Here is a 115,343-nt window from a genome sequence, read left to right as displayed (position 1 = left end):
AAAGCGCTAATAAACTTTGCTATTAATGATGGTGAACATCAGCTGATGGTTGAAAAAGCAGTAAATTATGCGTTAGAGAAGGCGGCGCAACAACCCTATAATTTTAATAGTGAGTTTTTTATATATTTACGCGTTTCATTGTTACATCCACTTGTAAATTATGCAGCTAAGCGCTTTATAAACAATATTGAAGCGGTATTTCATGGCGATTTCAATCAAGCACTATTAGAAGATAGAAGTCATTTACATGCGGTAACTAAAACGCTAAAACAGGTTGCTTTAGAACATGTTTTTTCTCATAAAGAAGTTGAAAAACTTGAGTTACAAGGTTATCGCATTATTAATGGCTTACTTGATTGTTATAAGCCGTTATTACAATTAAGCCATGACGATTTTAAACGGGTTACTAAAGGCGACCAACGCTTTTTAATTGAAACTAGATTACTTAAAAAGCTATCTAAAAAGCATTTGAACAGCTATTCACAAGCCATTGACGCAATGCAAGCAGAGCCTGATCATGTATTGGCTTACGAGTTTTATTACAGGTGTAGGCTTATCCAAGACTATATTAGTGGTATGACTGATCAATTTGCTTACGATGAGTATCGCGCGTTGATGGTGATAGAATAAGCAATACGTGGCTAGATTAATTTCTTCAGTGCTATTAAACTGGGGTCATTGTGTTATTTTGCTTTAATAGATTAATGATGACCTTATTTATACGACTTAGCTTATTTTTTTTACTCACTTGTAGTTTTAATAGTTTTGCTAAATACAGTGAAGCTTTATGTATTTTGTATAAGCAGCAAATGCAGCAACATAAAGATAATACAAGTAGCCAAAGTTACCGCAATGCTGCCAGAGACTACAAAAAAAATTGCAGCAAAGCGCCGCCTATCCAAGTTGAAAAACAAGAATCGGCAAAGTCGATTGTAATAGATGAACCGACTTTTCATGCTGATACTTCAGCGACTGTTGAACCAATAGAAGTTTTAACAGAAGAAGTAACACAAACAGTTACTGTAAACCCCCTTGACACTCAAGCGGGTGAAGCTAATAGTGCACAAGCGGAGTCAGTAAATAGCAATGATACATTAGAACAAGTAAAAGATAGCACCCCCGCAATTATTGACATAAGTGAAGAGACAAACAATGCAGAAACAGTTGAACCGCTAACCGTTCAAACTGAACCGACACAAGCTGTTGTGAAATATGTCCCCCCCGTTGTTGAAAGTCAACAAACAGAATCAGCATCATTATTAATTCCTACGGTGTTGCTTTTAGGTGTATTGTTATTAGCTGCATTTATCGTTTTTCGTATACGAGAAAAAAATAAAGCGGCGGTTGAGCCAATAACGCCAGCGCCTGAATTAACTACACCAGTAAAAGCGCCTCAATCTACTATTAAACCAATATCAGTCGAGCCTGTTACAGACACACAAGAAGTCAGTAACTGTGAGCCTGCAATTACGCCTAATGAACCGGTAGAAAAACCTACAGTCAACCGTATTGATCTAACCCAACGTATTTTTAAAAATGAACATGATTTTGAAGAGCCAGAAATTCGCATATTTGATCCTAATGCGCCTTTACCTGGGACTAAACCTATAAAGAGTGAACCAACTAAAGAGCCTATTGAGTCCGATGAGGCGAAGCCAAGTGACACGCCTAGTGAGCGTACTGAAGATACCCAGCCTACCCAGCCGCAAAACATTCACCCTGAAGTTTCAAGCTCACATGAGGTGCCTGTTGCGACAACCGTTGTTGAGCCGATTAAAAATGAGCCATTGGTATCCGTTGAAGCTGTTACTGCATTAAATGCTGAGACCGAAAATATGGCTGAAAATGATGAAGTTGCGCAAGCACTTACCGCATTAAACAATGAATTAGTAGCAGAGCAACAAAAAGCAGTTGAAACAAAGGCTTCAACATCGGCTGATCCACAAGCTAAAAAAGCGAACCCATTTGCCAACTTATCTTTAGATCCTACTTGGGCACCTGATTCAAATGAAAAGCCAACAATTGAGCCTAAAAAAATTGTACCAAAATCACCTGAATTAATTGCCGCAGAGGAGCGCGCTAAGCAATTAAAAACGGATGACTAATTTTTAATTACTTGTAAAAATGCAACGGAGGAAGTATTAAACACTTTCTCTGCATTATGCTGGTTAGATTCAGGCCTTAATTGTAACTATTAAGGCCTGTTTATCTTTATTAAACATCATGAATACCCGCGCTAGTCCAATTTAAAATCTTGATTTAAGACATCAAGTTGCTTGAGTTTACTTTCAAGTTTATCTATTTTTGACATTGCTACGATGCTAAATATAAAGCCAGCAAGGCCCATCGACATCCCTATAATTCCGAAAATAAAACCTAAGTTTTCCATATCAATACCCTTTATTAACGTGGATCTATTTAATGCTAAATATCACTTTATACGTAAACTGCAGAATAAGCACCTTTGGGTAGGAATGAAAATAGATTGGTCGTTTAAGATATTAGCCTTTTTTTAAAGCTGGTATTGAAATTGCTGTATCAGAGGGGGAACACACAACAAGGATTTATTATGTCTTCAATCTCAATGATCAAGGCGATAGCTGGGTATGCGGCTATTAACCCAACAGCGGATTACTCTCATACAAGTAGCATCAATAAGCACACAGAATTTTCTCAAAAACTACAGCACGCACAAGCGCCTAAGCCGGTTACAATCGACATGGCTGTTAATGTTGCCAATAACCATGAGAACGTGTCTGAACAAGCCAAGGCGCTTTATCAAGATATTAAATATGAAGTTCGTGCTCAGTTACAGAAAAACCCCGATACACGGACTTACGAGCAAGATTTTTATAAGCTGTCGATTCAAGAAATAATGGAAGTCCCTATAAAAGTGGTGATTGAACGAGATGAAATGCGCGAAGCTGCTTTGTTTAATTCCTTAGGGATTGATTTTTTAGCCTATAAAGAACTGGGGCTTCGCCAAGAAATGCTAAGCCTGGCTGAAAATGATATAAAAGAATCTCAGTCATTATTAGCAACAGATAAAGAAGATTTTATTGATGCAATTAAAGGGTTTACAGCGCAGTTGGAAGATCAAAAAAATGCTTTATTAGGAGGCATTGCTCCAGATGAATTGGGAAAAAACTTAGAGGATAGGTCGAGTCCGTGGGCAAAGTTACTTAGTATTGGACAGTAGGAGGGTATCAGTAAGGTTGCTTGCAAAGCGGTTAATCTTTATTAAGCATGAGTGCGGCAACTATCTGCCGCTACAGAATTATCTGTTAAGGTCTAAATATAAAGTAGGTATTGTTATTTGAACGTGTTTGTCGCCAACACAATCCTAGTAATATGGCCACACTTAGAAAAAATAGCCCGGCGACAACAATAATTGCGTTATGAAATAAGTTATTTTGGCTTAGTTGCTTAACTTTAGATGGTGAAATAGTCGTTATTGTCGCGCTTTCAAATGAGTGTGAAATATTAAAAATGTGGTCATCTGATTCTATTTCAATCTGCTTTATCATTGTGCTTACTTTTGCTGTCGATAGAGGTTTTTTTTGTGTATCACACCAATGGGCATTCCTTATTAGTGTGGCAGAATCGCAGCTAGAGGGTAATAAATGAAATGCTTCTTGTAAGGTTGTTTGTTTTTTTTCATACGTATTAACGCTATCTACTAAAGGCAAAGTCATGCGTGCGTTACTTGGTGTCGTTTTATGACAATGCTGGGACAAACTGGCTGTAAGGATCGCGTGACGTTTTTTTAATTGCTGGACGTTAACGAGTAACGCACTTTGGTTTAGCTGCTGATATATGGATGTACGTTCTTTTTTTAGTAGTTTACATTCAGTATGCGTTGTTGCATTTACTTGGCTACTAAAACCTAGGATGATTAAAAAAATCCATTTATTCATTGGTTTACGTCCTGTAAAAGATGAATATATAGCGTAACAGTATTTTTCTAGGTTGCAAGTTTATTGGGTACAAAGATCAATAACAATAAATTACACTTAAAAATCAATCTTTTATTTCCTGCTGAACAATGCGTTAACTGTAACCTATATGATAACAGGGGTTAGCCGACATTATTAAACATGGACTAACCCAGTGCCATTATTAGCGTTTTTGTATAACATGACCGCTAAAGCTTAACGCTTTAAAGTATAGCTTTGCAGTGTTGAAACCAGACTCATTAAGTAGATCGGCTAAACGCATTCTATCTAGAGCAAAAAACTCATGCTCAAAATTATGTTTCATTCGCTCGATACCCACTTCAGTTAAGCCCAACTGTTGACATAATATAAACTGAGCATCACGTTCAAAGGTCGTCTCTGGGCGCATTAGGTCACCTAGATATAGTTGCCCTTGTGGTTTTAGCAGTTTAGAAATTGCTTTTAGCATGGTTTTCTTATCGCCATTGTCAGCTAAAAAGTGCAGTACTAACAAACATATCGCTGCATCTACAGGGTCTGTTAACGTTGCCACATCCCCTACATGAATTGTCACGCGTTCACTAATGCCCATATCTGCGAAGCGCTGTTGGCCAATGTTAAGCATATCAATTGAGATATCTTGCGCGGTAAAACGCCATGTTGGGTTAAGTGTAGCAAGCTGTGCGATTTCTTTGCCTGTGCCAGAACCTACGATTAAAATATGCGCGTGATCGCCCAGCGTTGCTTTTAGCTGTGCCGCGGTGGTGCTATGGAGTAAATCATAACCTGGGACGAGTCGGGTTATGCGTGAGTCATACTCAGTTGCTTCGTCATTGGTAAATGTTGGCATAGTATCAATCCTTTAAATAATCGAAATAGTTGAATAACCACCAGGCTTTTTAGCGACGTGTACTTGTGTGGCAACTCGTTCAGTCATTTGTGTTACATGAGAAATAACTCCCACCTTGCGACCTTGTGCTTGTAATGAATCGAGTGCATCCATGGCAATACTAAGAGTCTCACTGTCTAACGTACCAAAGCCTTCATCAATAAACAAAGAGTTAATGCTAACTTTGTTTGATGACAGCGATGCAAGGCCAAGCGCTAATGCCAAGGAAACTAAAAATGACTCCCCGCCTGATAAAGTATTTACCGAACGTTTTTCATCTGCCATATCTTTATCAACAATAGCGATATCTAAAGTTTGATCAATTGCAGTGAGCTCATAGCGCTTGTTCAAAGTGCGTAAGTGGCTATTTGCATAATGAAGCAGTATTTTTAGTGTTTGTGTTTGCGCTAAATTACGCATGGTTTTACCTGTTGCATCACCGAGTACTTTGTTTAGTAAATGCCACTGCTGTGCCTGCGCTTGTAATGTGATCAATTCAGCTTGTTTGCTCTGCAGTAGATGACTATTTTGATTGTGTTGCTCAAGCGCCGTATTGGTTTCAAGTTGTGACTTGTGTAGCGCTGTTAATTGCTCGTTTATACTATTTAATTGCTCAACAAGCTCGCTATGATCATGCTTTGGTTTATCGTTATTTTGATGCTGCGCATGTGCATTTTGCTGCTGCTTTAATGCGGCGTTGGCATCAACTAAAGCGTGGGTTAATTGCGCGTGTTGTGTTAATTGCGCTTTAATATCCTCACCGCTTAGAGTTAGTAAAATTTCGACCTGTGCATGGCTAGCATCAACGTACAGGGTTTTAAATTCAGCAAACCATTCATTATAACGATCACTAAGTGAAACTTGATCTTGAGTATTTTCAAGTAGGCGTTGTTCATCGTTCTTAAGGCTTATAGCGTGTTCGTCGCGCTTTTTAATTGCGTTATCGTGGGCTTTTTGACTCTCATTAAGCTGTGTTTGGCATTGTTCTTGTTGAGCTGTTAGTTTTGCCAGATAGTCGTCTGCACTAATGTGTTCCCCATTAAATAGCGCTAAACGTTCGCTTTGCGTTGTGCTTTGCAGTTGCTGAGCTGTGCTTGAGTCGTCATTGAGTGTTTTTAGTATTAGCTCAGCATCGGTTATAAGTGGGGTTAATTGTTGTATTTGTTGATCCGCAGCATCACGGCGTTTTTGACTTTGCTCTAGCTGTTCTTGGGCGTGCTGAAATTGCTCTACTTGCTGATTTAAGTCAGTTAGATTTAATGTGTTATTTTGCAATTGCTGCCAAAACTCGGCCTTTTCAAACTGCGAATTAAGCGCTGTGCTCAGCTCATTAATTTGTGTATTTAGTTCGTCCAACTTGTTGCTAAGTTGGTTTTGTTGGTTGGTTAAATCAACATGCTTAGTGTGTAAAACTTGTTGAGTTTGTTGCTCTGTTTTTAATGTACTTTGCAGCTGATTTACTTTCTCTTGTAAGCTGCGCTGTGTTTTTTGAGTTTCAAAATAGTGTGCTTTTTGCTCACTAAGTTGTGTGTATGTGGTATTAAGTTGCTCAGGGGTAAGCTCATTCAACTCACTGCGGGCCGCTTGCATGGTGTTTTTAATTTCAAGTTGCTTGTTTTGTGCAGTGTGTATCGCTTGACTATGCTGAGTATGCTCGGCAACTAAGACGGCATGCTGTGTTTGATGTTGGTGAAGCTCAGTTAAAGCATGATCATAGTGTTGCTTAACGTTGTTAAAGTTGTTTTCAAAATCAGTTATTAAATTATCAAATTGCTGGTTTTGGTTACTGGCAAATGGATGTTCGGTTGCACCACAGACTACACATGGCTCATTGGGTGCTAGTTGCGTGCGTAAATGCTCAACATTTTCGCTGGCACGTAGGCGCGCTTGATTCAGTGCGTATTCACTGTGTTTAAGCGTTTGCTCGCATTGAATTAGTTTTTGTTTAAGCGATGTTTGTGTTTGTTGGCTTTGGGCAAGCTTTGCTGTAGTCGAGCTTTGTTGCTGCGTACTTTGCTTAAGCTCAAGGTTAAATTGTTTATAACGTTCACGCTGCTCTTTTAAATAATCAATCGCTTTAAGTTGGGCGTCGTAATGCTCAATATTAAATTCATTTTGTTGCGTATTTAATTGATTTAGTTTTTGTTGCTCGTGTATAAGTGCTTGCTCATTAAACGTAACTTTTTCATTATGTTTGGCGAGTAACTCGGTTTGCTCTATTTGCTCGTTTTTTAACTTTTGGCTTTGCTCTGTTGTTATACTTAATTGCTGCTTAGCACTTAAAAACTGATTAAAACTGTGTTTATAGTAATTCCAATCACTGGCTAATTGCTTGAGCTGGTTGTGCTGCTCTAGCCATTGCTGGTGTTTTTCTGTGAGTTTTACAGCCTCATTATGATCTGTGTGGTTTTTTTTATGTTGCTGTTGTAAGTGAGTTAGTTGTTTTTGTTCTTTTTCGGTTTGCTGAGTGATGGTTGTAATTGCTTGTGCTTGTATCGCAATGTTGTTGTCGAGCTCGCGTGCTTTAGCTATAACTGGTTCAGCACTTTGCTTTTGTTGTTTCGCCGTTTTTAGCGTATCGCTGTGTGTTTCTAATGTACTAGCAAGATCCGTGATTAATGCTGCGTGGTCAATTTTTTTTAAATCACTGATTTTAGCTGTTAGCTCTGTATTTTGAACTGTTAAATCTTTAAAACGACGGCGATTATCTTTAATTTCAAGTGTACTTTGTGCCTGTTTTGCTTGCTCACTTTTTTGAGCAATAAGTTCAAGCGCGTTGTTTGCTTGTTGTTGGTTTTGTAATGCAGCCTGTAGGGCTTTATCTAATGTATTGGCTTGTTTATGCCAATTAAGCCCTTGTTCGGTGTTGGCTAAGTCTTGTTTCGCTAATTCAATTTGTTTTTTCAAATCAGCAAGAACGGTTGTTTTTGTTGCCAATTCTTCATCTGTTAATAGTGTATAACTAGCTACGCTTGCTTTTAGTATTTCTAATTTACTGAGTTGCTCTTTATGACGCTCATAAATACGTTTACCAATTAAACTAAATTTATCGGTACCCGTTAGGCACTCTAAGAGCTGTGCGCGTTCATCTGCGCTGGCTTTTAAAAAAGCGGCAAACTCATGTTGTGCCAATAATACCGCACGCGAAAACTGCTCAAAACTTAAACCTATAATGCGCTCAATTTCTTTACTGGTAGCGCTTTTACTACTGACAAGTAAAGACTCATCTGGCAGGCTAAATAGCGTGTGTTCTGCGCTTTTTAAATTACCGTTTGCTTTGCCTCTTGCTCTGGCTATTTCATATCGAGCACGGTAACGTTGTTTATCTTGGCCTATAAAGTCAACTTCTGCAAAGCCCTGCCCTGCTCCACGGCGCAATAAATTACGGGCGTCATTGAGTCTAATATTGTCACCTTGAAACTCGACTTTATTACCATGGTCGCCACCTAAACGTGCGGTTTTAGCATATAAAGATAAACAAATAGCATCTAAAATTGTACTTTTACCTGCGCCGGTATCCCCTGTGATTGCGAATAAGCCCGCGTCTTTCAAAGGCGCGCTTTCAAAGTCTATTTGTGCATCGACGATTGATGCTAAATTATTAATTCGTACCGCGAGGATTTTCATTGTTGTTCTTGCTCCTCAAGCTCAGCAATTACATTAGTTAGTAGACTTTTAAGTTCGTTTGATACTTCTTCACCCGCTAAATCTTTATTTGCTGCAAAGGCTTGTTCTAATAGTGTGTGCGGGTTGAGCATTTCTACTTGCGTTAAGTCTTCAAATACCGGTGTGTTGTGCTCTTTATTTGTTTGACGAACACGCTCTATGCCACAAAAGTGTATATCTTTATTCTCTAGAGCATTCTCAATTTGCTCTCTAAAGGTGGTATCGGTGTCACCTGCGCTGAGTTTCACTCGTAAATAGGGGGCATGAGCATGATTACTTAAGTCCAGCTCGGTTATTTGCTCACATAATTGCGCAAGGGGCACGCAATCACCTTCGGGCAGTAAAATAACGTCATTTGTACGTGGAATGTAAAGGGGGTTTACAGTGGTTTCGATAGTCCCTTTTTCGCTGGTTTTAAATTCAATAAGACAGACTTGATGTTGATAGTGACGCTCTGAGAACGACATAGGCATTGGTGTGCCACTGTAACGAATAAAATCTGATTTAGCCACTTTCTGTGCTTTATGTAGATGCCCAAGTGCGACGTAGTCTGCATTGGTACTAAATACCTGTGCAGTGACTGCGTCTTCACCGCCAATGACTAAATTGCGTTCTGAGTCGCTGGAGATATCCCCGCCTTTGGCATGTAAGTGCCCCATCACGATTAAAGGTGTGATAGCGGGTTTATCTTGTAATGCGCATTCAGTGCTAAGCTGATAGGCCTTAGCAATGCCCTGAGCGTAATCGTGGCCGTTTTCATTGTTGCTGAGGGGGCTAACATCACTTGCGCGTAAAAAGGGCATAGCAACGATATGGGTGTTGATAAAATCAGTGTTCAAACGAATGACCACCCCATCTGGGTTATTCACATCAAAGCGCCCTACTACATGGGTATCAAATTGGGCAAGTAACGGCTGTGCGGTCATAATTCTGTTTGCTGAGTCATGATTTCCAGCAATAATAACAATATGTAAATTAGGGCAGCGTTTTTTTACGTCTTTTACAAATTGATAAAGCTGATTCTCAGCGCTCGCTGCAGGCGTTGCTGTGTGATAAATATCACCTGAAACGAGTAATAAATCGACGTTTTCGTTAGCGAGCGTATCAATCAGCCAATTAAAAAATTGTTGATGTTCTTGGCTACGGCTGTGTTCATAGAAATGCTGGCCTAAATGCCAATCTGAGGTATGTAAAACTTTCATGTCACGCTCTTAAAAACGGTTAAGAGCGTCAATATACCCAAGCTATATTAAGATGCAAGGGTGAAAAGCTTAATCTTTAATTACTTAGGCTGTACCAAGCAAAAAGAACAAGAGGTAAAGCAAATAAAGCCATAATTAATGGCACCTTGAGTGCTTTAGTTTGTTTTGACTGCAACACTTTTAATGCATTTGTTTCGTTGCAGGCCGCTACTTTATCAATATAAAAATACCCAGAGTCTAAGTATTGTTTACAGCTTTGTTCGTCGGCTGGTATTGCAATTAGTTCTTGTTGTTTTTTTAGGATATAAAAATCCATATGACCACCGCATTTTCTGCATTATTTCGAAACACTTTTGAAGGAAAAAGCTGTGCTCTTTTACCCCTCAAATCAAAAAAGTGGGCGATTTTAAATACAAATGACTATAAAGATCAACTAAAAACTTCACTATTTTGTAATTAACGTATAAATAGCCGAAATTAGGCTTAAAAGCACTAAAATACTGCATAAAACAAGCCACATTGTATCTACTTTCTTATATTTAGGTATACGATTTAATGCATCATTTTCATCGTATTAATCGGCAATATCGATGAATTTAAAGCCTGTTTTTTGTATTTATTCAGTTGAGCGTTTTGCGCTGGAATTGTAGCAATACGATCATTTGTTACGATGTAAAATCTCATACTTTCCCTTTTACAAAAACGTGTTCAAGTTGCTCTGATTTCAAGTTTGCTTCTGTACTAACAGTAAAACATTTGCATGAATCTATGACTGTAAACCCCCTTTACGATACCAATATTATTGTAAAAGTAAGATATTTAGGAATACATTATTTTTTACCCTATAAATGCGTGGGTTTATCGCTAATAGATTGAATAGTGTATGCAATTTTGACACAGTAACATTACACAAAATTAACAGGAACAATTATGAAAAAAGCAGTGATGACCTTGGGTGCACTCTTAGTACCTCTGGCACTTTCAAGTACTGTAATGGCGTCGTCAGTTGAGCAAACTAAGGGTTCGTTTGTTGATAAGTTTCGCCAACTTGATGAGGCATTGCCTACGCCAAATGTATATCGCAATGCAGCCGGTGCTCCTGCTGAAAATTATTGGCAACAAGAAGTTAACTACGATATTGATGTAAAGTTAGATGAAAAAAAGCGCCGTTTAACGGCTAGCCAAACGATTGAATATAAAAATAACTCACCACACACTTTAAAGTATTTATGGTTACAACTGGATCAAAATATTTTTAAAAGCGATTCAATTGCAGAGCGCACATCAACTTTTAATACAAATAAATTACAAGGTCGCCCAGATCAAAAACCAGCAAAGTTGAGCTTAGGCCAATTGCGTCGTCAACAATTTATGGGTGATAACGAATTAGGTTTTACCGTTGCTGATGTAAAAGACGATAACGGTAGAGCACTAAAAGTAACGGTTGTTGATACCCTTATGCGTATTGACTTAAATGAGCCACTTAAGCCGGGTAAAGATGTTGAATTTAGTATGAACTTTGCTTTCAACATTGTGGAAGAAGATGCCGTAGGTGCACGCTCTGGTTACGAGCACTTTGAAAAAGATGGCAATGATATATTTTTACTTGCGCAGTGGTTTCCGCGTTTAGCTGCTTACACTGATTATGAAGCATGGACTAATAAAGCTTTCTTAGGCAGTGGTGAGTTTACCTTAGAGTTTGGTGATTATGATGTTGAGATCACTGTTCCTGCTGATCACATCGTCTCGGCAACGGGTAAGCTTGATAACGCCAGCAGTGTGTTAACCCGCACTCAACGTAACCGTTTAAAAGAAGCTGAAAAAGCAAAACGGCCAGTTTTTATCGTCACTGAAGAAGAAGCACTAGAGAACGAAAAAGAAGGCTCAGACAAAACCAAAACATGGCACTTTAAAGCTGAAAACGTGCGTGATTTTGCATGGGCTTCTTCGCGTAAATTTATGTGGGATGCCAAAGGTTACCAACAAGGAGGCAAAGAGCAGCCATTAGTAATGGCGATGTCATTCTTCCCTAAAGAAGGGGGCGATTTATGGAAAAAATATTCAACAGAATCAGTGATCCATACGATGGATGTGTACTCTCGTTATTCATTTGATTATCCATATCCTGTAGCGCAGTCAGTCAATGGCCCTGTTGGCGGTATGGAATACCCAATGATCACGTTTAATGGCCCGCGTACAAAGTTACAAGATGATGGTACGCGTACTTATTCTCAAGCCGAAAAGCGCTTTTTAATCGGCGTGGTTATCCATGAAGTGGGTCATATTTATTTCCCAATGATTGTTAACTCAGATGAGCGTCAATGGACGTGGATGGATGAAGGGTTAAACAGCTTTTTAGATGGTGTTGCAGGTCGTGAGTGGGATCCAACAATTCCATGGGGTGTTGAACCGCGTGATATCGTCGCGTATATGAAATCTGAAAACCAAGTTCCTGTAATGACTCAGTCAGATAGTGTATTACGTTTAGGCCCTAACGCTTATACCAAACCTGCTGCTGCACTGAACATTCTGCGCGAAGTGATTTTAGGTCGCGAGTTATTTGATTTTGCCTTTAAAGAATATGCCCAGCGCTGGAAGTATAAGCGCCCTACCCCAGCTGATTTTTTCCGGACTATGGAAGAAGCGTCAGGTGTTGATTTAGATTGGTTTTGGCGTGGTTGGTTCTTTACGACTGATCATGTTGATATTTCGTTAGATAAAGTATATCAGCTGCGTTTAGACACGAAGAACCCAGATATCGATTTTAATCGCTTGCGTGATATTGAAGCGGCTAAGCCTACACCACTATTTATTGAACGAAATAAAGCGGAAGGTAAAAAGTTGTGGGTTGATGAAAACACAGATGTGACCGATTTTTATGATGAAAACGATCGTTTTACAGTGACCAACAAAGAGCGTAACTCGTACAACAAATTTTTAAAAGGCTTGAAGCCGTGGGAACGCAAAGTTCTAGATCGCGCTGTTGCAGAAGATAAAAACTATTATGTACTTGAATTTTCAAACTTAGGTGGCTTAGTTATGCCGATCTTACTTGAGTTAACGTATGAAGATGGTAGCAAAGAAGAGCGTGCAATCCCGGCGGAAATTTGGCGTCGTAATCACAAGCACGTACAAAAGCTTATTATTACCGATAAAAACAAGCCTTTGGTATCTGTAACGGTTGACCCTCGCTGGGAAACTGCGGACGTTGATGTTGAGAACAACAATTACCCTCGTCGCATTATTCCATCACGAATCGAAGTGTATAAGCGTGATAAAAGTAAAGCCAAAGTTAGCCGCGATATCATGCAGGATATTAAAACTGAGCTAAAAAAAGATGAGCCGAAAGACGCTAATGAGGAGCAACAATAATGCGATTCTTGCTTGTTGCCTTATGTTTTTTAATTGCAGCACCCAGTTTTGCACATCAATTAAAAGCGTCTGTAACAACTGTTTTATTCAATAAACGCACTAATAATATTGAATTAATGCATCGTTTTTATTTACATGATACCGAACATGCAGTAGAGCATTTATTTGCGGGCAATGCAGACATTATTAGTAACAAAAAAGATCAACAACGCTTTGCTGAATATATTGAATCGCATGTTGCTTTGAAAACCTTAGCAGGCGTTCCTTTGAAGTTACGTAAAGTAGGTGCACAAATTGATGGTAAATTCTTTTGGGTTTATCAAGAAGCACCTATTCCGCAAGGGATTGAAGGAATACGCATGAGCCATGGGGCTTTGAGAGAGTTATGGCCTGCACAAGTAAATATGGTAAATGTTGAAGGTAAAGGTAAGGTCAAGACCTTGCATTTTACCCAAGACGACACGTGGCTAGAAGCGCGCTTTGAGCCACTTCCAAAGAAAGAGAAAGATTCTGACTAATTAATTAGTGACTGTTCCCCCAACCAACGCGCACATTTCTTCTGTGCGCGTTTTTTTATCCTAAATTATTTAGATTTGTTCCTTTTCATATTTGAGCACGTACACTATCTTAAAGTAAGTTACTAAGATGCGAACACAACGCTGAACATCAGATACAAGGAAATGTATGAACACATATCATCATCATTCTGTTGAAGGGGTTATTTTTGATTTAGATGGGACTTTAGTGTCATCTGATCTTGATTTTACATTAATTAGAGCTCAAATAGGCTGCCCTGAGGAGGTTGACTTACTCAGTTATATAGCCACTTTACCGTCACCATATATGCGCGAAGAAGCAATGAACATTGTTCACCAGCATGAGCTTATGGATGCCCAGCATGCCTATTTACTACCCGGTGTTGCGAAAGCTATAACACAGCTTAAAGAGCTTGCTATACCAATGGCAATTGTGACACGCAATTATGACCGCGCTGTGGCGATTAAATTAAAAAATAATCCGCTGCCAATACAAACGGTACTTACGCGAAGTGATGCCCCACCGAAACCCGATCCGAGTGCGTTAAATGCAATTGCTACGCTGTGGAATATAGACCAGAAAAATCTCTTGTATGTTGGAGACTATCTTTATGATATTCAAGCTGCACATAATGCAAATATGAGAGCGTGCTTATACGCACCTGATGAAATGCCTTTATATGCCAATCAAGCAGATTACATTCTTCGTCACTTTAGTGAACTGCCTAAGTTAATAAATCAGTTGAGAGAAGATCAACAAGAGTTACTTTTTTTACACTCCAGCGTTCAATAATTTTATTATTATGTTAAATAGAGTGTTGTTTAATGTTTTTAAATATTAGCCATGTGAAATGAAACATTATAATTGTTATTTGACACTCATTTAACTACTAGCCCATCACAGCGTGAATTGTTAAAATGTTTTCAATATATCGAGTTTACAATAGAGGCGTAAGATGGGCAGAGCATTTGAAGTCCGCAAAAGTTCAATGGCTAAAACAGCCAATGCTAAAACCAAAGTTAATTCTAAATACGGTAAAGAAATTTACGTTGCTGCAAAAAACGGTGAGCCTGACCCAGAAGTAAACCAATCGCTTAAGCGTTTAATTGAGCGTGCGAAGCGTGACCAAGTTCCTGCACATGTAATCGAAAAAGCAATTGAAAAAGCAGCGGGCGGAGCAGGGGAAGATTATTCAACAGCCCGTTATGAAGGTTATGGCCCTGGTAACTGCATGGTAATTGTTGACTGCTTAACAGATAACCCTAATCGTACCATTAAAGATGTGCGCTTACCGTTTACTAAAACAGATTCAAAAATAGGCACTCCAGGCTGTGTTGCCCATATGTTTGACCACTTTGCTGTATTAGGTTTTAGTGGTGATGACGATGAGGTCGTACTTGAAGCGCTGATGATGGCTGATGTTGATGTAACCGATGTAGAAGTGGAAGACGGTAAAGTATCTGTTTTTGCCCCGCATACAGAATATTTTAAGGCAAAAACAGCTCTTGAGGAAGCATTTGAAGGCATTAATTTCGAAGTTGACGAAATTACGTTTGTACCACAAGTACACATAGATATTACAGATGTAGATGACATTGCTAATTTTGATAAGTTTATTACCATGCTTGAAGATTGCGACGACGTACAAAACATTTATCACAACGCTACGGTTGTTAGTTAAAGGTAGCAGCGAGTTTATCTCGCGACAATGGGATTCGCAGTGGCAATATACTCTCTTAAAAGTAATATCCACCGCGCTCCTGTAGTCATTTATACACGACAAGTCTATTTTACCAACGAGGGCAGGGGGCACTGCGCGCTACACCGAGAAAGCTTAAGTAAAAAGTCATTAATTTCCTTTCTGTGAACTGTGTATTCTCAGTGGTGGACAAATCACTTAAAGAATTTTATAAACCTGTACCTATGGGAACTGAAACACCGCGCTCAAGGTATTTCATATCATACTGCCAGTACGAGCTTACTCATTGAAGTATCGCGATGATTTATAAAGCCCCGTACTTTTAATACGTTTTTTGTTGGTTGGTAATCATTGCTGAATGTTAGCCATTCATTGTAGTTATGAATAAGCAAAAAAAGCCAACCCGAAGGTTGGCTATATGACACAAATATACCCAAGCCACCTCAAGATGCAGAATTCAGCGTTTTACAGGGGCTTAATATCAAGGCGTTACTTTGCAACAATGGCAGTCCCTTTTAAGAAGTAACAACGATGAGAGTAAGTGCCTGTGAAACGCCCAACGGGTTGGTTTTAAAGCGATTTATACTGCGTTATTGATTTTAACAATAGAACCACTATTACTTGCAATCAATGCCTTGCCTAAATCGCTTTAAATTCCAACTGAAACTCGCATCTTGAGGTGGTTTGGGTATAAACTCGAAGGGGAGTTATTGTTGCATTGCTTTGTATTTTATACGAAAGGAATGTAACAATGGTTCAGTATAGCCACTGGGTTGTTTAACGCCTTCTAATATAAGGGCTAGGGCTGCTTGATAGGCAATACTGTTTGCTAGGCTTTGGGTTGAGTCCGCCATATTGATATAAGCCGGATCACCTTCATTTTGCCCATCAACGACTTTTGCCATTTTTGCCATCGTATTCTCAATTTGTGCTTGCGTACATACCCCATGCTGTAGCCAGTTAGCCATATGCTGACTCGAAATACGTAATGTAGCACGGTCTTCCATTAAGCCTATGTGGTTAATATCAGGTACTTTAGAGCAACCGACACCTTGGTCAATCCAACGTACTACGTAGCCTAATATTCCTTGCGCGTTGTTATCGAGTTCAGCTTGAATATCTTCTTTGCTTAGCGTGTTTGCATCTACCATCAAAGGAGGAGTTAGTAATTGGCTTAAGCTTGCCTGTTGGCGTTGCGAAATCGATTTTTGACAGGTAAATACATCCACATCATGATAATGCATAGCATGTAAGGTGGCTGCCGTAGGGGAGGGCACCCATGCTGTATTGGCACCTGATTGTGGATGAGCAATTTTTTGCTCCATCATCAGTGCCATTTTATCAGGCATTGGCCACATCCCTTTACCTATTTGAGCGCGGCCACTTAATCCAGTTTGTAAGCCAATATCGACATTTCTGTCTTCATAAGCGCTGATCCAAGGTTGTTGCTTAATGGCTGCTTTTGGTAGGACGACGCCAGCTTGCATTGAGGTATGGATTTCATCACCTGTGCGATCTAAAAACCCGGTATTGATAAATACCACGCGTTGTTTTGCCGCTTCTATACAGGCTTTTAAGTTGACTGAGGTACGGCGTTCTTCATCCATTATACCCATCTTAATAGTGTTTGTTGGTAGTTGTAGAACCTGTTCGATTCGGCTAAATAAAGTATTGGTAAATGCAACTTCTTCAGGGCCATGCATTTTGGGTTTGACGATATTAATACTGGCTGCGGTGGAGTTTTTTACAGGGCTATTCCCGTTTAAGTCATGCAGTGCGGCGGTTACCGTGATCATTGCATCCATTATACCTTCAAATACATCATTGCCTTGGCTATCTTGAATTGCTGGGTTTGTCATCAAATGGCCCACATTACGCACAAACATCATGCTACGGCCTTTTAGGCTCAGAGGTTTGCCATTTACACCATTATAATGACGATCTGTGGCAAGGGTACGTTCAATGTTTTTTCCCTCTTTTGTAAATGATTCAATCAGTGTGCCTTTCATTAAGCCGAGCCAGTTTTGATAAACTTGCACTTTATCTTCACCATCTACTGCGGCAACTGAGTCTTCACAATCCATAATAGTGGTGAGTGCCGCCTCTAGTACAACGTCTTTTAAACCCGCCTTATCAGCTTGACCAATAGTGTGTTGATGATCTATTTGCAGTTCAATGTGTAAACCATGGTTTATTAGTAAAATGGCGCTAGGGTTTTGTGCTTCACCTTGAAAGCCTGTGAGTTGTTCTGGCTGTTTTAGGCCTGTTTGAGAGCTATCTCGTAAGGTGATAATGAGTTGACCGTTTACTACTGAATAGTTAGTGCTTTCAATATGAGAGCCATTCTCAAGCGGTAAGGCTTTGTCTAAAAACTGTCTCGCGTAGGCCATTACTTTAAAGCCGCGCACCGAATTATAGGTATTGCCTTTCTCTGCGCCATCTTCTTCACTTAGTACATCAGTGCCATAGAGCGCATCGTATAACGAGCCCCAACGCGCGTTTGCTGCATTAAGTGCAAAGCGTGCGTTGCTTACTGGCACAACGAGCTGAGGGCCTGCGGTAAGGGCTATCTCAGGCTCGGCATTTTCAGTCTCAATACAAAAATCATTAGGTTCAGGAACTAAATAGCCAATGTCAGTCAAAAATTGTTGATATTGCGCAGCATCCCAGTGTTTATTGGTTAAATGATAGCAATCAATTTGATGTTGTAAGTCTTCACGCTTAACTAATAATGCACGATTGATAGGGCTAAGGTCATTAATAATGTCAGTAAACCCTTGCCAAAAAAGTTGTTCACTAATACCTGTACCAGGTAATAGTTGATTATTAATAAAGTCGGCTAATTGGTTATTTACAGTTAACCCAAACTGGTTGTGAGAGGAGGTTGTCATAATTGCTATCCTTTAAACGGTCGCGATGCATAAATTTCTTATGTGCTAACCATAACGTAAAAACATTGCCATGGATGCTTTTTGGCCATTCATAAAATGTATAGCCAGCATAACAACTATAAATTTACTAAATTTTATAAATCGGCCTAATGTTGATGTAAGCGCTACGGAGCATGAGCTCTTGGGCCTCTCTCACATATATAAACTTTAGTTTTAACCCGTTCAAAGGATTTTTATTATGACTACTTATCAACGTGAAACAGATACATTAGCAACACTTTGCCAAGCACAAGGTAAAACGTGGCAAGCAATTAACCCTGAATACGCAAGTCGTATGCGTTTACAAAATCGCTTTCGTACAGGGTTAGAAATTGCACAATTCACTGCCGACATTATGCGTGAAGACATGGCCGCTTATGATGCTGATACTAGCCAATACACACAATCACTAGGTTGCTGGCACGGTTTTACTGCCCAACAAATGATGATGGCAATTAAGCGTCACCAAAAAACCACTAAGCGCAGTTATGTATACTTAAGTGGTTGGATGGTTGCAGCTCTTCGCTCTGAGTTTGGTCCACTGCCTGATCAAAGTATGCATGAAAAAACCTCTGTACCGGCCCTAATCGAAGAGATTTATACGTTCTTAAAGCAAGCTGATGCCCGCGAACTTGACCATTTATTTAAAGATCTTGATAACGCCAAAGCAACAGGCGGCGATGTACAAACGGTACTTGATAAAATCGATAATTTTGAAAGCCACGTAGTGCCAATTATTGCTGATATTGATGCTGGTTTTGGTAATGAAGAAGCGACCTACTTACTCGCTAAAAAAATGATTGAAGCAGGCGCTTGTGCGATTCAAATCGAAAACCAAGTATCAGATGCTAAACAATGTGGCCATCAAGCAGGTAAAGTAACCGTGCCGCACGAAGACTTTTTAGCAAAAATTAACGCCGTTCGTTATGCGTTTTTAGAACTAGGAATTGATAACGGCATTATCGTAGCGCGCACAGACTCATTGGGTGCAAGCCTTACCCAAAAAGTACCGGTATCACAAACCCCAGGTGATTTGGCGAGTCAATACAATGCCTTTTTAGAAACAACGCCAATTAATGGTGTAGAAGACTTAAAAGAAGGTGATACCGCCATGAAACTGAACGGTCAGTTGTGCAAGCCAACTCGTCTTGATAATGGTTTATTCCAGTTCCGTGAAGGCACAGAAAAAGACCGCGTTGTACTTGATTGTATTACCAGCTTACAGTCAGGCGCTGATTTACTGTGGATTGAAACTGAAAAACCGCATGTAAAACAGATTGCTGAACTTGTTAACCGCGTTAAGGAGCAAGTGCCAGACGCTAAATTAGTTTATAACAATTCACCATCATTCAACTGGACACTTAAGTTCCGTGAGCAAGTGTACCAAGAATGGCAGGAAGCAGGTCGTGACCTATCAGCGTACCCAAGTATTGATGATAATAAAGCACTGATGGCGCCAGAGATGGATGCCACTGAACTTGCAGTCGCTGCTGATGTGTTAGTACAGAACTTCCAACGTGATGGCGCACGTGAAGCTGGTATTTTCCATCACCTAATCACATTGCCAACATACCATACAGCGGCACTAAGCACTGATATTCTATCTGAAGGTTATTTTGGTGATTTAGGTATGCTGGCTTATGTACGTGATGTTCAACGCCAAGAAATTCGCCGTGAACAAGCGTCCGTTAAACATCAGGACTTAGCTGGCTCTAACATGGGTGATACACATAAAGAATACTTTTCAGGTGAGAATGCGCTTAAAGCCGGTGGCGAAGCAAACACTATGAATCAATTCTAATAGGTTTAATAACCAATAAAAATCCAATCCAACAATGTTGCAAAGGGCTTTAGGCCCTTTTTTAATGCGCTTTATACACCGATCAGTATTTTACTAAGTACAGATCAGTATTTAACCAAGCACAGATCAGTATTTAACTAGCTGCTATTTTTATAATGATTATGGATCAGATTTTTATCAGCTGAGTACTGATGGCATATTTAAGAGGAAAATATGGCTGTTTTTTAGTATCACAGGTACAAAATGCGATGTTTAGCTGCGCTTTTGAGCATAAAAATAAAGATATAAACCGATTTTTTACTAACTCTAACTGATTACAAACCACTTTTTTACCAACTTAAACGCCATAAACAGTGACTCAAACCGATTTTTTACCAACTCAACGACCAAAAAATGTCATAAACCGAAATTTTACTAACTCACTTTACACACAAAGTCCGATATTTTTATAAACTAGATGATATGTAAATGAGTACTCACTTTTTGTAAAGGGGGTTTACAAAAAGTGATGAGTGCGAGTTAGTAAAAGATAAATTGTAACTACTAAATGATGGCGCTAGGTTTTCCCTAAAACCTAGGGCGCGTTGACCTTTGTGGATTGAAATTTGTTCAACCTAGGGGCGATTTAATCGCGGCGCGAGGTTTGTAACCTAGCGGGCTAAGTAAAAACCGAGCAACAAAGAGTCAATCGCCCCTAGGAAGAACCCTTTGGGCAGCGCATGTTTGGCATTTATACTGCGTTATCGCCTATTTATGGGGAACAACCACACTACATAGGCTCTGCCTTGCCTAAATACCAAACATACTGCTGCAAAATCAATCACGAAAGGTCAACACGCCCTAGTCTTTAGAAGCTTTTTATTTACTGTGCTTATCAAACCACCATTGAATATAGGCCACTTTAGCCATCAAGTTTGATGGGCGTTTTGTAATTCCATGTGAGGCATCAGGAATGCGCACCATTGCGGTATCAACGCCTTGCAGCTTAAGTGCCTGATAGAGTTGCTCTGTCTCTGAAATCGGTGTGCGGTAGTCAGCTTCACCCGTTAGTAGCATCGTTGGAGTTTTAACATTACCAACATAACTGATGGGCGAACGCTTCATGTAATGTTCAATATGATCCCATGGTTTACCTGGGAACCAGTAATCGGCAAAAAATGGGTAGAAGTCAGCAGTGAGTACAAAACTGATCCAGTTGATCACCGGCTTTGCAACTACAGCCGCAGCAAAGCGGTCAGTATGGCCAACAATCCATGCAGTTAATACACCGCCACCTGAACCACCGGTTACAAACAGTTTAGATTCATCAATAAAACCTTTAGCAATTAATGCATCTACGCCTGTCATTAAGTCATCAAAGTCATTACTTGGGTAATTATGATGGATGGTTTGTGCAAACTCTTTTCCGTATGAATCACTACCACGTGGGTTCATGTATAAAACGACACTCCCTTTGGCAGCAAAAAGCTGAACTTCAGCACTAAAGTGAGGGCCATAGTTAGCTACGGGTCCGCCGTGAATTTCTAGAATAAGCGGGTATTTTTTACTGCTATCAAAACCCGGTGGATAGGCAATCCAACCTTGAATAGGTAAACTATCGTGGTTTGATTTAAGCCAAATTTCTTCTACCTTTGCCAGCTTTTTATTGCCAAGGGCATCGTCATTTAGCTTTGTTAAACGTTGAGTTTTCCCTCGTTTAATTATTGCGACATCAGACGGGCGCTGTGTATCGGCAAGAGTAATTGCCACTTCGCCATCATCACTAATATCAAAATCGCCGCCAGAATATGGACGACCAAATGACACACTACCAATATTTTCAGTCACTATTTTACGCTTACCGTTTCGTGGTTGATAAGCGAGCACGGTTTGTCCCTCACTGGCGTAACTAAAGTACACACCTTTTGAGTTATCTGCCCATTTAATTTCCCCAACACTTCTGTCAAAATCTGCCGTTAGACTGCTGGTATCACCTGATTTTAAATCACGAATATACAGCTGAGTATTTTCATAATTAGTGCGTTTATCATCATACCCAGTATAGGCAAGGTAACGGCCATTAGGCGAAACGAGAGGTTGGTTATCAGGGCCGACTCTGTCGGTTATTTGGGTTATTTCTAGGTTGGTTAAGTTGAGCTTATAAACTTCTGAGTTAGTTGGTTTGAGTTTATATTCATTGTGACGATTTGCTGAAAAATATAGACTTTTACCATCATCTGTAAAGCTTATCGAGCCACCATGATTGAAGTCGCCAGAGGTTAACTGCTGTGCATTACCGCCATTGGCATCAATAGCAAAAAAGTGATTAAAGCCCGGTTTAGTGTATCCACCGCCATCGGCACGATAATAAACATCGTCGATAAACATCGCAGGTTTTGCCCAATCAGCTCCCTCAGGTTTTCCAGGAAGATTTACAGGAGATGATACTTTACTTGATACAAACTGGCTGAATACAAGTTTTTTACCATCGGGCGCCCAATGTAAACTGCCAGGGCTTTTGGTTAAATTACTTATTTTTGCAACAGCGCCTGTTTTTAACCATTTCACATAAATCTGACTGCTACCATCACGCGTTGAAATAAATGCTAACCGCGCTTCATCTGGAGATAACACCGGCGAATAATCCATATGCACGCCAGAAGTAAGCGGTTGCAGTTGTTTTGAATTACTATCGACAGACCAAATATTACTGACTTTACGATCTGACTTTATATCCATACGATTACGCACAAAATACACGGTTTTAGCGTCGTGCGTCATTTCAAGTTGATTGGCGTATTCAAGATCGAATACGTTTTCAAGTTGTAAGGTATTGTCAGCTTGAGCCGCGATGCCGCAAAAGCTCATCGCAGCCAGCAGTGCAAGAGGGGAGAGTAATTTCATTTTTATTCCTTGTTATTAAACAGCATTATTACTGTTATAAAGTAACAAAGGTTAAAAATACAGCTGATTGCGATGAAAAGCAGAGTTAAAGCCCCTAGATGTTTTTAGTTAAGTCGATTTTTTGATGAATTAATAAAGGAGTTAATTTAACTTTATTTGCAAATGAAAATTATTATCAACTGCGGGGTGTTGTGATATAGTTTTAAAAATGCACTCTCAAAGCTCTTTGCAATGAGTGCAGCCAGCCCAGTTAGGATTGATAAGGTTTAAAATGACTTTGTGCAGTGACATTGAAATAGATATGACGAATAAATCGCAACAAATTGTAAGTGCACATAACTTTGTCCAGTTGTTACCCGGCTTATCAGTAAGCTTATCTACAGCAGATGATATGGGTCCTGCTGATACTAAACATGTGTTTCCTAGTGATGCGCAACATATTCATTTAAACAGCATTCTTGCGGGAAAATTCGAAGCTACTGTAGGCAATCATTTTTTGCAATGTAGCTGCGGAGACTTCAATATTGGCTTTTCAGCAGGTGAAAAATTTTGTTCATATCACAGCCATGATTTTTGCAATTTAGATATCATGATAAAGCCAGAACTACTTACTGAGCTTGCTGGTGAAGAACTCTGTTGCATAGAGTTGAGTAATCGTCACTCATTCTTTGTAAAACAAAGTGGATCGAATGGTAAAGTTAATGCATGTGCAAACCGTATTCACCAACTTATTAAAGAGCCACAAGCAAGTCCTTTGTTATTACATTCTGCGACGCTAGATTATCTATATTGGCACCTGAGCGCACTAAAATCAGTTGATAGCGGCAACCAAGTTTCATTTCGAGAAAAGAAGCAACTTATTGCTGCAAGAGATTTTTTGCTCTCTGATCTGAGTAACCCTCCGACGATTTCAAACGTGGCTAAAGAGGTAGGTTTAAATCAATGTAAGCTTAAGCAAGGTTTTATAACACAGTATACGGCTGCTTCCAAGAAGCAAGAATGAACAAAGCTATGAGTCTACTCAAAGACCATAATGTTACCGAAACGGCAATTTCATTGGGTTACAGCAATATTAGTCATTTTAGTGTAGCCTTTAGAAAACAGTTTGACGTGCTGCCAAAAGAAGCTCGGCTTAATTTAGCGCCCACCTTTGTGAGTAATTAAGCGTGTTACTAAAAATAAAAGTGGCGAACAATCAGTTAACGCCACCTTTGCATATATATCAGTTTAGAAATTAGTACCAACCGTTAAACCAATGGTTCGTTGTGATAGTGGCTTATTATCATCGGGTGGTCAAAGACAGCGCATTGCAATTGCCAGAGCGCTCTTAAAAGATGCGCCTATTGTGTTATTAGATGAAGCCACAGCTTCGTTAGATCCCATCACCCAAACAGACATCGTCCAAGCAATGAGTAATCTTTTACAAAACCGGACCGTGATCACAGTAGCCCATCGACTTTCAAGCACTGTAAACGCTGATAATATTATTGTACTTAAAGATGGAAAAGTAGTGGAGTCGGGGGGTCATCATTGCTTGTTATCACGTGGTGGATACTATACACAGCTCTGGAATGCATAGGCTATGTAACTGCGTAAAGGGGCTTTACAGTCATCTTTGTAAAACAAGGGTTTTACAATTTAATCTTGAATGTAGCCACCAAGTAATATTTTCATTATATATAATGAAAATATTAGCTTTGTTGAGAATGATTTTTATTCGTGGTAGTGTTTTGGGAAACGTTGAGCATTATTTGTTTTTATCGTTTTATTCATAAGTATTTTGTTCAACAACCTTTTATTAAGAATTTAGCATGTATTTGTCGATAAAAAATAAAAAATAAAAAATCCTTACAGCTTCATGCCGAAAATCTCACCAGAGGAATAGACGATAACCACCTTAAAGCGATATGTCCTGAAGGTGGGGAGCGGCATAAAAACTGTGCAATACCCTCAATCATAAGGACAGAGAATGAGTAACCTAGTAAATAATGAAACCGTGCCACAAACGGATGCTCCATTTAGCCTGAAACCGCTTATGTTCGAAACCTTTGTGTGTACTATGGCGCTAATGGCATTTGCAGCTTTGGCTGCGCCCATTGCACGCGTTATCGGGCTTGAAGCATGGCAGCTTGGCACGGCAATGACTGTGGCCGGTGTTGCTTGGGTTGTTATGGCTCGGTTTTGGGGGAAACTAAGCGACCGTAACGGCCGTCGGCCAGTGATGCTATTTGGGCTTGCTGGCTTTGTTATTAGCTATGCGTTATTGGCATTGTTTATTGATTTTGCGATGCAAACGGCAATGGTGCAGGGACTCGCATTTGTCGGCATTGTGATAGGACGGAGTATAGCAGGGGTATTCTATGCAGCGGTGCCCGCAACGAGCGCTGCATTAGTGGCAGATCATATATCGCCTAAACAGCGAGCAGCAGCGATGGCTGGGATCGGGGCCTCGAGTGCCGCAGGTATGGTTATAGGCCCAAGTTTTGTAGGTCTCATTGGCCCTTATAGTTTAAGTATACCTTTATACATCACGGCTGTTTTACCCGCCATTGCATTGATTGTAATTTGGCATGTATTGCCAAGGCGAGAACATCACGTAAAGCCGGACGGTAACTCACTAAAATTAAACGATATGCGCTTACGCTGGCCAGTAATAGTGGCCTTTGTTGCTACATTTAGTGTTGCGGTTGCGCAGATCACGGTTGGTTTTTTTGCCCTCGATCGATTATTGCTAGAGCCTGCAAATACGGCGCGCACAGCAGGGGTTGCACTGGCTATTGTTGGTGTAACATTGATAGTTGCACAAATAATATTACGAAAGCTTGACTGGCAGCCGCGACGATTAATTAAATGTGGGGGGCTCATTGCTGCAGCAGGGTTTGCTTGTACGGTTTTTGCATCAACCCCGCTTGTGCTTTGCCTTAGCTATGGCGTGGCGGGCTTTGGCATGGGATGGGTATTCCCATCTGTTTCTGCATTGGCTGCTAATTCAGTTGAAGCCCATGAACAAGGCGCAGCTGCTGGAACAATCTCAGCAGCGCAAGGATTGGGTGTTGTAGTCGGGCCTATTGTTGGTACTGGTGTTTATAGTATCGATATTGGCTTGCCTTATGGGCTAATTGCAGTGATGTTATTGTTAGCGATATGCTGGCGACCACTAAAATAGTTATCTTTCCTCGAAATGTATAGCCCTTGCTTGCGCCGCGTAAAGCTGTTTCAGGTAAGGGTAACCACTCCCACCTTAATGAGTCAGTTCAACCTTGCAAGAATGGATCACTTCTTTAATCATAAAGTTAACAAGCGTAGGTGAGATTTTATACACAGAGGCTATCTCTTTTTGTTTCAAACGACCATGGCGATAAAAGCTGATTATATTTTTATGGCGAGTTGATAATTTGTTCATTGTTTTGTTAATGGATTCAGATAACTGCTGCTGTGAAAAATGTGCTTCTATATCAGAGCTGCTGTCATGTAATCCATCTAATACTATGCCATCCATATCAATTAACGCATCGCGTTTATTTTTTCTGAGCATATCAATAGCAATATTTCTGGCTACTTGATAGCTAAAACTTGTGGGGTTTTTTACATCATGGTTTTGTTGTTGGCTCATGGCCGCTAAGCGAATAAAGGTATCTTGCAAGGCATCTTCAGCTAAATAAGGGCAGTGTAGAATGGAGTTTAAAAATGCTAATAGTTTGGTCTTATTCTGATAAATAATATCTGACCACTTTACTGCAGATACCGACACTGCCAATTCCTTTTGGTTTTATTTTAGGGTCCCAGGTGTTAATGAGATTTATTTTCATGCGCATTATGCGTTTAGATGGCTATAACTGTCAATGGTTGTTTATTACGCATTTGTGATTCTGGCTGAAGGTTTAAGACTCGTGCTTTTTACTGTTATTAATTAGCAACTACGAAGAGGCTAAGTAATAGCGAAGATAAATAAGGTTATTAGGGCGTGTTGACCTTTGTGGATTGAAATTAGTTCAATCTAGGGGCGATTTAATCGCGGCGCGAGGTTTGTAACCTAGCGGGCTAAGTAAAAACCGAGCAACAAAGAGTCAATCGCCCCTAGGAATAACCCTTTGGGCAGCGCATGTTTGGCATTTATACTGCGTTATCGCCCATTTATGGGGAACAACCACACTGCATAGGCGCTGCCTTGCCTAAATACCAAACATACAGCTGCAAAATCAATCACGAAAGGTCAATACGCCCTAGTTTTTACTTAAATTTTTGTTCCTTACTGGACAAAGAATATGAGTCAAAAATTGCTTTCTCAACGGTACGTGCAGGCGAGCCACGTAACTATTCGCTACAGTTAACATATAGTTTCTAAAAAATATAATCTCAGTTATATAACTGAGTTTTCTCCAGCGTAAACCACCACCGATAGTTAATCCTCTGACTGCTTGCTCTAAGTTATAGGAAGAACAAAACCTGAACATATTTTTTGGTGCAATGCGTATAATGCCTTCAATAATAAGTGTTTTACGATATTTTTACTAAATTTTTATAGCCTACATTCGTCCTGTCGCAGTGTTAATTATTATTTTATAAATATTGAGAGGAATAAATGAAGCAGTTTTCTAAAGTTGCACAGGCGGTAGGTTTAGGTATTTTTGTTGGGGTAACTGGGATTGCATATGCGGATGATGTAAGCAAAGTCGATGCACAAGAACTTGAAAAAATAACGGTACTTGGCAAACACTACCGTAATATTGGTGCAACGGGATTACCGCTTGCCATTGGTGATACACCACAAGCTATTTCTTTAATTGATGCTGAGTATATCGCATTGTATGACTTAAACTCTGTGGGTGATGCGCTTGAGCACAGTGCGGCAATTCATACTGATCCTTCACCTTCTGGACGTGATCGTTTTGCGTATTCAAGAGGTTTTGCTATGAACCGTTATTTAGTTGACGGTATGGTATCGGCGGGTCGTACCTTTCAAAGTTCATTGCTTGATGCCAGCATGTTTGAGACGGTTGAAGTGATCCGAGGCTCAACGGGTATGCTACAAGAAGTCGGGCAGCCGTCAGGGACTGTTAATCTTATTCAAAAACGCGCACAAGAGAGCTTTTCAGGTTACGTAAATGCTGAGCTAGGTTCTTGGGGGAAGCGTCGAGTAGAAGGTGATGTGACTGGTGCACTGACAAGTGATGGTTCAGTAAAAGCACGTGCGGTTGCGGTCTATGAAAACGCAGATTCGTTTCAAGACCGTGTTAATAGTGCACGTAAAGTGATTTATGGGACAATCAGCGCTGAGCTAACTGATGACTTTTCGGCTTCAGTATTCTGGTCGCAACAAGAAGATGAACTGGATGAATATTCAGGCGGTTTACCATTTAGCTATAACGATGGTTCTGTGTTTCACGGTGACATTGGTCACAATGACAACCCAAGCTGGGTGTATGAAGATGCCAATCAAGATAATGTGATGGTTGAGCTACAATATAGTTTGAATGATGATTGGTCTATTCAGGGGCGCTATCACCGCTCAGATGTTGAGTCAGACGGTATTTATTTTAGTGCAGATTCATTACCCGATGTTGAGTCTGGATTATATTATTCATACTTTAATCACTCTGATCGCGATCATGAAAGTGAGCGTGCTGAACTGAATTTAACAGGTAATTTTACGTTGTTAGCTCGTGAGCACAATGTGACGTTTAGTGTCGCAGATGCTAGCTTTACAGAAGTTGAAACGCGTTCGTTTTCGCAGGACTCTCCTGATATCAATGCGAATGATCCTAGCAGTAGCGTAAGCATTCCAAAACCTGTATTTTCTGATCCTTCAATCACTAATTCAGAGCAAGAGTCTAAGAACTACCGTATTGCTGCTAATTTAAATGTGGCTGAACCTATTAATATTCTATTAGGTGCAAATTATAAAGATATTGACTCACGTGCAGGCGCTGGCCATGTATTGAGTGATTGGGTCAACAACAGCGATACTAGCCTATACATTGGCGCAACTTATGATGTTACAGAAGCGGTTTCAGTGTATAGCAGCTACACCGACATTTTTGAACTCCAAATGGTATTCGATAAAAATGGTGACTTACTCGATCCAACAGTCGGTAAAAACAAAGAGATAGGGGCACGTTATTCATCGCTCGACGGCAATTTAAATATTGATGTCGCCTTGTTTAAGATTAATCAAGAAAATTTCGCTATTACAGACACGAGTGCAGCAGCAGCCCGTATTTATAAGTCAGTTGATGGCGTAGAGTCGAAAGGCTATGAAATTGAAATCAGTGGTTATATTAATGATCAATGGCGTGCATCAATCGCGTATAGTAATTTAAGCCTGTCAGATAACAATGAAGGCCGTATTTCTAAAATCGTGCCTGATAAGGTGGCTAAGTTTAATACGGATTATGAGTTTGATGGCCTGTTTGCAGGATTAACCCTTGGTGGATTTATTAATTGGACGGGTGAAAGGCATGGCTTTATTGCTAACCCTGATTGGAGCTTTCACTATCCAGAGTTAAGTGCTTATACTGTCATTGGCTTAGTGGCAAACTATGAAGTGACGGATAATCTAAGTGTCAAAGCGAATATTAATAATGCATTTGACAAAGAATATGAAGGTAAGGTTTCATGGTTTAGTAGCAGACCGGGCACGCCTCGTAATTACTCAGTACAGTTAAATTATAGGTTTTAAAAAATATAAGCTCAGTTATATAACTGAGCTTTTTAGGTAATAGGGTATTACATCAAAACTGATAAGTTATTTGCGCACTGTAACTGCGAGGTTCACCATAAGCACCTAACCCAAATATACCTACACTTTCGTAGTAGCTTTTGTCAAATAGGTTATTGATGTTGGCTGATACAGTCATGTTATCATTAACATGATATCGAGCAAATATATCTGCTACCGTGTACTTACCTTGTTGTGGAGTTTCTCCATTTGGACCTGTTCCACGAGGTCCGTTTGCACCATCTCGTGGGTAAATTTTACTTTGCCAGCGCAAGCCACCACCGATAGTTAATCCCTCAATAGTATTATCTAAATTATATGATGTACTTAAGCGGATCATATCTTCCGGCGCGTTACGTGATACTTTTGTGTCATCATTTTTACGGGCAACACGATGAGTGTAACCAAGGTAAATTTGCATATCCGACGTTAGTGCACCAGATAATTCCATTTCATAGCCTTTGGTTGTGATCCCTTTTGCTGTTTTATAACGCAGTTCATCTTGTCCATTGACGACAACCATGCGATCTGGCGTCGCGACATTATCTTGCTTGACTTGGAATGCTGCTGCGGTGAAGTTTAGCTTATTATCAAAGAATTCCGCTTTGAGGCCTGCTTCATAGTTTTTACCTTCCAATGGGTCAAGTAATTGATTCTTTATGTCTAACTCAGTTTGAAAGTTATAGATGTCAGTCATACTGGCATAGGTAGAAAAGTGCTCATTTATTTCGTAAACCAAGCCAATATACGGTGTTAAAATACCACTGTCTGATGCATCTTCTTCAATAATTTCGCCATCCCATGCATAGTGGTCCCAGCTGCTGCTTCTTAGACCTGTGACCAATGAGAGCGGATCCGTTAAACTAAATTGTGCGCTCACATAGGCACCACTTTGGGTTGTTTCCCAACCCCAAACGTATAATGGAGTTGAAGAAAACCCTGGGTTTGGTATATTTGACCAGTCATCAAATGACCAGTCTGGCAGACCACTTAAAGCTGGTTTCATGTTGCGGGTGTTTTTTTCTAAGCTGGTGTTGTAACCGACGACCATTTGGTGGTCGCGACCAAATAATTCAAAGGGACCACTGATGCGAATATCAAAGGTGTTTTGTGTCCAATCGCCTTCGGTGGCACTAGGACGAGCACTTAGGCCTGTGCGTGTTTGTGGGTCTAAATAGCCATTTACGTAGGCACGATTATCATCATAGTGGCCATCCATATGGCTGCCATAGGCAGTTAGTGTCCAGCTATTAGCAAATTGGTGCGTCAGTGAAGCAAACGTGATAATGCGGTCTCTATCACGGTAAGACCAGTCCGTGCCCGTATTACTTGAACGAGGGAGGTCTGTGCGTGTACCATCGGTGTAATACATAGGCACCGGTTCACCAAAGCTTACACCGCGTACATGGTGCTTTTGATAATCAACCCCAACATTTAACTTAGTATACGCTGTAAAATCAGCTTGGATATTAGCATATAAAACGGTTTTATTTCGGTCGATAGAATTCAAGTAAGATTCACTATCTTGGTACGCTGCAACCACGCGGCCGCTAAGTTTATCATCAAAACCAAGAGATGATGACGCATCTAGTTCTGCGCGGCTTAAGCCCCAATTTCCGACTTTTAGATTCACAGTTGCTGCTTGCTCAGTCAGTGGTTTTTTACGAATTAAGTTTATTGCTGCAGACGGGTTGCCAGCACCCATTAGTAATCCTGCAGAACCACGAATAATCTCCACACGTTCATAAACAGCCATATCAGCTAAAAAGTCAGCTTCTACGCCACCATTTGCTCCACGTATAGGAGAGCCGTCGAACTGTATATTGTCAATGGCAAAGCCGCGCGCAGATGGGAATACTCGATCTGTTTCTGCTTGGTTCATAGTGATACCCGCAGTGTGACGTAAAGCTTGTGCTATTTCAGTAATACCTTTGTCGTCAATTTGCTGACGCGTGATAACACTGATTGATTGTGGTGTTTCACGTATTGAAAGGTCTAACCCCGTCGAGTAGTCCATTGATTTAGTCGTGTAAGAGCCAACTACATCAATCACTTCAATAGGTTGAGTATTATTGTGGGGGATTTCAGACGCTGCTTGTTCAGCTAGGGCATAATTGCTGAATAATAAAGTAGTTGCAATGGCTTTTGAAATTGGTGAAAGGGTTAACATTAAAACTCCGTTATGATAATGATTGGTGTGTGGTGATGGTTGAAATAGAGCAAGGTGAACTATGTTTTAGTTCCTTAGTATTAAGCAGTGCCATCTGTTCAGGTTATAGCTCATTGAAAAATAAGCTCGATTGTAATGGATGCACATTACTTAAATAACAACGCTATTAGGGTAATGTGCATTTTGGAGATCAAGCTAAAGCAGTTGTGGCAACTTGTTGAACCTTTTCTCGCAACTCGGCTTGCAATGAGAATGCAATTTCTGCTGATCTCATAGAAAGTACTGATAGCAATGTGTCGCTTAAGCCATGTGTTGATTCTGAGCGCCCTTGTAAAAATAACGAAGGAAGAAAACGATCATCCGCTTTAACTTGATAATTTCTGTCAATATCAATGTTTCCTAAATAGTCTTTAATGGGTTCTAACATAGGTGCCATTTTAGGTCGTTCATATCCTGTAGCTAAAATCACTAAATCGTAATTATTCGTGGCATGCTTATTTGATTTTTTATCAAGTATAGATAGTGTTATTTGTCCACTTTTTTCAGATGCTTGAGTTACTTCATTATTAGGGCAATACTTATGTTGCTCCACCATAGCTACTTTTTGTTGATAAAAAATATTATATATTTGCTCAATCATCGCTGAATCAACAGCTGAATAATTAGCGTATTTATATTCTTTTAATAGTTCTTCTCTTTCTTGTAGTGTTTTACTGAATATAGAATCTGTTGATGATGGGTTAAAAATTTCATTCACATAGGGGCTTGAGTCTGCTGGCTTCATCGAATTGCCACGCATAATTAAATCAACTTTTGCGTTTGGATAATTATCATCAATATCAATAAAAGCTTCCGCAGCACTTTGCCCGCCACCAATTATAGCAATGCGTAAGTCTTTTGTTTTTACTGGAATAAGTTTAGTCATTTTTGATAGGTAGTGAGTATGATGAAATACAAGTGGGGTTTGTTTTAGTGGTTGGAAAACCTTCGGTATTAAAGGGGTTCCTCCAGTCCCCATAACAAGTGATTTAGTAAAACGAGCTTTACTTGTACCACCTATGTCTGTTGTTATCACTTTGAGCAATTTTACTTTTTGATTATCCATAACCGGCTCAATAGAGGTGACCTTTTCGCCGTATTGACATTGGGCTGAAAAATGACCCGCAACCCAGCGCAGATAGTCATTAAATTCTAACCTGCTTGGGTAGAAAGTACTTAAATTTATAAAGTCCACTAAACGATTATGAGAATGTAAATAATTTAAGAATGAGTAAGGGCTGGTTGGATTTCTCAATGTGACAAGATCTTTCAAAAATGAGACTTGTAGCCCACTTTGACTCGTAATAGTATCACCATGCCATTGATATTCTGGCTGTTTATCAATAAATAAGGCATTTAGTGTGGTGGAATTATTGTTAATTTCCTCTAAGGCAATCGCCAAAGCTATATTTGATGGGCCAAATCCGACACCAATGATATCGTATGTAGGTATTAGTGGCTGTGCCATGCTTGAACTCCTCGTTTAAAACAACTTTTAGCAGCTACATAAATTTACTTTTGTTTATAAAAATGTGTAGCAGTGGGTATTAGCTGAATAAGGATTCATTAAGTATCCTTATTTAATGAATTACGTTAATTTAGCTTGTTTTTTCAACAACCCAAGGTGAAATGCTTGCTAGTTTTTCACTGGTTTCGGTGAGTTCTCTTTCTGGTGTTGAATCAAGTACAATTCCGGCTCCAGCCTGTAACCAGTGCTGATCGCCTTTACTCATCACACTGCGTAAAACTAATGCTGCGTCAATAACGCCTGTGTGATCTAGTTTTAAAATTGCGCCTGCATAAAGCCCTCTGCTACTGCCTTCGTGTCGTCGTATTTCTGAAAAAGCAGCCAGCTTTTGAATACCAGACGCTGTAACAGCAGGGAATAGGCTTTCGAATGCATGCCAAGCGTTATATTCCGTTTTTAGAGTGCCACAGACTCTCGAAGCTAAATGTTGTACAGAACCTCGCTTTTTTTGAACCATGAACTGTGGTACATGTACAGATTGTGGTTCACAAACTTCAGTCATTTCGTCAACTGAAAGTCTCACAGATATTGCGTGTTCGTGGGTTTCTTTTGGATCTCTTAGTAACTCATCAAATATTTTTTGATCTGTGTCTGGATTACCTTCTAATCGTCGAGTGCCCGCTAACGGCTCTGTTGTAACTTTACGGTTTTCATCAACTGAAAGTACAATTTCAGGACTAAACCCGGTGATTTTCCAACCAGCTAAATTCATTGTAAATGAACGAGCAGGTGTATTCATAGAACGCCCCTGAAGCCATGTAGCAGTGTAGTCGGGCGAAAAATGTAGGGGAACCTTACGCGAGAGTATGACTTTTTCTAGTAAACCATTTTGGATATTGGCGACAGACTTTTTAACTGCATTTTTATAATTAATATTGTCTGGTATTTCGACATTTTTGTAAGGAACGTGTGCTCGTACAACTGCATTTTCTAGTATTAAGCGTACTTGCTGCTCAAGTTCACTGGATTTAGATTTAATGAGTGTTGGTTTTTTCCCTAGGGATACCGTTATTTTTGGCTCACAAATAAATAATAACGCTTCTTGGCCTGCTTTTTCTTCTTCGGTTAATAGCTCTGGTGATTTGAGGGCATATGCGAATTCAAAACTAGACCATCCGCATGCTTGCCATTCACCATCCCAAGTATTTAATTCTTGCTGTAGGACTTGGCAGAGGTTTTCACTGTTAACTTGGCGCTGAGTCTTTCCTGCAGAGGTATTAGATTCAATGTGAGTTGCAAATACTGTTATAGAACGAACAATACCCCCTGCAAACCAACATTCACCGTTATCTTCGTAAATTAAATACTCTTTAAATATACCACTGTCGGCTAGAGCGGCTGCTCGTGCGAAGATTAAATTTTGCTCATCGCTTTGGGTTGTGCCTTCATTGGAAAAATTAGTTTTCATAATATCTTATGCTCCTTTTCAAAATACATTTTGCATACACACGGGATTAATTTTCAATCAATGTGTTGCAATAATAACTGCAGTAAATAATAATGCAAATTATTATTATTTATATTTTAGGGTCTGTTTTATGGATAATGCACTTAGGCTAAAGCTTGCGAGAAAATTGGCGGCAACTCGAAAAATAATCATGCCGAATAATAATGCGGGCTCTTTATCGACATTGAATCAAAGTCTTACAGTTTCAAAAGCAAAAAATGAGACCAGTTATGTGCTTTCTAATGCGCAAGAAAGGATGTGGTTACTTAATCAACTAGACCCACTTTCGTCTGCTTACAATGTTTGTGTCTTGTGGCAATTTAAGGGTTGTTTAGATGCGCGTGTTTTACAGCAAAGTTGTTTTGAATTAGTGAAGAGGCACAGTATTTTTCGAACTTCCTATTATGCAGACCCTATTGTTGGTGCTCGACAAAAAGTGCTTGATGAGTTTCCTTTGCAGTGGTGTGAATATGATTTACAAGATTTAGATCAGCAGACGCGAGAAGTACGACTTAAAGAAATAGCACAACATGCAAGTACAGAACCTTTCGATCTTGCAACTAAGAGTACACTTCGACTTGCTCTCGTAAAAATGACCGACAGTCATCACACTTTAGTTATGGTAGGGCAACATATTGTCTGGGACGGGGCGTCATTTGGTATTTTTTCTAACGAATTATCAACATACTATACGCTAATTAAGAGCGGCCAACCTAAACAACGCGCTCCGTTACCCATCCAGTATTTAGATTTTGCTCAATGGCATCGTGAAAAATGGCAACAAGATTCCGAACAAAGCAAAGAGCAGGTTACGTTCTGGCAAAAACAGCTTACACCGCTACCTGAGCCTATTGATTTTCCAACTGATTTCCCTCGGGGAGTGAGGCAAAATGAAAATGGTGGCTGGCACAGTGATAATCTTGATCAAGCAACAACACAAACGCTACTTACGTTAGCACGAGAAGAGCAAGTTACAACTTTTGAAGCTATTATTGCGGTGGTTGCTTTATTAATGACTCGGCTTTCTAGGGCATCAGAAGTGACGATAGGGACAGTGGCCTCGCATCGTAATTTACCTGAGCTGAGTGACCTGATAGGTAATTTTGGTAATGTTATTCCACTACGGATTAAGGTTGATAATAAACTTTGTTTTCGTGAACTGATCCGTGATTGTGCGACACAATGTCGTGCTGCTTTTTCACATGCAGATTTACCCTTTGAATTATTACTTGAAAAATTACAAATAAAACGAGGGGAATCGCAAAACCCATTATTAGACACTATGGTGACTTTCTTAAGCCATGGGATGGCTCCACCCGTAATCGATGACTTAGATGTACATTGGGAAAAGTATTTTAATGGTACAACGCAAACAGATCTCTCTTTTGACGCATTATTAAAAGATAACTGCCTTCAGTTTCAAGCCACTTGGCGTGCTTCATTATATCGACCAAAAACCATACCAAATCATTTAAAACGGCTGCTACAGTTACTTAAACATTGTGTTCAAGAACCAGATGTTGCACTAGCTAACATTACCACTGTATTACCCGATGAAAATCAATTAATAAAATGGGGTCAACGCGATGCTTTTGTAAGCCCAGTAACAACGCTCGTTGCTTGGTTTGAGAGTACCGTGAGTAAATATCCAAATCGAACTGCCGTTGAGTTAGTTGGCAGTGAAACGATAAAAAGTGTTTTGCAAAAACAAAACGTGCTGCATGACCTCAGTTTTTTAACGCTCAATGCAAGAGCAAATAGAGTCGCAAGGTGGCTAGTATCGCAAGGGATTGGGCCAGAAGATCGGGTTGCCATAATAATGCCTCGCCAGTTGGAATGGTTCGTTGTGATGCTTGGTACACTCAAGGCGGGTGCCGCTATTGTACCTATAGATCCAAATTATCCAGAGGATTACATTAACCGAGTACTTACATTGGCTGCGCCAAATATAGTAATTAATAACGGTGATACACATTTATTTGAATCAGCTAAAGCGACTGAATTACAAACTAAAACAATCAGTCTGTTAGTTATTGAGAATAAGGCATTAAGTTTAAAAAATAGTGATCTTAATCTTACAAATGAAGAGAGATGCAGGCCATTGCGCCCATCTCATCCAGCCTGTATTACGTTTACATCAGGCTCAACAGGGCAGCCAAAAGGTGTTGTTGTAAAACATGCATCTCTGGTTAACCTTATTGCTAGTCATAAACACGATCTCTATAGCGAAGCTTCTGCGCTTGTAGAACATAATCAGCTAAAAGTTGGCCATGCTTGGTCTTTGGCTTTTGATGCCTCATGGCAACCTACACTGTGGATGTTTGAAGGCCATAAAGTCTATTTATTTGATGCAAATACGATGCAAGACGCGGTCACTCTTGCCAAAGAGATAATGCTTAAAAAAATGGATTTTATCGAGTTAACGCCCAGTATGCTAGATGAAGTATTACCGTGGTTACAGTCAGGACTTACAGATACAAATGGGCAATTTATTGAACCTCACATACCTGCAATATTGGGTTTTGGTGGTGAATCGGTAAAACAAGAGCTTTGGCAACGTATAAAGAGCCTTCCTAGTACGTTGGGCTTTAATTTATATGGCCCGACAGAGGCAACAGTGGATGCAATGATTGCTAAAACCAATGCAGCTGAAAAGCCGGTAATAGGTGGGCCGGTTGCAGGAGGGCAAGTATATGTTTTAGATAGTTGCTTGCAATTAGCGCCTTTAGGGGTGCCTGGTGAGCTTGCAATTGCTGGTGCTGGATTAGCAAGAGGATACCTTGATCGTAGTGATTTAACAGCAAGCAAGTTTATTGCTAATCCTTTTGCTGCACAAGGTGAAAGGCTTTATCTAAGTGGTGATAGAGTAAAATGGACAACTCAAGGAAATATTGAATACATTGGCCGTATAGACGAGCAAGTAAAAATTAGAGGTTTTCGTGTTGAGCCGCTCGAAGTTGAGTCAACCATTGAGCTGTTAATTAAATGTCCTTGCGCTGTAATTGCCAGAGCGGTTACTCAAAGTGCGATGGAGTTAATGTGTTATATTGAAAATGAAATGGAGCAACTCAGCGACAATCAAGAGGCTAATTTAAACTTAATAGCTCGCTTTCGCTATATATGTGAGCAAGCTCTACCTCCTCACTTAGTCCCCAAGTATTTTGTAATTAATAAAAAACTACCTAAATTACCTAATGGAAAAATTAATCGTAAAGCGCTGTCGATACCTGATGATTTAGGTGTTATTGCCAAAAGAGCCCCTCGCAATGAATTGGAAAAAAAGCTATGTAGTTTAGTGTGTGACGTTTTAGGGATTGAGACAATAGGCATTGACGATGGATTTTTTGCAGTGGGTGGCGATAGTATTTCAGTTGTAAAATTAGTCAGCCGCGCTCGTCGAGAAGGGATCCACCTAACTCCTCGTCAAGTATTTAATGCAAAATGCATTGCGAATTTGGTTAAAGAATTACACGAAGTTGATCCCCTAGGAGACAGTCAAAATAGTAAAGCGGTTAGCCACGATAGTAATGATAAAGGCCAGCTTACTTCAACTTTATTAATGCAGCGCTACCTTAATGCAGCGACGCCGCTTGATCGATTTGCACAACTAGCAAGTGTAGTAGTGCCTGAAAGTATGACGGCTGGTGAACTAAAAGAGCTTGTGTATGCTTTACTTAATCGCCATGGGTTGTTGCGAGCTCAATTGGTGCAATCGGATACGGGGGGGTTATCCCTAAATGTTCCGATTGAAAATACCCAAACTATTTATTGTGAGCAAACTTATCAACAGTGTGATGATAAGTATAGAGTGTATTCTGAAAATGCTGATTTACCCACTTTAGAAAAATCAGGTGCATTATCAGCAGCAGAGTTGGCAAAACAACTATGTAGTAATTTAAGTCCTAAAAACGGTGTTATGGTTGCCGTATTGTTAGTTAAAGAAAATGAAAATAATAACCAAAGGGCTTGGTTTGCCATAAACCATTTAGTCATAGATGCCTCATCATGGCATATTTTGGCTGAAGACCTTGCGATTGTCCGAAATCAGCAAGTGAGTAATGAAAAACTTGAATTACCTCCCGTACCAACATCATGGCGTAGTTGGTCCAATCACATAAATAAATTAAGCCAGCAGTATATACCTGCGCCAAATTTAACTAATTTTGGAACGTTAGCAAGCGCTCACACATTAACTTGGAGCTTGGAACCGTATAATAAAACATGTCCTGCATTAACTGTCGCTCGTAGGTTAGCGCTTCCACTGGCTAGTCTATTACCTGCTATAAGTTGCTTAGCTGCTATTACATCAAAATTAAAACCAGCGCTAGATAATCGCTGTCCTACCTTGGTACTAGAGCGGCATGGTCGAGAAGTACAGGAACCAACACAAGATTTAAGCAGGACTATTGGCTGGTTTGCCCGTGAAGTTTATGTGGCTCTCAATAGTGATGTTTTAAAGACTAAATCGGATGAAATGTCGAGCCAGTTGATAGAAACAGTGTTGCGCAAATGGTGTGGTCAAATTATTCAGCAAGACTCTCCTTTTGTATCATCAAGAGGTGTCGCGCCTGCTCAACAAGGTGTAAATGGATGGTTAGTCGGTTTTAATTTTCTTGGTGATTTAAATTTATCCTCCAATTCAGATTTATGGTCAGTAACTCCGCTTCTTGAGCAGCTCACTGAAGCTTGCTCCGATCACTGGCCGTTACTAAATTCTTTAGATTTAACAGCCTACTACTGTCAACAAAAAGGGATAAAAACTCTTCACTTTAATGCGATAGCACCTAGTAGCGAATTGCACCATAGTGATCTACTACGATTTAAAGCTGAGTTAAATAAGCTTTTTCATCAACTACACGACTGTTTTATTGAAGAACAACAACGGCTACAAGCGCAAGGTCTTATTGATAGTAATAATTTGACAATTAAACCAGCTACGCCACTACAAGTTGAAATGCTTCGCCACTGTCATGGACTAGAAGATCCATGGACAACACAAATGGAAATAACTCTTTCTAATCAACACACCCCAGGCATATCTGAAAGTGCTTTAAAAGCTGGGGCCGCGGATCTCCTGCGTCGTCATGACGCGCTAAGATCAGGCTTTTTTGTGAAAACATTTTCTACTTTCACTGCCGATATACTCGATCCTGTATGGGAAACTTTAGATTTACGTGGTGAACCAAGTGATCAATATGAAGCATTGTTAGCGCAGCATCGCACAGCATGGTACCAATATCGCTTTGAATTTGATGCTCCGCCACTCATGCGATTTTTATCTATACGTATAAGTGATACTCAATGGCTAATTTTTATTCATTGTCATCACTTACTGCTAGATGGTTGGTCAGCCCCTCGAATTTTGCAAGAGTGGCTTGGAGGAATGAGTGCTGAAGCCACTTTAGCTTATCCAAATTTACATTGGGGTCAATATCTTGATTGGTTACAAAAACAAGATCCTACAATAGCTTGTCAATATTGGAATAAAGCGCTAAATGGCTTAAAAGCCCCTTCATTATTATGCCCGACAAGACAACAACGATTTCCTTCACAAGAATTATCTAGTGTGCTTTGTGCTGCTGTAAATGCAGACGTTAAAGCATTAGCTGCAAAGATTAATGTATCTACGGCCATGCTATTTCAATTGGCATGGGCTAAAACAGTGGGTAATGCACTTAATCAGGACGATGTTGTATTTGGTTTATTTGATTCTGGTCGTGCAGCGTCGTTAGCAGGTATTGAAACACTTGTTGGATTGGTTACTCAGTTAGTACCAATACGGATTAAGACTGATCCTTTGAGTAGTCCAATTAACTTGTTGCAGCAGTTGCAAACTGAACAATTTGAATGGCAAGCGTTAGCTCCGGTTAGGTTGGATAATTTGGAGGCGACTCATCGTTTTGGTGAATTTTTTGATACTTTATTAGTTATTGAAAATGCCCTTGATGCGGATACACAAACCGCAGAGCCAATTAAACAAGTTAATTCATCTCAAGGACTTACATTACCAGTTGCATTGGCAGGGTTGAAGGATGTTAAGTGGCAAGATTCGGTTGGCCAAACCGCTGCTTTATTTATCTACCCTGGTGCAACAACCAAGATCCGTTTGAGCTTTGACCCGCATGCAGTGGGCAAAAAACGTAGCGCTCAGCTATTAACTGATTTTGAGTTCTATTTGCAAGCACTTGTCGATAGTTGTGACAAATTAAGTCATGAAGCCGAAAATTCTGCGCAACTTAATAACAGCGAATTAAACCCCCCATCAACAGTCTCTTTGGAGTTAAATCATGAGTGAAAATATTTTCGATGATGAATCAATGGCATTTGTAGTCCTTATCAATCATGAAAAACAGTATTCGTTATGGCCTGAAGTATTAACTATTCCCTCTGGTTGGGATCAGGTTTTTGGCCCTCAAACACGTGATACTTGTTTGAGTTGGCTAAATGCTAATTGGACAGATTTACGTCCTAAATCACTCATAGAGATGGATGGGAATTAATATGGAGCAGATTAATAAGGGGATGCCAGCAGGGACAGCATGCCTGTATCAATCCTTTGCTGAACAAGCCGTTATGCACCCTAATCGCATCGCAGTTAGTGATGAACATAGCTCCTTGACATATAAAGTGCTTAAACAAAAAGCTGACTTGGCATCACATCGACTTTATGCAAGTGGTGTTCGTACAGGAAACTGCGTGGCTTTAATATTGCCTAGAAACTGTGAGCAAATCATTCACGTGTTAGCAATATTGCAACTTGGAGCGTGCTATGTGCCGATTGATCCCGACTACCCCAAAGAAAGGATCGATTGGATAATTGCTTGTAGTCAGCCTAGTGTAATTGTTACTCAGCGAGAGTTGAGCATGCCGCTTTGGGGGAACGATTCACTTACTAAAGCTATGAGTCATTTGTTGTTTGTCGAGGACCAATTTAACTTTGTTCCAGATGAGCACGAGAAACCTATTTACAGAGCCGCAGGTGCTTTCGCTTATATTATTTTTACTTCAGGGTCGACGGGAAACCCTAAGGGAGTTGTTGTAGGGCATCAGCAAGTTCTGGCTTTAATTAATGCGGCAATGCCTTTATTAGATGCAACACATACTGATGTTTGGGCTTTGTTTCATTCACTGGCTTTTGATTTTTCAGTGTGGGAAGTGTGGGGAGCCTTGACCACAGGAGCCAAGCTAACGATTATTCCAAAAAGTGTAATTTGGTCACCAGACGCCTTAGTGCAATATTTGAGAGCAGAAAAGGTCACTATTCTTAATCAAACGCCTTCAGCATTTTATGCCTTAATTGACGCAGAAAGTAAGGCTCTAAAAATGAGTGAGCAACCACTATGCTTGCGCAAAGTGGTCTTTGGTGGTGAAGCACTTAATTTGGATAAAGTAAAAAAATGGTGGCAGCTTTACCCTTGCGAAACATTGCAATTGATAAACATGTACGGGATCACAGAGACAACGGTGCACGTAACATGGCTAACACTAAGTGATTCACTTTGTGGCACTGAAAATAGTCCAATAGGTGAAGGGCTAGCTAGTTTGGAGGTGCTTTTACTTGATGAAAATCTAGAAAAAGTGGCTGATGGTGAAATTGGTGAAATTTATGTAGCAGGAGATCAAGTGGCATTCGGTTACATCAATCGTCCTGATCTAACCGCAATGCGATTTGTTGCCAGTCCTTTTCACACTGGGAAGCGGATGTATCGTTCGGGTGACTTAGCGAAGCAACTTGATGGTCAACTCTTTTATTTTGGTCGCGCAGACAGGCAATTGAAAGTAAGGGGGTTTCGTATTGAGCCGAGTGAAATAGAAGTTGCTTTAGAATCTCATGCAAAGATACAAAGAGCAGCCGTGATAGCAAAACCATGCCTCGACAGTGGTTTATCAGATGGCTTAATTGCTATTTTAATCGCGACAGAGGAATCATTTACCGCACAACCAATAGCAACATTGAGAAACTATCTATCTCAGCATCTCCCTGTTCACTATTTACCTTCAGACTTTCTATTTGTTAAAAAATTCCCGCTAACAGTAAACGGAAAACTGGATGAAAAAGCGTTACTTATGCAGTGGCAAGCAAATCAAAAAAGCACTTCTTCTTTGCATCAACAGCGGCTAGAGCTGCTGCGTTTGAAGCAACAAGACATCCTCGCCAAGTCAGCAACATGATTTGGTAAAGACAAACATTAAGAATGGAAACTACCCAAATGAATAAAAATAGTAATTCAGCCTCGCTATTAGAAGATGTACTTGCTGTCGTTAGTAATACGTTAAATTTACAGCCTGAAGCTGTATCAGCAGAATGTAACCTAATTGAAGCAGGGCTTGATTCGATCACATTAATGAACTTAGTGTCAACTTGGCGAGCGGCTGGTTATGATATTAACTTTGCAGATTTAGCTAAAAAACCATTTGTGGGGGCATGGGTTGAGTATCTTAGGGTATCGGCTACCAGCCTTGCTGATAATACACAAGACACTATATTTGGGATCCCAAAAATAAAAATCGGGAAACTTCCTCATGCGCCTTTTTCACTTGCGCCTATGCAGTACGCTTATTGGTTAGGACGTGATGTTAATCAACCGCTTGGCGGTGTATCAGCGCATCTGTATTGTGAATTTGAGTTGTCAGCAATCAATGATAAGTCACAGCCATTAGATTTAGCCCGTTTGACGCTAGCAATAGAGAAACTTGTTCAACGTCATAGCTCGTTGCGTTTACAAGTGTGTTCCAGCGGACAGCAAATACATAATCCAAGTAATAATACAGTGCATGTCATCTTTAATGATTTGCGGGATAAACCTACAGATGTTGCGCAGCAGTTACTGGAGCAGTATCGCTCGACCTATTCATCACAAATGTTAGATATTGAGTCAGGAGAAGTATTTGCGGTTGCTTTAAGCTTATTAGAAAATGGTAACAGTCGCCTGCATTTAGACATTGATATGATAGCCGCAGACGCCGTTAGTTATCGCACGCTACTGCGTGATCTTGCACTGTTATACGATGACCCTGATGTAGAACTTGCTGATTTAGCAATAAGTTATAAAGATTGCCGAATGGCCATTGAGCATAATTGGGAGTCAATAAAAGAAAGCTCGGGAATGTGGTGGCAAACACAGCTAGCTTCTTTACCCAATGGCCCATTACTACCTTTAAAAGCAGCTTCATCGCAGCATCCTATTACAACACGACGCCATTTTAATATTGATCCGCAGCGTAAAGCACAATTATATGCGCAATGTCGTCAGTATGGATTAACCCCATCAGTGGTGTTAGCAACCGTGCTGGCAGAAACCCTGGCTGGATGGAGCAAAGATCCACGTTTTATTCTTAATGTTCCTTTATTTCAACGTCCACTCGCAGGCCCTAATATTAAAGAGGTGGTAGGCGACTTTAGTAGTTCAATACTCCTCGATGTTGATACTGGCCCGACTGCAACTTTTGTAACACGAGCGCGTGATGTTCAATCTAGTATGCACGAGGGAGCAGCGCGCGCAGACTACGGTGGAGTTCATGTTTTAAGAGATTTAGGGCGTGCTCGTGGGCAGCAAGTAACAGCGCCTGTTGTATTTACAAGCGCATTAAATTTAGGTGAGTTATTTGATGCAAATGTGCGCCGAGTATTTGGGGATCCTATTTGGATTATTTCTCAAGGGCCACAGGTATTACTTGATGCGCAAGTAACTGAACTTGATGGTGGTATTTTAATTAACTGGGATTGTCGAGAGGATGCTTTTGTTGATGGTGTGCTCGATGCAATGTTTAATTTTTTCAGTAATACCGTGGTAAACCTCGTCACTGAGCCGGATTATTGGAATACCTATATTGGTGATACGTTACCCAAAAATAGAGCAGTTGCTGAGCTCCAAGAGCCAGTAATTACTAAAAATGTGAAACATGATGAAACCTCGTTAAGTATGCCAGTAGTTCGTGTGGTAGCTTCTATTTGGCATGAAGTGATCGGAGGGGATGGTAGTAATATTCATCAAAACTTATTTGCTGCGGGTGGGGATTCTGTTTTAGCAAGTTCGTTAATCGCGCAAATTAGGGAAATCTTCGGATCCAATTCGATAGACATGAAAAGCTTATTTAGTTCACCTTCTATTGCAGGCATTGCCGCTTCAATTACTTACTCGACCGATGTTGAAGAAGTATTACAAATTGCTCAAGTGTATTGTGAAATCTTAGATTTAGATGATGACGCACTCAGTGCTGAATTGGAAATGGAGGGATCACTATGACTGAGTTTGTGCCTACCGAAGCCGGATTATATGCTTGGCCAGAAGAAATAAGCAGAAAGTACAAAGAGCAGGGGGTGTGGGGAAATGAAAACTTTGCAAATTGGTTAACTGCAAAACTTAAGCAATATGCTGATGTTATTTTGCTCAGCGGCCCCGACCTTCAATCTGGTGAATGGCAACAGATGACAGGCCAAGAAATAAGCGCTGTCGTGAATAATATAGTAGAGCATTGCCACAGTATTGGTCTTGGGCGAGGAGATAAAGTAGTGATGCAAATGGGTAATAATAATGCATTCGTATTAACCTTTTTCGCTTTACTCCAGCTAGGCGTTATTCCTGTCATGGCGTTACCTGGACATGGACAACGTGAAATTTTGCATTTTGTGAAATTAACACAAGCACGTGCTTGGTTTGTTAGTGCACAATCGACTAGTTTCGATTGTCATGTATTTGCTAATGAGCTACTTAATACAGTTCCAACACTTAAACATGTTGTTGTGGATGGCCTAGACTTAAAGCCGCATCCGTCAATATTATCTTTATTAGGGTTTACTAAGGCAACTGAAGCTCAAATTACAGCACTTGAGTTTCCTGGTCTCGCAGCGGATCCTGCTGAAATGGCTTTATTGTTATGCTCAGGCGGTACAACAGGAATACCGAAGTTAATTCCAAGAACACATAGAGATTACCTCTATAATATAAAAGCCAGTGCTAAGCTTTGTGAGTTGAGTTCACAAGACCGCTATCTTGTTGCATTACCAGCGGCGCATAATTTTCCATTAGCCTGCCCGGGTATTTTAGGCGCAATTGAGGTGGGAGCTGGTGTAGTTATGTGTCCAGTGCCGAGTCCTGAAATTGCATTTGAATATATTGAAAACGCAGGAGTTACGATGACGGCGTTAGTGCCGACTTTAGTGAAAACTTGGCTTAATTATGCAGCATTAGTAACACCTCCAGCGGCGTGCCTTAATTTATTACAAGTTGGCGGTGCTAAACTTGATGAAGCGACAGCACGCAGAATCGGTAATGAACTTAATTGTAATTTACAACAGGTGTTTGGTATGGCTGAGGGACTTCTTAATTTTACTCGAGATTCAGATCCCAACGTTTTAAAGTTCAAGACTCAAGGGCGGCCATTATCTGACTTGGATGAGGTTAGGGTGGTGGATGAGCAAGGGTTGGATGTTGCACAAGGAAAGTGTGGCGAGCTGTTGACTAGAGGCCCATATACAATTCGTGGTTACTATAAAGAGGAGTCGGCCAATCAAAAATCATTTACTACAGATGGTTATTATCGTACTGGGGATCAGGTCAGGCGGCTAAGCAGTGGTCATCTTATTGTTGAAGGTCGAATCCAAGAGGTTCTTCGTCGTGGTGGAGAGACAATTTCGGTTGAAACATTAGAAGCTCATTTAGCCTGTCATCATGGCATAAAAGATGTTGCTGTTGTGGGACTACCTTGCGAACAACTCGGGGAGCGAACATGCGCAGTTATTGTTTCACAAGACCAAAACTTGCCAAAATTAACACTCAAAGACATAAGGCAATACTTAGCAGCGCAGGGGGTTGCACGCTATATGCTGCCAGATACAGTGACGTACGTTGAATATATTCCATTAACTGTTATAGGTAAAATTGCGCGTAAAAAACTATCTGCACAAATTCACCTTGAGCTTAATAAGCAACGCCAAGAAATACAAACAGTATGAATCAAACTAATAATACGCAATTATCATCAGAGGATGCACCGCAATGTCTGGCTGCTGAATATGGGCAAGGTAATGATATTGATTGTTGGCTAACAGTGGATTGATAGTGCGTTTAAAGTATTAGTTATTACTGGGAGTTTGTTGTTTAACTTTTTTTTGCAACAAACTCCCTCAATACCCTTTATTTAATTATGAGGTGAGCCTTATCATCGATGAACAATTTACTTTAACGGCTGAGTTAAAGAGCGAATACCAAAGTCGAGTCATTGAGTATGCACGTGAATTACTGCAATTTGAATCGGTAACACCGGATGACGCAGGTTGCCAAGCATGGATTGCAAAAAAGTTATCAATGCTGGGTGCAAAAATCGATACATTTGAAAGTCATGGGGTGAGTAACCTAATTGCTGTTATATCTAATGGTGATGGACCCAATTTAGGTTTTTGTGGGCACACGGATGTTGTGCCCGTAGGTAATCTTAATAAATGGCAAGCACCACCTTTTGCAGGTGAAATTAAAAATGATTACCTGATCGGTCGAGGCATCGCAGATATGAAAGGCGGTATTGCCGCAGCCTTAGTTGCAGCTGAGATGCTAGTACTCGAAGGGAGCTTTGTTGGGCGACTATGGTTTTTAATAACCAGCGATGAAGAGGGCGATGCCTTATTCGGCTCATGTGAAATTGTAAAACACTTTAAAGATGTAAAGCAGGACTTGGATTATTGTATTGTTGGAGAACCGACATCAATAAAGCAGTGCGGTGACATGCTAAAGATTGGACGCAGAGGGGCGTTGAGTTTTGCCATTCAAATTAATGGTAAAAGTGCGCATGTTGCTTATCCGACTCAAGGTATTAATGCTATCCATCATGCCTGTAGCATTGTAAAAGATTTAATGAAATTTGATTGGGATAATAGAGATAGTAATCAGCTAGGTACAACAATGCAAGTTACTCATATAGATTCAGGCCTGTACAGCGATAATGTCATTCCTGATAGTGTAATAATTAATTTAAATATTCGTTATACCACGGCTTACAGTGAAGATGATCTAATTCATTTAGTTACTCATATTGTAACGCGAACGACTAACGATTTCTTACTAACGACATCGCATGCTTGCAACCCTTATTACTCTGCAGAGATTAGTAAAAATAAACTTTCGCTAATAAAAGAATGCCAAACAGTAATTAATCGATGCACAGGATTATTTGCGAAAACTTCAACGTCAGGGGGAACTTCCGATGGCCGGTTTTTCAGCGACATTTGTCCGCAAGTAATTGAGTTAGGTTTAACTAATGGGACCATCCATCAAGAAAATGAACGTATTCATCTTAGTGAGCTTAGCAACTTAACGAATATTTATTTTGCGTTATTTAAAAAGTTGCTTTGTAAGCAATGATCTAGCATGAACTTTGTGCTTCCAAATATATATCAAACCTGATGGTGCTTTAAAAAATTATAATCAAAAACTATAAGTTGAAAATAGAAACTGTTATTATTTTTGTTTTCAAATTGGATTTGATGATAATGAAACCCTTTGTGTTTTTCCTTATTTTGTTTGTTACTTTACTTGCTAATAGCTACGTCCATGCAAGCCCGCAACCTTTTAACCCACAAAAAATTGTGGTTGCAGGGGGCTCAATAACGGAAGTTATTTATGCGCTTGGTGAACAACAGCGCATTGTTGGGGTTGATAGCAGTAGTATTTTTCCTGCTGTCGCCACCACGCAGCCTCAAATTGGCTATGTGCGTAAAATAAGCGTTGAAGGGATATTGTCATTAAACCCTGATATTATCCTTGCGGAAGCCGATATAGGCCCTAAAAAAGTAGTAGAGCAATTAAAACGTACCGCTGCTAATTTGGTTATTTTGCATGAAAATGATAGCTTTTGGCGTATTGAAAATAAAATAGAACAAATAGCCAGCCTGTTGCAAGTCCAGAGCAAAGGAGCGGAGTTAGCGCAAGCGCTAAAAGTAGATCGTGATGCCTTAACGCATATTTTAGAACAAGCAACGACTAAACCTAAAGTCTTGGTTATTCGCAGTAATCAACTAATGGTCGCAGGAGCTGATACTACGGTAAATGAGCTCGTTAGTATTGCTGGCGGTAAGAATGTGATGGCGTCTAGCGTAACTAACTGGCAGACAATATCTAGTGAAGCTGCGTTAGTCTTAAACCCCGATGTGATTATTACCATGAGTATTGGTGTGCATGATCAGCAATCAAATTCAGAGCTTTTAAACGCGTTTAAGTTTTCCAATGCAGTTAAAAATAAACGCGTGCATAATTTTGATGTTGCTTATTTGCTAAGTATGGGCCCTCGAACGCCGCAAGCTCTCGTTGAATTAGCACATGCTTTTTATCCTCAAGCGCAATTACCTGATGGATATCAATATAGATTTTTAAAATCAGCAGCTAATAGCGCTAAATAACCTGAGTTCATCAGGTTAAAGAATCAATGTGTGAACAAGCCTCTCTATTTGCATAAACCTTGTTTTCTCAAGTGTCTTATTGTGGTTTGATGTTTTCATTAGCCAAGCATGGGCATCATCAAGTGATGCAACGACTGCACCGGGTATACCAAAGGCTTTTTGTACACTCATTTTTTGCATTCGTTCAAATTGTTGCTCGGGAACCACAATAAGCATTGCTTGAACATGCTGCTGCATTTGCTCTGCTGCTCCCTCTTTTAACCATTTTTGCGTAGCTGGGCCTGCTCCTTTTGGGTGCTGTAAAGATGCCTCATCGTTGTAAACACGAATAACTACGAAGGGTTCAGCTTTATTAAACCAATCATCCCATGCTTGCAAAGAGTTTAAATGCATCTCGAGTGTGCATTCACCTTGCGCAACGGTGACGGCTAATGGCCAGAGGCTATTATCGTGCTTTAGAATTGCCATATTGTATGAATCCTCGTTATTGTTTTATAAAGGGTTTATATACCCAAGCCACCTCAAGATGCAGAATTCAGCGTTTCACAGAGGCTTAATATCAAGGCGTTACTTGCAACAATGGCAGTCCCTTTTAAGAAATAACAACGCTGAGAGTAAGTGCCTGTGAAACGCCCAAAGGGTTGGTTTAAAAGCGATTTATATTTGGTTATTGATTTTAATAATAGAACCACTATTACTTGCAATCAATGCCTTGCCTAAATCGCTTTTAATTCCAACTGAAACACCCATCTTGAGATGGTTTGGGTATACAGCAAGCGAGCCTGCCGTGCTAGATCAAAATGTATACTGTAAACCTGCGCTAATGGTTCTTGGTTGAGTTAAAACTGCTTTATCAAAATGGCTGTCTGGCTCATTACTGTCAGCAGGTGCTGTACCTGGGTATAGCGCAACAGGCGCATCTTCATCAAAAATATTACGTACTGTAAGGTACAATTTAGCTTGCTCTGATATTGAGTAACTTAAGCTGGTATTGAAGGTGGCAAATGCGCCTGTTTTACTGCCTTCATCGTTTGAAATATTGGTATACCAACCATCAGTGTACTGACCGCTCATATTAACAATCCAGTTATTTGACTGCCATGTACCGCCAAACTTCATCGAAGCAGAAGGAACCATAAACAATGAGTTACCTTCTAAGCCTGAGCCTGGATAATCAGTGATTTCGGAGTCTAATAGTGCGAAGCTACCGTAGAGGTTAAATTGCTCATCAATACGCCAATCTGCGCTAAATTCAAAACCAACAGTGGTAACTTCGTCTGCGTTTCTTACCACATAAGCTTCATCACGCGTATTTTCGGGTGTTAAATCAAAGGGCAATTGCATATCTTTATATTGCGAGTAAAATAAATTTTGCGATGTACTAACGCTATTGTCAGCCCATTGTTGACGACCATATAATTCCAATGAGTTTACGTATTCTTCGTCGTATTCATAGTTCACAATAGGTGCACCAAAAGAAATACCTCCACCTCCTGCGTTATAGCCACGAGATAATTGCAAACCAATTGTATGTCCATCGTTGACTTGATAACTAAGGCCAAGCTTTGGTAAGAGGGCGCTGTAATCATTATCTGATTCAATTTTCGCTATTGCCCTATCTGGATCGCCACCTTCACGTTTACGGTTTTCTTTTTCGTAGCGTAAACCCGCGGTTAGCTCAAAGTTTTCACTAAATGGAAATGCGCCCTCTGAGTAGATTGCAAAATTATTGGAATCATCAGTAAAACTCTGTTTTACAATAAACTGAATCCAATCATCTTGTTTAGAGCTATAGTAACGACTACCAATAACCCATTGTGCGCCATTATCACCTTGATAACGTAAGCGCGGCTCTACCACAAACTCCTTAGTATCAACATTAGCTTTAGAGCCGTCAGGTGTTGATTTACGCTCAAAATTAAAGTCTGTTGCTGATGCCGTTACTTCCAGCTCTAGTTGCTCATTTATTGAAGCGCTGTATTCAATGCCTAAGCTTTTTGTATGTGTAACATGCACAGGCTGTTGTGGAAAATTAGAGCGTCTTTCACCAAACGGGTAATCAATAATTTCACCATTTGGGCCACTGTACTTGTTGTCGTTTAGTGTGATTACAATACGTGTATTATATTCGTCATCGCCTTCATAGAGTAACTTGCCTCTGATAGCACGACCTTCCATGTCTGCAGGGTCTTCAACGCCAACATAGGGGTCATAATCAACAGAAGAGCGACGTTCAAATTGGTCAGCTGCAATACGCAAAGAAAATTGCTCTGTAAGCGGCTGATTATAAGTGGCTGATAGGCGTCTTTGGTCTAAATTTCCTCCTTCGGCGCGAATTGTAAACTGTTGTTCGAACGTTGGATCTTGCGTTTCAACGCGGATTGTACCTGCGATAGCATTACGTCCAGCGAGCGTACTTTGTGGCCCTCTAAGTACCTCAATCTGATTGAGATCCCAAATACCTAAATCGCCAAATACTATTTCGTTATAAGTAGCTGATCTACCGTCAATTTGCCAGTTTAGTCGTGCTCTGCTGCCAGCAAAAAATGCGTTGGCATTTTCAGCGGCGCCAGTACCATCAATCCCTCGAACTGTGGGGGCTTTGCCAGTGCCTGTGACCATAGTAATATTAGGGATTTCACTTAAAACATCTCTTACGGTTCTAAGCTCAGGGCGGTTTTCGAGTGTTTTGGCATCAAAAACAACAACACTATTGCCACTTTGTAGCAAGCTTCTTGATAACAATTCACCGGTAACTTCTATGACAGTCATTTGATTTGCAGTCTTAGTTTCTTCAGTATTTGCTAATGCTGTAGTTGATACTAATGCTGCAACAGGGATTAAAACGTCCTTAATTTTCACCTTCTCTCCGTAGTGGTAATGGTAATTATTATCAATTGTACTTTTGTTACTTATTTTGTGCAACAACTATACTGTTACATTTTATTCTGCTGGTTGTTGGTGATAAATTGGCTAGCTTGAACTTGAAAAGGCAAGTTAAATACGCATTTGCACTAAGTGCGTATTAATAGTGTAACTATATTCACTATATAGCTTTAATTGTTGAGGTAGAAAAAGTGCTGGATGGCTGAGTTCACAAGGGCGTTTTAAATTCGCACTCCGTGAGTACAACAGTATTATTACATTGATAAAATACGGTTACGCAAGTGCCTTGAGGCACTTGCTCTGAGAGTGTTTTCGTTATTTTAAATTGTAGCTGTTGCTCATTAAAAGCAATAAGCTTGGCGGCTTCAAAACCAAAAAACTGCTTTACGCTTGGATATAACGCTTTAAAAATACTTTCTTTAGCTGAAAAAACAATCGTTAGTGGGTGCGATATTTGCTCAGCCAGTTGCTTAAATTGTGAGTATTCCTCTGGATGCAAAATTTGCTTTTGTAGTTCTTGTTCTTGTTTGTCACTCATCAATTGCTCTATATCAATGCCTATTCCTGCAATATCCGCACGGTGGCATGCCATCGCCATGGCGATTCCTTGCGTGTGAGTAATGCTGCCAATAATATTATCTGGCCATATTGGCGCGCGATCATTACCTGAAAGAATATCGCAAGGGTGAATATTGAGTGAACTAAGTACCTGTTTTGCACAAAAACGGCCTGCCAAATATTCAGCCTTTCGTTTTGCTACTGCTTTTTGTAGTTGTGGCGGTGAAAAAATCTGATAACGAAAAAAGTCATTTTCAACAAGAAAATTATTATCAAACTCATAACAAAAAGCGTTGTAGGGAAGTTGGGGGGGAAGCTGAGTATAAAGGGAAAATTCCATGAGTGATTTACACTTCTTCTTAGAGTAAAATTAACACCTTGATAATACGTTAAAAATATAATAAATACAGTAAACGCCACGACTTAATTGTTACCTTTTAGCATATTAGCAGTAGACGAGCATCACTCTTAACGTTAACTTGGAGATGCATTTTTAATCGTAAAGAAAAAGGAATATATATGATTGGTTATACAATGTTTGGCACGAATAATTTTGCCAAAGCGGTGGTGTTTTATGATGAGTTACTCGCTTTATTAGGAGCGACACGTTTTTTAGAGACCGATAATTTTGTCGCGTGGAGCAGTGGTGCAGATAAGGCTGGTTTTTCAATAACAAAACCTTATGATGGACAGTCTGCAACAGTGGGCAATGGTACGATGATCGCGTTAGCTGTAGAGAACCCAGATCAGGTTGACGCATTTTATGCCAAAGCAATTGCATTAGGTGCAACAGATGAAGGCGCACCTGGTCCGCGTGAAATGCCTGGATTTTATGCGGGCTATTTCCGTGATTTAGACGGCAATAAACTCAATGTATTTTGTTTTATTCAAACAGCTTAAATTTTTATACTCAAGGATTGAAGATGAGAAGATCAGCAGCGCTGTGGTTAGCATTAGTTTTTGCTATGCCTGCTGGCGCGCAAACACATGGTTCTAACAAGGATAATAAGATTGCGGTGAGCTTATCGTATGATGATGCCTTAGCGAGCCAACTTGATAACGCAATACCTGCGCTTAATAAGCTTGGTTTTAAGGCGTCGTTTTATATCTTGCCCGATGCGCAAACGATGCAGTTCCGTATGAATGAGTGGAAAACTGTTGCCAAACAAGGCCATGAGTTAGGTAATCATAGCTTATATCATCCATGCAGTGGCTCAAAACCTTACCGTGAATGGGTCAGTGATGAACATGATTTAGATCGCTACACCCGTGCACGTGCAATACGTGAGGTGCTTAGCGCGAATGTATTTTTACATGCAATAGATGGTAAAACGCAGCGTACATTCACACCGCCTTGCTTTGATACACAAGCAGCAGGTGAAGACTTTATAGAGCCGCTTAAGGCGCATTTTATCGCAATTAAAGGGGTTGATGATAATGGCCGCTCAGTTTTATGGGCTCCATCGAATGTTACAGGGCAACAGCTCATTGATTATGTACGCAATGTCTCAAGCCAAGTGCAACTTATAAACATTATTTTTCATGGTGTTGGTGGGGATCATTTAAGTGTATCGGTTGATGCGCATGCACAGTTACTGGATTATTTAGCAGCTAATACAAATAAGTATGACGTTGACTCATACATTAATATTATGCAAAAGCAGGCGAAGGAATAAGCTGTGTTTATAGGTGAAATGGCAAAGCGTTCAGGTGTTTCGGTCAAAGCGATTAGGCACTATGAAAACATTGGACTGCTAACAGATATAACACGCCAAGGCAGCTACCGTATTTATGATAACGCTGATGTCGAGTTTGTCACCCTTATTAAGCGCGCGCAGTTATTGGGTTTAAGTTTAGCGCAACTAAAAAGTTTAAAAGTCACTAGTCATGACTTAGATTGGCCAGCTGTTGTGGAATTACTCGAAGCAAAAAAGCAGCAAGTATTGGATGATATAGCTGCACTTGAGCAACAAAAAAAATTGCTAGATTATTATCATCAAGACATAAAAATATGCTTAGATAAGCTTGACTCTGCCCTTTAGGGGAGGGTGTATGCTGCTGCTTTTAAAGGAGTAGTTAGTATGAAAAAAAATATATTAGTGATTGATGCAAATCCAAAAAGTAGCAGTTTTTGTGATGCATTGGCAAAAGCATATGTAGCGGCAAGTCATAGTGAAGTACAATACCTGTCTCTCAGTACTATGCAATTTAACCCTGACTTAAGCAATGGTTATGACAGCGAACAGCCATTAGAGCCTGATTTAGTCGAATTTCAAGCAAAGTTACAATGGGCTGAGCATATTGTATTGTTTATCCCTGTTTGGTGGGGCGGTTTACCTGCAAAATTTAAAGGGTTGATTGACCGTACTTTCCTACCTGGTTTTGCATTTAAATATCAGCCTAATAAAACCATTCCCGATAAACTATTAAAAGGCCGCACAGCTGAAGTTGTGTTAACCCTTGACACTCCCGCTTGGTATTATCGTTTCGTCCAAGGTGCTCCAGTGACTAAGCAGCTAAAACACACTATTTTAGGCTTTTCTGGCATTAAAGTTATCTCAACTGCATATTTCGGTCCAATTATCAGTTCAACGCCAGAGCTGCGGGTTGAGTGGTTAAACCAAGCCGCAAAACTGGCAAGAAAATAAAACTACTAGGGCGTGTTGACCTTTCGTGATTGATTTTGCAGCAGTATGTTTGGTATTTAGGCAAAGCAGAGCCTATGTCGTGTGGTTGTTCCCCATAAATAGGTGATAACGCAGTATAAATACCAAACATGCGCTGCCCAAAGGGTTCTTCCTAGGGGCGATTGACTCTTTGTTACTCGGTTTTTACTTAGCCCGCTAGGTTACAAACCTCGCGCCGCGATTAAATCGCCCCTAGGTTGAACAAATTTCAATCCACAAAGGTCAACGTGCTCTAGGCAACTGGTTAATTCTAGGACTTAAAAAGCCATGTTTGACTAAACAAACATGGCTTTTATAATTACCGCTTACCGCTTACCGCTTACCGCTTACCGCTGTTAATAATCAAACTTATGTAAGGTAAAAAGACTTTGCACTCGTTGCCAAGTTTTACCAGGTTTACCGGTGCCAATAAGTGTGTCATTAATTTTTATCACAGGCCCGACCTCTTTAGTTGCACTGGTGATCCATACTTCATCAGCATCAAGAAGTTCTTCTTTGCTGATCCTGCGCTCGTGTACTTTAAGCTCACTGTGTGAGTGAAGAATATTGATAATCAACCAGCGGGTGATCCCTGGCAAAATCTGATTATCTAACGGTGGCGTACTTATTACGCCATCTTTAACAATAAACACATTACTTGAGCTGGCTTCGGTAAGTTCACCAAGACCATTATATAAAATAGTTTCTTTATTGCCGGCCGCCGCGCCATGTTGGTAATGTATTACGTTACCCAATAATGCGGTTGATTTTATATGGCATCGTTGCCATCGCTTGTCTTGCTCAAGTGAAACCGTGTATGTTGTGGCTGACTCTATAATGCTTACAGGTTGTTCGGGTATCTCAAACGCATAAGCGAATACAGTGGGTGTAATACCAGTAGGGTATGCATGAGCTCGTTTTGTATCAGCACCGCGACTAACATGCAGGTAAATACCAAAGTTTTTACCTTGGTTTTTGTTACATAGCTGATCGCAAATTATACGCCATGTATCTGGCGTATAATTAAGCACAATTTCCAGTTCATTTAAACCATTGTTCATACGCTCTATGTGTGCGGTAAAGCCAAGCATGTCACCATTGTAAGCTGGGATCACTTCGTAAATACCATCACCAAATAAAAAGCCTCTATCCATAGGCGAGATTTTGGCGTGCTCAGCATCCATATAATCGCCATTTAAATACACCGTACTCATTGTAAATCCTCATTCTGATTGGCAACACCGCTAAGCTGACGTAGTCTTGCGATGAGTTGTTGGCCATGCGTGGCATGTAAGCCATCTTCGGTTAATTCATTTTGCTGGGTAACACCATCTACACTGCCACGTTCACTTAAGTACTGTAAAATACCCAGCGTATTAATATTGGCGAGTAAGTCTTGGTTGTGCCAACGACTTAAAAAAGCGATCAGGCCATAAGCAGCCCAATTAGATACATCGGCTAGCAGCAGTTCATCGCAGCAAGTAAGGCTAGGCGTAATACTTAGCTCAGACATATATTGTGATAAGTTGCCCATACCTATTTCGTTGCCACCATCGCCAATGGCTACAGTTGGGCAGGGGGCTTGGCTCACAAAAAAATCAAAACAACCACAATCTGCAGATATATCAATGCCGCGCATATTGTAATACTTATTACCATGGCATAGCCCTGGTCGCTCTATTGACAATACACAATCTGGTTTTAAATCAGCCAGTGCTGTTTTGCTAAAGGCCATAGCATCAACAAAGTTATTAAGGGGGAGTTCAAAACAGTTAAAGTCATTTTTTAAGGCGGTGTAAAGGGGGTTTCCACATACTAGAATCGGCTGTTTACCAAGTGCTATTAATGCGTTATATAAAGCAATTGCCCCCACAGGGCCATCAGTTTCAAAGGTTTGCTTAACAGCAAAGCCTGTGCCAATTAGCACCGTTTGTTTTGCGTTAAATAATGACTTTGCAGCGCGTAAATAAGTGCCGGTAAGTTGGTGCGCATACAGGCTTTGCATGCCACGCAAATTCTGTTCAATCATCATGTTCTCAATGGTATGACTTAGCTGCTCATCACTTACTAAGTTTGGCATAGTGCTTTGATCTCTTGAATAAGAATTATGCCAGCTGCGTTATCGCCATGCACACATAGACTATCAGCATGTAAAGGGAGTTTTTTACCAGACTGTGTTGTTACACAACCTGTAGCGAGCAGTTGTTTGACCTGCGAAATTAATGCCGGTTTATCATGCACGCTGCCGGCAACTTTTCGTGAAACGAGAAGTCCATCGTCAGTGTATTGGCGATCAGCAAAGGCTTCTAAAATTAATGTTAAGTGGTACTTTTTTGCCAGTTGCTGATGGCTTTTTGCATTCGCAGTGGCAAGTAGCATCAGCTTTAATGGACTTGGATAGCTGGCAATGGCTTGCATGACGGTGGTTAATATTGTTTCATCGGTCATCATGTCATTATAAAGCGCACCATGTGGCTTCACATAGCTAAGTGCTAGCCCTTGCACTTTAGCCATACCTTCAATTGCGGCAATTTGGTAGTGTAGGCAATTAGTCAGCTCTTGCGGTGTTAATGCCATTGAACGCCGACCAAACCCTTGCTTATCAGGGTAACTAGGGTGGGCACCAATAGTTACAGTGTGCTGTTTAGCAAGCGCTAAAGTATACGCCAAAACATCGCTGTCACCGCCATGAAAGCCACAAGCAATGTTTGCCATATCTATATGCGGCATAACAGCTTCATCGAGGCCCATCTTCCATGCTCCATAGCTTTCACCTAAATCACAATTAAGCTTCATGTTTGTTTCCGTTTAAAATGCAGATATATGAGCGTTTTGAATATCAGTGATCAGCATATGACCAGGACTATGCGTTATGCAAAAATCAGGTGCGGCATTGGCAATTGCAACTTGAGGTGTAACACCACAGGCCCAAAATACAGGTACTTCACCGTCTTTTATTGTTACCGATTCACCAAAGTTTGGGCGGTTAATATCTTTTATACCGATAGTCGTTGGATCGCCAAAATGCACAGGAGCACCATGCACATCCGGAAAACGACTACAAATTTGAATCGCGCGTATGGCATCAGCAGGCTTCATTGGTCGCATGCTCACAACCATATTTGCTTGAAAAACACCTGCACTTTCACAGGGAATATTAGTCATATACATAGGCACATTTTTGTGTTCTGTAATATTACGAATTTCAATACCAGCTGCTTGCAGCGACTCTTCAAAAGAGAACGAGCAGCCAATTAAAAAAGTTACTAAATCATCGCGCCAGTGCTCTTTTATATTAGTGACTTCTTCAATCAATTGGCCTTGTTTAAAAATCCGATAACGTGGTAAGTCTGTGCGAATATCTAAATCATGCGCAACATTTGGGATCGTGATAGCACCAGGAGCGCTACTACTAGCAACAATCGGGCAAGCTTTTTTGTTTGCTTGGCAAAATTGTAAAAAATCAAAAGCATACTGCTTGGGCAAGATCACTAAGTTAGCTTGTACAAAGCCTGGTACAAAGCCTGATGTGTGGCCTGTGTAATCTTCATTACGGATCATATTCCTGATAGCGTAAGGCGTAGTGAGCGAAGCATTATGTTGCATAGTATCCTCTTAAGCGTAAATTTAGTGGTTATTTTCACTAATTGTCACAGGTAGCACACCTTGCGCAGGTGCTTTGCCTACAAGCACTTTTGCAAGCGCAGTGAAAGCAGGGCCTGATACTTTAATGTTATTATCTACATCTATGTTATACGCATAAGTAGCTAAAATTGCATCACTAAATTGGCCAAACTTCGCAATATCATAAGGCGCTCTAAGGCTAATAAAAATGGTCTTTTTATTAGCCTGTTGCGCTTGCTTAAGAAGGCTCTCAAGCGCCGCGGTTTGCGCTGACTTAGCAATTGCAAATGCTGGGTTATCAGCAAGGTCATCCATACCGCCAATTTCTACCGCGCTTTGATTTGGAAACGCATTACCAGCAATAATAATATCAGCTTCAGTAATGGCTTTTAATGTAGTTGCTGGCTCATACCCTTGCAAGCTGGTACAGCTGAACGAAACAATATGTTGGGTCTGCGCAGCAATTGCTTGTTGAAGTGCAATGCACTTACGCGTATCGGGCATTATGATATGTACTTTGCTATTAGCCGTAAGCTTAATCGGTAAAGTGTTTTTATCATTTTTAACTTCAGTAATTGCCGCAAGCGCAAGCTCGGCTTCGACCTTTCGATGACTAGCATTACCTAAAATATGGTGTGCTTTTTGTGTTGCGAGTGATCCATTCAGCTCGGTAGTAAGTTTAAATTTATTTTTTAAATTAATGATACGCTGAGCAGATATATCTATCTCTTTGGCATTTAAGTTACCTTTTTCAACCTCGCTGACTAATCGCGTTATTAACGTATCAAGTACGACTAAATCCTTTGGGCTACGGATTTCAATCGGCATTAAAGCAATATCAACACCGGCTGCAAAGGTGTTTACAACGGCTTCTATAGGCTCAAAAAAGTGACTAATACCTGCCATATCAAGCGCATCTGTGATCACAACACCTTGATAACCTAACTCATCACGTAATAATTTGGTGATTATTTTACGCGACATAGTGGCTGGTTTGATCATAGTTTTGCCATCTTTACTAACAAATGTACTGCTATCAAGCGCTGGGTACTGGATATGCGCTGTCATGATCATACCGGGGTTCTGATCTTTAATAATTTGTTGAAATGGCGGTAAATCTTGCTGCCAAATCGTTTCTTTATCATGCATTACTTTTGGTAAACCTGTGTGGCTATCAACACTGGTATCGCCATGCCCCGGAAAATGTTTTAGTGAAGTAATAACGCCATTACCTTCAAAACCTGCTACTTGGGCCGCACCTAAAATACTCACTAATGCAGGGTCTTCACCGTATGAGCGTACATTGATCACCGGGTTATCAGGGTTCATGTTTACATCAACTGTTGGTGCGTAATTAACATTAACCCCCACCGCTTTTAGCTCATCTGCGATCACTTGCGCAGATTGTGTTGCAAACTTAGTTCCGTGAACTGCATAGCTTGCACCGATTGACATATTACCGGTAAATGAGGTGGCAATATCTCGAGGAATGCGGGCAACACGTCCGCCTTCTTGGTCAATAGAAATAAATAATGGGGCACCTAAGCTAGACTTTGCAGCCGCTTGTTGCATGGCGTTATTTAATTTAACGATTTGTGAGATATTCTCAATATTTTCAGCAAACAAAATAACTCCACCAATATTATGTTTGGTGATTACTTTAGCTAAGTCTGCAGGTAAGTGAGTGACAGGGGTACGGCACTTTTTCTTAATAGAATGTTCGCTGTCTTGTTCACAATAATAACGAAAATCAAGCATTAGCTTTTGGCCAAGCTGTTGCTCAAGAGTTAATGTGGTCGCTGCAAAGGTCGATTTCATTGGTAATAAACACCCTAGTCCAAAGATAATTGATGATATGGCAAACTTATTTAACACAGAAGGCTCCTAAGCTAAATTGCTTATTGTTGTTTTGAATAATTTATTCCTAATAATAACGTTAAAAAAGATTAAAAGGCAAACTGATTCTAGCACACTCATATTTTAAATATAAATTCAAAATGTATCGTTAAACGCTATTTTTCTTTAAATAAAGCATGTAGATTAAATCTTAGAGGGGGCTGAAAGGACTCGAATTTTAAATTTTCCGTAATAATATATTCCAACCTGTAGTATGTATGGAATTTATGAGGGCGGTAGTAATATACCCAAGCCACCTCAAGATGCAGTTTCAGTTGGAGTTAAAAGCGATTCAGGCAAGGCATTGATTGCAAATAATGGTTGTTCCCTTGTTAAAATCAATAACGCAGTATAAATCGCTTTTAAACCAACCCGTTGGGCGTTTCACCGGCGCTTACTCTCATCGTTGTTACTTCTTAAAAGGGACTGCCATTATTGCAAAGTAACGCCTTGATATTAAACACCTGTGAAACGCTGAAGACTGCATCTTGAGGTGGTTTGGGTATAAATACACATTCAGTTTAGGGCTTGTTTATTTTTCGTGGCTGAATTTGCAGTAGTATGTTTTTTAGGCACGGCTGAGCCCATGTAGTGTTAATTAAATTTTCATTGGGAATGAGATTATAAAGTTTATATAAGGCTTTGAATTTATATAATAAAATTAAAAAACAGGTTGCGTTGGCAGTTGCTATAAAGTACTCTTTTTAGGTAATTTATTAATTAAGGATAAATAATGACGAAGAAATGCTTTCTTTATAGTGTAGGGGTGGTGCTGTTTAGTCCTGTGCTTTTTGCTAAAACACATTTTGCTGATGTACAAATAACCCACCTCTACCCTGATGTAGCTCAAGCAATTTGGCTACGTAAAAGTAACAACACACCCAAATACCCTATAGCTCTAGCTAAGAAAGGCATAAAAGGGTGCGCGATTTATACCTTTAATATCGACAGTAGCGGTGACGTTAGTGATGTTGAATTGGTATCTGCGATTCCTACTAGAGTCTTACCAAAAGAAGCTAAAAAACTTTTAAGAAATAGTGAGTGGAAAATCGCTGATGGCCAAAATGCAGGGGTTGAAAAAAGAACAACCCGTATAGATTATTGCATGGGTGGTGAAAGTGTAGAGCAAGCGCAACAACAGTGCATTGCGCAATCTAAATTAGCGTGTAGTACGAATAACTAAAGGCGCAGATAAACTCTAAATTTGTACTAAATCATATTTAGAGTTTTTGCTCCTAGAATAAAGACACACAACTTGTTAGTATTCACCGCGTAAATAATGGCCAGGGAGTTGTAAGGCTAATATAAAGAGACATATTATTTTGCGAAGCCTAATCAACATCAATCTAGATTTAAAAAAATTAATATTATTTTTAGCTATTTCAGTTACGATTATCACGTTTTTAAATAGTTTTTACTCCAGTTATCAAGTTCAAAAACAACAATTACAATCTCAAACGTTAATAAATCATAATGCTTATGCTGCCAAATTAGTGTCTGTTACGGACCGTTTCTTGCTATCAGCCCAGCAGCAATTAGCTTATTCTGCAAAAATAATAGAAAGTCACTTTAATGACCGCAATATTTTAGCGCAAGAAGCTGATCGTCTTCGTTTACAAACAGATAGCTTTAATTCAATTGTAATTGTGGATAATCAGGGGTTAGTTTTAGGTTTATCGCCGATGAGTTTACAGCTCGAAGGGGAAACACTGCAAAGTTATGGGGCAAAACAGGCTTTATCAAATAAAAAGGCGATGATAAGTGAGCCTTATATGTCGGCTGCAGGTAATTTAATTATTTCTATTTCTCATCCACTATTTGATCGCAACAGTAATTATATAGGCTATGTCTGCGGTACTTTATATTTAAAGAAAAGCAGTATTTTACATGACCTACTGCAAGTGCATTTTCATAAAGATGGCTCCTATCTTTTTGTTGTTGATAAAAATAGGCGGTTGCTTTATCACCCCGATGTTTCGCGCATTGGTGAGCAAGTTTATAATAATTCAGTCATAGAAGCCGTGCTTAAAGGCGAAAGTGGTACCCAGGAAATTATAAACAGTCAAGGCACTGCTATTTTAGCCGGTTATGCGTTGTTAAAATCAGCCCCGTGGGGAATTGTGACACAACGCTCTATTAGCTCAACATTGGTCCCGCTTGATGGACTCATGTTGAACGTGCTCTATCGTACAATTCCAGTGGGCTTTGCAACTTTCATTTTAATTTGGGTGTTTGCACAATTAATATCTCAACCATTAAGGCGCCTTGCAGAAACTGCAAAAAAACTAGATAACCCCGCTGCATCACAAGACTTAAAGCTGGTTCGTTCATGGTATTATGAAAGCTCAGAACTGCGTTTAGCAATGTTAAAGGGAGTTGGCTTATTACAAAATCAAATCGGTGTATTGCGCCATGAGGCGCAAACAGATCCGTTAACAGGTTTACACAATCGCCGTAGTTTAGAGCGAATGCTTGATCAGCTTATTTTTAATCGCACTTCGTTTACTGTACTTGCCGTCGATATTGATTTCTTTAAACGGGTTAACGATGAATTCGGCCATGATATTGGCGACATAGTATTGCAATCACTAGCAAAAGTTGTGCTGGACGTAACCCGTGAAAGTGATTTTGTAGCGCGTACAGGCGGGGAGGAGTTCATCATTATACTGCCTAGTACAACAGGAGAATCCGCATACCTATTGGCTGAACGACTACGTATGCGTGTATCAGAAACAATCATTGAGCCTGTTGGTTGCATAAATATTTCGATAGGTATTTCAGGTTGGCCACAGAACCAACTGAACGTTGAAGAGGTACTTAAACAAGCCGATCAAGCCTTATACAAAGCTAAAAAAAGTGGTCGTAACCGCTGTATTGTAGACTCACAGCTTACTCACTCAGAGTGAATCGCATTAGCGTACTATTAATGCGATCCATATTTTGTAAAGATTAACTATAGCTCGCTGTTTTAGCGACAACTATATGGGGTAGTACATTTTCTAAATTAGCTTGCAGCCGAGCATCAATGTTATATACCTCATTTAACCGAGTATTAATAAGTACTTCTTCTGGGGTGCCGTGCGCAACAACCTCCCCCTTATTTAACATATAAATACGATCAGCAAAACTCGCTGCTAACGATAGATCATGGACCACGGCAACAACTCCAGCACCTTGCTTTGCAATTAAGCGTGCTTGAGCCATCACTTCATATTGATGGTATAAATCGAGGCTTGATGTTGGTTCGTCAATCAGTAAATAAGCATTTTGCTTATTCGCTAGGCTAGGCTGTAATTGGCACAAGACACGGGCAAGTTGAGTGCGTTGTTTTTCCCCCCCAGATAAACGGGTAAAGCAGTGTTGTGCTAAATGATCTATCCCTAAAGCCAGCATTGCATCATGAGAAAACTGCTTTAGCGCTAATGCACTGTATTGCTCTTGATGCGCAAAGTGAGCCATATCAACTACTTCATTAACCGTAAATGGGAAATCTAATTCATAGCTTTGTGTTAACACAGCGCGAAGTTTGGCCAGCTCAGCGATAGTGTACTCGTTCAATGTGCGTTGATTAATACTAACAACCCCACCGGATAAACTAATATCACCACACAAGGCTTTTAATAACGATGACTTACCAGCTCCGTTAGGCCCAATTATTACCACAACTTCATGGGGTTTTACCGTAAAATCAACATTGTTAAGAAGGACTTTTTGACCTACTTTGGCCATTAATTTACTGCCTGAAAGCATAATTTATCCTCGCTGCTGATAGGTTTTTAATAACATAATTAAAAAGAATGGTCCGCCAATAGCACTTGTAATAAGGCCTATGGGCACTTCGGCAGGTAGCATCACCGTGCGTGCAAATAAGTCAGCTAGTCCTAGCATTAAGGCTCCGCCTAAAATGCTGGCTGGCATGAGATAGCGATGATCGGGCCCTAAAACTAAACGTACAATATGTGGCACAATAAAACCGACAAAACCAATAATTCCAGTAATTGCCACAGCTGCACCGGTGCATAGTGCTGTATAAATAAACACCTGCTTTTTAAGTTTAGTGACATTAATACCTAGATGCTTTGCTTGTGCTTCACCTAATAAGTATAAATTAAGCGGCTTTGATAAACGCAGTAAACCAATACAACTGGCTATAATAATACACAGTGTGGGTGTCATCATTGCAAAGTGATTTCCGGCGAGGGAACCCATACTCCAAAAAGTTAAATCACGCAGTTGCTGATCATTACTTATTAATGTTAAAACGCCAATGAGTGAACCCACAATCGCGTTTACAGCAATGCCTGCTAATAACAAACTAATAATCGTAAATTGGCCACTATGCGCACTCAGCCGATAAATAAATACGCATACACCAATGCACCCTAAAAATGCACCAACAGGAACGGCATAAATACCAAAGCTATCACTAAAATTTGCAAATAAGCTTGTACCTAATACGATGGTAGCGACTGCGCCAAGGGCAGCACCACTAGAGACGCCAATTAAACCTGGGTCAGCCAATGGATTTCTAAATATTGCCTGCATTGCTGCGCCACAGGCAGCCAAACCTGCACCCACAACCATTGCAAGAACTAAACGAGGCAAGCGAATTTGCCAGATAATCGCATTTTTTAGCTGATCATCAGCAGTGTGGTTAATTATGCCAATGATCTCGCTAATACTAATGGCGACACCGCCTTTACTTAGTGCAATAAAAAACACCAGCACACAGGCTATAAACAAAGCAGGAATAGCAAAACGGCGTTGCTGTTGCTGGGTAATGAGCGTACTACCAAGAGCTAACATCGTTATAAGTCACTTGTTTTGTTTGTTGCTTTATCAGTGGTGCTTTGTGCTGTTTGTAAAAATTGGTAGTTATAGCCACTAGGCAAGCGTGTTTTTGGATGAAAAGTATGTGCTAATTCAACCACAGCTTGTGGCGTACGCGGTCCCATTCCCAATAAATAGCTGCCATCAAAACTGTGTACTTGACCATTTTTTACTGCGTTAGTGTATTTAAAATGAGCGAGTTTCTCTATTTTAGGTAGCGGATCATCGCCATGGCGGCCCATTGTAATGATGATGTCAGGATTAATAGCCAATGCAGCTTCAGTAGAAAGCGGTTTCCAGTTGGTGATCGCACTCGCTGCAGCATTAACACCGCCAGCAGCCGTGATTAACTCATTCGCAGATGTGCCAGCACCCGCAACGATAGGTTGGTCACTGCGTACGCTAAGTACAAATAGCACATTAGGTTTTGTTTTAGCTTGCTTTAAAATATGCGCTAGTGCATTACGGTCTGCTTGTAGTGATTGAACAAATACATCACCTTTGGCTGGAACATTGAGTAACTGAGCAATGTTTTTTATTTTTTTTTCAATTCCTAAAAAGTTATCGTGCTCATTGAGAATAACTAAATTAACCCCTGTCTTTTTTAACTGTTCAACGACTTTTTTAGGCCCTGTATCGGACTCGCCAAGCACTAAATCTGGATTTAACGACAAAACACCTTCAGCGCTAATTCTGCGTACATAGCCTATTTGTGGTTTTTGAGTGGCAGAAGCTGGGAATACGCTGGTGCTATCTACACCAATAATACGTTGTTGCTCTTGAAGAGCATAAATGATCTCGGTGATAGAACCACCGTAGACAACAACTCTGTGCGGACTATCTGGTTGTGTGGCCGCACTTAGAGGCAAGGCCGTAGCGAATACCATAAAAATTAAATACGTGAGGAGGGGTTTCATAAAAAGTCCAATATTGATATTATTTAATGCAAATACTAACAGTTAGCATTTATATTTGAAAGTTATGAAGTTTATTATTTTCCTTATTTTATCTATTAGTAGTCATTTAACGTGGTTGTTTTATCAACCTGCGACGCCTTTAATGCTGAAATTGAGCACAGCGCAACCTGCGCAGCGCATTGCGATAAATATTGTAAATTCAAAAATGCAGCAGCCAACAGTAGAAACGCAGATCCAAGTGCAACCTGTAGTTAAGAGCACTGAGGCGGCAAATACCCAATTTAGCGGTAAAAAAATACAGTTGGCAGCAAAACCACAAGAACAAATCATAACGACAAAGTCAGCCTTATCTGAGCCAACCATAAAGCAACTTAATCCAGTCCCAGATAAACTTGTAAGCCCTAAGAAAGTTGAGCCACCCACTAAAGTTAAACTTGCTATACAACAAAAAAAGCCAACGATGGCCGCGCCGTCTTCAAGTGCACCTGTTATTGCAAAGCAACATTCATTAAAAAACCAAGTTATTGACGTAAATACGTTGCCGTTATTTAAAGCACCCAGACCCGCTTTAAATTACCCACGAAGAGCGAAGCGTCGCGGGTATCAGGGCGTAGCAATATTGCAAATTGAGCTCAGCGAAAAAGGCTTAATAACGAATGTTAAGATTTTAAAAAGTAGCGGTTTTGCTGAGCTTGATAAAGCCGCAATTGGTAATGTATCAAAGTGGCAGTTTCACCCTGTAATGCGCGACAGCCAGGGTATAAAAGCACGCTTTAGTGTGCCAATCGAATTTTCCCTGCGCTCATAGCGCTTTTATAAAAGAGAACTAACAATGCAAGATGTATTTACAGCTGTAGGAATTATGGCGTGGCCTTTATTTGGAGTATCAATACTGGCTTTAGCGATTGTGTTAGACCGTGTAACGGCTTTTATATATGGATGGTCACATTTACAAAAAATGAATCAACTCGACAGTGATTTTAGCCAGCAATTACAGAAAAAATTACAACCAGATCAACGCCATCAGTGGTGTCAATTGTATCTACAGGACAGCTTTGCTAATTGGCGAAAAAGGTTAAATATACTCGCTCTCCTTGGTTCGTTAAGTCCGTTAATGGGTTTATTAGGCACGGTATGGGGATTAGTACTAATGTTTAGAAAAATAGCGCAAACCCAACAAGCAGTCACCCCTGCATTACTTGCCGATGGTTTATGGGAGGCTATGTATTCAACTATGGCAGGGCTTATTATCGCGATTCCCTGTTTATTATTAAGTGGGATATTTAACGCGTTATTAGAACGATTACAAACAGATATGACGCGCATAATTAATCATTTAAATTACCAGCTTTGTTTTGATGAAGCCGCCAATGCTTGAGTTACCAAAAAAGTCGAGCCACCACACCTTAATGCCTGATCTGACAGCATTAATAGATGTGCTATTTATTTTGTTGGTATTTTTGTTATTAACGGCCGCTGTCAAATTAGACATGATGGATGTTAACTTACCCGATGCGGGTAAAAATACACACGCCCCGATAGAACAACCCGATGCTTTGGTTTTAAGTGTACGTTTTAGCGAGCAAAAAATAACGTACGGACTTGCCAAAGAACCCTACAGCTCGCTCAATACCGTAATGCAGGCATTGCGTTTACAAACTAAAAAACGGCCTTTGTATTTAGCAATAGATCAACACGTTCCTAGTGGCGAACTTGTTAAGTTGTTAGCTGCGTTATCGAGTGAAGATCGTAATGTTGCGAATATACTCATCAAAAACGAATAAAAACAATTATCATTTGCGTGTGGTTTTGTTATAGTGCATCTACTTTAATTAACCTCAACTTGGCTTTAGGTATTTAAAAACCGAGTACCTGTTTAGGTTGAATTAGTACACAGTTTGGTGAGTAAGGGGCTTAGCCAAGCATTACGTCATTTTATGACTTTAACTTAGTTCACTTATTTTATGGAGCGACACATGCGCCTTTCAAAACTGGCTTTATGCCTTGCCAGTGTATCACTGCCTCTTATGGCTGAAACAACTACAGCCGACCAATCGCAACTAACTACTGCATTAGATGCCGTAACAGTAACCGCAACGCGAACCGAAAAAACAGCACTCAATTCTGCGCAAGCAGTTAATGTGATCACCAGCGAAAACATCGAAAAAGTACTAGCAACAACAGTGTTTGATAGCCTAATCTCGGTGCCTAATGTAACGGCAACCGGTGGACCGCGCAGCGGTGGTCAAAAGTTTAGTGTACGTGGCTTTAATGACGCCGAAGATGTGCTGGTAAGTGTTGATGGAGCTATTCAAACATTTGAAAAATACCGCATGGGTAGTTTTTTTAGTGATGCAGATTTATATCGCACAATCAGTATTAAACGTGGTCCAAGTACCGTATTGCATGGCGGTGGGGCATTAGGCGGTGTTGTTGACATGGAGCTTAAAGACGCCAGTGACTTTTTAGCACCTGATCAAACTTACGGCGCTAAAGTAAAGCTGGGGCATAATAGCAACAATAACGAAGCTAACGGCAGTGTGTATACCTATGCACGGCCAATTGAATCGTTAGATTTACTAGCGGCATTTATAAAACGCAGCAGTGATGACTTTGAATTATCAAACGGAAAAACGCTTGATAATTCAGCTATAAAGGCAGAGTCACTACTTATTAAAGGCGAATACTATATAAATGAAGACGCGCTAATTGCTCTATCATATACCGAGAGCGAAGATGCACAACGCACCGAATTTAATACCACCGATCCCGGTGCATGGGGTACGGTTTACCGCGAGGTTGAGCAATCTGTCACGAATCTCAGTTACGAACTCAACCCTGAAAATAATACCTACCTTGATTTATCTGTACGCGTAGGCAACACCCAAAGCCACGTAACAGAAAGTGGCGGTAAAGGAATGCTTAAAGACTACATTGGCCTTGCCTCTAACTACGAATACAACATCAACACACTAGATATAATGAACACAAGTGTATTAGGTATGCATGCGCTTACTTATGGTGTGCAGTACTCAGATAAAGAGCGTATTGGTGAAAAGTTAGGCTACCCATGCACAAATCTTAATAGGCAAACTTACGAATGCTTAGAGTATGGTAAAGACGCCGTAAGGAATGAGATTTCATCACAGCCAGGCGGCACGCAAAAGCGGTTAGGTGTATATATTCAAGACGAGTTTACATGGCAAGCGCTTACAATTACGGGGGGTATTCGCTATGAAGAATACCAAAGTACGCCAACAAGTAAATTTGCAGCGGGCTTTGTAGGTCAAGATTTAAAAGTTAAGCACTCACAAGTTGTACCAGCATTGACGGTTAACTATCAGTTTACCTCCGAATTTGCTGTATTTGCCAGTTATCAAGAGGGCTTTAGAGCACCTTTACTGGATGAAATATACGATCAATACGGTGGCCGAAATATAAACTTAGCCTTGGAAGTAGAAAACAGCCGTAATAGCGAAATGGGTATCAGTTATCAAGTCAGCGATGTGTTCTCTGATATTGATTCACTGACAGCGCGAGCAATTTACTTCAATACTCAAGTAGATGACGAAATTCAGTCAAATACCAGCACCACTATAAACCCTATGCCGGCACCACGCTATAGCAACCGTGGTGAAAATGACCGCGATGGTTTTGAACTCGAAGTCAATTATGCTCATCGCGCCGGGTATGTAAACTTTTCGTATAGCGAAATATCGGGTGATGATCAAGATGATAAACCGCTTTGGTATTTACCCGCTGATACGTTAACAGTCGATGCCGGCTTAGTGTTTTTTGATTCAACAGTACGTACAGGGATTAGCATTCAAAATATTTCAGCGCGTACCGTACTTGCATACGACCGTGCGGCTCAGGCATCCAAGCAAGTTGAGCATGATGGCTACACCTTGGTTGGTTTAAATGCAAACTGGGATATTAATGATAGTTGGAGTGCACGTTTGGCTGTCGACAATTTATTTGACGAAGAATACCAGGTGATGGCAGGCACCGGTGGTGCGATAGGGGACTATGGCGTTGGCCGTAACATTAAAACACAACTGAGCTTTAAATTTTAAGTTAAACCAATTGCATTGAACTAGTGAGCTATTTAGCTCACTAGTATGGCCATGTTTTTAATGAAATTGGTATTAGGAGCGCACAATGAATATTCTAAATGATTACCGCCAACTGCAAATACAACACCCTAATATTAGAGCTATTGACGCAGCGGCGCAGCTAAAAATTACTGAAGCAGAGCTAATTGCTGCACAAGTAGGCGAAGGCGTTATAAAGCTTGAGATCACCCATATTGAAGGGATTTTAAAGGGTTTTAAAAAGTTACAACACGTTATGGCACTAACACGTAACGCACAAGTCGTTAGTGAAATTTCAGGCTGTTACGAGAAAATTTACTGCTCTGAGCGCAATAACATTAAAACAGCCATCGCTATTAACCCCGGTGGTATAGATTTACGGTTATTTGTGTCTAAGTGGCACAGTGCATTTGCAGTGAACAACAATGCAAAGCACAGCAGTGTTCAATTTTTTGATAAGCACGGTATCGCTGTACATAAAGTGTTTACAACACAGCAAACAAATATGGCTGCATTTGAGCAGTTAGTAATGGCGCATAAAGCAACAGAGCAAAGCACTCAGCTAAGCATCACAGAGGCTGATATTGCTGTTAATGAGTATCGCCCATTAGCCGAAATAGATATTCAAGGGTTTAGACAAGGTTGGCAAAACCTTCAAGACGTACATCACTTTCCTGCATTGTTAACAGAGTTTGGTGTTAGTCGTACTCAAGGTTTAGAAATTGCCGGAAAGCAGTGGGCACAAGAGATCCCGGCTAATAGTTTAAGTGAAGTGCTAGAAACCGTACGTGATCAACACAGTGAGCTGATGATTTTTGTTAATAACAGCAGTGCGGTGCAAATATACTCTGGGGCGTTAACTAACCTTAAACAAGTCGGTGATTGGTATAATGTACTGGATGATGGGTTTAATTTGCATGTACAGGATAAGCAATTTTCTCGTGCCTTCGTTGTTAAAAAACCAACAGATAATGGCGAAACGGCGGTTCACTCAATCGAGTTTTTTGATTGTGACGGCAATACCGTTATGACCCTATTTGGCAGACGTACAGAAGGTAAAACCCAAGCCCGCGATTGGATTGCATTATGTGACAAGCTACGTAAGCTACAAATTGCAGCCTAACTTTATACACATGAATATATACCAAAGTCATCTCATAACGCTGAAACTCGCACCTTGAGGTGATTTGGGTATAAATGCTTGGCAATATTTTTTATGTATGCAATATTAAAAGTACAATTTTCCCACCTTTAAAGCCTGCACTATGGTGTTATATAAACAGTTTAAATTGTGCTTATTACTCAGTATTATTACTTTCAGTAGTGTCGCGAACGCCAATGTGCGTAATACAAAACAACAAGAGTTTATTGATGTAGCAACACTCTTGCCCACCGCTTTGTTTGATATTCGTTATTACAGCAGTAATAACTTTGTTGGCAAACCGATCGATGGCTATAAGTCTGCAAAATGCTTGCTACATAAAACCACTGCTTACGCATTGCAAAAAGCCCATAAACAAGCGCAGCTCGCCGGTCTAAATTTTAAAATATTTGATTGTTATCGCCCGCAACGTGCGGTGGATCATTTTGTACGCTGGGTGAACGACCCAACAGACTTAGTAACAAAGGCTACCTATTATCCAAACCTTGGTAAAGATGAGTTACTAGGTGGGTACATTGCAGCTAAATCAGGCCACAGTCGTGGCTCAACTCTTGACCTGACGCTAACTGACAGTGAAGGTACTGAGCTGAATATGGGATCACTATTTGATATGTTTGATACGCTTTCAAATACGGATGACCTACGTATAACTACTAGGCAAAAAGCCAACAGGTACAAACTTAAAAATATTATGGTTGCAGCGGGTTTTGCACCTTACAGCATGGAGTGGTGGCACTTTACTTATAAACAGCAGGCTTACCCGAACACATATTTCGACTTTGTAATTGAATAAATTTAAATCCTGAAAGGTAAACAGTTTCTAATCTTAAGGTTTATTTAAGTTTCGCTCGCTAGATTCTATTCATAGTCTTAGTGGAGTGAATATAATGCATATAGCCGAGCAATCACCACCTGAAATACAATTACATACCGACCCTACTTTTGTTTGTGTAACAGATCAAACACCGACACGTGCACGTATAGAAAGCACCATTAAAGCAGGTTTTGCTGCGGCATTTAATGCACAGGTTCAGCAGTTTATGCCGCTACTATGTGAGCTACAGGTTGCCAGTGACACATGCACGTTAGGGCTGCGCTGTGCCTCAACGCCATTGTTTATTGAGCAATACCTTCCTACACCTATTGAACACTTTGTAAATGCATCCCGCCAACACATTTATGAGTTAGGTAATTTGTGTTCAAGCCACCGCAGAGCTACATTGGCGCACTTTGTTGTTGTAAACGAAGCTTTATATAACAGCGGTACTGAATATTTGGTGTTTTGCGCAACTAGAAAAGTACGCGCATTGCTTAAAGTGCTTGGCATAAACTGTACGGAAATAGCACTTGCAAATAGCCATGCACTACTTCATCCAGCAGATTGGGGCAGCTATTACGACAACCAGCCAACCATCTGTGTGGTTGACTTAAAATATGCTCATGAATGTATATTGAATACCCCTGCACTTTTTAATATTAAACAACAGTATATACAAGCTACAGCAAAACTTTTACATAAGTTGGAAACTTTATGAACTGGCTAAATATGTTACCGCATCACGCTCAGCAAACGGTATTAGTCAGTCATGATGAGCAGGAAACTACTTTCACTAAAGCTGAGTTAAATGATGAAGCGATAAAGCTGGGCGAACTCTTAGCAACGCTTAAAGGGCACGGCATTGCTTATCAAGTTGATAACAACCCAGCTTGGCTAGTGATAGATAGTGTGATCAGTGAGTTGCGTCAAGTTGCCATCCCCTTGCCATTGTTTTTTAGCACCCAGCAAGTGCAGCATAGTCTTGTAAGTAGTGGCGCGGATATATTGATCACTAGCCAAGTTTATAACGCTGATAACGCTCAGTTTATTGCCAGCATTAAAATATGTCAGCGCTATGAGCTATTTATTTACCAATTACAAAATGTAGCATGCGTAAAGTATTTTGATGATACACATAAAATAACGTTCACATCGGGTTCAACAGGCAACCCTAAAGGCGTCTGCCTGTCTCTTGCAAGTCAACTGCAAGTTGCTACATCGTTACACCAAAAAATTGCAGTAGAACAGCCTAAGCATCTGTGTTTATTACCTCTACCTGTATTACTTGAGAATGTTGCTGGTGTTTATGCCCCTTTACTTGCTGGCGGGTGTGTTCATTTAATGGCGCTGGAAAAACTGGGTTTTTCAGGTTCACAATTAGCTAACCCTGAACAGTTAATAGCTGCGATTGACCAAGTACAACCTAATACTCTAATTTTAGTGCCTGAGTTATTAAGTTGCCTTATAAGTTTTGTTAAGCAAGGCTGGCAAGCGCCTAGAAGTTTAAAGTTTATAGCTGTAGGCGGCGCAGTAGTAAGTAGTGAGGTTATCAGATTAGCGCGCAAACTTGGCTTGCCAGTTTATCAAGGGTATGGCTTATCAGAAGCGGCTTCTGTGGTGAGCCTTAACACGCATAATGATGATTTACTTATCAGTGCGGGACGTGTTTTGCCTCACTTAGAAACACGAATTGATAATGGTCAATTATACATAAAAGGCCCTTTATTTTTAGGGTATTTAGGCCAGTCTGCTCGCGATCAAAATCAATGGTATGCAACTGGCGATCTGGTAATAAAACAGCAAGGGCGACTACATATTAAAGGGCGATTAAAAAATCAAATTATCACCAGTTTTGGCCGTAACATCAGTGCTGAATGGCCAGAGTCTTTATTACTAAGCCATAGTGATATTTTACAAGCCGTTGTTATTGGCGAAAGTCAGCCTTACTTGTGTGCATTAATTTATGTAAATGAAGACATGAATGATGACCAACTTAAACAGCATATCGACACGGTTAATCAACAACTGCCAGATTACGCAAAAATAAAACGTTGGTATCGATTAAACGTAGCATTGAGTTATAAAGCAGGGTTATTAACCAGTAATAACAAACCCAAACGCGAAGCCATCCATAACAAATATAATCAGCAAATAGCTAGGTTATACGAATCAAATTTAAGTACTGAGGACTTACTATGAGCCACTTTTTTAATACATTACAAATAGCTACTCAAAACGAGCGTGAGTATTTACTGTCAGCACCGATCATTACGAGAGTATTTAATGGCCAAGTAAGTTTAACTGAATATGCCTCTTTTTTAGCTCAGGCATATCACCACGTAAAACACACCGTGCCTTTAATGATGTCACTGGGTGCAAAATTAAACGACCAACAAGAATGGCTGCGAGAGGCGGTTGCTGAATATATTGAAGAAGAGCTAGGCCATCAGGAATGGATACTTAATGATATTGCAGCTTGCGGCTTCGATAAAGAAGCGGTGCGTCAAAGCAAGCCACAATTTGCCACAGAGCTGATGGTTTCGTATGCCTACGATAGTATTAATCGTGGCAACCCACTGAGTTTTTTTGGCATGGTACATGTACTTGAAGGGACATCTATTGCGTTAGCTGATAATGCCGCCAATAAAATTCGTGATGCTGTTGGGTTACCAAAAAATGCGTTTAGTTACTTAACATCACATGGGGCATTAGACATTGAACACGTGAAGTTTTTTGAAAGTTTAATGAATGAAATAACAGATGAAGCTGATCAACAGGCCATTATCCACGGGGCTAAATGTTTTTACAAACTGTATGGCAATATTTTCCGCGCGCTTGATACAGACCCATTTTTCAGTCAAACCTTAGCAACATCACAAAGTAAGGCGTGCATAGCATGAATAAATCAATTTGCGTGCTGACCGGGGCTACAGGAGGGATTGGTCATGCAATTGCGTTGCAGCTTGCTCAACAAGGCTGGCGATTAGTTTTAGTTGGCCGCGATGAAGCAGCCCTAAAACGCCTTCAAGGCGAGTGTAATGATCAGGCTGAAATATTTCAAGGTGACTTAAGTGAGGCTAATGTGCGCGATGAGCTTGCATTGTTTACGCAGCAATTAGGAGGTGCGCAGCTGCTCATTAATAATGCAGGCATTAATGTGATGCAGGCTTTTAGCGAGATAACTGAGCAGCAAATAGATCAGTTAATAGCGATTAATTTGACTGTGCCAATTAAGCTATGCCAGTTATTCCTACCACAAATCACAGCAAAAAATGGCACGATTGTGAATATTGGGTCGTCATTTGGCAGTATTGGTTACCCGTATCAAACACTTTACTGTGCTAGTAAGTTTGGGCTGCGAGGAATGACAGAAGCGCTCTCGAGAGAGCTTAGCCACAGTAAAGTACGGGTTTTGTATCTCGCTCCGCGCGCGACAGACACCGCGATTAATTCCCCCCAAATTCGCGCCATGAACAAAGCGCTTGGCAACACCATGGACTCACCCGAGCAAGTAGCAAAAGCACTTATTATATTAATGAATTCTACTAAAAAACGGCGTTTTATTGGTTTTCCAGAAGGTTTTTTTGCCCGAATAAACGGAGTATTCCCTTCCATAGTTGATAACGCAATAGAAAAACAACTTCCTAAAATTAAAAGTTTTTTTACAAACTAAATTGATAAAGGTGAACGAATATGACTAAACTAATTTTAACAACGTTAGCATTGGCTGCGGTAATTTTATCGCAAAGTGTTTATGCCGAATTTGCTGATGATTTACACACAATACAAACGCAATGGGCAAGTGTAAATTATGAGTTGGTTGAAGACAGCCAATTAAAGGCATTTGAAAAACTTGTAGAGCAAACACGTGAGTTCTCTAAAGCAAATAATGAACAAGCAGCAAGTCATATTTGGCATGGTATTGTGTTATCAAGCTACGCGGGTGCTAAAGGCGGGTTAGGTGCATTGGGGCTCGCAAAAGATGCAAAAGCCGAGTTTGAACAAGCAATAAGCTTAGATGCAAGCGCATTGGCAGGTTCGGCTTATACCAGTTTAGCTACTTTATATGGCAAAGTACCGGGGTGGCCGATTGGGTTTGGTGATGCTAAAAAAGCAGACACACTCTTTAGGCAGGCTTTAGAGTTGAATCCCCAAGGTATTGATAGTAATTATTTATACGCGGCATTTTTATATGATGAACGTAAATACAGTGACGCTAAAAAGCATTTATTGATTGCACAAACGGCTCCTGCGCGCGAGTTGCGACCTAAAGCCGATTTATACCGTCAGCAAGAAATAACCACTTTGCTGGCTAAAGTTGAAAGAAAACTAAAGAGATAATAACGTCCTATGCATTTGATGCTCGTTGAAGATGATATGTTAGTAGCGCAAGGGTTATGCCGTTCCTTGCGCCAACAAGGCTATAGCGTAGAGCATTGCGCGAGCGTTAAATCAGCGTTGCAATGTCTGCAAAGTGATGAAATTGAAATGGTTATTCTTGATTTAGGATTACCAGATGGCGACGGGATAGACATACTAAAGCATATAAAAAAGCAATCAAGAACCTTGCCTGTAGTGATATTAACAGCACGAGGGAGTATTGACGACAAAGTGCAAGGCCTTGATCTAGGAGCTGATGATTATTTAGCAAAGCCATTTGATCCGGCTGAATTATTTGCACGATTGAGAGTGGCGAGTCGGCGCTTAACGCAGACACAAAGTAGTGTATTATCAGTGGGTGATATAACCATGGATACTGCTGCGCATAGAGTGCGCGTTGGCCAACAAGATGTTGACTTGCCTCGTAAAGAGTTTATGTTACTCAAAGCTTTATTAGAAAACCAAGGGCGAGTGCAATCAAAACAACAACTCGAAAGTAAATTGTATGAATGGGGCGAAGAAGTCGGATCCAACACCATAGAAGTGCATATACATCATTTGCGTAAAAAGGTTCCCAAAGACTTAATAAAAACCCTTCGTGGTATAGGCTATGTTGTGGGTAAACGTTAGTGTCGATCAGAAGGCGTTTAACGCTGATCATTCTTTCTATTGTCGTGCTAACGTGCTTTTTAGCATTTAGTAAAGGCTATCGTGAAAGTATGCATCAAGCACAAACACTACTTGATAATGAATTAAAGACCTTAGGACATGTCCTCATAGAGCAACCTGTAACATCGAGTCAAACGGTGTTAAGTGATGATCTCCCTGAGTTACTTTTTCAAGTTTGGCGTAATCGAGAGCTAGTCAGTAGTTCGAGGGCATTACAAACTGTGCAGCTAATAGATGCTAAATGGCAGCAAGCGTTGAGTGTTGAAAATTTAGCGGGGCAACGTATGCGGGTGTACAGATTGCATTTAGCGAATAAACACGTGCTAGTTGCTGAGCCACTAAGTAAACGCCAAGCATTGACCGAGTCCGTTATATTATCAGCTATGACGCCACTACTTTGGAGTGTGCCGATTCTCACTATATTGATTAGTTTCTTTGTTAAACAAGGACTAAAGCCGCTAACACGGTTGTCTTCGCAGCTACAAAAACGCCAAGCAAATGACTTTACAGCCATTGAATGGACAGTATCAGAGCAAGAAATAAAGCCGTTAATTACCCGCCTAAATGATTTGTTCAAACGTGTTGAAAGTGCTTATTTAAGGGAGCGTTTTTTTGCATCTGATGCAGCGCATGAATTACGTACACCTTTGAGTAGTTTGAAAATTAATGTTCATAATTTACAAAACGACATAGCCGATAGCATTGAGTTAAAAGCAATGTCACAAGGGCTTGATAAACTGAGTAACATTGTTGAGCAAATGCTTATTCTAGGGCGAACATGTCCAGAGCAGTGGCATGCAAATTTTAATCCTATTTCAGTGCTCGAGATTAGCCAACAAGTTGTGGCACAATTATATGAAAAAATTGAAAGAAAAGGCCACACAATTAGTCTTGAAGGCGATGATTTTATCATTGCTGGTGATGGGTTTACCTTAACGACCTTGTTTAGTAATTTGCTCAGTAATGCAATTAAATACACTCCTGCAGGTGGGCAGATCATTATTCGTTTATTACAACGACCGGGTATTTATATTTGGCAGATTGATGATTCTGGTACAGGTATTAACGACGCGCAAAAAGCACGTATCTTTAACCGTTTTTACCGTGTTGGTGGTGATAAACACCCTTCCGGGGAGCAAGGTGCAGGCTTGGGTATGGCGATTGTTGAGCACATAGTCGCAATTTACAATGGTAAAATAACTTTAACAGACAGCCCTTTGGGCGGGTTACGAGTTGATATAGAGTTTAAACAAGCACATAGGAATGTATACACACATGTATAAAAACCTATCTCGTGGCTACTTATTACTATTACTCTTAAGCCCATTAAATGTAAAAAGCGAAGAATTTATACTTATTTTAAAAGACCATCTTTTCTATCCGAGCGAAATTTATGTACCCGCGAATAAAAAATTAAAACTACTCATTGAGAATCAAGACTCAACACCTGAAGAATTTGATAGCTTTGACCTAAATCGTGAAAAGGTGCTTTATCCCGCGCGTCAAAGTGTGATTTATATTGGCCCTCTAAGTCCCGGGCGTTATGAATTTTTTGGCGAGTTTTCACCTAATACAGCGCGTGGTGTAGTCATTGCAACAGAGGTCACTAATGCTGATAACTAGTTTATTAATGAGTATTAATCAATTACTGCCTGTTGTTATATTATGCTTATTACTCAATGGATTAGTTGATTTGACCCGAAAGCAACTGCTTGTCATTTTAGGCTCGGGGATAGTTTGCAGCTTTGCTTATGTGCAAAGTGCCGCCATAGTCAGTCAATTATTTGAGCATCGAGGGCTTGAGTTCACGCAAATAATGGTGTGTTGCATTATTTTTATCGCGTCATTGTTGGCATGTAATCAGCAAAAGTGGGCAGCATCCGTGGCTATCATCAGTGCCATGGTATTGTATTTAAGTCACTACATCATTTATATCGTGGGTTTTTGGCAAGCAAAGGAAGCCGCCGAGCCCTTATTAATTGGCACCTTATTAGGTGTCGGCATTTGTTTTAGTTTTGGTACGTTATTTTATTTTTTGTTAGAAACTTTAAAAACGCACTTCGGTGATAACTCACTGCATATTTTGCTAGCTTCAAATGCCACAGCAAAACTATTGATCGTGATAGATCTTGCAAGCCAAATTGATGTACTTGATATCACCACTCGTTATGTTGACTGGCGAGGTTTTATTGCCGAGAACTCCGAATTAGGACGAGTATTAAAAGCGCTCATGGGATACGAAGCGACACCAAGCTTGACTGCTTTGTGGGTATATACAGCTGCGTTCAGTGTGTTTGTATTGGTATGCTTATTGATAGGCAAAAAAAGCCAATTTAAGGAGACGTTATGAGGTTTATAAGCGTTATTTTATTAGGCGTTTTATTAAACTTAGTTAATACACATGCATATGCAGATGGGATTGTGGTCGATAAAGTTTACCACCCTTATGTTCTCCCATTTGAGCGTGAGTTAGAGTGGCGTATTGTATCCCACCAGACGGGTAGCGGGAATATTTTAGCGCAGCGCATTGGCCTTGGTAGTGCAATTAATGACACCATGAGTTTAGAAGGGTATATAATTGGCGAGCGTGATGACAATGGTGACTTTGGCTTAGCGGGCTATGAAGTTGAGCTACGTTGGCAATTAGTCGAGCAGGGACGGCTATGGGCCGATTGGGGGGCATTGTTTGAATTGGAAAAACACCATAATAGTGATGTATACGAAGCAACAACAGGTTTTTTATGGGAAAAAGAATTCGGCAAAAGCAGTTTAACTATGAATGCGTTTTTAGTATACGAATGGGGGGGGGATATTAAAAATGAATGGGAAAGCGAATACCGAGCGCAATACCGTTACCGTTACCGCTCTGAGTTTCAACCCGCGTTAGAACTGTTTGTTGGGGAAGATTTTTTTGGCGTTGGTCCCGGTTTCATTGGCTTGCACCGATTTAATGGTCAGCGACAGCTTAAGTGGGAAGTGGGGTTTATTACCGAAATAAGTCAGTCCGAAAAGAACCACAGCTTTAGGTTAGCCTTAGAATTTGAGTTTTAATAGGCTACGTTAGAAAATAAATTAGCTTAAGCTTAAGGTAGGTAATAAATAGTTTGACATACTCTGAAAAATCTATATATTAGGCGCCAGCTAGAAAGAAAGCATGTAAGCTATAAATCTCCATTTCGATGTTGTATAAGTAATACTTGTAGTACCGTCCTGAAGTTTTTAAAGTACCATCTCATTTTTTGCTACACCCGCCCACTAGGGCAATTATTTTATTTTCATATCAGGATATTACTATGTCTAACATCGTATCAGGTACAGTTAAGTGGTTTAACGAGTCTAAAGGTTTTGGTTTCATCGAGCAAGAAAGCGGTCCAGACGTTTTCGCACATTTCTCAGCAATAAAAAGCGATGGTTTCAAAACTTTAGCTGAAGGCCAACGTGTAGAGTTTACTCTTTCACAAGGTCAAAAAGGTCCACAAGCGGATAACATCACTCCGTTATAATTTTTACTTTTAAAGTAAAAATAAAAAAAAGCGCTTAAGGCGCTTTTTTTGTGTCTAAAAATTGACGTAGCATAAGCCCCTTCCTATTATTTAACTACATTTTCATTCGCAGTGAGCTTACTATCTTTCGATTTATTACTCTAACCTGCTGTTTTTTGTTTTCTTGCATCGGCGTCGGTGCCGAAAAGCCCACTGTAACTATTTATACAGAGCAGTTTCCGCCTTATAATTTTTCAAATAAAGGGCAGTTACAAGGTATTAATTTAGATATAGTGCGCACGCTATGTGAACGCACAGAGTTAGAGTGTAAGTTTGAGTTATTACCCTGGACACGCGCATACAGTTTAGTACAAAAAAATCCGTTGTCTGGACTTGTCTCCACAGCCCGTAGCCCTGAGCGAGAAAGCTTATTTCAATGGGTGGGACCACTCGTATCTTCTCGTACTTATTTTTATCGTTTAGCGAAAAATAACCATATAAGACCAGTAAATTTAGCGCAAACAGCTAATTACACCCTAGGGTTAGTAAGGGGAGATGTTTACGAAGAGCTAATACAAGAAATAGGCTTTGAAAAAGATAAAAATTTACTTAAATTCGCTCACCACTATGAATATATTAATTTATTTTTTAAGAATAAAATTGACTTAATCCTTGGATCAGAACAGACACTTGATTATCAATTACAGCAATTTGGCTACGGAGGCAAAGAAGTTGTAAAATTAGTGGAGCTTCCTGTTGATAAACTACAAGGGAATTACCTTGTTTTTAATAAAGCGATCCCCCCTGAAATTATTGAACGATTTAATCAAGAGTTAGCAGCCTTAAAAGCGTTTGACAATTTGAAGCTGTACCGACAACGATATACGAATGAATAGTAGTATGTTATCTAGCCGCAATGCATTGCAAAGTTGAACCAGTCTTAATTATAGTTGTTCTATATACTCAATCCACCTCAATATACAGTATTCAGCGTTTCGCAGGGGCTTAATATTAAGGCGTTACTTTGTAAGAATGGCAGTCCCTTTTAAGAAGTAACAATACAGAAGTAAGTCCTTGTGAAATACCTAAAGGGTTGGTTTAAAACGATTTATACTGCGTTATTTATTTTAATGATAGAACCACTATTACTTGCCATCGGTGATTGCATACACTTTGCATGCTTTTTAACATTATCAGCTGAGCGCTTCCAGCTAATGGGCTTCCAACAGTGCTTTGTATTTCGCAGCGTCTTTTATTTTTAAAAATGCTTGCTGTAAAGCATGTAAAATTTCAGGATCGATATCCAAATTTGCAGCTAAGTAACCATCAACGTTGAGCTCATCAATCGCATATATGAAGCTAAACCGATCAGGGGAAACGCCTATGTGCTTACTCATTGCTGGAATATAATTTTCATCATCTATTATTAAATCGACTTTTTTGGCTAGTAATAAATGGTAAGAGTTTTGAATGTCGGGAGTTAAAAGCAGATCAAATCGATGGTTGTGTAAAACAGTATAGGCAAGATCATTCCGTTGTACGGCAATTTTATAGTGCTTCGCTTGCTGCGTGTTATTTACTCGTACGTCATCGCGCTGAGCAAGCTTTACAAAGCCTAACTTAAAATGAACAACAGGTGCTATCCAATGAAATAAAGATTCACGCTCAGGCGTTCTAGCAAGGCTATATATGAGTGTGTTTTTTTGTCGAGAGACCATCTGATAAGCTCTAGCCCAAGGGTAGATTGAAATGGAGGCATTCATGTTCGCTTCATTAACAATCATCGTTACAATGTCAGTGCTGAATCCACCCACCTTATTGCCAATTTGTGTTTGATGAGGAGGCGAGAACTCAGTAACAACGACTAGCGTTGGTTGTGCAAAACTTGACATAGTTACCAAAAGCAAAAAGCACGCTATTAATATCTGCATTAATTTACTCTATTTAGCTGTGTTAAAAACTATCCATATACGATTGTATAGATATAGTAGCAATTGCTCAGAGCAACGATTGTTGCTTTGTTATGATAATACCAATCGGCTTAAATATATAACCATTCTAGCGGACTAAATAAAGCGCTAACAGCGTTAGTAATTTTTCATGTACGACTGCATGGATGCAGGGGGTAGAGCAATGCAGGAGCAATTGCCGAGAACAACTGCATGTCAAAATGTCTGCCTTGTTGTTATCACTGTATTTATCTTTCGCTATAAATGGTCATTAACTTAACACGATTGGTGTAATTTCTCTGTGCAATATTAGATCACGGTATAAGTTAAAAGAGTAGTACATTTTTGGAATAATTTTGTGGCGAAACGATAAAAGGGCCTTGCGGCCCTTTGTGAAGTATCGTTCAAATCAGATAAGTCTTTAACCCCTTAAAGGCTCATCCTATTGTTTTGCAACCAAGGCTCATCTCAAAGTTTCTAAGCTAGCGAGAGGAAAAAACCTGCAATTGCAGCGCTCATAAGGTTAGCCATAGATCCTGCTAACACTGCTCTGAGCCCTAAGCGTGCGATATCCTTTCGCCGACTAGGCGCCATACCGCCCAATCCACCTAGTAAAATTGCTATCGATGATAAGTTAGCAAACCCACATAATGCGAATGTGACAATCGCTTGTGTGTGCGCACTTAACGTATCGCGATAATTCATAAAGTCTAAGTAAGCAACAAACTCGTTGACCACTAATTTTTGACCAATAAAGCTACCAGCTATAATTGCTTCACTCCACGGCACACCTAATAACCAGGCAACCGGTGCAAATATATAACCTAAAATTTCTTGTAATGTCAGTGTTGGATAATCAAACCAACCGCCAATACCACCTAATAAACCGTTTAGTAAGGCAATTAAAGCAACAAATGCTAACAACATTGCGCCTACATTTAATGCTAAATGCATTCCGTTAGCAGCACCTGATGCCGCTGCATCAATCACGTTAACAGGTTTATCTTCATCAATATCCAAGTCAGCTAAGTTATCTTTGGGGGTTTCGGTCTCTGGCACAATCATTTTAGCCATTAAAAAACCACCCGGTGCGGCCATAAAGCTGGCAGCAATTAAATACTTAAGCTCAACCCCAATAATAACGTAACCGGCCATTACAGAGCCTGCCACAGTGGCTAAGCCACCCACCATAACTGCAAATAACTCTGATTTAGTCATGGTTGCAATAAATGGTTTAACAATTAACGGTGCTTCAGTTTGGCCTACAAAAATGTTTGCCGTTGCTGAAAGCGATTCTGTTCGGGAGGTTTTTAACAGTTTTTGTAAACCACCGCCGAGGATTCTAATAATCCAGTCCATAATACCTAAGTGATATAGCACAGCCACTAACGCTGAGAAAAACACAATCACAGGTAATACTTGAATGGCAAAAATAAACCCTAAAGTATCTTGATTTGCTAATGGTCCAAACAAAAAACTAATACCATCATTAGCAAAACCGATCACTGATGATACGGCTTTTGACATGGCAACGAGTGCATTTTTGCCTGCCTCTGAAAACAGTACAAACCCACCAATTACAAATTGCATAGCAAAAGCGATACCGACAGTTCTTAAATTAATTGCTTTGCGGTTTGTCGAAGCCGTAAACGCAATGCCTAGCAGCACACACATGCCGACTAAGCTCATAAATGTTGTCATTTTTTGTTATTCCCGTTGTTATTCTTGCAGTAAATATTTTATTTTACTTTTAATTATATCAATGGCGACGCGATTCATACCACCTCGTGTGACCACTAAATCAGCCTTGTGCTTTGAGGGCTCAATAAACTGATAAAACATCGGTCTCACAGTAGCCTGATATTGTTCAACAACGGACTGTAATGTTCTGCCTCGTTGCTCCATATCACGTTGCATACGGCGCATTAGGCAAATATCAAGGGGTGTATCAATAAACACCTTGATATCAAATTCTTTACGTAGCGCTTTATCGCTAAGCAATAAAATACCTTCAACTATCAATATTTGTGCTGGCATTACGGTGCGTGTTTTATCACTGCGCGTATGTTGAGCATAATCATAAGTTGGTACTTCAACAGCTTTACCATTGCGTAACTGAGTTAAATGTTTACACATTAGCTCATGCTCAAACGCTTCGGGATGGTCGTAATTAGTTTGCGTACGGTGATCAAACGGTAAATGTGATTGATCTTTATAATACGCATCTTCTTCAATTACGGCGATGGCACCTGGTTCAAGCTCATTAACCAATTCATTATAAATTGTTTGGCTAAAAAGAGATTTGCCAGAGGCAGATGCCCCAGCAATGGCTATTATTGTTCGTGTCACTAAAGTTCTCACCCACACAGAAGGATATATCGTTGGTAGATCACAATAGCAAAAAAGACACGAATAATCTCTTTTGCTTCGCTCAGGGGGTGAAATTTATAATGTTTAGGTTTTATGAAACAGGACTTATGTCCTGTACGTTAAAAAGCACAAGAATATAAAGTAGCCATATTGGAAAGACGAGGTAAGCATGGCAAGAGCAATTATTTTAATGGCAGATAGCCTAGGCATAGGTGCAGCACCAGACGCAGATAAATTTGGTGATATTGGTGCAAACACATTTGCACATTTGCTTAAAGCATACTTTGAAGAGACCGGCGAAAAGCTGTCACTGCCTAATTTATCGTTATTAGGATTAGTAGACGCATGTGAAGCGGCAGGTAACGAGCCATGCTTAATAAGTGACCGCCAAACACCAATTGGTGCATGGGGTTATGCAAAAGAGCTTTCAAGCGGCAAAGACACACCATCCGGACATTGGGAAATGGCCGGTGTGCCGGTGTTATTTGATTGGGGGTATTTCCCTAAAACGCAGCCGAGCTTTCCACAAGAATTAATTGACGAGCTAATTGCTCGTACCGGTATTCCTGGCATTTTAGGCAATTGCCATGCATCGGGAACAACCATTTTAGAACAGCTAGGTGAAGAGCATGTAAAAACAGGTAAACCAATCTGTTACACCTCAGCTGACAGCGTGTTTCAAATAGCCGCGCATGAAGAATCATTCGGACTAGAGAAGCTTTATCAGGTTTGCGAAATCACACGGGCGCTGCTTGATGAAATGAATATAGGACGAGTTATTGCGCGGCCATTTTTGGGTTCCAATAGTCAAGACTTTGCCAGAACAGGTAACCGTCGTGACTACTCAGTATTACCGCCAGCACCGACTTTGCTAGATAAACTGGCGCAAGACGGTGGTGAAGTGATTAGCATAGGTAAAATTTCAGATATCTATGCGCATCAAGGTATTACCCAAAAACATAAAGCTCCAGGCTTACAAAACTTGTTAGAAAAAACAACTGAAGTAATGGCAACAGCGCCTGACCACAGTTTGATTTTTACTAATCTTGTTGATTTTGATGAAAAGTTTGGTCATCGCCGCAACCCTGTTGGGTATGCAAAGGCATTAAAAGAATTTGACGATTATTTACCAACGATACTTAATCAGCTAAAAGCGGATGACGTATTAGTTATTACAGCAGATCATGGATGCGATCCTACATTTCCGGGCTCTGAGCACACCCGTGAATATGTGCCTGTACTTGCTTATCAAGTAGGACTTGAAAATACCCCTCTTGGTGAACGTGCTAGTTTTGCAGACATAGGTCAAACACTTGCCCAGTGGTTTAACTTACCTGCACTTGAATATGGTGATGGCTTTATTGACAAGCTAACTGCACCAAAAGTAAAAGGAAAAGAATAATGAGTACACCACATATCGACGCTAATAACGGTGATTTTGCACAAACAGTGCTAATGCCAGGCGATCCATTACGTGCGCAATATATTGCTGAAAATTTTCTTGATGATGCCGTTAAAGTAACGGGTGTTCGTAATATGTACGGTTTTACCGGCACATACAAAGGTAAGCCTGTCAGCATTATGGGTTCAGGGATGGGTATTCCATCGATGTCGATTTATGCTCGCGAGTTAATCGTAAGTTATGGCGTTAAAAACCTTATTCGTATTGGCACTTGTGGTGGTATTGGTAGTGATATTAAAATCCGCGACGTTATATTTGCACAAGGTGCCAGCACAGATTCAAATGTAAACCGTGCCCGTGTTCGTGGTTATGATTTTTCAGCAATTGCTGACTTTGACTTACTATTAAGCGGCGTTAACGCAGCAAAAGAATTAGGCATTAAAGCAAAAGTAGGAAACGTATTCACAACCGATACTTTCTATCAAGCTGACAACACCTTTTATCAAGAGCTTGATAAATTAGGTATGTTAGCCGTAGATATGGAAACCGCGGGTTTGTATGGCGTTGCAGCAGAGTATGGCGCAAAAGCCATGGCATTATTTACCGTAAGTGACCACGTGATCACAGGTGAAGCAACCCCAAGTGAAGAGCGTCAAAGCACCTTCAACGAAATGGTTAAAATTGCCCTAGAGTCAATCTAAGCTATATAACAGTTCCTTGGTAACGTATTCACTCGTTTGGAGACACGCCCAAATACAGTGAGACTAACCTCCCAAAGCCGCCTAGCAACCCTAGGCGGCTTTTTTTATTGTTGAGCTTAAAACTTATCGCTTAAAGCTGCTCGATCATTGACACTCCTTTGTTCCTTTGCCACTGTTAAGTGGGGTATGAAATATTTTTTAAGGAGTATACATTGTGTCTAATTGGATTGAGGCGAGTGTAAAAGAGGTTGTTTGGTGGACTGACACATTATTTAGCTTAATTGTTAATGCAGATGTTGAGCCATTTAAAGCGGGGCAATTTACAAAGCTATCAATGATGATAGACGACAAACGTATTGCTAGAGCTTACTCTTATGTTAATGCGCCAAATTCAAACGACTTAGAGTTTTACCTTATTAATGTGATGGATGGTTTGTTATCACAACAATTAGCTAAACTTACTCCAGGTGATACAGTGTTGATCGAAAGCCGCGCCAGTGGCTTTTTTACTATTGATGAAATCCCTGCTAGTGAACAACTGTTTATGCTTAGCACTGGCACAGCAATCGGGCCATTTTTATCTATTTTAGATCAAGCTGATGTATGGCAGAAGTTTAAGCAAATAACGTTAGTGCATGGCGTGCGGTTGAATGCAGATTTAAGTTACCAGAAAAAGATCAATCAGCTACAGCAACAGTATACGCGGCTGCGTTATGTACCTGTGGTAAGTCGAGAGCAGGCAATTATCGGCTTAAATGGGCGCATTACAGATAAAATCATTGATGGGAGTTTATTTAAACACAGCCAAAACACCACTTGTCCGCAAAATAGCCAATTTATGATTTGTGGAAATCCGCAAATGGTGAAAGACACCAGCGCATTATTAATCGAGCAAGGCTACTCCCGTAATCGCCGACGAGAACCTGGGCAAATCACAGTGGAGCAGTACTGGTAGAGTGTGTTACTACTCACGGCTTTAAGTGTTAAAGAACTATCATGAAAGGATAAACTTTGTTATTTTAAACCTTCTTAAATTAGTCAGGAACTGTATGAAATCGTTATTCTTTGTATTAATTTTTTTACTTTCATGGTCATCATTTGCAAACCAAGAAGTAAACGCAGCTCAAGCCCAACAGCAAAAAAAGCACGTTGATACTAAAAAAGCAGTGACAGAAGCAATGAATGGCGCTTCTCAAGATGGCCCAGCGGTGATTACTCTGACGCCAAATAAGCCTTCACAGATCACAAAGGTTGAGCAAACAACGGCAACAACCACTGAACAAGATGCAGACACAACCAAAGTACTGGGTAGTGAAGTGTCAAAGCCAGCAGAAATACCAAAAAATAAGCAAGAAAAAGCGGCTGCAGTCGCGTATGCAGAGCAAGTCGTAGCGCAAGCAAAAGATGCATTAACCCAAAAGCAGCAAGCAAAAGCTAAACAGTCTCGCGAGTCACTCGCAGTTGTTGAGCAATTACTTAAAGCGTACAACGCACGTAATATTGATGCATTTGTAAATTTGTATGATGAAAATGTCGAGTTTTATGTTTTCCCAAATGAGCTACTCTTTAAAGGCAAAGAAAAACTGATTGCTCGTTACGGTATTATGTTTAAAAAACTTAAATGTATTCAGTCATCGCCAATTAAGCGTATTGTTCATGGCAATATAGTTATTGATCATGAGCTATCAGAAACCTGCTCAAGCGACCCTAAAGTTGTAGATAAGCGCGCTGAATTTGTTTCTAGTTATCAAGTTGAAAACGGTAAAATAACTAAAGTGTTATTTTTCAAGTAGCAGTTTAAGAGAGAAAGGTATGCAAATTAGTGATGATAAAAAAATTCAGTTACTTTATCGTGTTGAGCCTGGTTGTTTAGGTCCGCAAGGAATAGATCACATTGAAGGTTTTTGCAATTATGCGAATCAGAATATTAGCTCGCCTTATTATGCTTTGTATCAGTTCACTGCACGATTAGATAAAAGTAAAGCAGAAAGACAATACAGTATTAATGGGCGTTTATTATCGCAACAGCATGCACAAGTTTATCTTGCACGCTTTGATACTTGTATCGATGAGTTTGAAGAGCAACTCGACGAGCTGCTCACTCAAGCCATAGATCGCTTTTTTGAGCGTTAAACATCACCTGCCAAAATAGCATTAAAGCTGGCGTTATCATGTAAACTTGCGAATGCACTTTCATGCAGTAATTCATTACGTAAGTTAGGTGAGTACTCTAACGACATTTTAATATCTGCTAATGCATCGGCATGTTTGTGGGTTAACGCATACGCACACGCACGTTGCCAATAGGCATAGCCGTAGTCACTGTCTATATCCAGTGCTTGGTTGCATAACTCAATTGCTTGTGCTGTTTCATTAAGCTCTAATAATGCGTCGGCCTTGTAGGCTATTGCTTCAACATCTTCAGGTTTACGATTTAAAATTTCGTCGAATATCTCTATTTTATTGGCTACATCGCTTTCTAGATTTGCGCGCATCCATAATGAGTGGACTTCATTTGTGACTGATATTTTTTCTTGGTTACTTAAAATTTCTTCTGAGCGTTCACGTAGTTTTTCTTCAAACGTGTTTAGACGTGCTTCGTATTCATTAGTGATCACACTTACACGCGTATTTACAATATCTTCAACTTTGTTTTTTACATCACGTAATGAGTTCCAACCCACTAATACCAAAATAGATGCAGTGGCAGTAATAATAAAAAATACATTATTTATGGTGTCAGTTGTGTACGTTATTGCTCTATCGGCGGTATCTAACTGTGCGTGAGTTACTTGTTTAGTGACATCTTCACGCAGTTTTTGTTGATCTTGGCGTACAGCTTTAAGCTCATCAAGAATATAGCGTTCCATAAGTGGTTTATACATAGGTTCTTGTACTTGCGCTAAGGCTTGTTCTTGCTGTTGCTCGCTTGGCGCTGGACGAGATTGTTCAGCATGTATCTGAAACGACAACAAGGTAACAAAAAAAAGTGGAACAAGTAAAAAATAATGACGCATAGTAATGCCTAGTAGATAAATTTAAGTGCTTAAAGGCGAACTGTACCATGACTACTTAGTTGTAACTAGGCAAAACACAGGCAAAAAAAACCAGCTCTAAAAAGAGCTGGTAAAATTGCTTAAACAACAAATTGTCGTCAGGGGTATTAACAGGAGTGAGTGAGCATAATAACCAAATTTATCTGAACAACTACTTAATAATCTCATAGGGTTATGTGATCCTTTGATAAATACAGCATTACCAATGACGATCTGCTGTGCCAGAAACAGAAAAAGCGCATTGGGCTTAACAATGCGCTTTGATCTGTGCTAATGAATATCCGAATCAATACCCAAACTACCTTAGTGGCACTTTACTAATACCCTAAGGTAGTTTGGGTATAGTAGTTATGGTGAAGGTGTACTCCATTGTGCGCTATATAAATAGCCACTTTTAAACCCTTCACATACCATTACGGGGTAACAAACCAATACGATCATATTTAAATTATATACCCAAGTGTTGTGATTCAATGAAACCGTAGGTCGTGCTTTAGCGCGAAAATAAATACCAAAAGTAACAACTGTTGACAACAATCGCGGCTAAAGCTCGCTCCTACCTGCAATTTACCCCATATCGCAGGAACAGGCTTCAGCCGTGATGGTTTATCGTAGGCGGGAGTTTACCTCGCGCTTGGTGGTAATTGTTGTGATTCAATGAAACCGTAGGTCGTGCTTTAGCGCGACAATAAATACCAAAAAGCTCGCTCCTACCATAAATCTACCCCACATCGTAGGAACAGGCTTCAGCCGTAATGGTTTGCCCGTAGGCGGGAGTTTACCCCGCGTTTGGTGGTAATTGTTGTGATTTAAATGAAACCGTAGGTCGTGCTTTAGCGCGACAATAAATGCCACAAAAGTCATAAGTCTAATGTGTAGCTCAATTAACAATCAAAATATTCACATTAAATGAGCACATTGCAGGAATAAAAATCTGATGACAGGGTAACTAAAGACGCCAAACTTACGTGTTATTAATAATATTATTTAAATTTAAGTATAAATAACAAAATCTTAAAAGATCATAATGATCTTATTTTATAAAATGGTTAAAAAATAACTTGCAAACCTACCTACTGGTAGGTAGCATTGCTGCATGAACACAACATATACAACTATTTTGCATCATGCGGACGAGTTAATTCAACTCAATGGCTTTAACGGCTTCAGCTATGCAGATTTATCAAAAACATTGGGTATTACTAAAGCCAGTATTCATCATCACTTTCCGGCTAAAGCTGATTTGGGTATCGCGTATTGTTTACAAAAATGTGACGCATTAGCACAGTTAGACTCGCAACTGAAAGCTAAAAAGCACGCAGCAGAGCAATTGCAAGGCTACTTTAATATATTTGAAAGTTGCGTACAGCAACAACAAATGTGCGGCATTTATACCATGCAAACTGATTTGCAGCTAATGAGTGAGCCACTGCAAAAACAGGTGAATAAGCTCGCTGATCTAGAGTTACAAATACTCGCGCGCATTTTAGAACTTGGTGCGCAATCAGGTGAATTTAAATTTAAGGCAACGCCTTATCAGCAGGCGGTTATTATTTGTTGTGCTATAAAAGGCGCACTAATGTTAAACCGACGTCAGCATCAAGATTTGTTTAAGCAAACCTGTGATGCCTGTATAAATATGTTAATTGTCTGATTTACAATGGGCAATTAACACCAAAATAACCGTGTTAAAAATTATTTATATACAACTACATGGATTTAGAGAGTAGAGCAATGCAGGAGCAATTGCCAAGAACAGTTATATTTCAGAATTTTTACCTTGTTATTGCGCTTGCTATCAGGCGCTAAAATTGCACTAGTAACATAATGCAATTGAAGTAATGCAAAAAATTTTAACCAACAAACCTACCTACTAGTAGGTTTGTTTAACTCACAAAATACAGTGGAGCTAGTTATGACCTTTACATCAACTCAATTAAATACATTAACAACTTTAGGCAACAAGCTCGAAAAAGCAGGCCTACCATTAATTTATATTACCCTAGGCGTTATTTATATTTGGTTTGGCGGGATCAAGTTTAGCGCTGGGCAAGCTGAAGGCATGTACGGCATGATTGCCAATAACCCATTGGTATCATGGATGTACGCCATTTTTTCAAAACAAGGCTTAGTGAACTTTTTAGGCAGCCTCGAAATTATAATCGGCTTATTATTTATTGGCCGTTTTGTAAATCCAGCGCTTTCAGTTGTCGGTGGTTTATTGTCTATGGCGCTATTTATAGTCACCATTAGCATGATGGTATTTCTACCAGGTATAACTACCGATGCCGGTTTCCCGGTACTAAGTTTTGTAGGTGAGTTTTTACTTAAAGACATAGGCTTATTTGCTGCTTCGTTATTTGTTGTAGGGAACAGTTTAAAAGCATTAGTCGCTAAATCAGCGTAATTTCCTAAAGGGTAGTGATGTACCCAAAGGCCCAAAAGGGCCTTTTTTCATTATATAAATAATACGAGATCAATTTTAAGCCGGAGTTGATCTCGTGCTTGTTGTAACTGTCGGTCACGCTTTAGCGCGAAAATAAATACCAGTAGTAACAATTGTGGTCACAGTGGTTTATAAGTTAACGGTCACAGCCAAATAGGCGCAATAACCTAACAGTAATATAGCGCCTTCACCGCGACCAACACGACGGCCAGTATATAAAAAGGCCACTAAAAGTAGCGAAGTAGCTAACAAAACCCACTGATCAAAATGCATAATACGCGAGCTTAATGGTAAAGGTTGCAACAGCGCCGACACACCTAAAATACCTAGCATATTAAAAATGTTACTGCCTAAAATGTTACCCACAGCCACATCGGCATGTTTACGCAACGCCGCAATAACCGACACAGTTAACTCAGGTAACGACGTACCAACAGCCACAACGGTTAAGCCAATTACACCCTCAGATATACCAAATGCTTGCGCTACACCAATTGCACCAATCAACAATACTTTAGAGCCAACAATCAATAGCGCCAAACCGGCAATCAGCATCGCACTGCTAACGAGCAAAGATTGTGGTAATACTGTTACTTCGTTTGCTTCATCTACATGCAACAACGCCTGCGCAGATTGCTGCTGCTTTTCAGTTTTGTAAGTGTAAATAAGGTAAATAAACAGCATGGCGAGAAGTAGCAAACCATCAAAAAAACTAATAAAGTGATTAAACGCCAACACACTAAAAATAACAGACGACGCCAACATAACCGATGCATCGCGCTTTAGCGCCAACGCCGAAATAGTTAGCGGCGTTATAACCGCACATAAACCTAAAATAAGCAGAATATTACCAATATTACTGCCCACCACATTACCCACTGCAATATCTGCTTGGTGACTCATAGCCGCATCAATCGATACCACAAGCTCTGGTGCCGACGTACCAAAGCCAACAATAATTAAACCGCTTAACAAAGGCGACAGCCCAAAACGCTTCGCCGCCGCCAAAGAGCTACGAATTAGCGCCTCACCACCGAGTGTAAGTAAAGCAATACCGAATAACAAAAAGAGTAAATTAGTCATAAATGTTAATAATAAAAGATGATGGCGGAGTATGACCTGCTTTTAAAATATACGCCATTAATTATAGTTGTGATTCAATGAAATCGTAGGTCGTGCTTTAGCGCGACAATAAATACCAAAAGTAACAACTGTTGACAACAATCGCGGCTAAAGCTCGCTCCTACCTGCAATTTCCCCCATATCGTAGGAACAGGCTTCAGCCGTGATGGTTTGCCCGTAGGCGGGAGTTTACCCCGCGTTTTCGGGCTACACCGAGAAGAAAAACTATGGCATCGAGTAACTGGCGACGGGCTATGAATACACCTAGTACCTTTCTATTCTATATTTGGAATCACACTTTCTAAGCGTTTTATATCTATATCGCTAATATCAGCAAAACGCTTAAAATGGCTTGGCCATTGCTGCGTGTAGTCTTTTATTTGGCTGATTATTTTTGTTGCTTTCGCAGTCGTTAAACCAAAGCGTTTAGCTTGAGATAATAAATTGTCGATACTGGCATATCGACCATCATCGCCAAGCCCTATACCATGTTGCTTTGAATTATTGATAGGGGTTATGTCGTAAGCTGGGCTCAAGCGCCATGTTTTATCTGCAAAGTGATATAAAAAAGCATGGTTACGGCTGTGATCGTCAGTGTTACCAATCAGCGCATTAAACACCATTCGCTTATAAAGCTCTGTTGCATCATCAGCATACTCACCAGTATGGTGGCGAATAAACTCAGCCAATTCACCGTAACTGTAGTAAGTTTCTAAATCACTCATTGCCACTTTAGGCTTTTGCAGTAAGCTGTTGGCACTTAAAAAGTGATTAGTAGGTAAACAATTACTCACATCAAATCGTTCGACTAATAGCACATCACCGTTTTCAGTTTCATGAACTTGGGTATTAGCACACCGAATACCTAATTCTTTCGCCATACACATGGCTGCGTGTTCAGCTCGTACTAAATTGAATAAATCATCTTGGCGATTAAACTTAGCCAAATAAAGCTTAGTGCCAATTTGCACTGAGGTTTTGGGCCTTGCGCCGCCCATACTTTGGCCAAACTCAAACGCTTTTTTAGCCTCATTTGAAATAGCTTTATTAGCTAAAAGATCATCTTTTGCTTGATCCAGCAAAGATAAATCAGCCAAAGTATTTTTATTGGTTTTATGTTTAGAGGCACTGCGCGATAAGCTAAATACCAGTGCGCCCACGCCATAGCCTGAGCCTGCAAGTAAAAACTCCAGCTCGTTTTGTGGCTTAGTATTATGTAAAGATAAAATCAACTTACGCCCCCACGAATCAGCACCTGCATCACTTAATACCCCAAATACACCTTTATTAGCGGTATAACTGACAATGCCTGGTTGTAAAGGCAGATGGATTGGGTCGAGTGCAAAGGCATCATGGCGGGATAGGTAACTTTTACCATAGTTAAACTCACCTCGGCCAGTTTGCGTATTTAATTTAAAAAAGCCACAAATAATGGGTTTATCTTCTAGCCCATCAATAAACACATAACACTCAGAAGTCATCGTTAATCACCTGAGTTTTATTGGTTTTACGTTGCCGCGCATTGTAGCCACCCACATCAGCGGCCAGCTCGTTTATTTCATCAAGCAGTGACCCTTGTAATTGCAACACCACGAGAGCTTCAAATAAAACATCACTTTTAACCACTTCCCCTTGCTCCAGTTTTTGTACAGTAGAGCGCGACACACCAATCATCTTGGCAAAAGTGCTCTGCGTGTAATGCAAAGTGCGGTGCTGGCGGATTAGGTCACCCAACCGCTGTGCCAGTTTTAATGCTTGTTCAGATTTCAAAAAATGATTACCTATGCAGTCATTAGGTTGTTAATGATTAGTTTAGCGGTATTTATATTGTTTTCAAGGAGATTTATAAATCTTATTAGTGTTGTGAATAATTTCTTAAAACTAATTTGCACAAAGAGCAGTGAATGACGGCAAATGAGAAGGCAAAAAGCCACGATCAATGAGTCACTGGCTATGAATTGAACCCCGCGCTTTGAAACCGTAGCTCGTGCTTTAGCGCGACAATAAATACCAAAAGTAACAATCGCGGCTAAAGCTCGCTCCTACCATTAATCTACCCCTTATCGTAGGAACAGGCTTTAGCGCGACAATAAATACCAAAAGTAACAATCGCGGCTAAAGCTCGCTCCTACCAGCAATTTACCCCATATCGTAGGAACAGGCTTCAGCCGTGATGGTTTGCCCGTAGGCGTGAGTTTACCCCGCGCTTTTAAATTGTAGGTCGTGCTTTAGCGCGAAAATAAATACTAAAAAGCTCGCGCCTACCAGCAACCTACCCCATATCGTAGGAACAGGCTTCAGCCGTGATGGTTTACCCGTAGGCGGGAGTTTACCTCGCGCTTTTAAATTGTAGCTCGTGCTTTAGCGCGACAATAAATACCAAAAGTAACAATCGCGGCTAAAGCTCGCTCCTACCTGCAATTTCCCCCACATCGTAGGAACAGGCTTCAGCCGTGATGGTTTGCCCGTAGGCGGGAGTTTACCTCGCGCTTTTAAATCGTAGGTCGTGCTTTAGCGCGAAAATAAATACCAAAAGTAACAATCGCGGCTAAAGCTCGCTCCTACCAGCAATTTCCCCCATATCGTAGGAACAGGCTTCAGCCGTGATGGTTTGCCCATAGGCGTGAGTTTACCTCGCGCTTTTAAATTGTAGGTCGTGCTTTAGCGCGAAAATAAATACCAAAAAGCTCGCGCCTACCAGCAACCTACCCCATATCGTAGGAACAGGCTTCACTCGTAGGTTAAAGTAATTAATCTATTAGTCGTAAAAGCCTATATTTTTAGTGGTTATTCAGGTACATTAATTTTTAACTAAAAAACACTCAGTAACTCATTCTTTTGTATTGATTTTTGCCATGGAGCGGTAGAGCAATGTCAGTTAACAGCATCGACTATTACAATCAGCACAGCAAAGATTTTATAGCCTCGTCGTTAAATGTAGATATGTCTGCGTTGTATGCTGAATTTACACCTTTACTCCCCAAACATGCGCTTATTTTAGATGCCGGCTGTGGCACTGGCCGCGATACAAAACACTTTATAGAGCAGGGTTTTACCGTTACCGCAATAGACGCAAGCAAAGAGCTTGTTGAATTTGCCACTAACTATATTGCTCAACCTGTTATTCATAAAACCTTTATGCAAATTGATGACACCAATATTTATGATGGTATTTGGTGTTGTGCAAGCCTGTTACATGTGCCAAAGAGCGAACTTTCAACGGTATTTACCAAGCTCGCAACGGCCTTAAAAGCCAATGGTATTTTGTATGTGTCGTTTAAATATGGTGATACAGAGCGAATACACAATGGCCGCGAGTTTACAGATTTAACTAAGCATGGTTTACAGCACATTATTAGCGCACAGCCATCGCTTTGCATAAGTAAACACTGGATCACTGGCGATCAACGTACAGAGCGCGGTCACGAACAATGGCTTAACGCCATAATACGAAAAGAGCCTTAAAGTTTATGAAAGCCATGCAGCAGCAACTCGACTTTATTGCTTATATTCAACGCATGCTGATTGAAGGTGATTTTAGTGCAACCTATAAATTTGCATTACTGCACGCGTTGGCCGATGTATGTGTAGAGCAGCCGCTTAAATCCGATCAAGCTGCACTTAAAATAGAGTTAGCCACCTTGGCCGACAAACTTATTGAGCTTTATTGGCACCATGCCGTACCGTTTGCGTCAGATCAAACAGGCGAAAGCGCCTTACTAAAGCAAAACAGTGGCGCGCAATCTAAAGTGATATCGGTGTTGTATGAGTGCCAACAAAACAACATTCGTAATTTACGTGCATTAAAAGAAAGCCCTTTGTATAAGCCAACATTTAACGCAGCAATGGCCACACTTAAAAGTGGCCCGCTGTGGCGCTTACAAATACTAGCAAAACAAGCCGAGTGCTTTTTATACCCGCATACCAACAGCACACAATACATCACCTTAAATGCGGGCATCGCCAGTTGCTTTAGGCGCTTTTACGATTTAGTGGTGTACTTGGCTAAAAACGCGTGGCTGCAAAAAATTCAGAGTATTAAACATAACCAAGCGTTAATCGGCCCGCAAAGCCAACTGCACGACTTTTTATTCGGCTTTGACCGTAATGCACTGAGTAAAGCTAAACCTGTGTTAATTGAGTTACAACACGGCAATTGCTTTTATTGCCAAAAGCCGTTGAATAGTAAAACCGAGGTTGATCATTTTATACCGTTTGCCCGCTATGCGAACGACTTAGGCCACAACTTTGTGGCCGCGCACAGTACGTGTAATAACAGCAAACGCGACTTTTTAGCCGCGCAGCTGCACCGCGAACGTTGGCAAGAACAAAATCTTGTTTTGAATAGCCAGCATTTAACCCGTGAACTCAGTGATTACTTTAATTGCGATGCAGATAAGTCACGCTCTGTAAGTGATTGGGCGTATCAGGTAGCACAAGCGAACAGCGCGAAGTTATGGTTAGCGAAAGACAGTTTTGAACAAGCCGCTAGTGTTGGTTTATACCTGCATAACAAAGAGCAGCCAAGTGCCGAGCTTGATTTAGTGGCAGAAGAAAAGCCAAGGTATGACGCGTAGGTCTTACTGTAGGCGGGTGTTTACCTCGCGCTTTTAAATTGTAGGTTGTGCCGTAGGCGGTAGTTTATCTCGCGCTTCTGTTTTTGTAGGAACTGGCTTTAGCCGTGAATTATTTAGGGTTTAGTGAGGGTAAGGGATTAAAAACCTCTATTCGAGGTTTTTGCCAGATTGCTGGCGGCAACCAAGGGGCGGCCCGAGGATCACACTGTATCCTCAAGTTAAAAATTGATGTGAACGTAAGCGCCGTGTATTCGCCATCAATGGCGAAGTCACGGCTTAACTTGCATCCATGCAAGTGATTACTCATCAATTTATAACTTTCGGGTGTGATCATGGTGAGTTGGAGTGTGTTGGTAGATTGGTGGTTATTTTTTTTAATGGTTGGGAATCAAATGGAAGAGTATGAATGTTTAGCTTGTGGATTTATTGTTGAACTAGAGCATGGAGTTAAAATTAAACAATGCCCGAGTTGTAAAAGGTTCTATGATAAGGTGAAACTACAGGTCGAAAATGGTAAGAGTTTTACTGAAATCACAGTTAGTCCAACAAGTAAGAAAACAGAAAAAGTTGAACTCAAAGAGTCGTGTACTTTTGAAAAAGAGTGTCCATTTTGCTCCGAATCTATTAAAGACACAGCAAAAAAATGTAAGCATTGCGGTGAAATACTAGATGTAGTGCTTAGAGCTGCGGATGAGTCAAAAAATGTTAATAATGTCTTTATGAATTCATCTTCTGCAGCAGTAGCTGTTACTGAGCCAAAAGCATTTCCGCATTTATTACATTTTGTACTTTCCTTGATTACAGGCGGCCTTTGGATCATTGTGTGGGTAATACATTACCTAGCCAGAACAAGATAAAAACCTCTATTCGAGGTTTTATCGCGTTGGCGATGGCAACCAAAGAGAGGCTGCCGCCGACCTCTCTCTGGACTCTCTCGGCGCACCCGAGGATCACACTGTTTCCTCAAGTTAAAAATTGATGTGAACGTAAGCGCCGTGTAAGGCACATCCATGTGCCAGTCACGGCTTAACTTGCATCCATGCAAGTGATTACTCATCAATTGATAACTTTCGGGTGTGATCACGGGGAAGTTGAGGAATAATTTTTTTGCAATTAATTAAAGAGCTTGGAGCATATGATTCAAACTGATATCGGTCCATTAGATGGAAATAGCTGGGAAAGTCTTATTCAGTTAGTTTTTAAGAAAAAATATGACACTTATCAAGAAATGATTGCTTCACCAGGAGATCTTGGTATTGAAGGGGTTGTGCTATTGGATGGCATCGCTATTCAATGTTATTGCCCTAATGAAGATTATGATACTAAAACGCTTTATCAAAAGCAGAGAGATAAAATAACTAAAGACATAGGCAAGCTTTCTATAAATGAAAAAGAGTTAGTGAAGCATTTAGGAGATTGTATAATCCGGCAGTGGATATTTATCACTCCAAGAATAGCTAAGCATGAGGTTCATGCTCATGCACGTATTCAAGAAAAGAATGTCAAAGAAAAAAAGCTTGAATTTATTTCGGACGATTTTCAAATTTTGATAAAAGATCTTAATTTCTATATTCATGATATAAGACAGCTTCAAATGATTGGTGGTGAACAACTCTGTTTTTCCAACAGCACAGGTGAAAAAATAACTGAGCCTGAATTAACGACTGAGTACGATGATAATATCTGCGAAAAAAATAAAATTCGAAGTGTTATTAATGAGATTTATAAACCTAAGAACCACGACAAACTAAATGAGTTGACTAAAAAAAACTATTTAGATGGGTACGAGATATTAAGACGTATTTTTAATCAGTCACAAGAGCTTTATGAGCGTATAGCAAAGTTAGTTAATAACTTTGAAAGTGAAGTGGAGGAGTTGTCTATTACTTGGGAAGATAGCCCGCAAAAACTTATTACAAAAGTAGAAGAAAAATTAATAGCTCGATTCAATAATTGCTGTCATATTTCTAAGATTGAGCATGAAGACTTAGTATCTATTACCAAGCATATGGTGGCTAAGTGGATCGCTGAGTGCCCTATGAGGATTGAATAATGAGTAAGCTCATGTTTAACCGGAAAAAATCATCGGTAATTCCTGAATTAAGGCCAATGTACAAAGTTGGCAAAATCCTTCTAATTCTTAAAATTTGTTGTAGTGGGAATAAAGGAAGTTTACTCAAACTTCATTTATTCAATTGGGCGATGCTAGAACCTGAACGATTGAAAGCGCTTAAAATTTCCGCAGAAAAGAAAGAGTTATTACTAGGTGTTTGGGGTATTGACCCTTCATTAAATATGGCTCTCAGCTTTGCTACTGCAGAAAGCCTACTATCTAGAAAATCAAATGGTTCATATCAATTAACTGAGAAGGCTGAAACTTTCATTGCAGGCGTTGGGCTGCTTGAATTATTTGATAGTGAAACTAATGATTTAAAAATCATAAATAAAAAAATAACAGAGACGATGGTACAGCAGACAGCTAAAAGGTGGAATGATGAAATTTAATCAGTTATTTGTAACTTTAACGGCTACAGACAATCAAGAATATGGATACCGGATCCCGTTTAGCTCAGGGCTGAATATTATTCGTGGAGATAACTCTTCGGGTAAAAGTACACTCGTAAACTCTCTAATTTACTCACTTGGTATGGAGGAAATTATAGGCTCTAAAGGAAGTGCATCATTACCCTATGCGCTCAAAGATAGATTTGATCTGAATGGTGATAATAAGAGCATAATTGGCTCAACCGTTTATTTAGAGTTAGAGAACCAATTAGGTAAAGTCATTACTTTAAAGCGTGCTATTAAATCTAACGAAGTGGACAATAAATTAGTACAGATTATTGAGGGAGCATATTTAACTAAGCCCTCTATTGATACTCTAAAAAGTAAATATACATTTTTGCATGATGGAGGATCAGCACAAGATGAGGAAAAAGGTTTTTTTGCATATTTAGAGAAGTTCTTAGGATTAAATTTACCAAGAATATCTGATAATAAAGGCAAAGAAGCAAAGCTTTATTTACAATCTGTTTTTTCAGCTATCTTAGTTGAACAGAAGCGTGGTTGGACTGATTATATAGCTAATATTCCATATTATGGAATAAGCGCTATGAGAGAGAAAGTTGCGGGATTTTTACTAGACTTAGATGTTTTTAGGAATGCAAAGGATTTAAATGAGCTGCAATCCAAACGTTCAAAAATTATGACTTTATGGTCTGAGTTAGTGAGCGAAGTTAAAATATCAACAGAGAGTAAGTATTTATCTGTATCTGGGTTGAGTAAAACCCCATCTATAGATTTTGACCCCAGATTAGTTTTTATTACAGAAAGGAACGGAACAGAGGCTCAATCATTTGAACTAGTAAAGAAAGGGTTACAAAATGGAATGCAAGAAATAATTCAAAATGAAGTATCTCAATTTTCAGGAGAGTCATCAAACTTGATAAAGGAAATTGAATTAGCTCAGAATAGGGTTGATGAATTGTTAACCATGCAAAGCATGTGCTCCAGCCAAATTAAGATAAATGAGTCTCAACGTGGTCAGTATATTGAGAACTTGGCGAGCATAGAAGATGATTTGAGATCTAATAAGTTAACTGAAAAATTAGTAAAATTTGGTGCTGATGAAACCGAGTTAGATTTTGCTAAAGGTAAGTGCCACACATGTTTAAACCCTATTGATGATATCTTAATATCACCTGATAGTATGGCAATGCCAATGTCGCTCCAAGATAATATTGTTCATTTAAGTAACCAAAAAAAAATGATTAACTCTCTACTGGGAGGGTTGAATAAAAATATTGAAAGGGATCAAGGGCAGCTCTTAACTATAAATAAAGAATTAGTAAAAACCAGTAAAGAACTTGCTTCCTTAAAACGTGATATAAAATCAACTACAAATATTAAAGAAGCAGATATCAGACGAAAAATTAATATTGAAAATCGTCTAGAAGAACTAAATAAGCTTGAAGAAATGCTAGAAAAAAGCATTCAAAGTTTGGTTAAATTATCAGCTCAATACAAAGAGTTAAATGCTTCTATTTTAGAATTGTCAAAGTCTAGTTTTTCTTCTGATGATATGTCTAAAATCAGAGGTTTTTCCTATGAATTTAAGACATTAGCAAGAACGTTTGGCTATCGTAGTGCTGTAGTTGATGAGATTGAAGTTAAACCTCAGACTCTACTTCCTTATTTGAAGGATTTAGAATTAAGAGAGCAAGTTGATACGCCATCAGAATTAAAAGAAAAAAAATCTGCTAGTAATACTGATATTAAGTCGGACTCTTCTGCTAGTGATTTTGTAAGGCTTATTTGGTCGTATTTGATTGCTTTGTATAAAACATCAACTAAAACTGGCGGTAATCATCCCGGTTTAATCTTATTCGATGAACCAGCGCAGCACTCAATGAGTACAAAAAGTGTAAACCAGTTACTCAAGACTTTATCTACAATTAAAGGCTTGCAAAGTATCATTGTTGCGTCTTTTGATGAAAATGATGATAATTATGCAGTATCTATTGCTGGTTTAGAAACTAGTAGTTTCGTTATTAAACGTTTGCCACGAAAAATTATTACCAAATTATAGATTGGCTATATTTAAATTATTAGTACTTACAATGTTTTCTATTTTTTTAATTCTCATTATGAAAATAGGAAATATTGTAATTACTCGTTAATAAGATTGATTTTTTCTCATTTTAATTAACATGAATCACCGGAGAGGTTGTCAGTCATAAAGTTTTTTTCCATGTTTTTTTCATATTTCGTATAAAAGTACTTTTCAATTTCTTTACTATTTATGATTCCATGAAAGTTGAGCAGATCTATAATTATTAATTTTAATTCTTTCAAATATTCATAAATTTGAGAGTCTTTTCTAGTTGACCAAAGTAACTCAAGACCCTCGATAACTTCTTTTTCAACTGTGTAGTGGTTATTTATAAGGATATGATTTCTATACTTCTCAAGTTCAACAAAAGCTGAATCAATAATAATATCAATACAATCTTTCTGTACTGTCGCGTCGAACTTCAAAAGGTTACAATTTTGAAATAGGATACGATACAGTCGTTGAGCTGATAGCTTAAGTCCTACTGATTTATATTTAACTTCAAGGGTATCAGTATAACTATTGAAGTTACTAAAGTGTGAAAAGTAGTTATTAACAAGATTATTCTGTTCAATCAAACGGTTGCTTTTGGCTTTTTGCTTTGATGAATGAAACCGGTTAAACATAACACCTAACGTTAAGGGTATTGTTAAAGCTGTTATTGGGAATGCGTAAAATTTAGCAAAATCACTTAGAGTTTCTGTAGTTATGAGTAGATCCTTATTTAAGCTGTATATCCCTTTCTGGTACAGGTCAAAGGTAATGAAAATAGCGAATATAAATATTATTAGTAGTGGGTAACCGACCCACTTATGGAATGAGCTGTTTTCGTGTAATGCAATATCTTCTTCCACAGGAAGGTGTTTTATTAGCCAATTTTTAACATTTTGAAATATTCTCATTTGAGAGCCTTTAAATTTTGTTATTGTATTTCATGATTTTAGGTGCAAAAATTATTTTTTATGAATCATCTAATCATCTAATCATCTAATCATCTAATCATCTAATCATCTAATCATCTAATCATCTAATCATCTAATCATCTAATCATCTAATCATCTAATCATCTAATCATCTAATCATCTAATCATCCAATCATCCAACCGCCAACTTCCCTGCCTCATGCCACATTTCACTTGGCATGGGGTTGGTTAATTCCCACGTTATATTCATCGGCTGGCTGCCATTATGGCTTTGGTATTTAACCTCGCCGTAGTTTACAAACCCCATGGTTCGGCCGTTTTCGTCTTTGCCTTGTTCGCGCACAAATAGCAGGATGGTTTTGCCAGTTTGTTGGTGCTGAATATAGCTTAGGCCGCGGCCGTGTTCTGGGCGGGCGCTGTTTTGCGTTTGCCAGTGGAACAGGGTGGGGCTGATTGCATAGTCGTGATACAGCGTGGTGGCCGAGTAGGTTTTTTCGCACTTGTTGAGTGTTACAAATAATAGCTCTATGTTTTGATTTTTAAATTCTAAAACGCCTTCGCGAGCGGTCGATTTTTTATCAAACGTGTGTGCGCCAAATGCTGCGAGTATTTGTTGGCGTGTATAGCGGCTGTGTAATTTTATTGCATGATTAGGTAAGCACACTAAATCGCTTTCTTGCTGGTGAATGCGGTTTATTAACAGCGCGATCACTTGGGCAAGTTCGTGCTGTAGTTCTTTGTGTTTAAGTGCCTGTAAGCTCTGTTTGAGGGTTTTAAACCCTAAACTTGTGCCTGTGTTATCCCAAAAGTTGTAATGCGCCATAAGCGCGTTCTGTTGGTTTTGCGCTGTTGGGGTAAAGCTAAAGTCGTTGTTACATAAATCACGTAAAAAGCATAAGTAACTGAGCGAGTCGCAGCCGAGTAATTGGGTGTTTATAGCGCGGTAATACGCGGCGTAAATGTCGGCTTGCTCTGCGGGTATGTCATCGCCTTTTAACCATTGCCAGCCGCCGAGCCTACCGTCTTTTGGTTTGTATATATCTTCAAGCGTGACTTGCGGGTTTATACGTAAAAAGTTACTTAGCGCTAGCGCGTCATTAGTGTGTTGCGAATAGCTATTTATCAGCTGTTGTAAACGGCGTTTAGTGTTTATGGCTTGCTGAATATTTTTTAGTATTGTTTGTTGTGTGCGCTTTTGTAGCTCTATGCGGCAACCCAGCGGTAAATGCGGGAAGTTGTTTTCAATCTCGGTTTTTATTGGCTGATTGCTTTTACCAATGAGTGCGCGGAATTTACTGGCAAAGTCGTATTCTGGACGGGCATTTCCTACAAAGTCGAGCACGGTACAGCATTGCTTTGAACTATTTAAAGAGCGGCTATTATCGGGCAGGCGCAGGCCACGGCCGAGTTGCTGTAAAAACAGCGTTAGGCTTTCGGTGGGGCGTAAAAATAACAGAGTATCGACCTCTGGAATATCGACCCCTTCGTTAAAAATATCAACCACGCAGAGTATTTGTATCTCGCCTTGGGGCAGTGCTTGTTGCTTGGCCGCACGCTCATTAGTGTTTTTACTAGTAAGCACATCGGCGTTTATGCCCGCTAAGTTAAATTTAGACGCCATAAACTCTGCGTGTTTTTGGCTTACGCAAAATGCTAGCGCTTTAATATTGTGAACGTTAGTCACTATATCAGCAAGGCTAGATATAATTTTGTTAGCGCGGTTGTTTTCCCCTGTATAAAGATTACTTAGCTCGGTTATATCGTAACGGCCGCCTCGCCATGTTACTTGGCTTAGGTCGGTCTCGTCATCCAATCCAAAATATTGAAAAGGGCATAAATGGCGCTGATTTATTGCCTCGGGTAAGCGAATTTCAGCGGCTATTACGCCACAAAAATCAGCAAGTATATCGGCGCCATCTTGTCGCTCTGGTGTAGCAGTTAAGCCAAGTAATATTATGGGCGTAAAGTGATTTAGTATAGCGCGATAACTGGCGGCGCTTACGTGATGTACTTCATCTATCACAATGTAGTCGTAGTAATCATGCGTTAAATTGAACGATTCAATTTGACTATTAAGCGTTTGGATTGATGCAAATAATTGGTTGTATCGTTGTGGTTTGTAGTTACCTACCCAAAGCTCACCAAAGTCGTTATTTTTAAGCACGCCACGGTAAGCACTTTGCGCTTGTTTGAGTATTTCTTCGCGGTGGGCAACAAACAAAAAGTGTGCGTTTGGGTTTTTATCGTAAACGGTTTTAAAGTCGAACGCCGATATAATGGTTTTACCCGTGCCCGTTGCAGCAACCACTAAATTTTTAAAGCGGTTATGCACGCTACGTTCAACGCTTAGTTTTTCTAAAATAGCGAGCTGGTGCGTTTTTGGTGTTATATCAAAATAAAACTGGCTGCTTGCTTGGCCAACACCGCGTTGCTCATTAAGTGAATTAATGAGCTTTTCTTTACATTCAACTTTGCCAGTAAACAGCTCGAAATCTGGCGACTGCCAATAGGTTTCAAAGGTACTTTTGGTTTTAGCTATGATGTGCGGAATTTCTTGCGCGGTAATTTTTAAGTTCCACTCAAGGCCGCTGGTAAGCGCCGAATGCGATAAATTAGACGAGCCAATATAACCGGTATGAAAACCCGTATTACGCATAAACAAGTAAGATTTTGCGTGTAAGCGCTCTTGCTGATTGTTGTAACTCAGCTTTACCTCGGTATTTGGCAAGTTTGCTAAAAACTCAACCGCTTTAGCATCTGTTGCACCCATGTACGAGGTGGTAATTACTTTGAGTTTATTGCCACTCTTGGTAAACGCTTCCAGTTCATTTTTAAATATGCGCAGCCCCGTCCATTTTATAAATGAGACAAGCCAGTAAATCGTATCGGCAGATTTTATTTCACGCTTTAGCTCGGTTTCGAGTGAGATCCCCGCATTCGCGCCGCTAAATAATTCGCTTTGGGTAAGCCCTGTTAGCGGGAATATATCTTTGGAGTAATCTTTAAGATTTGCAGCAATGGGATTTTGAGTATTAAACAATGCGGTAAGGATGCGGCCTTGGCTGTCGATGAGGTTTTCGTTGATCAGTTCATCATCGCGAATATGATCTTTAAGCCACAGCACAAGGCTATTTGCTAGGTTTATTTGCTCCTGCAAACGCTCGTCTGAATTCGGGATTGCATCAATTGCATGTGCAACAAGCTTGCCTAAAAAGCGCGAAAGCCACGTTGCAGCCTCTGCCGATTCTAGTTGGCGCTCGCCCACGTAAAATTGATCGCGATTTAAGTTCTGCTTGATTACTTGCGTAATTAACTGCTCGTAAATACCAATTTGCTGCATTAAAGCGCTCCCTGTTTGCGAACATTCAGTTTACTAAAAAATGCAATGTAAACAAGCAATAAGTGAGAGTGAATTGGGGAGTGCTGTAAAAGCACTCTAGTCGCCATGTGATATTTAGGGTATTTGAAATTAAAAACAATATGCGGGGTTAGAGTTGTATACTAACCCGTCAAATAGTTAAGGAACTCGTCTTTGGAAGCGAACACCTTAAACATTTTATTTGTTTGTATTTCAGTTTGATTTAACAACCAATCAAAAGCCTCTTTTTTATAGCCCTTTCCATCGAAAACAATAACCACCGTTTCTTCTGGTGCATTATTTAATGACTCATAAAAGAATGGAAATTTTTGATCAACTGAGCCACTTTGTACTTGTCGATGGGCTTCAACTCTTAACAGCCCTTTGATTTTATGATGTATTAAAAAGGTACTATGGCGTGTACTGCCGTACATATCTTGGTAGGCTGCACGCTTTATATACTTTTGTGGTTGAGGTTGAGTGTCGTGACACTCAAGAAAGCCTATTAAGGTTAGATCTTCTTCAAGCTCGGTACAAAACTTACGGTTTGATTCTTGCGGTGATCCCGTTTGCTCGTTTTTATCGGGTATTTCATCAAATAATGGTAATTGACCATCCATGTAATTATTCTCCTTTTAATTGAACAATTAACATACTAAATAAAAGGTACAAAGAAAAGGTAGTTTTTCAATATGACATATATTTGGTTAGTTCATGGGTTGTTGGTAGGAGTGAGCTTTGCTGCGATGATTGCTTTAGCATTTATTGTCGCGCTAAAGCACGACCTACAAAATCGCGGGGTAAACCCGCGCGAGGTAAACTCCCGCCTACATTGACCATCAAACTTTAATAGGCGCTGTACTTTCACATTCCCCACAGACTAATGAGTAAGACTCTTTGCGTTTGCTCACTTTGGTATTGGTGCTGCTACATTGAGGGCAGGGCGTTTTCATTGGTGTGTTTGTTTTGCAATTGCCGCAGGTGGCAAAGTATCCGTATCGGCCTGAGCGGGGTTGAAGGTCTGTTTTATTGCCACATTTTTTACAGGCCAAATCTATTTGGTTAATTGTACACGATTGCTCCGCAGGGATTGGCGGAGTAAACGTTGGTTCAATCTGTATGGGTTTTTCTTGATAAATTGGGGTTGGTTCGTTGAGCTCTTCTGCCAATATTTTAGGCTCTACGTGTGCGGGGGATAATATGTTTTGGTCTAAAATAAATTGGCAAATTCTGGCTAAGCTTTCTTCACTAAACCATGGACGTGTATTTTTTGAAAAAAGGTGTAAAGCATTAGGTATTGATGCTGGCAGTTTCATTATCTCAAGCAATTTATCGGCAATAAACTCTGATTTTACAAGCCGAGTAGCAATATCTTGTGGGGCTTTGTTGCGTTGGATAATTGCATTACTAGATATGGCACAAATGCTATGCCATTCGCGACCACCAAAGTTTTGCTGTATTTTGCCAAATATTTTTGGGAGCAGTTGTGGGGCATTGTCTCTCATCAGGCCTTTTAATAACGCTTGCTGTAACTCAACTTGTTTGATTGGCGATGGCATGCCTTGCCATTGACCACGGTAACTACGACTCCATTCTTGATGTTCATTAATAGAGACTTCCCCGGTGATGCTTTTAGATTCAATAAGTATAAAACCATAGGTGTAAGCGATTAAGTGGTCTACTTGTGCGGTTTCACCATTATGTTTGAATTTTACATCGTTAAATACAAAAACTTGTGGATGATTTTTAAACGCGCGACGCAGATAAAATGCTACATCGAGCTCTTGTTTTTGGCCAGCTTGTATTTTGGGTGAAGTAGAAGTTATGAGGGTTTTATCTTTTAAAATCATGAGGAGTCCTTTTCAATCATGTATTTGCATAGAATAACATTGAAGTACCTAATAAAAATACTGGTCTGATTGATTTGCTTCAAAATATGTCAGCATATTTAAGGGTAAGCGCAAACATTGTCGCGCTAAAGCACGACCTACAAAATCGCGGGGTAAACCCGCTGCTACGGGTGTTTAAATTTTGTAGGCGGGGCTTTACGCCGCGCAAATTTAAATGTCATAAAACGCAAACCTGCGCGAGGTAAATTCCCGCCTACAGGTTTGGTTTATTGTTCATCAACTAGCTCTACAAAAATCACAGCTAAAGCTGGTTCCTACGATATTTGGTTAGTTCATGGGTTTGTTGGTAGGATCGAGTTTTAGCTGCGATGATTGCTTTAGCATTTATTGTCGCGCTAAAGCACGACCTACAAAGCCGAGGTGAACTATCAGCTATGGGTATTTATATTTGTCGTAGGCGGGGCTTTATGCCGTGCAAATTAAAGCACCATAAAATGCAAACAGCGCGAGGTAAATTCCCGCCTACGGGTTTGGTTTATTTTTCAGTAACTCTACAAACAATCACAGCTAAAGCTGGTTCCTACGATATTTGGTTAGTTCATGGGTTTGTTGGTAGGAGCGAGTTTTAGCTGCGATTATTGCTTTGTGTATTTATTGTCGCGCTAAAGCACGACCTACAAAAGTGCTAGGATTTGTCGTAGGCGGGGCTTTTTAATGCCGCGCAAATTAAAGCACCATAAAATGCAAACAGCGCGAGGTAAGCTCCTGCCTACGGGTTTGGTTTATTTTTCAGTAGCTCTACAAACAATCACAGCTAAAGCTGGTTCCTACGATATTTGGTTAGTTCATGGGTTTGTTGGTAGGAGCGAGTTTTAGCTGCGATGATTGCTTTAGCATTTATTGTTATTGTCGCGCTAAAGCACGACCTACAAAAGCGTGGGGCTTTATGCCGCGCAAATAAAGCTAATGCACAACTTATAAACTGGGTAGCTTTCCTTTAATGCTTTTTGCCATTGAGTAATAAGCCAAGCCATGTTCTTTTTACTAATAGCAAGTAACTTACTTGGCCAATCAATAAGGTTAAGAATACGGAAATAATAAATTTACTCAGTGCGGGGAGTGCGGTGTTGATCAGTGGCATTTGAATATAAATAAGTACTGGTACGTGGATTAAATAAACCCAATACGAAGCATCGGAAATGGCGCGACTTACGCGATTTGCATTATTTAAAAAGCGGTGGCCGAGTAAAATAGACACTGCGGTCAACGATAAAATACAGCTCGTTTGTACCATTACATGCAAAAAGTGTTGATGGCCTGTTGGGGTGAATTTTCCGGCGGAGGCGGCGGTTATAACCATTTCAAGTGTAGGCGCTGCTGGAAGTAGATAAAAATAAGCCGCAATAGATATTGTGGCTATTCCTGATAGAGGCCATATATAGTTTTGATACGTTGAAAGTAGGTTTTGCTTTTTAAAAAGGCTTGCACCGACCAAGTAAAGGCTGCCGTAAAAGCCATATGACCAAAGCTGAGGCGTGAGTTTATCGGGGGCTGGGAATGGTATCGGCTGTGCAATTAATGAGACTGTTAATAAAATGGGTAGCATACAATATAAAAATACGGGGTGAGTTATGAAGTTATCGAGCTTATTGCTTACTAACTTACTCTTATTTAGTAGCCAAAAGATGACGCAAAACTGAAATAGATTCCACAAAAACCATAAATGCATTGTGCTGATTACAGGCTCTTTAATGACCTGAAAAACAGCAAAAATGGGCGGCGTTGGTTTAGCAATACTCGCACCAAAGCTAAGGGCATGATAGTAAATGGCAAAGCTTAAAGGCAAAAAGATCATAAAGGGCAACAGTATGTGTTTAGCTCGATGACGTAAAAATTGATTAGTATTAGATTTATCTATAAGCAGGGCGCTGCAAAAACCTGCAATAATAAAAAAGAGTGGCATACGAAATAAGTGTAATGCATGCGATATATAATCAAAGATGAAATGTGTATTTGGATCGGCTGTGAACCAAAGATTACTAAAAAAGGGGCTGTATGCCAGCGCTGCGTGAAATACAATACCTAGTAATAGCGCTAGGCTACGTAAATTATCAATGTAATGTAGTCTATTATTCATATTCATTTTAAGTGCTCGGGTGGTGTAGTTCGTATTAAAAGCATACGTGATTGTATCTTGAGCCCTCTAGTCACAAACCTCATAGCTTGGGCTATGACATATGTCACTGTTCTTAACTTTTTGATTCTGTAATAATTAGTAAAAAATGTGGGTTATTCAATGGTTCCAAATATACGGCATACAACAGATTGGCGTTTTTCAACGTTGGCCTCTTGGTTGGGGGTAACCTCAGCCTGCGCATATTATGCTAACTCTGAACTTGCTTTGTTGCTACAAGGTGGTGTGAGTGGTGCTATTTTGGCACTGCTATTTTATGTTTTAAAGCAGCCAAATAAACACGTTTATATAATTGCGTTAACTTATTTTTTGCTGACCTTGGGACTCATGCAACTTACGTCGACTTCGCTCGTGTTTTTGCATTTAGTGATGTTTACGGCAACTTTCAGTCCTCACTTTTCATTACCTAAAATACTGTGTGCAGTGGTGAGCGCCATGGTTGTATATGGCGCAACACATTATACGCGCTGGGAAGCGAGTGTGCCCTGGGTGACGTTTGTAGTATGGTTTTTCTTTTGTGTGATGAATTGGTTTGTAAGTAGGCGTATTGTGGAGAGTCTTAATATGCATTATCAATCGCGACAAAACTATAAAGAACTCAAAGCTACGCAACAAATGATGGGAGCGATGAGTGCTGCGCAGGAACGTCAGAACATTTCACGAGAATTACATGACTCTTTGGGTCATAAGCTCACTGCGCTGAGTATTAACTTAGATTTTGCTAAACGAACAGCCAACCCTGAAACTGTCGAAACGTTGACTCGTTGTCATCAATTAAGCCAAGAAGTACTAGAAGAGGTACGAGAAATCGTATCGACCCAACGTAATAATAAAACCATATTAAAAAATGCGCTCGAAGCCCTCTGTGCGCTAACCCCTAACTTACAATGTGATTTACAGCTTGATACACAAACAGAACAATTACCCCAAGATTATGGCTTATGTGTGCTACGCTTTTGCCAAGAAATGATCAGTAATACGCTTAAACATACACAAGCAAACCATATAACATTGAGTGCAAAGGTCACTCATATTGATCAACAAACACAGCTTATCGCACAGGCATACAACAACCAACCAGAAACAGAGTTACCAAAACAAGGTAATGGTTTAGCTGGATTAAAGGAGCGCATGGCGCAATATAATGGCGATTTTACCCAGTATATTGAGCAAGGTGTGCTTATAAATACTATTGCTTTGCCACTGATTTTTAATAGAGACGAATAATGATTAAGTGCCTACTAGTAGAAGATCAGACTTTAGTTCGCCTTGGTTTAGCTAATTTACTTAATTTAGATGAGGATATATTTATTGATGGCCATGCTGAGGATGGTTTACAGGCTATTACTCAATTAACGCAGCGTAGCTTTGATATTGTGCTGTTAGATATGCGAATGCCAAACCTTGATGGACTCGGTGTTCTTGAGAAAATGCGTGAAAGCTTAAACAACACGCCGGTACTAATAATTACTACCTTTGAGGATTGTGACGTATTAGTTAAAGCTATAAATTTGGGCGCGCGTGGTTATGTTCTTAAAAATATAGAGCTTGAAGAATTAATAGATGCGATTAAACGTGTTATTGCGGGTAAACGTGTGCTGCAAAGTGCAGTGACTGATTATTTATTACAACAACAGTTAACACCCCAACAATGTTTAACGGCAAAAGAGCAAGTTGTGCTGCAGTGTATGTCTTTGGGAATGTCGAATAAAGTGATTGCTAATAGGTTGGATAACTCTGAAGGAACAATTCGTAACCATGTGTCGCAAGTTCTAGCCAAGCTGAATGTAAAAGATAGAACCCAAGCGGTAATAAAAGCGATTAATCAAAATTTAATTTAAAGACCATTAATTTGTTGTGGGCGGGGCTTTACGCCGCGCAAATAAAGCACCATAAAATGTAAACAGCGCGAGGTAAACTCCCGCCTACGGGTTTGGTTTATTGTTCATCAACTAGCTCTACAAAAATCACAGCTAAAGCGGGTTCCTACGATATTTGGTTAGTTCATGGGTTTGTTGGTAGGAGCGAGCTTTAGCTGCGATTATTGCTTTGTGTATTTATTGTCGCGCTAAAGCACGACCTACAAAATCGCGGGGCTTTACGCCGCGCAAATAAAGCACCATAAAATGTAAAACAGCGCGAGGTAAACTCCCGCCTACGGGTTTTGTTTTCACTCGTTAACAACCCCAATTCGATGCCTAGTAACTGATTAGACCTCTTTTGAGTACTTTATTGTATTTAAACTCGCTACACTGTTTTTATTTTAAGAGATTTGGTGATGCAAAAAAAGCCTTCGTCGCTTTCTGCAAGTATTGTTTAAGAGGTGTAAGTGTATAAAAGACAGGCGGGTAGGTCGAAGGTCATTTTTTTAGTACTTTTGGCGGTGTTAATTTTGGTTGTGGGAGTTAATTTATTTATTAACTCGTTTGATTCACAAGACACGCGAGTATATGCAGAGCCAATTGAAGCACTTGTGGAAAATGTGTATGTAAATTATGAGGGTTTTAAGCCAGCAGCGGCCCCGATCGTGAATAAAATAAAACCTGAGCACGTTGAAAAGCGTTTACGGCGTAACATTGACACTATAAAGCATGAAGCTCCCCCGCATATAGAGCATACTCCTCACCAATGGCTGGCGGTTAACCCTACATCAGAACAAAAACGGTTATGTAGTTTATTGGAGCGCCCGCCGCTTAAATTTACAAGAATATACGACCCAGATTCTAAGCGTTATATGAATAGGTATTACGGTTTTTTTGAAATTAATATTTCGGTTTTATTTCGCGGAGAATATCGGCCACTTGAACACTATTTTTCAGAACAATTCGTTGATGATCTTAAGTGGGAACTGCGCAGAAATTTATTGTTTGTTTATCAGGAGTATATGGATTGGTTTGAACCAGAGAACTTATCCAAAAGTGTTATAGATTTAAAAGTAACGCTTAATGATAAGCAATATTTTAATGAGTTAGTTAAGCATGGTGCCGAAAGTTCAGTAAATAACCCTGGAGTGTATATCCCTTGGATTCATCAGGCTTATATTAATTTACCACGTTATGATAATGGTTACCTAAATCGCACATTGTTTATAGATATCCTTACACATGAAGCCGTACATGCCATTAACTTTGTACAATTTGGGTATATGCAGCGTTGGGCACAAGAGGGACTGGCTCAATATTTTGCTTATCGTTCTGAAAGTGGCGAACATCTTGCCTCTTTGCGAATTGATGAGTGGGATAAGCGCACAGGCTCTATGAGTCAGCCCTTTGTAATGGATGATTTGATTATACCCAATAAATCTTGGCAAGAAGATGAAGCCATATTGTATGCATCGAGCCTTGTGTATACGCAGTATTTTAGTAGTTTACCAAAAGATAAAAACCCTTTTATTTCGTTTTTATATAATGAAATGTTGCCGCGTTGCTCAACGGTGAACGAAGAAAATACTATCGATCTACTCGATCCGGAAAATATGTTAAACAGTGATTTTTTCAATTGGTTTGAAAAAAATGTTTACCTGTATAATAAGTAGCAGGCTTATCGTAGGTGAGGTTTTACGTAGTGCTAAGGGGGTTACTTATTTTGATAGTC

General features: G+C 40.0%; 96 protein-coding genes (2 of these 96 running past the window's edge). 60 read left to right on the top strand and 36 right to left on the bottom strand.

Annotated elements, in window-relative coordinates; genetic code table 11:
* Both dgt and A7967_RS06805 read left to right on the top strand, forming a co-directional pair.
* Positions 1-630, top strand: the 3' end of a protein-coding gene (dgt, locus tag A7967_RS06810; RefSeq protein WP_054203942.1) for a dGTPase. It extends 834 nt beyond the left edge of the window; only the last 630 of its 1,464 coding nucleotides appear in the window; its start codon lies beyond the left edge, outside the window; its stop codon occupies positions 628-630.
* A 74-nt stretch (positions 631-704) separates the two neighbouring features.
* A complete protein-coding gene (locus A7967_RS06805; protein WP_157601471.1) occupies positions 705-2,105 on the top strand; it encodes a hypothetical protein in 1,401 nt (466 codons plus the stop codon).
* A 131-nt stretch (positions 2,106-2,236) separates the two neighbouring features.
* Here the strand turns inward: A7967_RS06805 and A7967_RS23090 are convergent, their stop codons facing one another.
* Positions 2,237-2,389 (bottom strand): hypothetical protein, encoded by a 153-nt coding sequence (locus tag A7967_RS23090; protein ID WP_167349693.1) that lies wholly within the window; start codon positions 2,387-2,389, stop codon positions 2,237-2,239.
* A 180-nt stretch (positions 2,390-2,569) separates the two neighbouring features.
* On the opposite strand from A7967_RS23090, the gene A7967_RS06800 reads away from it, so the two are divergent.
* Positions 2,570-3,199: a hypothetical protein gene (locus A7967_RS06800; protein WP_054203944.1), complete on the top strand. Its 630-nt coding sequence runs from the start codon at positions 2,570-2,572 to the stop codon at positions 3,197-3,199.
* Between the two features lie 85 nt (positions 3,200-3,284).
* Here A7967_RS06800 and A7967_RS06795 read toward each other — a convergent pair whose 3' ends face one another.
* The 5 genes from A7967_RS06795 to A7967_RS06775 form a co-directional block, all read right to left on the bottom strand.
* Positions 3,285-3,917, bottom strand: coding sequence for a hypothetical protein (locus tag A7967_RS06795; protein ID WP_054203945.1), 633 nt, complete (start codon positions 3,915-3,917; stop codon positions 3,285-3,287).
* A gap of 202 nt (positions 3,918-4,119) precedes the next feature.
* Positions 4,120-4,785 (bottom strand): class I SAM-dependent methyltransferase, encoded by a 666-nt coding sequence (locus A7967_RS06790; protein ID WP_054203946.1) that lies wholly within the window; start codon positions 4,783-4,785, stop codon positions 4,120-4,122.
* 12 nt (positions 4,786-4,797) lie between these two features.
* Positions 4,798-8,451, bottom strand: a complete 3,654-nt coding sequence (locus A7967_RS06785; RefSeq protein ID WP_054203947.1) for an AAA family ATPase — start codon at positions 8,449-8,451, stop codon at positions 4,798-4,800.
* Positions 8,448-9,692, bottom strand: coding sequence for an exonuclease SbcCD subunit D C-terminal domain-containing protein (locus A7967_RS06780; RefSeq protein ID WP_054203948.1), 1,245 nt, complete (start codon positions 9,690-9,692; stop codon positions 8,448-8,450). Before A7967_RS06780 ends, A7967_RS06785 begins: the two co-directional genes overlap by 4 nt.
* Positions 9,693-9,768: 76 nt before the next feature.
* On the bottom strand, positions 9,769-10,008 hold the full coding sequence (locus tag A7967_RS06775; protein ID WP_054203949.1) for a hypothetical protein: 240 nt from the start codon (positions 10,006-10,008) through the stop codon (positions 9,769-9,771).
* Positions 10,009-10,622: 614 nt separating this feature from the next.
* On the opposite strand from A7967_RS06775, the gene A7967_RS06770 reads away from it, so the two are divergent.
* The 4 genes from A7967_RS06770 to A7967_RS06755 all read left to right on the top strand — a co-directional run bounded on the left by A7967_RS06770 (position 10,623) and on the right by A7967_RS06755 (position 15,282).
* Positions 10,623-13,064, top strand: a complete 2,442-nt coding sequence (locus tag A7967_RS06770) for a M1 family metallopeptidase (protein ID WP_054203950.1) — start codon at positions 10,623-10,625, stop codon at positions 13,062-13,064.
* Positions 13,064-13,582, top strand: coding sequence for a DUF6702 family protein (locus A7967_RS06765; protein WP_054203951.1), 519 nt, complete (start codon positions 13,064-13,066; stop codon positions 13,580-13,582). Before A7967_RS06770 ends, A7967_RS06765 begins: the two co-directional genes overlap by 1 nt.
* 166 nt (positions 13,583-13,748) lie before the next feature.
* Positions 13,749-14,393 (top strand): HAD family hydrolase, encoded by a 645-nt coding sequence (locus A7967_RS06760; RefSeq protein ID WP_054203952.1) that lies wholly within the window; start codon positions 13,749-13,751, stop codon positions 14,391-14,393.
* Between the two features lie 163 nt (positions 14,394-14,556).
* Positions 14,557-15,282 carry a YebC/PmpR family DNA-binding transcriptional regulator gene (locus tag A7967_RS06755; protein WP_054203953.1) on the top strand — a complete coding sequence of 242 codons (726 nt, stop codon included), beginning with the start codon at positions 14,557-14,559 and terminating at the stop codon, positions 15,280-15,282.
* A gap of 725 nt (positions 15,283-16,007) precedes the next feature.
* Here the strand turns inward: A7967_RS06755 and A7967_RS06750 are convergent.
* Positions 16,008-18,191, bottom strand: a complete 2,184-nt coding sequence (locus A7967_RS06750) for a malate synthase G (protein WP_054203954.1) — start codon at positions 18,189-18,191, stop codon at positions 16,008-16,010.
* Between the two features lie 238 nt (positions 18,192-18,429).
* Here A7967_RS06750 and A7967_RS06745 point away from each other — a divergent pair, with 238 nt between their 5' ends.
* Entirely contained in the window at positions 18,430-20,031 is a 1,602-nt protein-coding gene (locus A7967_RS06745) for an isocitrate lyase (protein ID WP_054203955.1), read from the top strand.
* An 858-nt stretch (positions 20,032-20,889) separates the two neighbouring features.
* On the opposite strand, the gene A7967_RS06740 is transcribed toward A7967_RS06745, so the two are convergent.
* Positions 20,890-22,914 carry a S9 family peptidase gene (locus A7967_RS06740; RefSeq protein WP_054203956.1) on the bottom strand — a complete coding sequence of 675 codons (2,025 nt, stop codon included), beginning with the start codon at positions 22,912-22,914 and terminating at the stop codon, positions 20,890-20,892.
* A gap of 271 nt (positions 22,915-23,185) precedes the next feature.
* Between A7967_RS06740 and A7967_RS06735 the strand changes: the two genes are divergently transcribed.
* From A7967_RS06735 to A7967_RS06725, 4 genes are all read left to right on the top strand, one after another.
* Positions 23,186-23,917 carry a helix-turn-helix transcriptional regulator gene (locus A7967_RS06735; protein WP_054203957.1) on the top strand — a complete coding sequence of 244 codons (732 nt, stop codon included), beginning with the start codon at positions 23,186-23,188 and terminating at the stop codon, positions 23,915-23,917.
* Positions 23,914-24,078, top strand: coding sequence for a helix-turn-helix domain-containing protein (locus tag A7967_RS22260; protein ID WP_082379002.1), 165 nt, complete (start codon positions 23,914-23,916; stop codon positions 24,076-24,078). Before A7967_RS06735 ends, A7967_RS22260 begins: the two co-directional genes overlap by 4 nt.
* 91 nt (positions 24,079-24,169) lie before the next feature.
* Positions 24,170-24,493 (top strand): ATP-binding cassette domain-containing protein, encoded by a 324-nt coding sequence (locus tag A7967_RS06730; protein WP_054203958.1) that lies wholly within the window; start codon positions 24,170-24,172, stop codon positions 24,491-24,493.
* 390 nt (positions 24,494-24,883) lie between these two features.
* Positions 24,884-26,080: an MFS transporter gene (locus tag A7967_RS06725; RefSeq protein WP_054203959.1), complete on the top strand. Its 1,197-nt coding sequence runs from the start codon at positions 24,884-24,886 to the stop codon at positions 26,078-26,080.
* A 75-nt stretch (positions 26,081-26,155) separates the two neighbouring features.
* Here the strand turns inward: A7967_RS06725 and A7967_RS06720 are convergent, their stop codons facing one another.
* Positions 26,156-26,665 (bottom strand): RNA polymerase sigma factor, encoded by a 510-nt coding sequence (locus A7967_RS06720; protein ID WP_054203960.1) that lies wholly within the window; start codon positions 26,663-26,665, stop codon positions 26,156-26,158.
* Between the two features lie 831 nt (positions 26,666-27,496).
* Here A7967_RS06720 and A7967_RS06715 point away from each other — a divergent pair.
* Positions 27,497-29,593: a TonB-dependent siderophore receptor gene (locus A7967_RS06715; RefSeq protein WP_054203961.1), complete on the top strand. Its 2,097-nt coding sequence runs from the start codon at positions 27,497-27,499 to the stop codon at positions 29,591-29,593.
* A 52-nt stretch (positions 29,594-29,645) separates the two neighbouring features.
* Here A7967_RS06715 and A7967_RS06710 read toward each other — a convergent pair whose 3' ends face one another.
* The 3 genes from A7967_RS06710 to A7967_RS06700 all read right to left on the bottom strand — a co-directional run bounded on the left by A7967_RS06710 (position 29,646) and on the right by A7967_RS06700 (position 34,777).
* On the bottom strand, positions 29,646-31,802 hold the full coding sequence (locus tag A7967_RS06710; RefSeq protein WP_064435559.1) for a TonB-dependent siderophore receptor: 2,157 nt from the start codon (positions 31,800-31,802) through the stop codon (positions 29,646-29,648).
* Positions 31,803-31,992: 190 nt separating this feature from the next.
* A complete protein-coding gene (locus A7967_RS06705) occupies positions 31,993-33,309 on the bottom strand; it encodes a lysine N(6)-hydroxylase/L-ornithine N(5)-oxygenase family protein (RefSeq protein WP_054203962.1) in 1,317 nt (438 codons plus the stop codon).
* A gap of 130 nt (positions 33,310-33,439) precedes the next feature.
* Positions 33,440-34,777, bottom strand: coding sequence for a salicylate synthase (locus A7967_RS06700; RefSeq protein ID WP_054203963.1), 1,338 nt, complete (start codon positions 34,775-34,777; stop codon positions 33,440-33,442).
* A gap of 130 nt (positions 34,778-34,907) precedes the next feature.
* Here A7967_RS06700 and A7967_RS06695 point away from each other — a divergent pair, with 130 nt between their 5' ends.
* From A7967_RS06695 to A7967_RS06665, 7 genes are all read left to right on the top strand, one after another.
* Positions 34,908-41,111, top strand: a complete 6,204-nt coding sequence (locus A7967_RS06695; protein ID WP_054203964.1) for a non-ribosomal peptide synthetase — start codon at positions 34,908-34,910, stop codon at positions 41,109-41,111.
* Positions 41,104-41,316: an MbtH family protein gene (locus A7967_RS06690; RefSeq protein ID WP_054203965.1), complete on the top strand. Its 213-nt coding sequence runs from the start codon at positions 41,104-41,106 to the stop codon at positions 41,314-41,316. The genes A7967_RS06695 and A7967_RS06690 overlap by 8 nt, the downstream gene beginning before the upstream one ends.
* A gap of 1 nt (position 41,317) precedes the next feature.
* On the top strand, positions 41,318-42,988 hold the full coding sequence (locus tag A7967_RS06685; protein ID WP_054203966.1) for an amino acid adenylation domain-containing protein: 1,671 nt from the start codon (positions 41,318-41,320) through the stop codon (positions 42,986-42,988).
* A 38-nt stretch (positions 42,989-43,026) separates the two neighbouring features.
* Positions 43,027-45,063, top strand: a complete 2,037-nt coding sequence (locus A7967_RS06680) for a condensation domain-containing protein (RefSeq protein WP_054203967.1) — start codon at positions 43,027-43,029, stop codon at positions 45,061-45,063.
* The gene (locus A7967_RS06675) at positions 45,060-46,772 is read left to right on the top strand and encodes a (2,3-dihydroxybenzoyl)adenylate synthase (RefSeq protein WP_054203968.1); all 1,713 of its coding nucleotides are present in this window, start codon (positions 45,060-45,062) and stop codon (positions 46,770-46,772) included. Before A7967_RS06680 ends, A7967_RS06675 begins: the two co-directional genes overlap by 4 nt.
* Positions 46,773-46,968: 196 nt before the next feature.
* The gene (dapE, locus tag A7967_RS06670) at positions 46,969-48,174 is read left to right on the top strand and encodes a succinyl-diaminopimelate desuccinylase (RefSeq protein WP_054203969.1); all 1,206 of its coding nucleotides are present in this window, start codon (positions 46,969-46,971) and stop codon (positions 48,172-48,174) included.
* Positions 48,175-48,302: 128 nt separating this feature from the next.
* Positions 48,303-49,208 carry a heme/hemin ABC transporter substrate-binding protein gene (locus A7967_RS06665; RefSeq protein ID WP_054203970.1) on the top strand — a complete coding sequence of 302 codons (906 nt, stop codon included), beginning with the start codon at positions 48,303-48,305 and terminating at the stop codon, positions 49,206-49,208.
* A gap of 15 nt (positions 49,209-49,223) precedes the next feature.
* On the opposite strand, the gene A7967_RS06660 is transcribed toward A7967_RS06665, so the two are convergent.
* From A7967_RS06660 to A7967_RS06650, 3 genes are all read right to left on the bottom strand, one after another.
* Positions 49,224-49,676, bottom strand: coding sequence for a hypothetical protein (locus A7967_RS06660; RefSeq protein WP_054203971.1), 453 nt, complete (start codon positions 49,674-49,676; stop codon positions 49,224-49,226).
* Between the two features lie 327 nt (positions 49,677-50,003).
* Positions 50,004-52,070, bottom strand: coding sequence for a TonB-dependent receptor (locus A7967_RS06655; RefSeq protein WP_054203972.1), 2,067 nt, complete (start codon positions 52,068-52,070; stop codon positions 50,004-50,006).
* A 232-nt stretch (positions 52,071-52,302) separates the two neighbouring features.
* The gene (locus A7967_RS06650; protein WP_054203973.1) at positions 52,303-52,992 is read right to left on the bottom strand and encodes a 4'-phosphopantetheinyl transferase family protein; all 690 of its coding nucleotides are present in this window, start codon (positions 52,990-52,992) and stop codon (positions 52,303-52,305) included.
* Positions 52,993-53,171: 179 nt separating this feature from the next.
* Here A7967_RS06650 and A7967_RS06645 point away from each other — a divergent pair, with 179 nt between their 5' ends.
* From A7967_RS06645 to A7967_RS06630, 4 genes are read left to right on the top strand one after another with little or no spacing between them, the layout of a single operon-like run.
* Complete coding sequence (locus A7967_RS06645; RefSeq protein WP_054203974.1) at positions 53,172-53,552, top strand: VOC family protein; 381 nt, start codon at positions 53,172-53,174, stop codon at positions 53,550-53,552.
* 23 nt (positions 53,553-53,575) lie between these two features.
* Positions 53,576-54,328: a polysaccharide deacetylase family protein gene (locus A7967_RS06640; RefSeq protein WP_231658982.1), complete on the top strand. Its 753-nt coding sequence runs from the start codon at positions 53,576-53,578 to the stop codon at positions 54,326-54,328.
* 3 nt (positions 54,329-54,331) lie between these two features.
* A complete protein-coding gene (locus A7967_RS06635) occupies positions 54,332-54,694 on the top strand; it encodes a MerR family DNA-binding transcriptional regulator (RefSeq protein ID WP_054203975.1) in 363 nt (120 codons plus the stop codon).
* Positions 54,695-54,733: 39 nt separating this feature from the next.
* Positions 54,734-55,300 carry an NAD(P)H-dependent oxidoreductase gene (locus A7967_RS06630; protein ID WP_054203976.1) on the top strand — a complete coding sequence of 189 codons (567 nt, stop codon included), beginning with the start codon at positions 54,734-54,736 and terminating at the stop codon, positions 55,298-55,300.
* A 374-nt stretch (positions 55,301-55,674) separates the two neighbouring features.
* Here the strand turns inward: A7967_RS06630 and A7967_RS06625 are convergent, their stop codons facing one another.
* Genes A7967_RS06625 through A7967_RS06605 form a run of 5 tightly spaced genes read right to left on the bottom strand, consistent with a single transcriptional unit; the run spans position 55,675 to position 60,760 of the window.
* A complete protein-coding gene (locus tag A7967_RS06625) occupies positions 55,675-56,532 on the bottom strand; it encodes an aminotransferase class IV (RefSeq protein ID WP_054203977.1) in 858 nt (285 codons plus the stop codon).
* Positions 56,529-57,398, bottom strand: a complete 870-nt coding sequence (locus A7967_RS06620; RefSeq protein WP_054452498.1) for a glutamate cyclase domain-containing protein — start codon at positions 57,396-57,398, stop codon at positions 56,529-56,531. Before A7967_RS06620 ends, A7967_RS06625 begins: the two co-directional genes overlap by 4 nt.
* Positions 57,386-58,114: a 5-oxoprolinase subunit PxpA gene (locus A7967_RS06615; protein ID WP_054203979.1), complete on the bottom strand. Its 729-nt coding sequence runs from the start codon at positions 58,112-58,114 to the stop codon at positions 57,386-57,388. The genes A7967_RS06620 and A7967_RS06615 overlap by 13 nt, the downstream gene beginning before the upstream one ends.
* A 12-nt stretch (positions 58,115-58,126) precedes the next feature.
* Positions 58,127-58,924 carry a putative hydro-lyase gene (locus A7967_RS06610; protein WP_054203980.1) on the bottom strand — a complete coding sequence of 266 codons (798 nt, stop codon included), beginning with the start codon at positions 58,922-58,924 and terminating at the stop codon, positions 58,127-58,129.
* Positions 58,925-58,945: 21 nt separating this feature from the next.
* On the bottom strand, positions 58,946-60,760 hold the full coding sequence (locus A7967_RS06605; RefSeq protein WP_054204180.1) for a glycoside hydrolase family 3 protein: 1,815 nt from the start codon (positions 60,758-60,760) through the stop codon (positions 58,946-58,948).
* Positions 60,761-61,571: 811 nt separating this feature from the next.
* On the opposite strand from A7967_RS06605, the gene A7967_RS06600 reads away from it, so the two are divergent.
* Both A7967_RS06600 and A7967_RS06595 read left to right on the top strand, forming a co-directional pair.
* The gene (locus A7967_RS06600) at positions 61,572-62,021 is read left to right on the top strand and encodes an energy transducer TonB (protein ID WP_054203981.1); all 450 of its coding nucleotides are present in this window, start codon (positions 61,572-61,574) and stop codon (positions 62,019-62,021) included.
* Between the two features lie 139 nt (positions 62,022-62,160).
* Positions 62,161-63,744: a sensor domain-containing diguanylate cyclase gene (locus tag A7967_RS06595; protein ID WP_099458972.1), complete on the top strand. Its 1,584-nt coding sequence runs from the start codon at positions 62,161-62,163 to the stop codon at positions 63,742-63,744.
* Between the two features lie 43 nt (positions 63,745-63,787).
* Here A7967_RS06595 and A7967_RS06590 read toward each other — a convergent pair whose 3' ends face one another.
* The 3 genes from A7967_RS06590 to A7967_RS06580 are packed head-to-tail and all read right to left on the bottom strand — an operon-like array spanning position 63,788 to position 66,585.
* Positions 63,788-64,588: a heme ABC transporter ATP-binding protein gene (locus A7967_RS06590; RefSeq protein WP_054203982.1), complete on the bottom strand. Its 801-nt coding sequence runs from the start codon at positions 64,586-64,588 to the stop codon at positions 63,788-63,790.
* Between the two features lie 3 nt (positions 64,589-64,591).
* Positions 64,592-65,644 (bottom strand): FecCD family ABC transporter permease, encoded by a 1,053-nt coding sequence (locus A7967_RS06585; protein WP_054203983.1) that lies wholly within the window; start codon positions 65,642-65,644, stop codon positions 64,592-64,594.
* A 2-nt stretch (positions 65,645-65,646) separates the two neighbouring features.
* Positions 65,647-66,585 (bottom strand): heme/hemin ABC transporter substrate-binding protein, encoded by a 939-nt coding sequence (locus tag A7967_RS06580; protein ID WP_054203984.1) that lies wholly within the window; start codon positions 66,583-66,585, stop codon positions 65,647-65,649.
* Between the two features lie 64 nt (positions 66,586-66,649).
* On the opposite strand from A7967_RS06580, the gene A7967_RS06575 reads away from it, so the two are divergent.
* From A7967_RS06575 to A7967_RS06490, 18 genes are all read left to right on the top strand, one after another.
* Positions 66,650-67,393: an energy transducer TonB gene (locus A7967_RS06575; protein WP_054203985.1), complete on the top strand. Its 744-nt coding sequence runs from the start codon at positions 66,650-66,652 to the stop codon at positions 67,391-67,393.
* Positions 67,394-67,417: 24 nt separating this feature from the next.
* Positions 67,418-67,963, top strand: coding sequence for a MotA/TolQ/ExbB proton channel family protein (locus A7967_RS06570; protein ID WP_064435557.1), 546 nt, complete (start codon positions 67,418-67,420; stop codon positions 67,961-67,963).
* Positions 67,956-68,369 carry a biopolymer transporter ExbD gene (locus A7967_RS06565; protein WP_054203987.1) on the top strand — a complete coding sequence of 138 codons (414 nt, stop codon included), beginning with the start codon at positions 67,956-67,958 and terminating at the stop codon, positions 68,367-68,369. Before A7967_RS06570 ends, A7967_RS06565 begins: the two co-directional genes overlap by 8 nt.
* 192 nt (positions 68,370-68,561) lie before the next feature.
* Positions 68,562-70,661: a TonB-dependent receptor domain-containing protein gene (locus A7967_RS06560; RefSeq protein WP_054203988.1), complete on the top strand. Its 2,100-nt coding sequence runs from the start codon at positions 68,562-68,564 to the stop codon at positions 70,659-70,661.
* An 85-nt stretch (positions 70,662-70,746) separates the two neighbouring features.
* On the top strand, positions 70,747-71,802 hold the full coding sequence (locus A7967_RS06555; protein WP_054452482.1) for a hemin-degrading factor: 1,056 nt from the start codon (positions 70,747-70,749) through the stop codon (positions 71,800-71,802).
* Between the two features lie 142 nt (positions 71,803-71,944).
* The gene (locus A7967_RS06550; protein ID WP_082916323.1) at positions 71,945-72,634 is read left to right on the top strand and encodes a M15 family metallopeptidase; all 690 of its coding nucleotides are present in this window, start codon (positions 71,945-71,947) and stop codon (positions 72,632-72,634) included.
* Positions 72,635-72,728: 94 nt separating this feature from the next.
* On the top strand, positions 72,729-73,376 hold the full coding sequence (locus A7967_RS06545; protein WP_054452475.1) for a thermostable hemolysin: 648 nt from the start codon (positions 72,729-72,731) through the stop codon (positions 73,374-73,376).
* Positions 73,373-74,857 carry an AMP-binding protein gene (locus A7967_RS06540; protein ID WP_054452472.1) on the top strand — a complete coding sequence of 495 codons (1,485 nt, stop codon included), beginning with the start codon at positions 73,373-73,375 and terminating at the stop codon, positions 74,855-74,857. Before A7967_RS06545 ends, A7967_RS06540 begins: the two co-directional genes overlap by 4 nt.
* Positions 74,854-75,558 (top strand): iron-containing redox enzyme family protein, encoded by a 705-nt coding sequence (locus A7967_RS06535; RefSeq protein ID WP_054452470.1) that lies wholly within the window; start codon positions 74,854-74,856, stop codon positions 75,556-75,558. The genes A7967_RS06540 and A7967_RS06535 overlap by 4 nt, the downstream gene beginning before the upstream one ends.
* A complete protein-coding gene (locus A7967_RS06530; RefSeq protein WP_054452467.1) occupies positions 75,555-76,331 on the top strand; it encodes an SDR family oxidoreductase in 777 nt (258 codons plus the stop codon). The genes A7967_RS06535 and A7967_RS06530 overlap by 4 nt, the downstream gene beginning before the upstream one ends.
* Positions 76,332-76,351: 20 nt before the next feature.
* On the top strand, positions 76,352-76,999 hold the full coding sequence (locus A7967_RS06525) for a tetratricopeptide repeat protein (protein WP_054452465.1): 648 nt from the start codon (positions 76,352-76,354) through the stop codon (positions 76,997-76,999).
* A 9-nt stretch (positions 77,000-77,008) separates the two neighbouring features.
* Positions 77,009-77,668, top strand: a complete 660-nt coding sequence (locus tag A7967_RS06520) for a response regulator (protein ID WP_054452462.1) — start codon at positions 77,009-77,011, stop codon at positions 77,666-77,668.
* Positions 77,668-78,990: an ATP-binding protein gene (locus A7967_RS06515; RefSeq protein WP_064435556.1), complete on the top strand. Its 1,323-nt coding sequence runs from the start codon at positions 77,668-77,670 to the stop codon at positions 78,988-78,990. Before A7967_RS06520 ends, A7967_RS06515 begins: the two co-directional genes overlap by 1 nt.
* Positions 78,983-79,330: a cupredoxin domain-containing protein gene (locus A7967_RS06510; protein ID WP_054452456.1), complete on the top strand. Its 348-nt coding sequence runs from the start codon at positions 78,983-78,985 to the stop codon at positions 79,328-79,330. Before A7967_RS06515 ends, A7967_RS06510 begins: the two co-directional genes overlap by 8 nt.
* Positions 79,317-80,057: a hypothetical protein gene (locus A7967_RS06505; RefSeq protein WP_054452453.1), complete on the top strand. Its 741-nt coding sequence runs from the start codon at positions 79,317-79,319 to the stop codon at positions 80,055-80,057. Before A7967_RS06510 ends, A7967_RS06505 begins: the two co-directional genes overlap by 14 nt.
* Positions 80,054-80,758: a hypothetical protein gene (locus tag A7967_RS06500; RefSeq protein WP_064435555.1), complete on the top strand. Its 705-nt coding sequence runs from the start codon at positions 80,054-80,056 to the stop codon at positions 80,756-80,758. The genes A7967_RS06505 and A7967_RS06500 overlap by 4 nt, the downstream gene beginning before the upstream one ends.
* Before the next feature lie 242 nt (positions 80,759-81,000).
* Complete coding sequence (locus tag A7967_RS06495) at positions 81,001-81,210, top strand: cold-shock protein (RefSeq protein WP_054203991.1); 210 nt, start codon at positions 81,001-81,003, stop codon at positions 81,208-81,210.
* 155 nt (positions 81,211-81,365) lie between these two features.
* Positions 81,366-82,085, top strand: coding sequence for a substrate-binding periplasmic protein (locus tag A7967_RS06490; RefSeq protein ID WP_212760605.1), 720 nt, complete (start codon positions 81,366-81,368; stop codon positions 82,083-82,085).
* A gap of 315 nt (positions 82,086-82,400) precedes the next feature.
* Here the strand turns inward: A7967_RS06490 and A7967_RS06485 are convergent, their stop codons facing one another.
* From A7967_RS06485 to udk, 3 genes are all read right to left on the bottom strand, one after another.
* Positions 82,401-83,081, bottom strand: a complete 681-nt coding sequence (locus A7967_RS06485) for a substrate-binding periplasmic protein (RefSeq protein WP_064435587.1) — start codon at positions 83,079-83,081, stop codon at positions 82,401-82,403.
* 534 nt (positions 83,082-83,615) lie between these two features.
* On the bottom strand, positions 83,616-84,839 hold the full coding sequence (locus A7967_RS06480) for a NupC/NupG family nucleoside CNT transporter (protein ID WP_054203994.1): 1,224 nt from the start codon (positions 84,837-84,839) through the stop codon (positions 83,616-83,618).
* Positions 84,840-84,857: 18 nt separating this feature from the next.
* A complete protein-coding gene (gene udk, locus A7967_RS06475) occupies positions 84,858-85,487 on the bottom strand; it encodes a uridine kinase (RefSeq protein ID WP_054203995.1) in 630 nt (209 codons plus the stop codon).
* A gap of 190 nt (positions 85,488-85,677) precedes the next feature.
* On the opposite strand from udk, the gene A7967_RS06470 reads away from it, so the two are divergent.
* The 5 genes from A7967_RS06470 to A7967_RS06450 all read left to right on the top strand — a co-directional run bounded on the left by A7967_RS06470 (position 85,678) and on the right by A7967_RS06450 (position 89,744).
* Positions 85,678-86,910 (top strand): phosphopentomutase, encoded by a 1,233-nt coding sequence (locus A7967_RS06470; protein WP_054203996.1) that lies wholly within the window; start codon positions 85,678-85,680, stop codon positions 86,908-86,910.
* On the top strand, positions 86,910-87,611 hold the full coding sequence (deoD, locus tag A7967_RS06465; RefSeq protein WP_054203997.1) for a purine-nucleoside phosphorylase: 702 nt from the start codon (positions 86,910-86,912) through the stop codon (positions 87,609-87,611). Before A7967_RS06470 ends, deoD begins: the two co-directional genes overlap by 1 nt.
* Before the next feature lie 214 nt (positions 87,612-87,825).
* The gene (locus tag A7967_RS06460) at positions 87,826-88,566 is read left to right on the top strand and encodes a ferredoxin--NADP reductase (RefSeq protein ID WP_054203998.1); all 741 of its coding nucleotides are present in this window, start codon (positions 87,826-87,828) and stop codon (positions 88,564-88,566) included.
* Between the two features lie 94 nt (positions 88,567-88,660).
* On the top strand, positions 88,661-89,404 hold the full coding sequence (locus A7967_RS06455; protein ID WP_064435554.1) for a nuclear transport factor 2 family protein: 744 nt from the start codon (positions 88,661-88,663) through the stop codon (positions 89,402-89,404).
* A 19-nt stretch (positions 89,405-89,423) separates the two neighbouring features.
* Positions 89,424-89,744 (top strand): hypothetical protein, encoded by a 321-nt coding sequence (locus A7967_RS06450; protein ID WP_054204000.1) that lies wholly within the window; start codon positions 89,424-89,426, stop codon positions 89,742-89,744.
* Here the strand turns inward: A7967_RS06450 and A7967_RS06445 are convergent.
* Complete coding sequence (locus A7967_RS06445; RefSeq protein WP_064435553.1) at positions 89,741-90,628, bottom strand: tetratricopeptide repeat protein; 888 nt, start codon at positions 90,626-90,628, stop codon at positions 89,741-89,743. The genes A7967_RS06450 and A7967_RS06445 overlap by 4 nt on opposite strands.
* A 1,135-nt stretch (positions 90,629-91,763) precedes the next feature.
* Between A7967_RS06445 and A7967_RS06440 the strand changes: the two genes are divergently transcribed.
* Together A7967_RS06440 and A7967_RS06435 are read left to right on the top strand one after the other, a co-directional pair.
* Positions 91,764-92,321, top strand: coding sequence for a TetR/AcrR family transcriptional regulator (locus A7967_RS06440; protein WP_064435552.1), 558 nt, complete (start codon positions 91,764-91,766; stop codon positions 92,319-92,321).
* A 261-nt stretch (positions 92,322-92,582) separates the two neighbouring features.
* A complete protein-coding gene (locus A7967_RS06435; RefSeq protein WP_054204003.1) occupies positions 92,583-93,074 on the top strand; it encodes a DUF417 family protein in 492 nt (163 codons plus the stop codon).
* A 168-nt stretch (positions 93,075-93,242) separates the two neighbouring features.
* Here A7967_RS06435 and A7967_RS06430 read toward each other — a convergent pair whose 3' ends face one another.
* The 3 genes from A7967_RS06430 to A7967_RS06420 form a co-directional block, all read right to left on the bottom strand.
* Positions 93,243-94,196 (bottom strand): calcium/sodium antiporter, encoded by a 954-nt coding sequence (locus tag A7967_RS06430; RefSeq protein WP_064435551.1) that lies wholly within the window; start codon positions 94,194-94,196, stop codon positions 93,243-93,245.
* Between the two features lie 314 nt (positions 94,197-94,510).
* The gene (locus tag A7967_RS06425; RefSeq protein ID WP_064435550.1) at positions 94,511-95,716 is read right to left on the bottom strand and encodes a type II toxin-antitoxin system HipA family toxin; all 1,206 of its coding nucleotides are present in this window, start codon (positions 95,714-95,716) and stop codon (positions 94,511-94,513) included.
* Positions 95,706-96,005 carry a helix-turn-helix domain-containing protein gene (locus A7967_RS06420; RefSeq protein ID WP_054204006.1) on the bottom strand — a complete coding sequence of 100 codons (300 nt, stop codon included), beginning with the start codon at positions 96,003-96,005 and terminating at the stop codon, positions 95,706-95,708. The genes A7967_RS06425 and A7967_RS06420 overlap by 11 nt, the downstream gene beginning before the upstream one ends.
* Before the next feature lie 1,101 nt (positions 96,006-97,106).
* On the opposite strand from A7967_RS06420, the gene A7967_RS06415 reads away from it, so the two are divergent.
* The 6 genes from A7967_RS06415 (at position 97,107) to A7967_RS06390 (ending at position 103,400) form a co-directional block, all read left to right on the top strand.
* Positions 97,107-97,700, top strand: coding sequence for a class I SAM-dependent methyltransferase (locus A7967_RS06415; protein ID WP_064435549.1), 594 nt, complete (start codon positions 97,107-97,109; stop codon positions 97,698-97,700).
* Positions 97,701-97,705: 5 nt separating this feature from the next.
* Positions 97,706-98,812 carry an HNH endonuclease gene (locus tag A7967_RS06410; RefSeq protein ID WP_082916321.1) on the top strand — a complete coding sequence of 369 codons (1,107 nt, stop codon included), beginning with the start codon at positions 97,706-97,708 and terminating at the stop codon, positions 98,810-98,812.
* 332 nt (positions 98,813-99,144) lie between these two features.
* Complete coding sequence (locus A7967_RS23180) at positions 99,145-99,669, top strand: hypothetical protein (RefSeq protein WP_082916320.1); 525 nt, start codon at positions 99,145-99,147, stop codon at positions 99,667-99,669.
* Between the two features lie 278 nt (positions 99,670-99,947).
* Positions 99,948-100,865: a hypothetical protein gene (locus A7967_RS06400; protein ID WP_064435548.1), complete on the top strand. Its 918-nt coding sequence runs from the start codon at positions 99,948-99,950 to the stop codon at positions 100,863-100,865.
* Positions 100,865-101,317 carry a hypothetical protein gene (locus tag A7967_RS06395; protein WP_064435547.1) on the top strand — a complete coding sequence of 151 codons (453 nt, stop codon included), beginning with the start codon at positions 100,865-100,867 and terminating at the stop codon, positions 101,315-101,317. Before A7967_RS06400 ends, A7967_RS06395 begins: the two co-directional genes overlap by 1 nt.
* Positions 101,304-103,400, top strand: coding sequence for a P-loop NTPase family protein (locus A7967_RS06390; RefSeq protein ID WP_209438559.1), 2,097 nt, complete (start codon positions 101,304-101,306; stop codon positions 103,398-103,400). Before A7967_RS06395 ends, A7967_RS06390 begins: the two co-directional genes overlap by 14 nt.
* Positions 103,401-103,516: 116 nt before the next feature.
* Here A7967_RS06390 and A7967_RS06385 read toward each other — a convergent pair whose 3' ends face one another.
* The 5 genes from A7967_RS06385 to A7967_RS06360 all read right to left on the bottom strand — a co-directional run bounded on the left by A7967_RS06385 (position 103,517) and on the right by A7967_RS06360 (position 111,692).
* Positions 103,517-104,326 carry a hypothetical protein gene (locus A7967_RS06385; protein ID WP_064435545.1) on the bottom strand — a complete coding sequence of 270 codons (810 nt, stop codon included), beginning with the start codon at positions 104,324-104,326 and terminating at the stop codon, positions 103,517-103,519.
* A gap of 193 nt (positions 104,327-104,519) precedes the next feature.
* Positions 104,520-107,687: a DEAD/DEAH box helicase gene (locus tag A7967_RS06380; RefSeq protein ID WP_064435544.1), complete on the bottom strand. Its 3,168-nt coding sequence runs from the start codon at positions 107,685-107,687 to the stop codon at positions 104,520-104,522.
* Between the two features lie 161 nt (positions 107,688-107,848).
* The gene (locus tag A7967_RS06375) at positions 107,849-108,325 is read right to left on the bottom strand and encodes a PD-(D/E)XK nuclease superfamily protein (RefSeq protein WP_064435543.1); all 477 of its coding nucleotides are present in this window, start codon (positions 108,323-108,325) and stop codon (positions 107,849-107,851) included.
* A gap of 219 nt (positions 108,326-108,544) precedes the next feature.
* Positions 108,545-109,555, bottom strand: a complete 1,011-nt coding sequence (locus A7967_RS06370) for a nuclease-related domain-containing protein (RefSeq protein ID WP_064435542.1) — start codon at positions 109,553-109,555, stop codon at positions 108,545-108,547.
* 997 nt (positions 109,556-110,552) lie between these two features.
* Positions 110,553-111,692 (bottom strand): acyltransferase family protein, encoded by a 1,140-nt coding sequence (locus A7967_RS06360; RefSeq protein WP_342883178.1) that lies wholly within the window; start codon positions 111,690-111,692, stop codon positions 110,553-110,555.
* A gap of 159 nt (positions 111,693-111,851) precedes the next feature.
* Between A7967_RS06360 and A7967_RS06355 the strand changes: the two genes are divergently transcribed.
* From A7967_RS06355 to A7967_RS06345, 3 genes are all read left to right on the top strand, one after another.
* Positions 111,852-112,976, top strand: coding sequence for a sensor histidine kinase (locus A7967_RS06355; RefSeq protein ID WP_064435539.1), 1,125 nt, complete (start codon positions 111,852-111,854; stop codon positions 112,974-112,976).
* Positions 112,976-113,590, top strand: a complete 615-nt coding sequence (locus tag A7967_RS06350) for a response regulator (RefSeq protein WP_054204020.1) — start codon at positions 112,976-112,978, stop codon at positions 113,588-113,590. Before A7967_RS06355 ends, A7967_RS06350 begins: the two co-directional genes overlap by 1 nt.
* A gap of 488 nt (positions 113,591-114,078) precedes the next feature.
* Positions 114,079-115,284 carry a hypothetical protein gene (locus A7967_RS06345; protein WP_152960572.1) on the top strand — a complete coding sequence of 402 codons (1,206 nt, stop codon included), beginning with the start codon at positions 114,079-114,081 and terminating at the stop codon, positions 115,282-115,284.
* Positions 115,285-115,325: 41 nt separating this feature from the next.
* Here A7967_RS06345 and A7967_RS06340 read toward each other — a convergent pair whose 3' ends face one another.
* Positions 115,326-115,343, bottom strand: partial view of a substrate-binding periplasmic protein gene (locus tag A7967_RS06340; protein ID WP_064435538.1) — the 3' portion only. The gene runs 801 nt beyond the window's last position; the window shows 18 of its 819 coding nt (coding positions 802-819); its start codon lies off the right edge, out of view; its stop codon occupies positions 115,326-115,328.

Source organism: Pseudoalteromonas neustonica (assembly GCF_001653135.1).
Lineage (GTDB): Bacteria > Pseudomonadota > Gammaproteobacteria > Enterobacterales > Alteromonadaceae > Pseudoalteromonas > Pseudoalteromonas neustonica.
The sequence above is the reverse complement of the archived record's forward strand: the minus strand, read 5'-3'. Positions and strand labels throughout refer to the sequence as shown.

Excerpts from the sequence above, each read along its gene's own strand:
- A7967_RS06805 (WP_157601471.1), top strand. The coding sequence starts at position 705 with ATGATGACCTTATTTATACGACTTAGCTTATTTTTTTTACTCACTTGT.
- A7967_RS23090 (WP_167349693.1), bottom strand. The coding sequence starts at position 2,389 with ATGGAAAACTTAGGTTTTATTTTCGGAATTATAGGGATGTCGATGGGC.
- A7967_RS06800 (WP_054203944.1), top strand. The coding sequence starts at position 2,570 with ATGTCTTCAATCTCAATGATCAAGGCGATAGCTGGGTATGCGGCTATT.
- A7967_RS06795 (WP_054203945.1), bottom strand. The coding sequence starts at position 3,917 with ATGAATAAATGGATTTTTTTAATCATCCTAGGTTTTAGTAGCCAAGTA.
- A7967_RS06790 (WP_054203946.1), bottom strand. The coding sequence starts at position 4,785 with ATGCCAACATTTACCAATGACGAAGCAACTGAGTATGACTCACGCATA.
- A7967_RS06785 (WP_054203947.1), bottom strand. The coding sequence starts at position 8,451 with ATGAAAATCCTCGCGGTACGAATTAATAATTTAGCATCAATCGTCGAT.
- A7967_RS06780 (WP_054203948.1), bottom strand. The coding sequence starts at position 9,692 with ATGAAAGTTTTACATACCTCAGATTGGCATTTAGGCCAGCATTTCTAT.
- A7967_RS06775 (WP_054203949.1), bottom strand. The coding sequence starts at position 10,008 with ATGGATTTTTATATCCTAAAAAAACAACAAGAACTAATTGCAATACCA.
- A7967_RS06770 (WP_054203950.1), top strand. The coding sequence starts at position 10,623 with ATGAAAAAAGCAGTGATGACCTTGGGTGCACTCTTAGTACCTCTGGCA.
- A7967_RS06765 (WP_054203951.1), top strand. The coding sequence starts at position 13,064 with ATGCGATTCTTGCTTGTTGCCTTATGTTTTTTAATTGCAGCACCCAGT.
- A7967_RS06760 (WP_054203952.1), top strand. The coding sequence starts at position 13,749 with ATGAACACATATCATCATCATTCTGTTGAAGGGGTTATTTTTGATTTA.
- A7967_RS06755 (WP_054203953.1), top strand. The coding sequence starts at position 14,557 with ATGGGCAGAGCATTTGAAGTCCGCAAAAGTTCAATGGCTAAAACAGCC.
- A7967_RS06750 (WP_054203954.1), bottom strand. The coding sequence starts at position 18,191 with ATGACAACCTCCTCTCACAACCAGTTTGGGTTAACTGTAAATAACCAA.
- A7967_RS06745 (WP_054203955.1), top strand. The coding sequence starts at position 18,430 with ATGACTACTTATCAACGTGAAACAGATACATTAGCAACACTTTGCCAA.
- A7967_RS06740 (WP_054203956.1), bottom strand. The coding sequence starts at position 22,914 with ATGAAATTACTCTCCCCTCTTGCACTGCTGGCTGCGATGAGCTTTTGC.
- A7967_RS06735 (WP_054203957.1), top strand. The coding sequence starts at position 23,186 with ATGACTTTGTGCAGTGACATTGAAATAGATATGACGAATAAATCGCAA.
- A7967_RS22260 (WP_082379002.1), top strand. The coding sequence starts at position 23,914 with ATGAACAAAGCTATGAGTCTACTCAAAGACCATAATGTTACCGAAACG.
- A7967_RS06730 (WP_054203958.1), top strand. The coding sequence starts at position 24,170 with ATGGTTCGTTGTGATAGTGGCTTATTATCATCGGGTGGTCAAAGACAG.
- A7967_RS06725 (WP_054203959.1), top strand. The coding sequence starts at position 24,884 with ATGAGTAACCTAGTAAATAATGAAACCGTGCCACAAACGGATGCTCCA.
- A7967_RS06715 (WP_054203961.1), top strand. The coding sequence starts at position 27,497 with ATGAAGCAGTTTTCTAAAGTTGCACAGGCGGTAGGTTTAGGTATTTTT.
- A7967_RS06710 (WP_064435559.1), bottom strand. The coding sequence starts at position 31,802 with ATGTTAACCCTTTCACCAATTTCAAAAGCCATTGCAACTACTTTATTA.
- A7967_RS06705 (WP_054203962.1), bottom strand. The coding sequence starts at position 33,309 with ATGGCACAGCCACTAATACCTACATACGATATCATTGGTGTCGGATTT.
- A7967_RS06700 (WP_054203963.1), bottom strand. The coding sequence starts at position 34,777 with ATGAAAACTAATTTTTCCAATGAAGGCACAACCCAAAGCGATGAGCAA.
- A7967_RS06695 (WP_054203964.1), top strand. The coding sequence starts at position 34,908 with ATGGATAATGCACTTAGGCTAAAGCTTGCGAGAAAATTGGCGGCAACT.
- A7967_RS06690 (WP_054203965.1), top strand. The coding sequence starts at position 41,104 with ATGAGTGAAAATATTTTCGATGATGAATCAATGGCATTTGTAGTCCTT.
- A7967_RS06685 (WP_054203966.1), top strand. The coding sequence starts at position 41,318 with ATGGAGCAGATTAATAAGGGGATGCCAGCAGGGACAGCATGCCTGTAT.
- A7967_RS06680 (WP_054203967.1), top strand. The coding sequence starts at position 43,027 with ATGAATAAAAATAGTAATTCAGCCTCGCTATTAGAAGATGTACTTGCT.
- A7967_RS06675 (WP_054203968.1), top strand. The coding sequence starts at position 45,060 with ATGACTGAGTTTGTGCCTACCGAAGCCGGATTATATGCTTGGCCAGAA.
- A7967_RS06665 (WP_054203970.1), top strand. The coding sequence starts at position 48,303 with ATGAAACCCTTTGTGTTTTTCCTTATTTTGTTTGTTACTTTACTTGCT.
- A7967_RS06660 (WP_054203971.1), bottom strand. The coding sequence starts at position 49,676 with ATGGCAATTCTAAAGCACGATAATAGCCTCTGGCCATTAGCCGTCACC.
- A7967_RS06650 (WP_054203973.1), bottom strand. The coding sequence starts at position 52,992 with ATGGAATTTTCCCTTTATACTCAGCTTCCCCCCCAACTTCCCTACAAC.
- A7967_RS06645 (WP_054203974.1), top strand. The coding sequence starts at position 53,172 with ATGATTGGTTATACAATGTTTGGCACGAATAATTTTGCCAAAGCGGTG.
- A7967_RS06640 (WP_231658982.1), top strand. The coding sequence starts at position 53,576 with ATGAGAAGATCAGCAGCGCTGTGGTTAGCATTAGTTTTTGCTATGCCT.
- A7967_RS06630 (WP_054203976.1), top strand. The coding sequence starts at position 54,734 with ATGAAAAAAAATATATTAGTGATTGATGCAAATCCAAAAAGTAGCAGT.
- A7967_RS06625 (WP_054203977.1), bottom strand. The coding sequence starts at position 56,532 with ATGAGTACGGTGTATTTAAATGGCGATTATATGGATGCTGAGCACGCC.
- A7967_RS06620 (WP_054452498.1), bottom strand. The coding sequence starts at position 57,398 with ATGCCAAACTTAGTAAGTGATGAGCAGCTAAGTCATACCATTGAGAAC.
- A7967_RS06615 (WP_054203979.1), bottom strand. The coding sequence starts at position 58,114 with ATGAAGCTTAATTGTGATTTAGGTGAAAGCTATGGAGCATGGAAGATG.
- A7967_RS06610 (WP_054203980.1), bottom strand. The coding sequence starts at position 58,924 with ATGCAACATAATGCTTCGCTCACTACGCCTTACGCTATCAGGAATATG.
- A7967_RS06605 (WP_054204180.1), bottom strand. The coding sequence starts at position 60,760 with ATGAAATCGACCTTTGCAGCGACCACATTAACTCTTGAGCAACAGCTT.
- A7967_RS06600 (WP_054203981.1), top strand. The coding sequence starts at position 61,572 with ATGACGAAGAAATGCTTTCTTTATAGTGTAGGGGTGGTGCTGTTTAGT.
- A7967_RS06590 (WP_054203982.1), bottom strand. The coding sequence starts at position 64,588 with ATGCTTTCAGGCAGTAAATTAATGGCCAAAGTAGGTCAAAAAGTCCTT.
- A7967_RS06585 (WP_054203983.1), bottom strand. The coding sequence starts at position 65,644 with ATGTTAGCTCTTGGTAGTACGCTCATTACCCAGCAACAGCAACGCCGT.
- A7967_RS06580 (WP_054203984.1), bottom strand. The coding sequence starts at position 66,585 with ATGAAACCCCTCCTCACGTATTTAATTTTTATGGTATTCGCTACGGCC.
- A7967_RS06575 (WP_054203985.1), top strand. The coding sequence starts at position 66,650 with ATGAAGTTTATTATTTTCCTTATTTTATCTATTAGTAGTCATTTAACG.
- A7967_RS06570 (WP_064435557.1), top strand. The coding sequence starts at position 67,418 with ATGCAAGATGTATTTACAGCTGTAGGAATTATGGCGTGGCCTTTATTT.
- A7967_RS06565 (WP_054203987.1), top strand. The coding sequence starts at position 67,956 with ATGCTTGAGTTACCAAAAAAGTCGAGCCACCACACCTTAATGCCTGAT.
- A7967_RS06560 (WP_054203988.1), top strand. The coding sequence starts at position 68,562 with ATGCGCCTTTCAAAACTGGCTTTATGCCTTGCCAGTGTATCACTGCCT.
- A7967_RS06555 (WP_054452482.1), top strand. The coding sequence starts at position 70,747 with ATGAATATTCTAAATGATTACCGCCAACTGCAAATACAACACCCTAAT.
- A7967_RS06550 (WP_082916323.1), top strand. The coding sequence starts at position 71,945 with ATGGTGTTATATAAACAGTTTAAATTGTGCTTATTACTCAGTATTATT.
- A7967_RS06545 (WP_054452475.1), top strand. The coding sequence starts at position 72,729 with ATGCATATAGCCGAGCAATCACCACCTGAAATACAATTACATACCGAC.
- A7967_RS06540 (WP_054452472.1), top strand. The coding sequence starts at position 73,373 with ATGAACTGGCTAAATATGTTACCGCATCACGCTCAGCAAACGGTATTA.
- A7967_RS06535 (WP_054452470.1), top strand. The coding sequence starts at position 74,854 with ATGAGCCACTTTTTTAATACATTACAAATAGCTACTCAAAACGAGCGT.
- A7967_RS06530 (WP_054452467.1), top strand. The coding sequence starts at position 75,555 with ATGAATAAATCAATTTGCGTGCTGACCGGGGCTACAGGAGGGATTGGT.
- A7967_RS06525 (WP_054452465.1), top strand. The coding sequence starts at position 76,352 with ATGACTAAACTAATTTTAACAACGTTAGCATTGGCTGCGGTAATTTTA.
- A7967_RS06520 (WP_054452462.1), top strand. The coding sequence starts at position 77,009 with ATGCATTTGATGCTCGTTGAAGATGATATGTTAGTAGCGCAAGGGTTA.
- A7967_RS06510 (WP_054452456.1), top strand. The coding sequence starts at position 78,983 with ATGTATAAAAACCTATCTCGTGGCTACTTATTACTATTACTCTTAAGC.
- A7967_RS06505 (WP_054452453.1), top strand. The coding sequence starts at position 79,317 with ATGCTGATAACTAGTTTATTAATGAGTATTAATCAATTACTGCCTGTT.
- A7967_RS06500 (WP_064435555.1), top strand. The coding sequence starts at position 80,054 with ATGAGGTTTATAAGCGTTATTTTATTAGGCGTTTTATTAAACTTAGTT.
- A7967_RS06495 (WP_054203991.1), top strand. The coding sequence starts at position 81,001 with ATGTCTAACATCGTATCAGGTACAGTTAAGTGGTTTAACGAGTCTAAA.
- A7967_RS06485 (WP_064435587.1), bottom strand. The coding sequence starts at position 83,081 with ATGTCAAGTTTTGCACAACCAACGCTAGTCGTTGTTACTGAGTTCTCG.
- A7967_RS06480 (WP_054203994.1), bottom strand. The coding sequence starts at position 84,839 with ATGACAACATTTATGAGCTTAGTCGGCATGTGTGTGCTGCTAGGCATT.
- A7967_RS06470 (WP_054203996.1), top strand. The coding sequence starts at position 85,678 with ATGGCAAGAGCAATTATTTTAATGGCAGATAGCCTAGGCATAGGTGCA.
- deoD (WP_054203997.1), top strand. The coding sequence starts at position 86,910 with ATGAGTACACCACATATCGACGCTAATAACGGTGATTTTGCACAAACA.
- A7967_RS06455 (WP_064435554.1), top strand. The coding sequence starts at position 88,661 with ATGAAATCGTTATTCTTTGTATTAATTTTTTTACTTTCATGGTCATCA.
- A7967_RS06450 (WP_054204000.1), top strand. The coding sequence starts at position 89,424 with ATGCAAATTAGTGATGATAAAAAAATTCAGTTACTTTATCGTGTTGAG.
- A7967_RS06445 (WP_064435553.1), bottom strand. The coding sequence starts at position 90,628 with ATGCGTCATTATTTTTTACTTGTTCCACTTTTTTTTGTTACCTTGTTG.
- A7967_RS06440 (WP_064435552.1), top strand. The coding sequence starts at position 91,764 with ATGAACACAACATATACAACTATTTTGCATCATGCGGACGAGTTAATT.
- A7967_RS06435 (WP_054204003.1), top strand. The coding sequence starts at position 92,583 with ATGACCTTTACATCAACTCAATTAAATACATTAACAACTTTAGGCAAC.
- A7967_RS06430 (WP_064435551.1), bottom strand. The coding sequence starts at position 94,196 with ATGACTAATTTACTCTTTTTGTTATTCGGTATTGCTTTACTTACACTC.
- A7967_RS06425 (WP_064435550.1), bottom strand. The coding sequence starts at position 95,716 with ATGACTTCTGAGTGTTATGTGTTTATTGATGGGCTAGAAGATAAACCC.
- A7967_RS06415 (WP_064435549.1), top strand. The coding sequence starts at position 97,107 with ATGTCAGTTAACAGCATCGACTATTACAATCAGCACAGCAAAGATTTT.
- A7967_RS06410 (WP_082916321.1), top strand. The coding sequence starts at position 97,706 with ATGAAAGCCATGCAGCAGCAACTCGACTTTATTGCTTATATTCAACGC.
- A7967_RS23180 (WP_082916320.1), top strand. The coding sequence starts at position 99,145 with ATGGTGAGTTGGAGTGTGTTGGTAGATTGGTGGTTATTTTTTTTAATG.
- A7967_RS06400 (WP_064435548.1), top strand. The coding sequence starts at position 99,948 with ATGATTCAAACTGATATCGGTCCATTAGATGGAAATAGCTGGGAAAGT.
- A7967_RS06395 (WP_064435547.1), top strand. The coding sequence starts at position 100,865 with ATGAGTAAGCTCATGTTTAACCGGAAAAAATCATCGGTAATTCCTGAA.
- A7967_RS06390 (WP_209438559.1), top strand. The coding sequence starts at position 101,304 with ATGATGAAATTTAATCAGTTATTTGTAACTTTAACGGCTACAGACAAT.
- A7967_RS06385 (WP_064435545.1), bottom strand. The coding sequence starts at position 104,326 with ATGAGAATATTTCAAAATGTTAAAAATTGGCTAATAAAACACCTTCCT.
- A7967_RS06380 (WP_064435544.1), bottom strand. The coding sequence starts at position 107,687 with ATGCAGCAAATTGGTATTTACGAGCAGTTAATTACGCAAGTAATCAAG.
- A7967_RS06375 (WP_064435543.1), bottom strand. The coding sequence starts at position 108,325 with ATGGATGGTCAATTACCATTATTTGATGAAATACCCGATAAAAACGAG.
- A7967_RS06370 (WP_064435542.1), bottom strand. The coding sequence starts at position 109,555 with ATGATTTTAAAAGATAAAACCCTCATAACTTCTACTTCACCCAAAATA.
- A7967_RS06360 (WP_342883178.1), bottom strand. The coding sequence starts at position 111,692 with ATGAATAATAGACTACATTACATTGATAATTTACGTAGCCTAGCGCTA.
- A7967_RS06355 (WP_064435539.1), top strand. The coding sequence starts at position 111,852 with ATGGTTCCAAATATACGGCATACAACAGATTGGCGTTTTTCAACGTTG.
- A7967_RS06350 (WP_054204020.1), top strand. The coding sequence starts at position 112,976 with ATGATTAAGTGCCTACTAGTAGAAGATCAGACTTTAGTTCGCCTTGGT.